This is a genomic window from Konateibacter massiliensis, assembly GCF_900184995.1.
Classification (GTDB): domain Bacteria; phylum Bacillota; class Clostridia; order Lachnospirales; family Lachnospiraceae; genus Lachnotalea; species Lachnotalea massiliensis.
In genome coordinates, this window is sequence record NZ_LT860099.1 from 2,516,032 (window position 1) to 2,631,374 (window position 115,343).

General features: G+C 42.4%; 92 protein-coding genes (1 of these 92 running past the window's edge). 21 read left to right on the forward strand and 71 right to left on the reverse strand.

Features of this window, described 5'->3' with window-relative positions; translation table 11 throughout:
• Together CTY48_RS17215 and CTY48_RS17220 are read right to left on the reverse strand one after the other, a co-directional pair.
• A protein-coding gene (locus CTY48_RS17215) for an Ig-like domain-containing protein (RefSeq protein WP_099469680.1) crosses the window boundary here: on the reverse strand, positions 1–36 show its start. The gene continues 3,420 nt to the left of window position 1, outside the view; only the first 36 of its 3,456 coding nucleotides appear in the window; the start codon lies at positions 34–36; the stop codon falls past the left edge of the window.
• A 298-nt stretch (positions 37–334) separates the two neighbouring features.
• Entirely contained in the window at positions 335–1,168 is an 834-nt protein-coding gene (locus CTY48_RS17220) for a helix-turn-helix domain-containing protein (protein WP_099469681.1), read from the reverse strand.
• A gap of 192 nt (positions 1,169–1,360) precedes the next feature.
• On the opposite strand from CTY48_RS17220, the gene CTY48_RS17225 reads away from it, so the two are divergent.
• Positions 1,361–2,182 (forward strand): alpha/beta fold hydrolase, encoded by an 822-nt coding sequence (locus tag CTY48_RS17225; protein ID WP_099469682.1) that lies wholly within the window; start codon positions 1,361–1,363, stop codon positions 2,180–2,182.
• 100 nt (positions 2,183–2,282) lie between these two features.
• Here CTY48_RS17225 and CTY48_RS17230 read toward each other — a convergent pair whose 3' ends face one another.
• From CTY48_RS17230 to CTY48_RS17240, 3 genes are all read right to left on the reverse strand, one after another.
• Complete coding sequence (locus CTY48_RS17230) at positions 2,283–4,172, reverse strand: oxidoreductase (RefSeq protein ID WP_099469683.1); 1,890 nt, start codon at positions 4,170–4,172, stop codon at positions 2,283–2,285.
• A gap of 32 nt (positions 4,173–4,204) precedes the next feature.
• Positions 4,205–5,581: a PTS transporter subunit EIIC gene (locus tag CTY48_RS17235; protein ID WP_099469684.1), complete on the reverse strand. Its 1,377-nt coding sequence runs from the start codon at positions 5,579–5,581 to the stop codon at positions 4,205–4,207.
• A gap of 192 nt (positions 5,582–5,773) precedes the next feature.
• On the reverse strand, positions 5,774–6,622 hold the full coding sequence (locus CTY48_RS17240; RefSeq protein ID WP_099469685.1) for a MurR/RpiR family transcriptional regulator: 849 nt from the start codon (positions 6,620–6,622) through the stop codon (positions 5,774–5,776).
• A gap of 180 nt (positions 6,623–6,802) precedes the next feature.
• On the opposite strand from CTY48_RS17240, the gene CTY48_RS17245 reads away from it, so the two are divergent.
• Positions 6,803–7,609, forward strand: a complete 807-nt coding sequence (locus tag CTY48_RS17245) for a MerR family transcriptional regulator (protein ID WP_180272769.1) — start codon at positions 6,803–6,805, stop codon at positions 7,607–7,609.
• A gap of 51 nt (positions 7,610–7,660) precedes the next feature.
• Positions 7,661–8,248 (forward strand): pentapeptide repeat-containing protein, encoded by a 588-nt coding sequence (locus CTY48_RS17250; RefSeq protein WP_099469687.1) that lies wholly within the window; start codon positions 7,661–7,663, stop codon positions 8,246–8,248.
• 18 nt (positions 8,249–8,266) lie between these two features.
• On the opposite strand, the gene CTY48_RS17255 is transcribed toward CTY48_RS17250, so the two are convergent.
• From CTY48_RS17255 to CTY48_RS17295, 9 genes are all read right to left on the reverse strand, one after another.
• A complete protein-coding gene (locus tag CTY48_RS17255; protein ID WP_099469688.1) occupies positions 8,267–10,624 on the reverse strand; it encodes an ABC transporter permease in 2,358 nt (785 codons plus the stop codon).
• Positions 10,624–11,382: an ABC transporter ATP-binding protein gene (locus CTY48_RS17260; protein WP_099469689.1), complete on the reverse strand. Its 759-nt coding sequence runs from the start codon at positions 11,380–11,382 to the stop codon at positions 10,624–10,626. Before CTY48_RS17260 ends, CTY48_RS17255 begins: the two co-directional genes overlap by 1 nt.
• A gap of 165 nt (positions 11,383–11,547) precedes the next feature.
• On the reverse strand, positions 11,548–12,861 hold the full coding sequence (locus tag CTY48_RS17265) for a HAMP domain-containing sensor histidine kinase (protein WP_099469690.1): 1,314 nt from the start codon (positions 12,859–12,861) through the stop codon (positions 11,548–11,550).
• On the reverse strand, positions 12,851–13,531 hold the full coding sequence (locus tag CTY48_RS17270) for a response regulator transcription factor (protein WP_099469691.1): 681 nt from the start codon (positions 13,529–13,531) through the stop codon (positions 12,851–12,853). The genes CTY48_RS17265 and CTY48_RS17270 overlap by 11 nt, the downstream gene beginning before the upstream one ends.
• 72 nt (positions 13,532–13,603) lie before the next feature.
• Positions 13,604–14,425, reverse strand: coding sequence for an ABC transporter ATP-binding protein (locus CTY48_RS17275; protein ID WP_099469692.1), 822 nt, complete (start codon positions 14,423–14,425; stop codon positions 13,604–13,606).
• Positions 14,425–15,459: a FecCD family ABC transporter permease gene (locus CTY48_RS17280; protein ID WP_099469693.1), complete on the reverse strand. Its 1,035-nt coding sequence runs from the start codon at positions 15,457–15,459 to the stop codon at positions 14,425–14,427. Before CTY48_RS17280 ends, CTY48_RS17275 begins: the two co-directional genes overlap by 1 nt.
• On the reverse strand, positions 15,456–16,454 hold the full coding sequence (locus tag CTY48_RS17285; RefSeq protein ID WP_099469694.1) for a FecCD family ABC transporter permease: 999 nt from the start codon (positions 16,452–16,454) through the stop codon (positions 15,456–15,458). The genes CTY48_RS17280 and CTY48_RS17285 overlap by 4 nt, the downstream gene beginning before the upstream one ends.
• The gene (locus CTY48_RS17290; RefSeq protein ID WP_099469695.1) at positions 16,451–17,575 is read right to left on the reverse strand and encodes an iron-siderophore ABC transporter substrate-binding protein; all 1,125 of its coding nucleotides are present in this window, start codon (positions 17,573–17,575) and stop codon (positions 16,451–16,453) included. The genes CTY48_RS17285 and CTY48_RS17290 overlap by 4 nt, the downstream gene beginning before the upstream one ends.
• A gap of 129 nt (positions 17,576–17,704) precedes the next feature.
• The gene (locus CTY48_RS17295) at positions 17,705–18,721 is read right to left on the reverse strand and encodes a LacI family DNA-binding transcriptional regulator (protein ID WP_099469696.1); all 1,017 of its coding nucleotides are present in this window, start codon (positions 18,719–18,721) and stop codon (positions 17,705–17,707) included.
• A 185-nt stretch (positions 18,722–18,906) separates the two neighbouring features.
• Here CTY48_RS17295 and CTY48_RS17300 point away from each other — a divergent pair, with 185 nt between their 5' ends.
• From CTY48_RS17300 to nadE, 4 genes are read left to right on the forward strand one after another with little or no spacing between them, the layout of a single operon-like run.
• The gene (locus tag CTY48_RS17300) at positions 18,907–19,419 is read left to right on the forward strand and encodes a cysteine hydrolase family protein (protein WP_099469697.1); all 513 of its coding nucleotides are present in this window, start codon (positions 18,907–18,909) and stop codon (positions 19,417–19,419) included.
• Entirely contained in the window at positions 19,416–20,222 is an 807-nt protein-coding gene (locus CTY48_RS17305) for a ribose-phosphate diphosphokinase (protein ID WP_099469698.1), read from the forward strand. Before CTY48_RS17300 ends, CTY48_RS17305 begins: the two co-directional genes overlap by 4 nt.
• Complete coding sequence (locus CTY48_RS17310; RefSeq protein WP_099469699.1) at positions 20,212–21,687, forward strand: nicotinamide phosphoribosyltransferase domain-containing protein; 1,476 nt, start codon at positions 20,212–20,214, stop codon at positions 21,685–21,687. The genes CTY48_RS17305 and CTY48_RS17310 overlap by 11 nt, the downstream gene beginning before the upstream one ends.
• Entirely contained in the window at positions 21,687–22,418 is a 732-nt protein-coding gene (gene nadE / locus CTY48_RS17315; RefSeq protein ID WP_099469700.1) for an NAD(+) synthase, read from the forward strand. Before CTY48_RS17310 ends, nadE begins: the two co-directional genes overlap by 1 nt.
• 151 nt (positions 22,419–22,569) lie before the next feature.
• Here nadE and CTY48_RS17320 read toward each other — a convergent pair whose 3' ends face one another.
• The 7 genes from CTY48_RS17320 to yicI form a co-directional block, all read right to left on the reverse strand.
• Positions 22,570–24,999, reverse strand: coding sequence for a sensor histidine kinase (locus CTY48_RS17320; protein WP_099469701.1), 2,430 nt, complete (start codon positions 24,997–24,999; stop codon positions 22,570–22,572).
• A 16-nt stretch (positions 25,000–25,015) separates the two neighbouring features.
• Complete coding sequence (locus CTY48_RS17325; protein ID WP_099470214.1) at positions 25,016–25,711, reverse strand: response regulator transcription factor; 696 nt, start codon at positions 25,709–25,711, stop codon at positions 25,016–25,018.
• Positions 25,712–25,881: 170 nt separating this feature from the next.
• Positions 25,882–26,811, reverse strand: coding sequence for a DMT family transporter (locus CTY48_RS17330; protein ID WP_099469702.1), 930 nt, complete (start codon positions 26,809–26,811; stop codon positions 25,882–25,884).
• A gap of 34 nt (positions 26,812–26,845) precedes the next feature.
• Complete coding sequence (locus tag CTY48_RS17335; RefSeq protein WP_180272770.1) at positions 26,846–27,736, reverse strand: DUF1002 domain-containing protein; 891 nt, start codon at positions 27,734–27,736, stop codon at positions 26,846–26,848.
• A gap of 53 nt (positions 27,737–27,789) precedes the next feature.
• On the reverse strand, positions 27,790–28,803 hold the full coding sequence (locus tag CTY48_RS17340; RefSeq protein ID WP_099469704.1) for a threonine aldolase family protein: 1,014 nt from the start codon (positions 28,801–28,803) through the stop codon (positions 27,790–27,792).
• 500 nt (positions 28,804–29,303) lie between these two features.
• A complete protein-coding gene (locus CTY48_RS17345) occupies positions 29,304–31,418 on the reverse strand; it encodes a beta-glucosidase (protein WP_099469705.1) in 2,115 nt (704 codons plus the stop codon).
• A gap of 11 nt (positions 31,419–31,429) precedes the next feature.
• A complete protein-coding gene (yicI, locus tag CTY48_RS17350; RefSeq protein WP_099469706.1) occupies positions 31,430–33,760 on the reverse strand; it encodes an alpha-xylosidase in 2,331 nt (776 codons plus the stop codon).
• A 208-nt stretch (positions 33,761–33,968) separates the two neighbouring features.
• Between yicI and CTY48_RS17355 the strand changes: the two genes are divergently transcribed.
• Positions 33,969–35,786 (forward strand): sensor histidine kinase, encoded by a 1,818-nt coding sequence (locus tag CTY48_RS17355; RefSeq protein WP_099469707.1) that lies wholly within the window; start codon positions 33,969–33,971, stop codon positions 35,784–35,786.
• The gene (locus CTY48_RS17360) at positions 35,783–37,333 is read left to right on the forward strand and encodes a response regulator transcription factor (RefSeq protein WP_099469708.1); all 1,551 of its coding nucleotides are present in this window, start codon (positions 35,783–35,785) and stop codon (positions 37,331–37,333) included. The genes CTY48_RS17355 and CTY48_RS17360 overlap by 4 nt, the downstream gene beginning before the upstream one ends.
• A gap of 90 nt (positions 37,334–37,423) precedes the next feature.
• Here the strand turns inward: CTY48_RS17360 and CTY48_RS17365 are convergent, their stop codons facing one another.
• From CTY48_RS17365 to CTY48_RS17385, 5 genes are all read right to left on the reverse strand, one after another.
• Complete coding sequence (locus CTY48_RS17365) at positions 37,424–38,905, reverse strand: alpha-L-fucosidase (protein WP_099469709.1); 1,482 nt, start codon at positions 38,903–38,905, stop codon at positions 37,424–37,426.
• Between the two features lie 9 nt (positions 38,906–38,914).
• Complete coding sequence (locus tag CTY48_RS17370) at positions 38,915–40,975, reverse strand: beta-galactosidase (RefSeq protein ID WP_099469710.1); 2,061 nt, start codon at positions 40,973–40,975, stop codon at positions 38,915–38,917.
• A 266-nt stretch (positions 40,976–41,241) separates the two neighbouring features.
• Positions 41,242–43,020, reverse strand: a complete 1,779-nt coding sequence (locus CTY48_RS17375; RefSeq protein WP_099469711.1) for a type 2 periplasmic-binding domain-containing protein — start codon at positions 43,018–43,020, stop codon at positions 41,242–41,244.
• Between the two features lie 48 nt (positions 43,021–43,068).
• Positions 43,069–43,983 (reverse strand): carbohydrate ABC transporter permease, encoded by a 915-nt coding sequence (locus tag CTY48_RS17380; protein ID WP_099469712.1) that lies wholly within the window; start codon positions 43,981–43,983, stop codon positions 43,069–43,071.
• 13 nt (positions 43,984–43,996) lie between these two features.
• On the reverse strand, positions 43,997–44,944 hold the full coding sequence (locus CTY48_RS17385; RefSeq protein ID WP_099469713.1) for an ABC transporter permease: 948 nt from the start codon (positions 44,942–44,944) through the stop codon (positions 43,997–43,999).
• Positions 44,945–45,198: 254 nt separating this feature from the next.
• Here CTY48_RS17385 and CTY48_RS17390 point away from each other — a divergent pair, with 254 nt between their 5' ends.
• Positions 45,199–45,834 (forward strand): YesL family protein, encoded by a 636-nt coding sequence (locus CTY48_RS17390; RefSeq protein ID WP_099469714.1) that lies wholly within the window; start codon positions 45,199–45,201, stop codon positions 45,832–45,834.
• Positions 45,835–45,900: 66 nt separating this feature from the next.
• Here CTY48_RS17390 and rsgA read toward each other — a convergent pair whose 3' ends face one another.
• The 4 genes from rsgA to CTY48_RS17410 form a co-directional block, all read right to left on the reverse strand.
• Complete coding sequence (gene rsgA, locus CTY48_RS17395; protein ID WP_099469715.1) at positions 45,901–47,202, reverse strand: ribosome small subunit-dependent GTPase A; 1,302 nt, start codon at positions 47,200–47,202, stop codon at positions 45,901–45,903.
• Positions 47,203–47,437: 235 nt separating this feature from the next.
• Entirely contained in the window at positions 47,438–47,716 is a 279-nt protein-coding gene (locus CTY48_RS17400; protein ID WP_099469716.1) for a CD3324 family protein, read from the reverse strand.
• A 121-nt stretch (positions 47,717–47,837) separates the two neighbouring features.
• Positions 47,838–48,092 (reverse strand): hypothetical protein, encoded by a 255-nt coding sequence (locus CTY48_RS17405; RefSeq protein WP_099469717.1) that lies wholly within the window; start codon positions 48,090–48,092, stop codon positions 47,838–47,840.
• A 228-nt stretch (positions 48,093–48,320) separates the two neighbouring features.
• The gene (locus CTY48_RS17410) at positions 48,321–49,334 is read right to left on the reverse strand and encodes a LacI family DNA-binding transcriptional regulator (protein ID WP_099469718.1); all 1,014 of its coding nucleotides are present in this window, start codon (positions 49,332–49,334) and stop codon (positions 48,321–48,323) included.
• A 198-nt stretch (positions 49,335–49,532) separates the two neighbouring features.
• Here CTY48_RS17410 and CTY48_RS17415 point away from each other — a divergent pair, with 198 nt between their 5' ends.
• Genes CTY48_RS17415 through CTY48_RS17430 form a run of 4 tightly spaced genes read left to right on the forward strand, consistent with a single transcriptional unit; the run spans position 49,533 to position 54,221 of the window.
• Complete coding sequence (locus CTY48_RS17415; protein WP_099469719.1) at positions 49,533–50,933, forward strand: L-fucose/L-arabinose isomerase family protein; 1,401 nt, start codon at positions 49,533–49,535, stop codon at positions 50,931–50,933.
• A gap of 27 nt (positions 50,934–50,960) precedes the next feature.
• Positions 50,961–51,785 carry a transketolase gene (locus CTY48_RS17420; protein WP_099469720.1) on the forward strand — a complete coding sequence of 275 codons (825 nt, stop codon included), beginning with the start codon at positions 50,961–50,963 and terminating at the stop codon, positions 51,783–51,785.
• Positions 51,786–51,787: 2 nt separating this feature from the next.
• Positions 51,788–52,723: a transketolase family protein gene (locus tag CTY48_RS17425; RefSeq protein WP_099469721.1), complete on the forward strand. Its 936-nt coding sequence runs from the start codon at positions 51,788–51,790 to the stop codon at positions 52,721–52,723.
• A 10-nt stretch (positions 52,724–52,733) separates the two neighbouring features.
• Complete coding sequence (locus CTY48_RS17430) at positions 52,734–54,221, forward strand: FGGY-family carbohydrate kinase (protein ID WP_099469722.1); 1,488 nt, start codon at positions 52,734–52,736, stop codon at positions 54,219–54,221.
• A 121-nt stretch (positions 54,222–54,342) separates the two neighbouring features.
• On the opposite strand, the gene CTY48_RS17435 is transcribed toward CTY48_RS17430, so the two are convergent.
• The 3 genes from CTY48_RS17435 to CTY48_RS17445 form a co-directional block, all read right to left on the reverse strand.
• Positions 54,343–55,632 carry a galactokinase gene (locus tag CTY48_RS17435; protein ID WP_099469723.1) on the reverse strand — a complete coding sequence of 430 codons (1,290 nt, stop codon included), beginning with the start codon at positions 55,630–55,632 and terminating at the stop codon, positions 54,343–54,345.
• Between the two features lie 239 nt (positions 55,633–55,871).
• The gene (locus CTY48_RS17440; RefSeq protein ID WP_099469724.1) at positions 55,872–56,792 is read right to left on the reverse strand and encodes a zf-HC2 domain-containing protein; all 921 of its coding nucleotides are present in this window, start codon (positions 56,790–56,792) and stop codon (positions 55,872–55,874) included.
• The gene (locus CTY48_RS17445; RefSeq protein ID WP_099469725.1) at positions 56,782–57,279 is read right to left on the reverse strand and encodes an RNA polymerase sigma factor; all 498 of its coding nucleotides are present in this window, start codon (positions 57,277–57,279) and stop codon (positions 56,782–56,784) included. Before CTY48_RS17445 ends, CTY48_RS17440 begins: the two co-directional genes overlap by 11 nt.
• Positions 57,280–57,507: 228 nt before the next feature.
• On the opposite strand from CTY48_RS17445, the gene CTY48_RS17450 reads away from it, so the two are divergent.
• On the forward strand, positions 57,508–57,972 hold the full coding sequence (locus CTY48_RS17450; protein WP_099469726.1) for a MarR family winged helix-turn-helix transcriptional regulator: 465 nt from the start codon (positions 57,508–57,510) through the stop codon (positions 57,970–57,972).
• Positions 57,947–58,504 (forward strand): flavodoxin domain-containing protein, encoded by a 558-nt coding sequence (locus tag CTY48_RS17455; protein WP_099469727.1) that lies wholly within the window; start codon positions 57,947–57,949, stop codon positions 58,502–58,504. Before CTY48_RS17450 ends, CTY48_RS17455 begins: the two co-directional genes overlap by 26 nt.
• 74 nt (positions 58,505–58,578) lie before the next feature.
• On the opposite strand, the gene CTY48_RS17460 is transcribed toward CTY48_RS17455, so the two are convergent.
• From CTY48_RS17460 to CTY48_RS17510, 12 genes are all read right to left on the reverse strand, one after another.
• Positions 58,579–59,631 (reverse strand): aldose epimerase family protein, encoded by a 1,053-nt coding sequence (locus CTY48_RS17460; RefSeq protein ID WP_099469728.1) that lies wholly within the window; start codon positions 59,629–59,631, stop codon positions 58,579–58,581.
• Positions 59,632–59,722: 91 nt separating this feature from the next.
• Entirely contained in the window at positions 59,723–61,711 is a 1,989-nt protein-coding gene (gene tkt, locus CTY48_RS17465; RefSeq protein WP_099469729.1) for a transketolase, read from the reverse strand.
• Between the two features lie 14 nt (positions 61,712–61,725).
• Positions 61,726–62,382 (reverse strand): fructose-6-phosphate aldolase, encoded by a 657-nt coding sequence (gene fsa, locus CTY48_RS17470; protein ID WP_099469730.1) that lies wholly within the window; start codon positions 62,380–62,382, stop codon positions 61,726–61,728.
• A gap of 105 nt (positions 62,383–62,487) precedes the next feature.
• The gene (locus CTY48_RS17475; RefSeq protein WP_099469731.1) at positions 62,488–63,177 is read right to left on the reverse strand and encodes an L-ribulose-5-phosphate 4-epimerase; all 690 of its coding nucleotides are present in this window, start codon (positions 63,175–63,177) and stop codon (positions 62,488–62,490) included.
• 25 nt (positions 63,178–63,202) lie between these two features.
• A complete protein-coding gene (locus CTY48_RS17480; protein ID WP_099469732.1) occupies positions 63,203–64,801 on the reverse strand; it encodes a xylulokinase in 1,599 nt (532 codons plus the stop codon).
• Positions 64,802–64,841: 40 nt separating this feature from the next.
• Positions 64,842–66,338 carry an L-arabinose isomerase gene (gene araA, locus CTY48_RS17485; RefSeq protein ID WP_099469733.1) on the reverse strand — a complete coding sequence of 499 codons (1,497 nt, stop codon included), beginning with the start codon at positions 66,336–66,338 and terminating at the stop codon, positions 64,842–64,844.
• A gap of 83 nt (positions 66,339–66,421) precedes the next feature.
• Positions 66,422–67,507 (reverse strand): GntR family transcriptional regulator, encoded by a 1,086-nt coding sequence (locus CTY48_RS17490; RefSeq protein WP_099469734.1) that lies wholly within the window; start codon positions 67,505–67,507, stop codon positions 66,422–66,424.
• Between the two features lie 313 nt (positions 67,508–67,820).
• Positions 67,821–67,964, reverse strand: a complete 144-nt coding sequence (locus CTY48_RS19765; RefSeq protein ID WP_180272771.1) for a hypothetical protein — start codon at positions 67,962–67,964, stop codon at positions 67,821–67,823.
• An 80-nt stretch (positions 67,965–68,044) separates the two neighbouring features.
• Positions 68,045–69,013, reverse strand: coding sequence for an alpha/beta hydrolase (locus CTY48_RS17495; protein WP_236355015.1), 969 nt, complete (start codon positions 69,011–69,013; stop codon positions 68,045–68,047).
• Between the two features lie 185 nt (positions 69,014–69,198).
• Positions 69,199–70,941, reverse strand: a complete 1,743-nt coding sequence (locus tag CTY48_RS17500) for a GGDEF domain-containing protein (protein WP_099469736.1) — start codon at positions 70,939–70,941, stop codon at positions 69,199–69,201.
• 223 nt (positions 70,942–71,164) lie between these two features.
• Positions 71,165–72,661, reverse strand: coding sequence for a subtype B tannase (locus tag CTY48_RS17505; protein WP_180272772.1), 1,497 nt, complete (start codon positions 72,659–72,661; stop codon positions 71,165–71,167).
• 29 nt (positions 72,662–72,690) lie between these two features.
• A complete protein-coding gene (locus CTY48_RS17510; protein WP_099469737.1) occupies positions 72,691–74,142 on the reverse strand; it encodes a PTS transporter subunit EIIC in 1,452 nt (483 codons plus the stop codon).
• Between the two features lie 254 nt (positions 74,143–74,396).
• Here CTY48_RS17510 and CTY48_RS17515 point away from each other — a divergent pair, with 254 nt between their 5' ends.
• On the forward strand, positions 74,397–75,149 hold the full coding sequence (locus CTY48_RS17515) for a MurR/RpiR family transcriptional regulator (protein WP_099469738.1): 753 nt from the start codon (positions 74,397–74,399) through the stop codon (positions 75,147–75,149).
• A 125-nt stretch (positions 75,150–75,274) separates the two neighbouring features.
• Here the strand turns inward: CTY48_RS17515 and CTY48_RS17520 are convergent, their stop codons facing one another.
• The 4 genes from CTY48_RS17520 to CTY48_RS17535 all read right to left on the reverse strand — a co-directional run bounded on the left by CTY48_RS17520 (position 75,275) and on the right by CTY48_RS17535 (position 83,080).
• Positions 75,275–77,926: an alpha-L-rhamnosidase gene (locus CTY48_RS17520; protein WP_099469739.1), complete on the reverse strand. Its 2,652-nt coding sequence runs from the start codon at positions 77,924–77,926 to the stop codon at positions 75,275–75,277.
• An 83-nt stretch (positions 77,927–78,009) separates the two neighbouring features.
• On the reverse strand, positions 78,010–78,900 hold the full coding sequence (locus CTY48_RS17525) for an AraC family transcriptional regulator (protein ID WP_180272773.1): 891 nt from the start codon (positions 78,898–78,900) through the stop codon (positions 78,010–78,012).
• Positions 78,901–78,916: 16 nt separating this feature from the next.
• Positions 78,917–82,369, reverse strand: a complete 3,453-nt coding sequence (locus CTY48_RS17530; protein WP_099469741.1) for an ABC transporter permease — start codon at positions 82,367–82,369, stop codon at positions 78,917–78,919.
• 9 nt (positions 82,370–82,378) lie between these two features.
• A complete protein-coding gene (locus tag CTY48_RS17535) occupies positions 82,379–83,080 on the reverse strand; it encodes an ABC transporter ATP-binding protein (protein ID WP_099469742.1) in 702 nt (233 codons plus the stop codon).
• Positions 83,081–83,204: 124 nt separating this feature from the next.
• On the opposite strand from CTY48_RS17535, the gene CTY48_RS17540 reads away from it, so the two are divergent.
• From CTY48_RS17540 to CTY48_RS17555, 4 genes are all read left to right on the forward strand, one after another.
• Positions 83,205–83,777, forward strand: coding sequence for a TetR/AcrR family transcriptional regulator (locus tag CTY48_RS17540; RefSeq protein ID WP_180272774.1), 573 nt, complete (start codon positions 83,205–83,207; stop codon positions 83,775–83,777).
• 43 nt (positions 83,778–83,820) lie between these two features.
• Complete coding sequence (locus CTY48_RS17545; protein ID WP_099469744.1) at positions 83,821–84,642, forward strand: MurR/RpiR family transcriptional regulator; 822 nt, start codon at positions 83,821–83,823, stop codon at positions 84,640–84,642.
• Between the two features lie 93 nt (positions 84,643–84,735).
• Positions 84,736–87,036, forward strand: a complete 2,301-nt coding sequence (locus tag CTY48_RS17550; RefSeq protein ID WP_099469745.1) for a glycoside hydrolase family 95 protein — start codon at positions 84,736–84,738, stop codon at positions 87,034–87,036.
• Positions 87,037–87,055: 19 nt separating this feature from the next.
• Positions 87,056–88,492: a PTS transporter subunit EIIC gene (locus tag CTY48_RS17555; protein WP_099469746.1), complete on the forward strand. Its 1,437-nt coding sequence runs from the start codon at positions 87,056–87,058 to the stop codon at positions 88,490–88,492.
• A 93-nt stretch (positions 88,493–88,585) separates the two neighbouring features.
• On the opposite strand, the gene CTY48_RS17560 is transcribed toward CTY48_RS17555, so the two are convergent.
• The 22 genes from CTY48_RS17560 to CTY48_RS17665 all read right to left on the reverse strand — a co-directional run bounded on the left by CTY48_RS17560 (position 88,586) and on the right by CTY48_RS17665 (position 115,318).
• Positions 88,586–89,536 carry an ABC transporter permease gene (locus CTY48_RS17560; RefSeq protein ID WP_099469747.1) on the reverse strand — a complete coding sequence of 317 codons (951 nt, stop codon included), beginning with the start codon at positions 89,534–89,536 and terminating at the stop codon, positions 88,586–88,588.
• Positions 89,537–89,548: 12 nt separating this feature from the next.
• Positions 89,549–91,027, reverse strand: coding sequence for a sugar ABC transporter ATP-binding protein (locus CTY48_RS17565; protein WP_099469748.1), 1,479 nt, complete (start codon positions 91,025–91,027; stop codon positions 89,549–89,551).
• A gap of 80 nt (positions 91,028–91,107) precedes the next feature.
• On the reverse strand, positions 91,108–92,187 hold the full coding sequence (locus CTY48_RS17570; RefSeq protein ID WP_099469749.1) for a sugar ABC transporter substrate-binding protein: 1,080 nt from the start codon (positions 92,185–92,187) through the stop codon (positions 91,108–91,110).
• A gap of 109 nt (positions 92,188–92,296) precedes the next feature.
• Positions 92,297–93,724, reverse strand: coding sequence for an ATP-binding cassette domain-containing protein (locus CTY48_RS17575; RefSeq protein ID WP_099469750.1), 1,428 nt, complete (start codon positions 93,722–93,724; stop codon positions 92,297–92,299).
• Positions 93,711–94,556, reverse strand: a complete 846-nt coding sequence (locus CTY48_RS17580) for a sensor histidine kinase (protein ID WP_099469751.1) — start codon at positions 94,554–94,556, stop codon at positions 93,711–93,713. The genes CTY48_RS17575 and CTY48_RS17580 overlap by 14 nt, the downstream gene beginning before the upstream one ends.
• 14 nt (positions 94,557–94,570) lie before the next feature.
• Positions 94,571–96,187: a response regulator transcription factor gene (locus CTY48_RS17585; RefSeq protein WP_099469752.1), complete on the reverse strand. Its 1,617-nt coding sequence runs from the start codon at positions 96,185–96,187 to the stop codon at positions 94,571–94,573.
• A 203-nt stretch (positions 96,188–96,390) separates the two neighbouring features.
• Positions 96,391–97,260 (reverse strand): YitT family protein, encoded by an 870-nt coding sequence (locus CTY48_RS17590; protein WP_099469753.1) that lies wholly within the window; start codon positions 97,258–97,260, stop codon positions 96,391–96,393.
• Between the two features lie 69 nt (positions 97,261–97,329).
• The gene (locus tag CTY48_RS17595) at positions 97,330–98,379 is read right to left on the reverse strand and encodes a Gfo/Idh/MocA family protein (protein WP_099469754.1); all 1,050 of its coding nucleotides are present in this window, start codon (positions 98,377–98,379) and stop codon (positions 97,330–97,332) included.
• A gap of 14 nt (positions 98,380–98,393) precedes the next feature.
• On the reverse strand, positions 98,394–99,314 hold the full coding sequence (locus tag CTY48_RS17600) for a sugar phosphate isomerase/epimerase family protein (RefSeq protein WP_099469755.1): 921 nt from the start codon (positions 99,312–99,314) through the stop codon (positions 98,394–98,396).
• A 14-nt stretch (positions 99,315–99,328) separates the two neighbouring features.
• Positions 99,329–100,315 carry a sugar phosphate isomerase/epimerase family protein gene (locus tag CTY48_RS17605; RefSeq protein WP_099469756.1) on the reverse strand — a complete coding sequence of 329 codons (987 nt, stop codon included), beginning with the start codon at positions 100,313–100,315 and terminating at the stop codon, positions 99,329–99,331.
• A gap of 13 nt (positions 100,316–100,328) precedes the next feature.
• A complete protein-coding gene (locus CTY48_RS17610) occupies positions 100,329–100,763 on the reverse strand; it encodes a C-glycoside deglycosidase beta subunit domain-containing protein (protein ID WP_099469757.1) in 435 nt (144 codons plus the stop codon).
• Between the two features lie 15 nt (positions 100,764–100,778).
• On the reverse strand, positions 100,779–101,885 hold the full coding sequence (locus CTY48_RS17615; RefSeq protein WP_099469758.1) for a Gfo/Idh/MocA family protein: 1,107 nt from the start codon (positions 101,883–101,885) through the stop codon (positions 100,779–100,781).
• 262 nt (positions 101,886–102,147) lie between these two features.
• Entirely contained in the window at positions 102,148–104,559 is a 2,412-nt protein-coding gene (locus CTY48_RS17620; RefSeq protein ID WP_099469759.1) for a GH39 family glycosyl hydrolase, read from the reverse strand.
• A gap of 30 nt (positions 104,560–104,589) precedes the next feature.
• Complete coding sequence (locus tag CTY48_RS17625) at positions 104,590–105,654, reverse strand: galactose ABC transporter substrate-binding protein (protein ID WP_099469760.1); 1,065 nt, start codon at positions 105,652–105,654, stop codon at positions 104,590–104,592.
• Between the two features lie 40 nt (positions 105,655–105,694).
• Positions 105,695–106,651: a substrate-binding domain-containing protein gene (locus tag CTY48_RS17630; protein ID WP_099469761.1), complete on the reverse strand. Its 957-nt coding sequence runs from the start codon at positions 106,649–106,651 to the stop codon at positions 105,695–105,697.
• Positions 106,641–108,440, reverse strand: coding sequence for a sensor histidine kinase (locus CTY48_RS17635; protein ID WP_099469762.1), 1,800 nt, complete (start codon positions 108,438–108,440; stop codon positions 106,641–106,643). The genes CTY48_RS17630 and CTY48_RS17635 overlap by 11 nt, the downstream gene beginning before the upstream one ends.
• Positions 108,430–110,064, reverse strand: coding sequence for a response regulator transcription factor (locus CTY48_RS17640; RefSeq protein WP_099469763.1), 1,635 nt, complete (start codon positions 110,062–110,064; stop codon positions 108,430–108,432). The genes CTY48_RS17635 and CTY48_RS17640 overlap by 11 nt, the downstream gene beginning before the upstream one ends.
• 187 nt (positions 110,065–110,251) lie before the next feature.
• The gene (gene mmsB / locus CTY48_RS17645; RefSeq protein WP_099469764.1) at positions 110,252–111,421 is read right to left on the reverse strand and encodes a multiple monosaccharide ABC transporter permease; all 1,170 of its coding nucleotides are present in this window, start codon (positions 111,419–111,421) and stop codon (positions 110,252–110,254) included.
• A 2-nt stretch (positions 111,422–111,423) separates the two neighbouring features.
• Positions 111,424–112,974 (reverse strand): multiple monosaccharide ABC transporter ATP-binding protein, encoded by a 1,551-nt coding sequence (mmsA, locus tag CTY48_RS17650; RefSeq protein ID WP_099469765.1) that lies wholly within the window; start codon positions 112,972–112,974, stop codon positions 111,424–111,426.
• Positions 112,975–113,053: 79 nt separating this feature from the next.
• A complete protein-coding gene (gene chvE, locus CTY48_RS17655) occupies positions 113,054–114,229 on the reverse strand; it encodes a multiple monosaccharide ABC transporter substrate-binding protein (protein WP_099469766.1) in 1,176 nt (391 codons plus the stop codon).
• A gap of 406 nt (positions 114,230–114,635) precedes the next feature.
• Positions 114,636–115,025, reverse strand: coding sequence for a hypothetical protein (locus CTY48_RS17660; protein ID WP_099469767.1), 390 nt, complete (start codon positions 115,023–115,025; stop codon positions 114,636–114,638).
• A complete protein-coding gene (locus tag CTY48_RS17665; RefSeq protein WP_099469768.1) occupies positions 115,022–115,318 on the reverse strand; it encodes a hypothetical protein in 297 nt (98 codons plus the stop codon). Before CTY48_RS17665 ends, CTY48_RS17660 begins: the two co-directional genes overlap by 4 nt.
• Between the last annotated feature and the right edge of the window lie 25 nt (positions 115,319–115,343).

Below are 115,343 nucleotides of genomic sequence, written 5' to 3' on the forward strand. Positions count from 1 at the left end.
CCTCTTTATCATAATGCCTGATAATTTCTTTTTCATTTATTGTTCTCCTTTCCTCCGAACCCTCTTCTACTTTTTGTTAGTTTTGACTAACCTTATGTTTTAAAAAAACGACAGACCTAGGACTCTGTCATATTTATCATTTGTCCGCATTGATTGCGAAAAACATGTTCATTTTATCAAATATATTTTTCTTGTCAACTCGCGTTGTTGCACAGATGCGACGATTTTTTTGTCTTTTTTTTCACATATCTTCTTTAGTCATCGGAAATTCAAACTTTATAAAATTTTTATACTTTTTCTGTTTTTCTTATCGAAATTATTTATCAATTATCATTTAGCAGTAAATCATCAAAACCGCCTTGCTTTCCGGCATATTTAAAGCTCCAACCGAGGCTGACATAATCAATTCGGCTTTTCCTTGCAAAATATTGTCTTCCTTTACATACAAAAAATGAAACGCTTCAAGTGGGATATAAGCACAATTATCCTCAATTTTCACCTCGTATATTGCTCCATTTTTCTCGTATTTCATTCCTGCCAGCCTTCCGCGCAGAAACTTGCTGGCAAATCTTGATTGACGCTCTATCATACGCAGCTTCAGGCACAGGTAGTTTCCTTCTGTGGAAATCACCAGCATTCCCGGATGGCGAAAGCCCTCGTTTGCCATCGAAACCTGCCCATGCTTGTTTTTATCCGTCTTAAGAAAAAGAAAGGATGCCGTGTAATTTCCCACCCTCAGGTATTCATTTGCCATATCTCCCGAAAAAGATTTCTTTTTTTCCTTTTGAAGCTTCTTCTTTTTTCCGTCATAAAAGCTATCCATGCTCTTTGCAATAATTTCTGTCGCCTCACTGTCACAATTGCATAGAATGGACAGGGCGTTTTCTCTTGCATTTTCATAGGACATTCCCTTATTTACCAGCGTATGAAGAATACTTTCCTTTTTCTCTATATACAGCTCTATGTAGGTTAAGCCGCTTTGTGTAAATCGGAAGTTTTCGTCTAAAAGTCCTTCCTTCACATAATCCGCTAACGCTCTGCACACCGTGGAGCGGTTGACTCCAAATTCCTTTGCAACCTTTGTTGCAGAAGGACGCCCTTCTTCTATTTCTGCGAGAGCAATCATATATTTCAGCCCATCTGCATTTATTTTTTTCCCGGTTTCCATAACCGTTTTACACCTCCAAACCGCAATTTTACCAGTCTTTTGATACTTATCTGCAAATATATCATAAAGTCGTGACTTTCACATGAGAAAATTTCTCATTTGTATTTCCTGTCATACCAAAAGCCTTATTCATGCATGAACCGATGCTAAAGTGGCATACATTATAGAGATAATGACATATCAGGTGAATCTATGGGATACTATATCATGATAGAAAGCGGTATCAATTATTATGTGGAGGACTTAAACCCAAACGGTGATAAAACAATTCTCTTCTTGCACGGATGGCCGGCAAATCATAAGCTTTTTGAGTATCAGTTTGACTATCTGCCACAGCTTGGCTACCGCTGCATTGGTATTGATATACGCGGTTTTGGCAACTCGGACAAACCGTTTGACGGGTATGACTACAATACACTTTCCGATGATGTGAGAAGTATCGTCGATATACTCGCATTAAACAACTTTACACTGCTTGGACATTCCACGGGCGGTGCCATTGCTTGCCGCTATATGAACAGACACAATGGATTTGGCGTCTCTAAGCTTGTTCTTTGTGCTGCGGCTGCTCCAAGCCTTATCAAGCGTGCCGATTTTCCCTATGGCTTAGAACGTGAGACCGTAGATACGATTATTGAAAATACCTATCAAGACCGCCCTCAAATGCTCGTTAATTTTGGCAATATGTTTTTCTTCCAGCACAATACAAGCGCCTTTATGGACTGGTTTTTCCAGCTGGGACTCCAGGCGGCGGGTTGGGCGACTGCGGCAATCGCAAATACATGGCTGAAAGAGGTTTTGTTTGAGGACTTAGAAGCAATCAAGGTTCCGACTTTAATTATCCATGGCATCCATGACGAGATTGTACCGTTTACCTTGGGTGAAGTACAAAGTGAGATAATTGAAAATTCTATTTTGATGCCGTTTGAGTTCAGCGGACATGGCACCTTTTATGACCAGAAGGATTTGTTTAATGAGGTTTTAGTGAACTTTATTGAGAGCCGGACAGAGTAGTGTTATTTTATATTGATAAGAAAGTTCTCCAAACTTCCTATGATATTAAGAAAAAGTGCCAACAGAGCAAATAACTCTGTGAGCACTTTTTGCATTTATTCTAAAAAAGATTCTGCACCACCGTAAACCCTTCAAATGTGGTGTCGATTATTTTACCAATCCGGTTGCAGTCACCAATCATTGCCGTATACGGCACAATTCCAAAAAATGACTCTGCAAGCTCTTGCTTCGGACGAAGTCCGGTACATACAATGAGATTATCAAACGAAATGGCTTTTTTCGTACCATCCTTCATTTTGACAATGCATTGGGAATTTTCAATGCCCTCACATTTTGTTTCAAGTAAAATATCAAGTGTCTTTGCCTGTTTTATCTTTTGATTCAGTGCAATTTTATACAGCTCGTTTCCCTGCGCTGCCACCTCGTGATTCATCTCTATGATGGTCACCTTTTTGTGATGGATAAGCGCAAGCTCCAAACCGATTTCACTTCCGATTGTTCCGCCTCCGAGAATAACAATGTTTTCACCAAGTTCATCCTCTTTTTCAATTGCCTGCGTGCCTGTCATAGGTTTCGCTTCATGGATGCCGGGAATATTTGGTATAACCTCATCTGCTCCAACCGCTATGATTAGAGAATCCGGCTGAAATTGTATGATATTTTCCGGAGTCGCCTCAAAATTCAGTCTGATATCGACATTCGACTTGGCAATCTGTGCCTCATAGTGGTGCATAAGACGGACAATCTCCTCCTTAAAATGCTCCATCGCCACATATTTGAGCTGGCCGCCAAGCTCACTGCTTTTCTCCAGAAGAGTAACCTTATGACCTGCCTTGGAGGCTGTCACGGCTGCGTTGATTCCCGCAGGACCGCCACCGATTACCACTATATTTTTACGTACTTTGGCAGGGCGTACTTCCTTTTCCACAAATTCCTCGTTGTTGTACCGCGGATTTACGGAGCAGCCTACATTTTTGTGGTTCGTCGCAATATGATAGCATTGCAGACACCGTATACATGGGTGAATATCCTCCGGGTGACCCGAAAGTGCTTTCTTCGGCCAGTCCGGATCTGCGATAAAGCTTCTTCCAAATGCCACCATATCCACAATACCCTTTCGGATTAAATCATCTGCTTCCTCCGGTGATAAAACAGCTCCGACAACACTCACAGGGATATTTACCCTTTTCTTTACTTCCTTCGCCCACTTTACATTGGGCATCAGCTCTTCAAAATTGGTCGTCGCCATATGGACATTGGCTTCCCTGTTCATATCAAGCCCCGCAGAAATCTGGACAAAATCAATGTATTTTTCTGCCATCTGTATAAACTGAACAACATCCTCAAACTCAATGGAGCCTTCCACCCACTCATAGGCGCTGATTCTCATATCAATCGGGAATTTAGGTCCGACCGCATTTCTCACCGTCTCCAATATCCTAAGAGGAAATTTGGTGCGGTTTTCAAGACTGCCGCCGTAGGAATCTGTCCGCTTGTTAAAATAGGGCGATAGAAACTGAGCCGGAAGCCAGCCGTGTCCAAAGTGCATGAAAATACTATCAAAACCAAGCTCCTTTGCCTCCTTCGCCGTACTGTAATAACAGTCTAAAGTCTCCTGCATCATAGCCTCGTCCATTTCCTTCACTTCCATGCCGTCCTCCCGTATGTAAGCGGAAGGTCCTTTTGCATATTCGTAACAGCGAGCTTCCCTGCCTGCGTGGAAAATTTCGATCGAGGCTTTTGCCCCTGCCTGCTGTATTTTCAATATTTTTCTTCTTGTATCTTCGTATTCATATTTGCCAAAAACGCTTCTCTCATCAGCGCTTTTAAAGCTCGAGCGGTACGGCTCTACAATGGTATGCCCGGCAATCACGATGCCTGCACCACCTAAAGCCTTTTCCTCGAAGGTATCTCCTACGGGGGCGGCTACAATTCTGTTTTTTACCATCATCGAATTGATTTTGATTGGAGAAAACAAACTGTCAAACATTTCTTACCTACCTTTCTACTTTGGTTAAACAACTACATTTTTCTTGATTCTGCTCTTTTTGTAAAAATCACAGTCAAGATAAAGGCAACCGCTATTGTAACTGCCACTGCCACAAAATAAGGAACTGCTGTCGGACTGGATGCAAACGCCGGCAAGCCAAACAATCCGGTAAAAGCAAAGTTTGTAATATAGCAGTTGAAAATTCCGCAGATCAGTCCTCCGATACCTGCCGCAATCGACAATGCCACAAAATACATCTTATTTTTAATCAAAATTCCGTATATGGACGGCTCTGTGACGCCGGAAAGGAAGTTGACAAAAGCTGCGGACGACGCCATTGTCTTTGTCTGCTTATCCTTTGTCATTACAAGAACTGCAAGGGTAACTCCCAAAACAGCATAGTTTCCCAATCCTCCGGCACTTAAGGAGTACTCATAGCCCTGCTCTGCCAAAATGGATAGCTGTATCGGCAAAACAACCCAATGTGCGCCGATTGCGATAACATAGATAAAAAATGCTCCAAAAATGATGCTCATCGGTATAATTCCAACGGACAAAAGTGCAGAGTAAGCGGCGGCTATACCCTTTGCAATTCCAAATCCAATCGGTCCGAAAATCATAACCATAGCAGGTACCATAATCACAAGACATAAAAACGGAACTAAAATTAGCTGAATTGTTTTAGGCAGTATCTTCTTCAAACCTTTTTCCAGATAAGAATATGCCCACATACCCAGGATAATCGGAATAACTGTACTTGAAAAATCCTGCGCCGTGAAATTTAATCCCAGTATATGGAGTGTTTCACCTGTGATATTTACCGCCGTTAAATTCGGCTCCAAAAGTGCCGCTCCGATTGCAACTCCGATAAACGGGTTTGCCTTAAATTGCTTTGCAGCCGTGTAGGAGAGCAAAATCGGGAAAAAGTAAATAAGGGAATTGCCCGCCGCACTCAATATATGATAAATATCTGCTTCCGTACTCAGCCAGCCGGCTTGTGAACAAAGTGCCAAAATACCTTTTATAATACCGGCAGATGCCAGCACCGGAATATAAGGTGTAAAAATAGCGGAAAGTGTAGACAGAATTTTGTCAATAACAGGCTTTTTCTCCGCTGCTTCCTCCTGCTCTTCCTTTTGGTCTTCCAAATCTTGTTTTCCCAGCTCACCATATGTCTGTATCAAATCTTCGTACACATCGCCAACGTGTGTTCCTATAATAACCTGAAATGTGCCGTTTGCTTCCAACACTCCAACCGTTTCACTTAATGCTTGTACCTGCTCTTTGTTTACAATCTGAGTATCCTTCAATTGAAATCTTAATCTCGTCGCACAATGTGTGACAGCCAAAATGTTTTCTGACCCTCCCAGAGCTTTCGTCAGCTCTTTTACATAGCCGGTATACTTCATCTCTATCTTCTCCTCTTTTTCCTTCTTGTGGTTCACAGTTATTTTGTTAAAATTTTCTCTCGAGAGTACTTTCGCTTTTATTATACCTAGAAAAATTGAAGAGAAAAGACTTTTGGCTGATTCGTTAAAAAAGTTTCGCATTTTCTATCTTTACGATAAAAAAACACGAAACTTTATTTCACAAAAACATATTTATCTCATCATACGGAGGTTTGCACTCTTTATTTTCTCGCTATTTTCGTCATAATTTTGTGCAAACACAAACGAGTAAATACAATCCAGCAAAAAATGAATTGCATTGTGGGAAGTGAAGGTCTCCAACTTTTTATTCAGTTCTTTTTCCTCATGATTCATAATTGGGAGACAAAGGTTTGCGTTTCTGGCAACAATACTTTCAGGATCAGACGTAATCGCAAGCGTAAAGCACTTCGTCTTTTTCAAAATATTTGAGATATTGACAATAAAAGGCGTTGAGCCGGAATGGGAAATGAGAATGCAAAAGGTATTCTTGTCCGCATTTGCCGCCAATGCCTGCTGATTCGTTGTCCCCTCCTCCAGATGCACACGCTTGCCAATTCGAAGCAGCTTTGTCTTGAATTCCAGCGCCGCAATCAGAGACGAGCCCGTTCCAAAAACATATATCTCCTCCGCCGCATTTAATTTATTTATAATTTCATTCATATGGGAATAGTCGAAATTCTTTGCCGTCTCCGTTATCGTTTTAATATTGATGTTGGCAAGGTTTGACACAATCTCCTCAAATTTTGCCCCTTTTACAAAAGGAATGTTTGTATTTACATTCTCTTTATACAAAACTGTTTCCTCAAATTCGGCGTAAAATTTAATGCGGAACTCCTGATAGCCCTTTACTCCGACCTTTTTACAGAGGCGGATAATAGTCGCCGGGGAGGAATAGGTTTCCTTGGCAAGTGTCTGAATGGAAATATCCTTGATTTTTGAGCCGTTTTTCAATATATAGTTTGCAATTGACTTGTCTATTTCAGAAAAATTCTCTGCTTTTTTTAATTTTTCTATAATCATATGATGACCTGCTTTTTCTTTTTATTATAACTTATTTTAAAATTTTTACAATAATCCTTGCTTATCCCCCAAGGGAATATGTTATTCTTATATCATGATACCAGGGTCAAAAGGTCATGCATTTCATGCTTAAGTAATCCGTGGTATCTGGTATCATTGAATCAAAAGGAGGAGGAGTCTATGAAAATTAACGAGGTATCAAAGCTTACACAGCTTTCACAAAAAACAATCCGCTATTACGAGGAGCGGGGACTGATTTCACCGGATATGAAGGTAATTCGGGGCAGGAATTTCAGGAATTATTCCGATGCAACCGTAAACCGGCTCATGTCCATTGCCACGCTTCGACGGCTCTTTTTTACGATTGAGGACATCAAGATTCTTTTGGAAAAGCCGGAACAGATAAATTCTTTGCTTCGCGACTATGAAAGCAGACTTTCGGAAGAAATTACAGAAAAAAATAATATTTTAAACACCTTAGCTGATTTAAAAAACCAGACTTCCATCACGAATATTGATTCCCTTTCGGCTGCCCTATCCCACATTTCTGCGGATTACGAGCTGCCTGCTGCTGATATCAATCCTGACTTTTCGCATATGGACCCGGAGGAACCTGAATATGACAACAAGAAAGAGCATCGCATTCACACCCGCTTTTCCTTTCTTGCCAAAAAAGCAAATGCGGCAGAGATGTTTATTCTGGAGCTTTTATGGAAAAATGAGGCGATGAGCTTTAATACGATCGTCCACAAATGCATGGAGCATGGTGTTTTCTCGGACAGCGACCTCGCTCACAAGGCACTGAAACGAATGTGCCGCAGAAAATTGGTTTCCTATGGCAACGGTGTCTATACCCCCCGCGTCAACGCAACCGATATTGAGTTTCGAAATTTTGACTTTATGGTGCAAACCGCCTATAACGGCTCACCAAGCAAAATGATTTATACCCCGCCATCCACACCGACGGGTTTTGGGGACGGAAAGTGATATAATAAGGACAGATTAGCAATTCTTTTACGAAGAAGGAGCCATTTCACCATGTACAACGACATTTATTATGAAAATAAAACAATTGAAAACCTCAAAATCGAAGCAGAAACCTTTGAGGATTGCGAATTTATTGACTGCGAGTTTATAAATTGCACATTTGAAGATTGTGCCTTGAAGCGCTGCACGTTTAAGGACTGCAAATTTACAAAATGCACGATTATAAGTCTTAGGTCAAAGAACTCGCATGCAAAATACTGTGAGTTTACACAGTGCAATTTAATCGGAGTTCACTGGAGTGAGCTGCTGTCAGAAGGAAAAATCGCCGAACCCATTCAAAAGCTGTCAGAATGCTTTTTAAAGTACAATTCATTTGTCAAAATGAGCCTGATGCAGTTTGATTTTACAGGAAATCATATACAGGATTCCTCTTTTGAGGAGTGTAATCTGAGAAAGAGTAATTTTAAGAATTGTAAGCTGGAAGCAACCCAATTTACAAACTGCGATATCCGGCAGGCGAATTTTCGCGAGGCTGCCGGATATCAGATTGATATTATGAGCTGTAAACTAAAAGAAGCTAAGTTTTCATTTCCTGAGGTGATAAATTTGTTGGGAGTTTTAGGAATAAAGATTGATTAGGTGTGACCTCCTAAAAGATTACTCCAACATCCCAATCGCACTAATGCCCCGTATCTTAAGGGAAACTGCAATTACCGTTAAAAATCCCAGCAGGCTGATTCCAATCGGTGTAACTATAACAAATGAAACATCCACATAAAAACTCGTCTTCAATATTCCGTTTCCCGCCAAAGATAATGCTATCATCGGGTTTGTCGTATAATATCCTACAATCGCTCCAATGAGTGAACTGAATACGATAACCGGAATCTGACTTATGAGGATATGCCCGATTAACTGATTGGAGGTAAAGCCCAGTGCCTTTGATATTCCCATTCTCATTCGCTCTTTCGCAACTCTTGCACGCACTACAAGAAACATGATAAAAACAATGATAACCGCCGCAACTGCCAGGCAGCCAATGGAAACCACACGCATTACAATACTGAAGGTCCGCATCATCTGAGTCCAGGTTTCTTCATTATTTTTAGCCTGCACATCTTTGTTTTCGTATATACCGTTTAGCTTTGTGATAAATTTCGCGGTATCTACGCCCTCCTTTAAATAAACCATCGCGGTCGTACTCTCAAACTCCGGTACAAGCCGTTTCATTCCGGCTGTGGTAATCTCTGCTCCCTTGCCGAGATAGCTAATGTGCTGGGTGATGCCAACGATCAGGTATTCTTTGGAAATGCCGTTATACTCTACCGAAACGGTATCTCCGATTTCGGCTCCAAGCTCTCCAAGTACAAGCTTTGTCACAGAAATTTCATTGTCGTGCTCCGGCATTCTCCCTTTTATAAGTGTTTTTACCCGCAATGTACCATAATCTTCGGTAACCTGAAAATGAGGATTGGTTTCCTTGCCCTTATATTTTATGGCAGTCTGAAAGCTATCCATGCCCGACACTCTCGCGACTTCCTCCATTTTGCCGATTTCCTCATAAACAGCTTTACTGTCCCCCACTGCGATGATTTCCACCTCTGCATTCTCCAGACCGACAAGATTCCTCATCACGGTGTCGTCAATGACAAAATTATAATACAAGGTGAGCGATAATACGCATACCACGCTCAACAGCATAATAATGACCGAAGCAACAACATTCTCTCTTTTATTATATAAAAACTCCTTCATACTGATTGCCACATTTACATTAAGTCTTGTTTTGTCAAGCGGTATCCTGTTTTTCTTAAAATTATGCGTCTCAATTCCGCTTCTAAGGGCAATAAGCGGAGTAATTTTCTTAATTTTTCTCCCTCCCATATAGGCAATGCCAAGTACCAGACATATGATAATGACAAAGCTTAGCAAAGCGGAGAGCAAATCAGGATGCGAAATCCATTTTAAACCGATGGATGACGAAACAATTTTGGTAATAAAAGGGCTGATTCCCATGGAAATCAAAAACCCTAACACAAATCCCAGTGTTGCCGTAATCCCATATTCCAGTATGTTAGCTCTTACTAACTGCTTTGCCGTATAGCCTGCAGCCTCCATCATTCCAATATTTTTCATATTGTCCTCAATGTGGTTTGTCATCGAGAATCTTATTACTATCATGGAAATAAAAAGGATGATACCGGAAAAGGCTAGCAGCACTGACATAATAATTATGGCAAAAACAGATACCCCGATTTTAATTGACTGGTAATTGGTCGTCAGGTAAATTTTGCTTGTGTCTGCTATTTTCTCATTTATCTTTGCAAGCATTTGTGTCTCATATTGCTCGGCATCCTCAATATTTTTTAGGATGGCACAATTCACGCTGCATTTTATCGCACTTTTCTCCTCCGACACGGCATGAAACTGCCCGTCATAGACGTAAAACTTATACATCATAAGGTTGGTCGCACTTGCAAATATCACATCCTCATAAAAACCGCCAATCCGAAACTCAGTCTCTTTGTCATCCACATAAAGCTTAAAGGTATCTCCTGTCTTATAGCCACTTACTGCCTTTAGTACATAAGGCACAATAATTGTATTTTCATACCTCTCATCTGCTTCATCAATGACCTTAAGCTTTGAGATTTCCCTGCTGGTATCGTAATTTAAAAACAGAGACGGCATGCCAAGCTCTTCCTCTCCTATGGTTGTATTCTGAAACTTGGAGGCACTGAATATCACCCCATCTTCCCTCTCCATATAGGAAAAGCCTTCAATTTCTTTAAAAATATTTTCAATGTCACCATCGAGCGCCCTATCCGCGATAACAATTGTGTGGGTGCCATTCAGCTCACGGTTTTTCTCATCGACAAAGCCTCCCATTTGTGACATAACCTGAATTCCGCTGTATAAAAGTATCGTGGCGATGGCAACAAGAAGAAGTAAGGTAATAGCAGACGCCTTTCCGCGCTTTATATTGTTTTTGGCTATCAAAAAATATTTCAACATCACCACCCCATTTCCTCTAAAAATGACCGAAGTCTTCTGTGCCTTTCCGCATCATCCTTCTGATAAATACCAAGCTGCAGTTCGTCGATGATAATTCCATCCTTTAAATACAAAATACGATTTGCGCGCCTCGCCGTTTTGATATCATGCGTCACCATAATAACACTTTGCCCCTCGTTGTTGATATCCGTCATGATGTCAAGCACATGTGTTGAGTTCGTTGAATTAAGTGCTCCTGTCGGCTCATCGGCAAATACAATTTCAGGTGAGTTAATCAGTGCTCTCACAATTGCAACCCGCTGTGCCTCCCCGCCTGAAAGCTGAGACGGATATTTGCGGTAACACTCCTCACCGATGTCTACCTTGGCAAGCAGCTCCTTTGCCCGCTTTGCAATCGCCTTTTTATCTTTCCCGACCAAAAGCCCGCATATCATAATATTATCAAGCACGCTCATCGTCTCGTTTAAATAGACCTGCTGAAAAACAAAGCCGCAATGCTTTCTTCGAAATACCGCAAGTTTATCATTCGTATAGCCGGATATCTCCTCCCCCTTAAAACAAATACTTCCAAGCGTCGGCTTATCCATACCCGAAAGCGCATACAAAAGCGTGGATTTTCCCGAACCGGAGCTTCCCATAATAACCGTGAAATCCCCCTTTACAATCTCAATACTCAGATTCTTTAACACATGTTGCAAAACGGAACCGTTTGAAAAAGTTTTACACAGCATATCTGCCTTTAAAATAATGTTATCCACAATAATCCTCCTCATAAATAGTTTTTTCTTCGAAAATCGCAAAGCAATTTCCTATGATACAAAAGACCATGAAAGCAGCCTATCACTTTTCATGGTCTCATTATAGCGCACTATTTCTTAATAAGTCTTTTATCATCCCTTATCAATTCCTTATCTGTTTCTTAACTAGACTATCCTAACCCCGATTTCCACCACAAATCCGCCCTCGTTGTAGCAGTTGAGAGAGCCTCTCATGCCCTCCATAAACAGCTTGGCAAGGTACATGCCAAGCCCGGAGCCGGAAGTGTTTTTCACCTTTTCACCCGAGCCGCGGTAATATTTCTGAGTGATAAGAGGAAGCTCTTCCTCTGCTGCACCTTCTCCCAAATCCTTTATCTTAATCTTAAGAAGCTTTTCTTGCTTATCAATTAAAAATTCCACCCAAATATCCGTATCCGCATACTTATAGGAATTGCTCACGACGTTGTCAATAACCTGGCTTAATCGCAGCTCATCGCAGTAAACAAGGCACTTCGGCAGCTCATTTTGGAAATGAATTTTACCGTAATGGTTTATTTCCTCAAGCATTTTTCCTATCATTGTACTGCCTGTCTCCTGCGGCATAATCTTTAGCATTTCCAGCTCCTCCAAGGTTGCGTGGAACATATCACTGATTAATTTATCAATAATATCCGCCTTGCGGTAGATGATTTTTATTTTTTCACGATTAAACTCTGAAAGCGCACCTTGCTCTTCTGTCCGAATCAAATCTGTCTGCGTCCGATTTCCTTGTTCCTGTGTCTTAGCCTCAATCAGCTCACAGATGGCCTTAATTGTTGAGACAGGTGTTTTAATATCGTGGGAAAGCTGTGCCACCAGCTCTTTTTTGCTTTTATTGGCTTCGTATTCTGCCTGTCTTGCCCGCTTTAGCTCCTCACGCATCAAATCAAAGCTCTCTGTAAAGGCTCCAAAGTAATTGTTTTTCTGCATATCAAGGGGGAGGTCCAAATTTCCTTCTGCCACACTACGGGCAAAATATTGCATTTTTCGAAACGGTCTTATCATCTGCATATAAAGATAGAGCACAAAAGCAACCACAGCCGCCCACACCGCTCCTATAAAAAGAAACAGTATCTTTGCCAGCCGAGCCCTTTCCTGCTCTTTCATATATCCGTAATCCGTAAACGCAATCTTTCCTATTGTCTCTCCTTGAACATCTAAGTCGAGAGTAATCCAGCCTTTTTCCACCGCCTCATTTACTTTTTGGCTGTAATTCTCATCTTCCTTAAAAAAAAGTTCATAGGATAAATCTTTGACTTCCCCGCTTTTTGTCAAGTCTGCTTCGTCACTTTCAGCAAGCTTTTCCACAGTTTTCACCGCGTCGTTAATTTTTACAATATCAACAGTACTCTGTTTCATCTCAAAGAGGAAATAATAGGAAGCAACTAGAAATACTCCGAATACCAAGGTAACACAAAATAGAAGTTTTTTAGTCTTCATAGATGTACCCCGTTCCCCAAACCGTCTTGATATGCTTTGGCTGATTGGGATTTTCCTCTATCTTTTCCCTGATTTTTCGAATATGTACATTCAATGTGCCGTCGCTGAAAAAGGTATCTCCCCACACCCTTTCAAACAACTCATCCTTGGTAATTACTTTATTTTTATTTTGATAAAGGTAGTGAAACAGCTTAAATTCCTTTGTCTTAAGCTGTGCATCCTGCCCCTTCACAAATACCTTCATGGCTTTTGCATCAACTAATAGCTCTTTATCCGCTATGCTCTGCACCCTGCTGCTTTGTATGTCCTCGTACCGCTTTAGTATGACTTTCACCTTAGCAAGAAGGATGCTCAGGGAATAAGGCTTTTTTACATAATCGTCTCCACCGATATTAAGGGCAATGAGCACATCATCATCGCTCTGCCTTGCACTGATGAATAAAATTGGAATATCTGTTTTCTCCCGAAGAACCTTACAAAGCGTAAAACCACTTTCATCTCCCAGATTAATGTCGAGAAGAATCAGTCCGATTTCATGGTTCTCCAATATTTCCAGACATTGCGCACTGTCAAATGCAGCAATTGTACTCACCCCGAACATTTCAAAATATTCGCTGGTTGCCGCCGCAAGCTCCTTTTCATCATCTACAATCAAGCAATCGTATGTCATATGCCTATCCCCCTAATCACTGTTGTTGTTTGCCCTTTGGCTTTCACAGCAATTATATCGTGCTTTTCCTCATTATACTACACGAAGGGTATCTTTTTCCATATTTTTATATTTTCCAATCGGAACAATCAAAGGTGAAAGAGAAACCGGATCCTCAATAACTGTGCAGTTTAAGCCGAATATTTCCTGAATCAGCTCAGGTGAAATAATCTCCTTCGGTGTGCCTTCCACCACCAGCTTTCCGCTTCGTATCGCAAACAGATAATCTGCGTAACGCGCAGAAAGATTGATATCGTGCAGTACCATTACAATCGTAGTACCTTTTTTCCTGTTCAGCTCGGTCAGAAGATCCAAAATTTCAACCTGATAGGCAATGTCCAAAAATGTGGTCGGCTCATCAAGAAGAAGGATATCCGTCTGCTGTGCGAGTGCCAGAGCAATCCAGACACGCTGTCTTTGTCCGCCGGACAGTTCATCAGCATTTCGGTTTGCAAGCTCTGTGATTCCCATAATCTCCATCGCTTCCTCGACTGCCTCAAAATCACTTTTATTCATGCTCTTTAAGAGCGTCCGGTAAGGAAAACGCCCTCTGCAAATAAGGTCAAACACCGTGATTCCCTCCGGCACAACAGGTGACTGCGGAAGAAGCCCCAGCGTCTGCGCCAATGTTTTGGAAGGATAGGAGGTAATACTTTTTCCGTCCAGCACGATATTGCCCTCCTCCGGTTTAATGAGCCTTGAAAAGGTCTTTAAAAGCGTGGATTTGCCACAGCCGTTTGCGCCTATAATAACGCTTATTTTATTACTTGGTATCGAAACCTCTATTCCGTCAATAATTACCTTCTTGTCATATCCGGCAACAATTTTTTCTGCTGAAAGCATATGTTTTTCCATTACACACTTTCTCCTTTCCTATTCATACTCACCAGTAAAAACAGCATATAGGGAGCACCTAAAATACCCGTGATAACGCCGACCGGATACCTTGTTCCCAAGGCATACTGTCCGACCAGATCTGCCGCCAGCACAAGAATAGCTCCGACCAATCCGGCAGGTATCGTATTCACTCTGCCCTTTCCGATGAGCTTTGATGCAATCGGTCCTGATAAAAAGGCAACGGAGGCAATTGGTCCCGTCACCGACGTTGCAAATGCAACTAAGAAAACCGCTGCAAATATAAGCATCAGATAAGTCAGCTTTATTTTTACACCCAAGGTAATCGCTGAGGCATCACCAAGCTGTAGCACCTGCAAATGTCTGCTTAACACTGTGATAAACAATCCGACTGTCACAACAACGATAAACAGGCTTGGTACGCTCTTCATCTGAACACCGTTCAGACTTCCGTTTAGCCAGCGAAGCGCCGTCGCCACGTCGTATTCCGCGCTCTTTAGCAGAATAAACGAAGTTGCCGCATGCATCATCGCCTGTATACCGATACCGATTAAGATAAGTCTGCCCTTGGAAAAGCCTTTTCCTTGTGAGAGAAGAAAAATAAGTGCTGCTACCAAAAGGCCTGATATAAGAGCCACAAGGGACACCGCATTTCCGCTCATATGAAGCATTAAAATACAAAAGACAGCGGCAACACTTGAACCCGAGGTAACTCCGATAATGTCGGGGCTTGCCAGATCATTTCGAAGAAGGGTCTGAAAAGTATTGCCTGCCATCCCAAACGCAAGTCCAGCCAATGCTCCGATAAGTAAGCGCGGCAGTCTAAGTGTCTGAATTGTAAACGCCGCATTTCCGGTTTCAATTCCTTTTAAAACATCGACAACCGTAGAAAAAGAGTATATGGTATTGCCATACAAAAGCATCACGAGAGACAATAGGATAACAAGCACGGCAAACGTAAGCGTCATGGCAATATAACGCCTTTTTCTCTTCGTATATCCTGCCTGAATAAAATTATTATTTTCTGATATCATAAAAATTTTACCTTTGCCTTTCTTGCAATAAAAATAAAGAATGGTGCTCCGAGGAATGCTGTCACAATACCTACCTCCAGCTCTCCCGGGCTTCCTATCACTCGTCCGATTACGTCAGAGACAGTCAAAAGACAGGCCCCTCCGATTGCGGACAGCGGAATAATATATTTTAAGTCCGGTCCGAAAATAAACCGGATCAAGTGAGGAACCATAAGCCCCACAAAGCCGATTGGTCCGGCAAGTGCCGTGGTTGCTCCGCATAGTACGACTCCTGCAAGCGCACCTAATCCCCGCACTAATTTTGTGTTAATGCCAAGTCCTGCCGCCATCTCATCTCCGAGTGCCAGACAGTTCAAGGACGGTATGAGGCAGACTGCCAGAATAAAGCCGACAATCAGATACGGTGCCATAATCGAGATATCTCCCCAGCCCGTTCCTCCTATGCTGCCAACCTGCCAAAAGCGAAATTCGTCCATAACACTTGTTTTTGGCAGCATAACGGTGCTTACCAATGAGGATAATGCCATGCTCGTCGCAGCTCCCGCTAAGGCAAGCTTAATCGGTGTCGGTCCGCCGCTTCCCATTGAGGCGATGCCGTATACAAAAATAGCCGCAAGGCTTCCTCCAACAAGTGCAAGCCAGATATACTGCTGCGGTAAATTAATATGAAAAAAGGCAATCCCGCATACAACAAACAGCGATGCCCCTGTGTTTACTCCTAAAATACTTGGGTCTGCAATTGGGTTTCTCGTAATTGACTGCATAAGGGCACCCGAAACTCCGAGTGCCCCTCCTGCTACCATACCAAAAACCGTTCTGGGAATTCTTGCCTGTACTACGCTCACGGTAAAAGCTTCCTCCGCCGTTCCCCCTAAAACCGCCATTACTTCATGAAACGGAATATTCCGGGAACCAAATGCCAGTGAAAGTATTCCGCATAGGACAAGTCCTGCAAGCCCTGCCAGAATTGTGATTATTTTGATATTTGTTCTCATTTTACTTTTTCTGCCGCCTCACTTAACAAGGATAAATATTCGTCAATTGTTGCCGGAATGGATAAGATAGACGGTGTACAGGAAGCTGAGATTTCTGCTGTGTCCTCTATCATAACTACTGAGCCGTTTGCGATTGCTGGTAATGTTCCGACTAAGGAATCTGCCTGCAAAGTCTCAAGCACAGATGCATCACCATAAGTAACAATGATATCAATACCGGTTAACTGATCAATGTTTTCAGCGCTTACTGTAACTGTAAAGCTTGTTTCGCCCTCTGCAAGTGCTGTCACACTCTCTGGAAATGCAAGTCCAAGATCTGTCAGGTAAGCCGCTCTTGGATCTACCGGAAGATAAACATAAAAGGTTCCCAAATCAGAAGGACTGAAATACATGAAAGCTGCTGTCTTTCCTTCTAAAACGCTGTGCTCACTTACTTTTGTGCTGATTAACTCGTCTGTCTGTGCAATTAATTCTTTTGCTTCAGCTTCTTTTCCCATGCCCTTGGCATCCATTAAAACCTGATCTCTCCAATAGGTCTGCCATGCATATTCCGGATATGCAACAACCGGAGCAATCTGGCTTAACAAGTCATATTCTTCCTGTGTAATTCCTGAATATGCCGCCAAAATAACGTCTGGATTTGAATCGCTGATTGCTTCGTAGTTTAAACCGTCTGTATCATCAAATACTACAATATCTTCATTTGCAACTCCAAGCTCCTCGTATGCCGCTGCTGTCCAAGGAAGTAAGCCTGTTTCATTTACTGCACCATAGTTTGCTTTGGATATTCCTACCGGAACAACACCAAGTGCCAACGGTACATCCTGATTTCCCCATGAGATTGTTGCTACACGCTGTGGCTCACTCTCAATTACAGTCTCTCCGAATGCATGTGTAATTGTAATCGGATAGGTAACCTCTGCTGCTTCCGCTGTTGTATCAGCAGCTTCATTTCCCTCTTTGTCTGCTGTCTCTTCTGTTGTAGCTGCCGCCTCTGTCGCTGTGCTCTCTGTTTCGCCAGCCGCTCCTGTGTCGGTTGAAGTCTGGCTGCTGCAGCCTGCCATCAAGCTCGCTGCCACTAACAGTGTCAATATGCTTGAACTGATTCTTTTTAATTTCATAATATTTCCTCCTGATATATGTATATAACTCTTGTTAGCATTGTCTAACTCATAGGTATTATAAATGCTGCCACACTTCCTGTCAACTAAAATTATTAAAATATATTAAAATATTTTTAATTATCCAGCTTACAGGGTAAAACTGTCATGCAGCAGCAAATCGCAAGAATACTGATAATGCATCTGTTTTGCTTCTTTTCCTTCCGCCAGTTGAAGTGCCATGTCAAAGGCTTTGATTGTAATCTCATCAATCGGGCGTGCTATCATCGAAAGCGATGGAATATAATTGATAATGTGCTCCGCGTCCTTCGATGACCCAAAGCATAAAAGCTCTGCATCCCGCGGTATCAAAAAATGATTGCGGGCAAGAAGTGGAATAGCTCCAAATGCCAGTGAGGTGCTCATACAGACTATCATTTCCGGTTTTTGCTCCATTTTCAAAATACTTCGTGCCGCAATCGCGCCTCCGATCATCGTATTTTCCGTTACGATAAAGTCTTCCTTTAAAAGCTTCACCTTGTTTTCTTCACAAGTCTTTATAAATAGATTCAAATATTCATCACCGTACTCTAATCCATCGTTCCCTGAAAGAATACGGATTCTTTTATATCCCTTAGCCGCAATCATCCGAACTGCCTGCGTAATGGCTTCATCTGCCCTGCAACGCACACCGGAGTGTTTCGCACTCAAATGATCATACAAAACAAACGGGAGGCTCATATTCTGTTTTTCCAAGTCAGCCAAATCCTTCTCACTCTCAATACTGACAACCGCAGAATCATAGGCAGATATCTGAACCCTATTTATTTTCTCCAGAAGATGCCCTGCCTCGTATGGACACAGCAGCACATCATAGGTGCGGTTTGTCCGCTTCATATGCTTGTTGATACCGGCATAAACAACACTCATGTCTATCCAGGTAGAATGGGCAGGAATAAAAAAAGCAATGGTTGGCTCCCATTCTTTTTCTTCACTGATATTACCGACGGAGGAATTTATCTTATATTCAAGCTGTTTTGCCGCCCGAAGTACCTTTTGGGCAGTGCTGTCAGCCACCTTATGTTCCTTTGCCATCCCGTTCAACACAAAGCTTACAGTGGATACCGATACCCCTGCAAGCTTCGCCACGTCTTTCATAACTGCCATGTTCTTCCTCCTTTGTTTTTTATAAAGCAAATTAAATATAACTGGTTTTGTATTATTTTTCAACTACTATCTTAAACTTATTAAAAAATAAACCAATTGGAAAAAATTAGCTGGATTATGCTATACTATACTTTATAATTTGGAGGAACAGATAAGCAAAACAAATCATTCAGGAGGAACAAATAATGAAGAGGACACTGATTGTAGTAGATATGCAAAATGACTTTATTGACGGCTCCTTGGGCACTAAGGAAGCACAGGCGATTGTTGGAAATGTAAAAAAGAAAATCGCTGAATATGAAGCTCGCCAAGATGAAATTATTTTTACAAGGGATACACACAAAAAAAATTATCTCGAGACAAGCGAGGGAAAAAAATTGCCGGTCGAGCATTGTATCGAGGGAACCGACGGTTGGAAAATTGCGGACGGCTTGGAAGTGCCAGGCTGTAACTATATTGACAAGCCAAACTTTGGCTGGATTGGCTGGAGCGATATGGAGCTTTCAGACGTCGAACTGATCGGGCTTTGCACCGATATCTGTGTTGTCTCAAACGCATTGATTTTAAAAGCAGCCTTCCCGGATATTGAAGTCACAGTGGACGCAAGCTGTTGTGCCGGTGTGACACCTGACACCCACAAGGCGGCACTGGAAACAATGAAAATGTGTCAGGTCAACGTGATTGGGGAAGCGCTATGATTAAGTTAGAAAATAAGATAATTAATATCAATAAATTCCCGGACGGAACCTTACTTTTGAAAGAGGACGTTCCGGTCAATTTTGAAGGACATCGCACAGCCTCTATCGAATGGCTGTTTGAGAGCAACGAGGAGCTGGTGGCACTCATTTATTTAGCAAAGCACTTGCGCGCCCACGGCATTTCTGCGTTACATTTGAAAATGCCTTATATCCCGAATGCACGTCAGGACCGCGTAAAAAATACCGAAGACGTATTTACGTTAAAATATTTTGCAGAGATACTCAATGACTTAAATTTCCGCTCTGTGACCGTGCTTGATCCACATTCAAGCGTGAGTGAAGCATTGCTTCATAACCTTGTCGTAAAATCTCCTAAAAATTTGGTTGATAAGGTTATCTCTTCCATCGGCAGTGAGAATTTAACGATGTTTTACCCGGATGAAGGCGCCTGCAAGCGCTATTCTTTCATGTTTTCTCTCCCTTATGCATTCGGCATAAAAAAGCGCGACTGGGAAAGCGGCAAAATAGATGGTTTGGACGTATCGGGGATGACCGACCTGATAAGCGGAAAAAATATTCTGATTGTGGATGATATCTCAAGCTATGGCGGCACCTTCTATCACAGTGCAAAAAAATTAAAGGAACTTGGCGCGGACAAAATCTATCTGTATTTCTCCCATTGTGAGAATTCCATTCTTGACGGTGAGGCATTGAAAAGCGGATTGCTTGAAAAAGTATTTACGACAAACAGTATTTTCACAAAAGAAGATGAAAGAATCGAGGTAATGAACTATGAAGCGTAACACAATTAACCCGATGCTGCTCTGCGACTTTTACAAAACTGTCCACAGTGACATGATTAATTCCAAAATGACAAAATCAATGTCCTATTACACACCAAGAATGAGCCGGGTTGACAGGTGGGATAAGGTTGTCATGTTCGGCTTACAGATGTTTTGCAGAACATGGCTCATTGATTATTTCAACGAAAACTTTTTTGAGCTGCCGGAGGACGAGGTTATCTCAGAATATGAGCGGGTACTGGATGCTTCCCTTGGAAAAGGGATATACAGCTCGGATAAAATTAGAAGCCTGCATCAGCTAGGCTATCTGCCGATTGAGGTAGTCGCACTGCCGGAGGGCACAATGGTCCCAATGCAGATACCGATGTTTGGCATCACGAACACAAAAGACGGCTTTGCCTGGCTTCCGCAGGCTTTGGAAAGCCTGATTTCAGCAGAGATGTGGTATCCGCAGATTACGGCAACCGTTGGAAAAACCTACCGTGACATTGTTAATAAGTATTTTGAACTGACCTGTGACGACACGCTTCCAAGAGCAAAAGCCCTAGGCGCCTTTGATTTTCGAGGTGATATGTGCGTGGATGCCGCTCTCAAAGCAGGAGCCGGCTGGTGCCTCTCCTTTTTAAACACAGCGACCGTCCCGGTTATCCCATATCTGGAAAATATCTTTCACTGCGATTGCACCACAGAACCTGTTGCGTTTGGAAGTGTCTCCACGGAGCATTTTGTCATGTGCAGCAATTACGCAGTCGACGGTGATGAAATTACGTTTTTGCGAAAAATGCTAAATGAGCTTTACCCACACACAAGTTTTTCCTGCGTGCTGGACAGCTATGATTACTGGAATGTGATTGACAATATTCTGCCTCAGCTTCACGAGGACATTTTAAGGCATGACGGCTGTATGCTGATGCGCGGCGATTCCGGTGATTGCGTCGAGGTGGTGACAAAGACGGTATTTAAGCTTTGGAAGCAGTTTGGCGGAACGGTCAACGCGAAAGGCTATAAGGTACTGGACCCTCATGTAAAAGCCATCTACGGCGACAGCATTACCGTACAGCGATGTGAGGAGATTTATAAAATCCTGATGGAAAACGGCTTTGCCTGCAGCAATGTAGCTCTCGGTGTCGGCTCCTTTTCTATGCATTGCATCGAGGAGGACAATATGCTAAAGCCGTTTACGCGCGATACATTCAGCTCCTGCATTAAGGCTTGCTATGCAGAGGTTGACGGTGTATCTTACCCGGTTTTCAAAAATCCGAAGGACGGCGGCTTTAAAAAGAGCCAGAAGGGCTTGTGTTTTGTCTACACCGACGAGGACGGTGAGCTGGCATACACAGACGGCTATCTCTCAGAAAATATACCGGATAAAAATTTATTGCAGACCGTTTTTAAGGACGGAACGTTTGTAAAAGAATATACACTCAGTGAGATAAGAGAGCGATTAAATGGAGGTGAATTCTGATGTTTGATGCGAAAAAAGTAAAAGATGACGTTGTCCTGTGGATTCGAGAGTGGTTTGAGAAAAACGGGAGTAACTGCAATGCCGTTATCGGTATATCTGGAGGAAAAGACAGCTCCGTAGCCGCAGCGCTATGCGTAGAGGCACTCGGTAAAGACAGGGTGATTGGCATACTGATGCCAAACGGCGAGCAAAAGGATATCAGCATGGCAAAAATGCTGGTGGAGCATCTTGGTATCACCTCCTATGAAATAAACATTCAAGCTTCGGTTCAGGGAATCTTATCAGAGCTTACTAAACAGGGCATCATGGCTACCGACCAGACAAATACAAATTTGCCCGCCCGCATTCGCATGTCCACCCTCTACGCAGTCAGCCAGAGCATGAACGGACGTGTCGCAAACACCTGCAATCTGTCTGAAGACTGGGTCGGCTATTCTACTCGCTATGGCGATGCCGCGGGAGATTTCAGTCCGCTGTCTCATCTTACTGTCTCAGAGGTGAAGGCTATCGGCTATGAGCTTTCCCTACCGCTAGAATTGATTGAAAAGATACCGATTGATGGATTAACGGATAAGACCGATGAGGACAATTTAGGCTTTACCTATGCCGTGCTGGATCGGTATATCCGCACCGGAGAAATTGAAGACGAGAGTGTGAAAGCTAAAATAGATATCATGCATAAAAGGAATCAATTCAAGCTGGAGCTTATGCCTTGTTTTGTTTTGAAATAAAGAAAAATATAGGCCGTGTTTGGTATTTTTATACCGCACACAGCCTATATTTTTTATCTTTATTCGACGCTTCTTCCATTTCAAGCGCTCGTATCAAAATTATACTTTCCTCAATAAATAAAATCCACAAAGCTTCGTCATATTTCCCTTACTACTCCACCCGCGGAAACACAATTGTCACCCGGAATAAATCCCCATCTAGATAAATCTCAAACTCACCCTTCTGTAAATTTGTCAAATTTTTTGCAATAGAAAGCCCAAGCCCGCTTCCCTCCGTGCTTCGCGATACATCACCTCTGATAAACCGCTCCGTCAGCTCGTCTGCGTTGATATTCAAAGGGTTTTCAGAAATATTCTTAATCGAAAATACAACATTTACCTCATCTGCCTTTACATCGACATAAACTCTTGTGTTTGGCATCGCGTACTTTGCTACATTGTTGTACAGATTTTCCACAACTCTCCAAATTCTTCTGCCGTCTGCCATAATCCATACATGCTCTTCCGGTATTGTCTTAAGAATTTGAAGCCCCTTGCTCTCAAATTTCTCTGAAAACTCTCCCTCGGTCTGATTTAGCAGCTCGACAAAATCAATTTTCACCATCTCAAGCTTGATGTTTCCTGAGCTGATTTTAGACGCTTCAACCAAATCCTCCGTAAGATTTTTCAGCCTCTGTGACTTATTATCAAGAATTTCAATATACCCTCTAATCTTCTCATCCTCTATATTCTCTCGCTTAATCAGATCCACATAATTGATAATGGACGTCAAAGGAGTTTTGATATCGTGAGAAACATTCGTAATCAAATCCGTCTTTAGCCTCTCATTTCTCACGCTCGCATCCACCGCATTGTGAAGCCCTTCACCGATATTATTAACGGCATCTGCCAGAACTTGATTGCTTCCGGAAAGGCTTCTTGTATCAATTTTATATTCCAAATCCCCGCTCGAAATCTTTTCGATTCCATTTAAAATACTCTGTCTCGCCACTGCTTCACGGAGCAGAAGAAAGCCTGCAAAGGCGCTGAAAAGAAACCACAGTGCGACAAAGAAAACGCTGTACTCCCCAAAGGCAATGAAAAGAAGTCCAAAAGAAACAATCAGATATCCTGCATAGATAACTGCAATCTTTGTCGTCACCTTTCTATTTCTGAAAAAAACTACACTCCAATAGCAGATACCATACAGCAAGCTGTTTTTCCAGAGTTGCCCCGCCTTAATCCTTTTTACAAGGCTCAAGAAGCCGAGGGAAAATAAACCAAATCCTATTCCTATTCCGGTAATAAGCCAAATGTCATCCGCCATTCCATACTGCATTTCATTCATGAAATACAAATCTGCAGCGCCAAGAGCAAGCATAATTCCCGCAGCAATTTCAGTTTTTATCCGGTCAAAGCCGCTTAGGCAAATCTCATTCTCTCCGGCTTTTCTTCCGCACACTGCCATAAGGTAAGCAATACATACCAATGCCCCAAAAACGCATGCAGCAAGGCTGATTACACTGTTTAATATACTGTAATAGGAGTCGTGTGCCCTTGAAAATTCATCTTCATGTGCAAATGTTGTGTCAACTCCAATCGCATAAATATAATCTGACTGACCGTACACCTTAAACATACTCATGTAAATGTTACCCCAAGCATAGGAGCTAAAATGGAGCTCCTTATTTGCCGCATCATACACAACACCCATCATGTCTGACGAATTAAAATATGCCTCATATGCACTGCTCTCTGCAACCGCATTATTTAAAAGAACATTGCCGTCACTATCCTGAACATAGATTTTAAAGTTAGAGCTGTCCAGCACTTTAAAATCATTTTCATATGCTTGATAAGACGAATATTCAGAAGCAATTGTATGTAATGCCTCCTCCAATTCCTGTGAAGTCTTTTCCAGCTCGGAAAAATCTCCTTTTTCAAAGAAAAAGTCCAGAACGGGCGTTTCTGTGTTATTCGGGCCGTAAGCTTCCCTTACAATAGAAGCATCCAGCATATCCTCGGATATATTAAGCCCTCTGCCCTGAATTCCGCCAACAAGGATTGCCCTTATCTGTTCCTCTGTCAATTCCCCGAAATCCGTCTCGGCTACATATGCGTCTGTCTCCTGAAGCATTTCTTTCGTGAACGCATAATATTCCATGTCACTCAGCTTAATATCTCCCGCTATCATTCTATTCTTTAAAATCTCAAAAACAGTAGCGGTCTCTACTCCATTTGTGCCCCAATTGATTAGCTCCTGCAGATTATACAGGTGTGTAATGGAATATTCCGTAGCATCTTCGGAATTACTCAAAAACTGACTGAGCGTAACCTCCTTATTTCCATCGAATTCTCCATCCGTCTCAAAGTCCTGCTGACATTGCAAAAAATAATTTACCGTCTCCAGCTTATCTGTCAATAGCTGTTCGAACATCCGAGATTCATAGTAGGCTTTTCCCTCTATCCCCTCACGAAGGCTGGTAAAGTTAACGGCACTTGTCCCAATATAGTAGGTAAGTGCAAGGCTGACTATAACTAAAATTTCCATCAAAATAAAAGCCAACACTTTTGTAACGCTGGAATATACGATTTTCTTCATCTCTCCTTAACCTTTCCTACAGTTTTTCCACCTTATAGCCAATTCCCCATACGACCTTCAAATAGCGCGGCTCTTTTGAATTAATTTCAATTTTTTCTCGAATATGACGGATATGTACTGCAACTGTATTGTCCGCGCCCACTGCATCTTCATTCCAGATGCTCTCATAAATCTGGTCAATTGAAAATACCCTTCCCTTATTTTTCACAAGGAGCAGCAAAATATTATACTCAATCGGAGTGAGTTTTACGTTCTCTCCCTCCACACTGACCAGCTTCTTCTCATCATCAATCACGAGTCCACCGGTCTGATACAGGTTCGTGTTTTCCTCCTCACATATATTTCCAAGCTTTGTGTAGCGCCTAAGCTGGGACTTGACCCTTGCTACCAGCTCAAGAGGATTAAAAGGCTTTGTCACATAGTCGTCTGCACCGATATTCAATCCGAGTATCTTGTCATTGTCCTCTGATTTTGCAGATAATATAATAATCGGGATACTGCTTTCCTGCCTGATTTGCAGCGTCGCACGAATTCCGTCGAGCTTTGGCATCATGACATCCATAATGAGAAGATTAACCTCTTCTCTTTTCAATACCTCAATCGCCTCTTGTCCGTCATATGCCTTTAGGACTTCATAGCCCTCCTGTATCAAATAAATTTCAATAGCTTCCACTATCTCCTTATCATCATCACATACTAATATTCGAAACAATTTTATCCCACCCTTTTTGTTTGTATTGTTACTTTGAATTATAGACCACAATTATTCAATTTCCTATACTTTACCAGCATATTTTTAATACCGGGTTGGGAAATTTCTTAATTCTTTCTTAAGTACGCCCACGAATCGCAAAAGGCATCCATTTTGCGGATGCCTTTTTATCAAGCTGCCTGCTCACTCTTCTCCTGTTTTTTTCCCTTCGAGGAGAAAAATAATATAAATATAGTTGATAAGATAAATATAAATCCAATAAAATCAATCAGCTTAAACGGAACATGAAGCCATACAATAGATAAAATTGCGGCAACCAAAGGCTCCACACTCGCATAGAGGCTTGCATGGGTCGGTCCAATCCATTTTACGCCCTGCATGTAGCAAGTGAAAGATATGACAGTCCCCAATACAATAATTGCAAACATCGCAGCAATCGTTTCCGCATCAATAATCGGTGAATATGTCCAAGGACGAAACAGGATAAATAATGCAGTTCCGCCAATCGTCATCGCCCACGCGAGCAAGAGGGGGGTACTAAACTGCCTCATCAGGCTTTTGGGCTGTAAGTTATATATCACAACCGTAAGTGCAGAGACAATCCCGTAAAACAGTGCTTCCTTCGAAATAACCAGCTCATTGAACTTTCCGTGTGTCGCAATAAGAAAGATACCTGCCAACGCGCATACCATCGCGATGACCTCCGCCGCCTTCGGCAGCTTCCTTGTCATAAGGCAGACAACCACCATAATCATAACCGGCGACATATACTGCAAAACCGTTGCCGTTCCCGCATTGGAGTGCTCAATCGTAGCAAAATACGTGTATTGGCAAAGCATCAATCCTGCCAGCCCGTAAATCACGATATCAATCGCATTTCGCTTTGTTTTCCAGACGCTCATCGTTGTCTTTCTGTCTTTTACCAGAAAATAGGAAAGCATCACATAACCTGCTACAACCAAACGTATCGGTACAAGCCACTTGGAAGTGACATCCTTGTATTCAAATAAATATTGTCCGCATGCACCGGACATTCCCCAGAAAATTCCTCCCAATAAGGTAATCAGTATACCTGCAATTCTTTTCCTCTGTGCCTTCATGCTGCTCCTTGCTGTTTTTTAACTAAGCCTTTATTTAATTAAAGAAGCTCTTTAATAATTCAATAAAGCTTGTAAAAATATCTTTTATCTGTGCGCGTACACCTGCATCATCCAAGTCAATTCCCATGTCCTTCAAGCCGTTGTACAGCTCCTTTGCCTGTGTTTTCAATGCTTCCTTATCAATGTCAAGGGCAGAAATCTTCGTCATCAGGGAACTAATCTGGCTTCTCTGGGCATCCGTAAGCGTGATATCCAAATCACTCGCTGCCTGCTCAATCGCATTCATAATATCTTCTTCTGAATTTAAGTTTCCTTCTACTACATATTGCTTCGCAAGTGCGATAAGCTGCTCAACCTTCTCACTGTCTCCCAAGGTATCTGCGATGTCTCCCGTTGTCACAAGCTCATTTACGGCTGCGTCAATGCTTTCCTCTGAAACAGTCTCTCCGGTCATCGTCTCATAAGCTTTCAGGGCTCCTACCAGCGCCGCGGTTCCTGATATATCAAAAGGTCCTGCAACTATCACATCCGCATCCGTGATACCCGCTGTAATCAGCGCATTGCGGTACATTCCTGTCGTACAATAGGTAATATTGTGTGTTGTAACATAAATTCCGCTTCCCTCTTCTTTCTTGGTAATCAGAACTGAAGATAAGGAGCGGCCTCCGATTACGCTCTCGGCCACATAGTCACTCAGGTAATTTTTTTCATCTGCATTTGTGATGGTTATCACATCATAGTTATCAAGATCACTCGCTGATACACCAAGCTTTTCAAGCACTGTCGCCTTCTCGCTTTCGCTCAAATCCGCACCAAGCGCCAGATATGGCTTTGAATCGTCTGCCGCAAATGCCGTAAGCCCTGTTCCGAGTATCAAGCACATACACAATAAAATACTAAGTACTCTTTTATTTTTCCACTTCATTTTTGTTTCCTCCATTAATTTTGATAATCAAAATAAACTGTATCTCTCTTATATTACAATTTTTCAAGAAATTCCTCAACCCCTTTTTCCGTTGTGGCAAAAGAAGTCACAAGGCGGATAACAGTTCTCTCCTCATCCACGCGTTCCATATGCTCAAACAAGAAATCCTTAGAAAGTCTTTCAATCTCTGTGTTTGTCATAATCGGAAACTGTAGATTCGTATAGGAATCTGATGCAAATTGGTATCCTTTTTTTTGCAGACCTTCCTTTAATTTCATGGACATCTTATCTGCGTGAGCCGCCAGTTCAAAATAGAGATTATCTCGAAACAATTCAAAAAACTGAATACCAAGCAATCTACCTTTTGCAAGCATCCCGCCCTGCCGCTTTATCATAAAGCGGAAATCCTTTTGAAGTTCTTTATTTACAATGACAAGTGCCTCTCCAAACAGCGCACCGTTTTTTGTCCCGCCGATATAAAAGGCATCCGTGAGTGCCGCAATATCCGGCAGTGTCAAATCGGTCTTACCGCTTGCAAGCGCCGCTCCCATCCTTGCTCCATCCATATAAAGATATAATTCATTTTCTTTGCAATAGGAGGAGAGTGCCTCCACTTCCGCTTTCGTGTATACCGTGCCAAGCTCCGTCGAATTGGAGATATAGACAAGCTTTGGCTGTACCATGTGTTCATCCGTATGCTCTTTCACAGCCTTATCAATCAAGGCAGGGGTTAGCTTTCCGTCCTCCGACTTTGCCGTCACAACCTTGTGTCCGGTTGCCTCAATGGCTCCCGTCTCATGAACGTTAATATGTCCTGTGTCCGCCGATACAGCCGCCTGATAAGGTCTTAGAAAAGCGGCAATCGCAGTCTGGTTTGTCTGTGTTCCTCCCACAAGGAAATGAACCTCTGCTGCCTGACTCTTTATCACTGCTTTTATCTGCTCTCTCGCCTGCTCAGAATATTCATCTAAGCCATAACCTACGGTCTGCTCCATATTTGTCCTTGTAATAGCCTCTATTATTCTCGGGTGTGCTCCCTCGCTGTAATCATTTTTGAAACTGTACATGATTGTACCTCCTGTAATCTGCTATAAGCTAATATTCTATATGACATAGTACATCAATATTTTAATTTAGTCAAAAGAATGTGTATCTATTATAATAAAAAACATCAATTTTATGGCTAATAATTTTCTTTCTCGTTTCCTATATGGTCGTTGCTTTCATCCATTATATAAAGTATAATAAATATGGGTTTAATCCCGGTGTTAAGCGGTTTACTTTCACCCTCTTGTTTGGCAATTGAAGGGGGTGAGTACACTATGTCAGATTATGAGACCATTTCCGTTTTTATTGGATTTCTGGGTATTCTTATACCTTTGCTTATAAAATACATAGATAAAAGTACAAAAAAATAAACCGCCTTTGACGAGGATCCGGTTTATTTTTTCATAAGCATGTAACTCGTTGTTAAGGGGATCTTATAAACCGCTTAACATTTCTATAATTATACTATCACACAAAACTATGAAAATCAAGCAATTATCCAGAGTTTACATAATACAAATCACCACTTAGCCAGCTTCACAACCTGTCTGATATCCCGAGAGGAACTTCCTATCCTAATCTCAATATCCTTTTCCCCTGTCACATTCTCAGCAAAAATACAAACCTCTTTTGCTTCCTGAGGTTCTAATTCCACCTTCTCAAAACCCCTCAGCTCCTGGAATGGTTCATCCTTACTTTTATGAAGCGGTGTAACATATACCTGTGCCGACTCCGCTCCTTTTCTTGTTCCTTCATTTGTGATGGTGCAAAAAACGTTCACACCATTTTCTACTCTCTCTGCTCTTGCATTTCCATAGGAAAATTCTGTATAGGACAAGCCATGCCCGAAGCAGAATTCAGGTTCTACTTCAAAGGTATCATTATAGCGGTAGCCCACAAAAATGCTTTCCTTATAATGTACCTTGTAATCTCCCTTTTCCTCTCCCGGAAATTCTCCGAGTGCGTGAGCAGAGCAATCTGTATGCTTTTTGTAAAAGGTTTCGGGAAGCTTTCCTGACGGGTTCACACGTCCAAACAGCACTTCTGCGAGTGCCGTTCCGCCTTCCATTCCCCCATACCAGCCCCACACAAGCGTGTGCGCCATAGAAAGCCATTCTCCCATCTCAACCGGGCTTCCTCCTGTCATTACAACAGTGGTGTCGGGATTTGTCTTTAGCACCTCCTGTATGAGTAAGTCCTGCTCATAAGGAAGCTTCATATCTGATCTGTCATTTCCCTCGCTGTCCTGCTCATGGTTTAGGCCTCCAATCAGGATAACCTGCTCATACTCCTTTGCAAGCACCACCGCTTCATCGCGAAGGCACTTTCTTTTTTCTGCCAGCCCTTTACTTATCTTGCTTGCAGATTTTTGACTATCTTCTTCCTTTTCAGCTTCGCCCTTTAAGCTGTCCTCCTGCCAGTTTACATCACTTTCTTTCGATGCCTCATCCCTGCAATAGCCCTTCACATAATGTACCTGCGTATTTCCGCCTAAGAGTGTTTTGATGCCCATAAGAGGTGTTATTTCATACAATGCTTTGATTTCAGCACTTCCGCCGCCGTTTGAATGAATACATTCCGCATTTTCACCGATTACTAGAAGTTTCCTTACATTTTCCGCTTTTAGCGGCAGCCTCTTTTTCTCATTTTTCAAAAGAACCACTGACTCTCTTGCCGTCTCCAATGCTCTCTGCCTGTGTATAGGCGTATTATAAGCACCTGCTTTTCTCTCCCCACCCAACATATGCAGACGCATCATGAGCACCAGAATGTTGATTACTTTCTCGTCTACTTGCTCCTCAGCAATCTCACCTTTTTCGATTTTCTCTCTCAATGGCTCTGCCATAAAATACTGGTCAAAATCGTAGGTGACTGACATCTCAATATCAAGCTGTGAGTTGGCGGCAAGCTCGGTATCGTGCACAGCTCCCCAATCAGAAATAACAACACCGTCGTATCCCCATTCTTTTCTCAAAATATCTTCCAAGAGATACTTACTCTGGCAGCAATGCTCTCCTCTTATCTTATTATAGGCGCCCATTACGCTGTGGCTCTTTGCCTTTATAAGCGTGTCATAAAATGCAGGCAGGTAAATATCCCGCAGCGCCTTTTCCTCAATTTCTACATCGACGATAAGACGGTTTGTCTCCTGATTGTTCAGGGCAAAATGCTTGACACATGCCGCAACATCACAGCTTTGCACTCCCTCCACAAAAGGAGCGGCAAGCTCCTTTGTGAGATAAGGGTCCTCACTGAAATATTCAAAGTTTCGTCCGCACAGGGGACTTCTTTTAATGTTGATGCCAGGTGCGAGAATAACGTCTTTTCCCCGTCCCCTGGCTTCCTCTCCAAGCACCTCTCCCATCTCATATGCAAGCCTTCTGTTCCATGTGGCGGCAAGGGCGCTGTTACAAGGCAGATAGGTGACATAGTCGTCGGAGTATCCGATTGTTTTCCACTGCGCGGGCTCAAATTCGTGTCGCACTCCCATCGGTCCGTCCGACATCTTAAGCGGCGGTATTTCAAGGCGAGGCACGCCGGCGGTCTGGAAAAGCTGTTCGCCGTGAATCATACCGATTTTTTCTTCCAATGTCATCTGTTGTACAAGTTCTTTTGCTTTTTCTCTGTAATCCATCCGTCCCTCTCCTAACACTTTGCTATAATTTGTGTTTCTCCCTTTTTTGTCATAACAAGGGTGTCTCTTCCCTCTATTTTCATCTGTCCGCCTTTTACAAAACTGAGCGTGCAGTTGATAAACCGAAGCGTCAGCTCTGATGTTCTGTCTAAGGTGCATACAATTTCATTCTTATTTTTTGCCAATGATACCTTTGTTAGTTTTTTTTGGTTTTGATATACTGTCACTTCTGCCTTGTCTTTTAGCTCAAATACCTGAAGTTCTAGATTATTGTCAAATGAGTAATTCACGTCCGGTGTCCGAAAACCAATCGGAATAATGCTGTTTTCCCGTACCCAGAGCGGGACGGACAGATAGCCATGGGATTCCTTTCTCCATGTGCCTCCCTCTGCTTTTTCTCCTGTCAGATAATTCGTCCACGAGCCCTTTGGCAGATAATATTCTGCAATTCCGTTTTCATTGAAAATAGGTGCTGCAAGCAGGCTGTCTCCGAGCATATATTGCTTATCCAAATACTGACAGTTCCTGTCTTTGTCAAATTCCAGCGCCATGCTTCGCATCATCGGTATTCCCGTCTCTGCTGTGTACACTGCCTGACTGTAGAAATAAGGGAGTAGCTTTAACTTTAATTTGGTAAAGAAGCGGACTACATCCACTGCTTCCTCATCATACGCCCAAGGAACACGGTAGGAGGTGCTTCCGTGGAGACGGCTGTGTGTCGATAAAAGCCCAAATGCCGCCCACCGCTTGTAAACGTCAGGTGTAGACTTGCTTTCAAAGCCTCCGATGTCATGACTCCAAAAGCCAAATCCGCTGCTTGTAAGTGAAAGACCGCCCCTGAGGCTTTCCTCCATCGACTCGTAATCTGACCAGCAGTCCCCTCCCCAATGCACCGGAAATTTCTGTCCGCCAACAGTTGCGGAGCGCGCAAATAAAACAGCTTCCTCTTTTCCTCGCTTTTTTTCTAATACCTCATAAACCGCCTTATTATATAGGTAGGTGTAGTAGTTATGCATTTTAACCGGGTCTGCTCCATTATGGTAAACCGCATCAACCGGAATTCTCTCGCCGAAATCCGTCTTAAAGCAATCTACTCCCATATCGAGCAGCATTTCCAGCTTATCCTGATACCATCTGCAGGCTTCCGGGTTTGTAAAGTCCACGATTGCAAGCCCCGGCTGCCACATATCCCATTGCCACACATCACCGTTTGCACGTTTTAGGAAATATCCTTTTTCCATTCCTTCTGCAAACAACGCAGATTCCTGCCCGATATAGGAGTTAATCCATACACATATTTTAATGCCCTTTTCCTTGATTCTCCTTAACATTCCCTTCGGGTCAGGAAATACCCTCTCATCCCAGATAAAATCTGTCCAATGAAATTCTCTCATCCAGCAGCAATCAAAATGAAATACGCTGAGCGGAATGTCTCTCTCTAACATGCCGTCAATAAAGCTCATCACTGTTTTCTCATCATAATCTGTCGTGAAGGAAGTAGAAAGCCACAAACCGAATGTCCATTGCGCCGGAAGTGACGGTTTTCCAGTGAGGCTGGTGTAGCGTTTCAGCACCTCTTTCATGCTCGGACCGTCTATGACAAAATAGTCGAGACTTTCCCCGGCAACACTGAATTCCACCTTTGCCACCTGCTCTGTTGCAACCTCAAATTCAACCAGCTCCGGATGGTTTACAAATACTCCATACCCTCTGTTTGACAAGTAAAAAGGAATATTTTTATAAGACTGCTCCGTGCTTGTTCCCCCATCCTCGTTCCATATGCTGACAGACTGGCCGTTTTTCACAAAAGGAGTAAATCTCTCGCCTAATCCGTAAATCAGCTCGCCCACCGATAGCCCAAGCTGCTGACGCATATACGCATTGTCTTTGCCCTTGTCATAGGCAAAGCCCTTCCAGTCCTCCTTTATATATGCCAGATCCCGCCACCCACTCTTCGTCAAAAGCTTGCTTCCTCTCTCATAACGCATCGACCAATTTTCCAAATCAATAAGGAGGCTTAAATTTCCGCTTTTTACTGTCAGTATATTGTCTTCTTCTTTCGTTTCCAGACTTTGCGGCTGTGACAAATCCAGCTCAAATTCCGGTCCCTTATTTTGCACGCCCATGTGGTGGAAGGTCTGTACCCGGATAATCTCCGGCATCGGAGCCGTAATTTTTATCGTCAGATTGATTCCCCCCAAGGTATCTCCCTTATGCTGGATTCTTGACGTCGGTGCGCATAGTACAACTTGCTTCTCCTCTTTTCTTATCTCATATACATGCTGCGGAGAAAAGCACTCGTAGCCTTCTTTAAACAGCCAGCAACCATTTTGAAATTTCATCCTTTTTCCTCCATTTATATTGTGTTTCTAACAGTATTTTTGTTATCCCCATTATATGGGATTTCCTTGTGGGTGAATACCGCACTTTTTGGAATAAAAATACTACACATATTTCATTTGCCCCCAACCTTTTTATAGATTATAATAAGGAAAGTGGGTTCTAAAACAGAATTTTTAAACATACTATACGAAAAGAGCGGGATTACATATGCATTTGTGGAAATTTTATATAAACTTTTTTTCAAAGCAAAACGTAAGACGGCAATTACTTACGATTTTCGTTTTTGTTATTATGATACCGATTTTCTTGGTCGGAAGTATTATGTTCTTTTTCTCTAACAGACAGCTTATGCAAAGCTATCAATATCTCGTTGAATCGGACGCGATACGGGTGCGCTCTATTGTGCTGACAACCATGCTTCCCCTCTACGACATTTATGAGACACTGGCGGAAGATGAAGCACTGAAAGACCTTCTGAGCGCAGACTATCAATCCGATGAAGAGGTTTTAACTGCATACAATCAATACACCCGTTTTCAGGAACTTTTGGCGGCAAATGCCTCCCTGTCAACTCTTAAGCTTTATATGCCCCCTGAGTTGCTTCGCTCCCAGTCGGACCAACAATTTTTTTATCCAATTGATGATGCGGTGCGCGCAACAGACTGGTATTTAAAGGCATCCTCGACATCGGGCAACTTTTGGAAAAGCAGTCTCAGAAAGGACAAACTCGGAAATTCGTACTGGGAGCTATCCTATTACTGCCACATTTATCTTCCTAAAGCCGATACCAATGCCATACTCGTGATGACGGTTTCCAACAACCATCTTCGAAGTCTGATTAAGGATGGCGACTCCCGTGTTTACATTGCCGTAAACGAGGACCCCGTCTTTTACAGCACGGTGAGAAGCTACGAGGGCGGCGAATTTCCCGCGAGTATCGATTATGCTGCCCCCTATTACAGTGAGACGAGAGCGATGAAAATAGAAGGTTCTAACGCCCTAACTTCAGTTGTAAGCCTAGAAGCTTACCGGACCAATGACACAATTTATATCCTTTCGGCAAATATGAACGCACTGCCGTATATATGGCGAACCACCTATGCGTTTTTGCTTGTACTGCTCTTTGCCGTTTTCATCCCTGCCCTGATTTTTATTTTATTTACCAAATATTTCAGTACCCGTATTCAGACACTCCGCCTCGCCATGCATAAGGTGAGCAACAATGATTATGAAATTGTTGATTCAGTCCAGGGTGACGACGAGCTGTCTGAGGCTTTTACAGATTTAAAAACAATGGTGGAAAAAATAAAAAAAGCGGAGGGAGAAATCTACATGGCGCAAATACGCGAGCAAAATTTCTCCAACCAGCAGCAGCAAATGGAGTTAAAGCTCCTAATCAACCAGATTAACCCGCATTTCCTCTACAATACACTGGAAACCATACGAATGAAGGCGTTTTCAGACGGAAACAAGGAGGTTGCCACGGCAATTAAGCTGCTTGGCAAATCCATGCGGTATGTGTTAAACAATACAAAAACAAGCTCCACCACACTTGCAAAGGAAATCGACTACACCACAACCTATCTTTCCATACAGCTTCTTCGCTTTGAAGCAAGGCTGAATTACAGTTTGAGTATCGATGACAACATCGACCCAGATAGCTACCAGATACTTCCTCTGCTGTTGCAACCTATTGTAGAAAATGCAATTTCCCACGGTATTGAACCTACCGGAAGAAAGGGACATATCATTATTCGTATTCGAAATGTTAGCAACGAGCTGCTTATCGCAGATGTTTTTGATAACGGAATGGGAATGTCAAAGGAGAGACTTAAAGATATCAAAAACAGTCTGAACGCCCCTCCTACGGATGAAGAGCATGGTATCGGGCTTTACAACATCAACAACCGCATTAAACTGTTTTACGGTGTAAAATATGGGCTTTTTATTAAGAGTAAGGAACATTTTGGTACCCTCGTTACACTTAAAATCCCTTTGCATAATTTATTGGAGGAAGACTTATGAATGTATTGATTGCTGATGACGAAAGAATTGTTCTGAATGGTTTAAAATATATCATTGATTGGGGCAGCCTTGGCTTTTCCATATGTGATACATCGATGGACGGCGCAGAGGCTCTGGATAAAATACTGGCTTTGAAGCCTGATTTAGTTTTGCTTGATATCAGAATGCCAAAGCTCTCCGGCATTGAAGTCGTACAGCAGGCGGTGGCTCGCGGCTTCACCGGGAAATTTATTATATTGAGCGGTGTTTCCGATTTTAAGCTTGCACAGACTGCTATGCGCCACGGTGTCAATTTTTATTTGACAAAGCCTATTGATGAAGATGAGCTTGAGCAGGCAGTCCATTCTGTTGCGGAGCTTATCTCACAGGAAACGAAGAAGCAGTCCTCCTATTCCCAATATCGGACAAAGGCAAAGCAAGAGATTCTGAAGGACCTTCTTCAAAACACATGTGACTACTACTCCTTGGACCTAGACGACCTTCATCTGAATGCAAATGTATATCAGGTTGTCGCCTATGAAAATTACAATCAGGACTATTTTCATACTACATGGAATTTTGCTGATTTAATCCGTGTCACCAATCAGGATAATAACTCCTTTGATATTATTGAGCTAGATCAGCAAAACGTCGTTCTTTTGAAGGGGGACTATGCGATATCCAAGTTTATGAATATGCTGCGTCACTATCGGGTTGCACCGCAAAAAGGCTCGCCTCTTGATTCCATCTTTTTGATTTATGGGCAGAAGGTATCTCGGATACGGGATATCCACCACTCCTATCACGATGTTTATGAGCTGACCAAACGGCGTTTTTTCTGTCAGGAAAACCAGCATATCGTGGGATATGAGGAGCTGATAGCCGCTGAAAATATTCTGGATGACATCAAAAATACGATGGCTGAGGACTACGCAGAGCAGTTTTCCAACTACATACAGTCTAATAACCATACTTTGATTACCGTGCTGTTAAAGCAGCTCACGGCAGAGCTGACGTGTACAAGCTCCAACATCCCTGCTATCAAGCACGTTTTGATTGATATTTATATTCTGGTAAAGCAAAAGATTATGCAGATTTACCGCAATGTCGATATTCCGTTTATGGCAAACGCATCGGTCATCGATCTGCTTGACAGAAAATATTATCTATATGAGATTATCACATTTTTGGCGGAACAGTTTGATTTGTGGACGCACAGCGTGGGATATTCATCAGGAGAAAATGTGCTGGATGAAGTGCTTTACTACATTAAGAATAATTATCAAGAAAATATTAAACTGGAATCTATCGCTCCGCTGTTTGGCTATAACAGCTCCTATCTTGGAAAAATTTTTAGCAAAAAGCTGGGTGTGAATTTTAATTCTTATGTTGACCAGATACGGATTGATGAGGCAAAGAAACTGTTGAAGCTGGACGATTTGAAGGTATATACCATCGCAGAACAGATTGGGTATAAGAATGTGGATTATTTCCACAAGAAGTTTAAAAAGTATGTGGGGATGAGTCCTCTGGAGTATCGCAAGACATTTCATGGGGAATTCGAATAAATTTCCTATCATATAAAATAAGGGAAGAAACCCAACGCAACAGGATTTCTTCCCTTTTATTTATAAATCACGCTCACATAATAATCGGGCTCAGCAAATCTGCACCCGAACGACCACCGGCAAATTGCTGTTTACCGTACCAGTCTGAATATGAAGACCCTCATGATCCTTATGATAAACAGGCTTCTCATCATATCCCAGCACACTGACCGACTTTATCAACCCGTGAAACTCGGGCACATTCTGGTCCTTTGAATTTGCCAGTGAGCGAATTGTGACTTTTCCGTCCTCGGGGTACTTCATGACAAAGGCATAAATGCAGTCTCCCCTCGCAGTAAAGCGAATGTCTTCCTTTGTGTATTCGACCTCCTGCTGGTCGGTGAACTGCCCCTGTTGCTCTTTTGTTGTTCCTTCTTCGGATTTTCTCCACGGTCTGCTCCCATATATCGCCTCCGCATTTTGGTGCATCCACGCACCGATTTCCTTTAGTATCTTTTTGTCGTCTTCAGGAATTGTACCGTCCGCCTTTGGCCCTACATTTAGGAGCATATTTCCATTCTTACTTATGATATCCACGAAATTCCGAATAATCTGGCGGCTTGTTTTGTACTCCAATGTATCGGTGTAACACCACGAATTATTTGCAATTGCCGTGTCTGTCTGCCAAAGGTAAGGCTTTGCCTCGGAAAGCTTTCCGCGCTCCACCTCCACAATTCCGCTGCCAAACATCATCGCGTCATGCTTATAGCAGATTGCGACTTCCTGATTCCACTCTTTTCCTCTGTTGTAGTAATATGACGCCAGCTTTTTCAGTGACTCCTTAAATGCCTCATGCTGTATCCACCAGTCAAAATACAGCAGAGACGGCTTATAGCGGTCTATAATCTCGCAGGTTCGCAACAGCCAGTCATCCAGAAATTCCTCAGAAGGATAAGGCTCACTTTGCAGATCCTGATTGTCCGGCTCCGGCATGGCAGGCCAGTAAAAATCTCCCCGCTTCATAGGCTCCTCGATATCACTGCCAAACTCCTTGCCATGCCCCATGAAAAACCAATGCTCCGCGCGATGAGAGGAAGTGCAAAACATCATGTTTTCCTTCTCAATGCTCTCCTTCAGCTCGCCGAGTATATCCCGCTTCGGTCCCATCTCATAAGCATTGAACTTGGACAGCTCACTTTGATACATCTGAAACCCGTCATGGTGTTCTGCCACCGGAAACACGTATTTTGCCCCCGCTTCCCGAAATAGCTTCGCCCACTCATCAGGATCAAACTTTTCCGCCTGAAACATCGGTATAAAATCCTTATAGCCAAACTCTTTCTGCTCGCCAAATGTCTTTCTGTGGTATTCCCACTCTTCCTTCTCCTGTATATACATGTTTCTCGAATACCACTCGTTTGCATGAGCTGGAATGCTGTAAAGCCCCCAGTGGATAAAAATTCCGAATTTACCTTTTGCAAACCATGCAGGAGGTGCCATTTGGGTAAGTGAACTCCAGTCTGCATGAAACGGTCCTTTTTCTATAACTCTTTCAATCTCACTTTTATAGTACTGCTCTTTTTGCTTATCCATTTTTTATACCTAATCTTTCAAGCGCATGCTTGCCTGCGTTTGCACATTGTCCTTTCTTTCTAATTTTATTATCCTGACGTCCTTTGCCTGCATAGTGATGCGCTCTCCCTTTGTAACTGCACGGTTGGTAAGCAGCTCCACACCGTCCTGCTCCATGCATATTTCCCTGCTTTCACCGGCATGATTTAAGAAAAACAAAAAACTTCCCATTTCATTTATCCGCTTTGTTACCTCAACATTCGCTACAGGCGCAGCAAGTGGTTTAATCCCCTGCTCCTCACAGAGCTTTTTCAGAAAGTTCGTGTAAAATTCCTCGCTCGAGCGAGTTCCCACATAATATGCCCTGCCCCTTCCATAGGAATGAGCCGTGAGCGCCGGTGTTCCCTTATAAAAATCCTTCTCATAGACTGCGAGTGCACCTGCCCCCTCCAAATGACTGATATCGCAGAGTAATTTTGCAGGATACGCCTCACCCTCGTAGATAAACTCATTTTCCATATCAGGAGGGAGAGCATCCGATTCCTCTACCCAGATTCCAAGAAGCTCGCGAAGCGGCCCCGGATATCCGCCGGTGACAACTAAATCATGCTTCTCCACAATTCCACTGAAAAAAGTTGTGACAAAGGTTCCACCTGCCTCAACAAAACGTTTCAACTTCTCCTCATATCCGTTTTTTGTCATATACAAAGTCGGTGCAATGACTATCTTGTATGGCGTAAGCTCATCCTCCGGTCCGATGATATCCACCGGAATATTTTGACGGTGTAATGCTTCATAATAATTCATTACCTCGTCTTTATATTTCAGCTCACGGCTTGGTCCTGCGGAATACTCGATTGCCCACCAGTTATCCCAGTCAAAATAGAGGGCAACACTGTTTTTCGCCGTGGCTCCAAGTGTATTTTCTCCAATACCTTTCAACTCTTCCCCAAGCGCTTGTACCTCTCGGTATACGCGGGTATTTTTATGCCCGGCATGATCGATAACGGCTCCGTGCAGCTTCTCGCAGGCACCGACGGAGCGTCTCATCTGGAAAAACATCACGCCGTCCGCTCCGTGTGCCACCGCTTGATAGCTCAAAAGTCGCATCACATTCGGACGCTTGAGCGCATTGTAGGAAAGCCAGTTTGAAACGCTCGGAGTCTGCTCCATCAGCACAAACGGTTTTCCGCCCTTGATGCCTCGCATTAAATCATGCTGAAATGCAATCTGCGCCGGACTGTCCTCATTTGCAGGGTAATTATCCCATGATATAAAATCAAGATAGTTTGCCCAATCCTTGTAGTCCAGCGGCTTATAGCTGCCCATAAAATTAGTCGTAATCGGAATATGCGGTGTAACCTTCTTGATTACCTCATACTCCGCCTGAAAGTTTTTTCGAAGGCTCTCCGAGTTAAATCGTCTGTAATCCAGGGAAATTCCCTGAAACTGCGTTCTGTCGTGCTCAAAATGCTCACTCAAAAGATTCGGCAGTACAATTTCCTCCCAATCATAGAAGGTATGTCCCCAGAAGGTTGTATTCCATGCACGGTTTAGTTCCTCAAGGGTCCCGTATTTTTCTTTCAGCCAAAGCCTGAATGCCTTTTCACAGTTTTCGCAGTAGCATTCTCCCCCAAATTCATTTGAGACATGCCATGCAACAATATTTTCATAGCTCTGATACCTCTCTGCCAGACGTCTCGCAAGCTCCACAGAATATTTTTGATAAGTAGGACTGTTTGGGCAGGAGTTGTGCCGTCCGCCGAACTTTCTCTTCATTCCGTTAAATTCCACCCGCAAAATATCAGGATACTTTCTCGCCATCCATGCCGGATGCGCACCTGTCGAGGTGGCAAGGCAGACAAAAAAGCCATGCTCCCTGACCAGATCCATAATCTTATCCAACTTATCAAAGCGATACTCCTCCTCGCTTGGCTGCAGCGTCGCCCAGTTAAATACATTCAGAGTCAGTATATCAATGCCAGCCAGCTTCAGCAGCCGCATATCCTCCTCCCAGATGTCCTCTGTCCACTGCTCCGGATTATAATCACCGCCATATACTATTTTTGATACCTTGTCACTGTACTTCATGCTTTGCCCTCTCTATTTTAATTTTTGCTCATGTAAAAAGCGGACAAATCCGCATTAACTCCCCAGCTCCCTTACTCATGAGAGATTTGGCTGCTTTTTCGCGCCGAATGCAGTCACGCAGTGACATTTACCTCTTGCATTCGTGCGCATAAATATTTGTATAACATAGGAAAATTCCTATGTTATACAAATACCCTTTATCGCTGCAAGCGCAGCAACAAAGGGTATTCTTTGACAGGAAAGTCGGCACTCAGATGCCTTCCTCGCTATTTCTGCGAAGGATAGGCCTCGGCAGATGCCACTCTTGCCACATTTTGATCCTGTGCGTTCTGCATATCTACCGCTAACACTTCAGCATAGCCAAGTCCATTTGCCGTTGTCTGCATCGTCTCTAAGTAGGAAGCAAATTCGCTGTCATCATTGGCAAAAATCATTTTCCAAGCATTCTCAACGATAACCGCCTTACATTGTCCGCGTATTGTTGTAATATTGGAATCTGCCTCAGGTGTGGCATAGCTCGAGCCCGGCGCAACAATAATCAGATTGTTGTTCTGCAAATATTCCATTGTCGTGGACGCCTTTGTCTGTCCACTCCAATCCTCCGTTAACGGGGTTACGCTGTCTGCAATCGTAGTTTCCCATAGCTGCCAGTCATATGGCTCTCCGGTATTCGGGTCGATATCTCCAAGATTCACCGGCTTAAAGTTCAATGTTGAAACACCATCCTTCCAGTTTCCTCCGCCGTATTCCTCCGGAACTGCCACTTCATTGGAAGGAAGTGCTGTTTTTCCGTACTCGGTCAAGGTCGCTTTTCCGTCTGCATTCTTTTCCCAAGTCAAGCCTTCTATACCTGCCGCACCGTTTGCCTGACCGTTTAATTCCATTCCTTCTGCTGAGTACAGCCAGTCAATAAAGTCTGCCAGTCTCTCCGGATCCTTTGCAGTACTTCCGATTGCAATGACTCTCTGTGAGTTTCCTTCCGGGCAATTGCCGTAAGAGAATATTTGCATATCATCAATAGTAGCCATCATATAGCCTTTTCCTGCTGCCTTATTTTCCTGTGTGTTAAACTGGTTTTGTGCCAGCCAAGGCCATGGGCAATATAATACGGTACCCTTTTGATATTTATTTTGCAATGTATCATAATTCTGAGTTGTTGAGTCAGGGTCAACCAATCCCCTCTTATTTGCTTCATATAAGAATTTTAAAACCTTTGTGTAGATTGAATCCGTGTCGATGATGCTCGAATAGTCAGAACCGTCTGCCTTTGCCAGCACAAAGCCGATTTCGTCATAGCCGTATAGGCAAGCAAACTGCTTTGCATTGTTCATCATGTTGTCATCCCAATCCTTAAACAAGGAAATCGCGTAAATCTTATCGTTGCCTTCCTTCGCTCTGGCAAGCTCCTGCATATCCTCCAACACATCAAGGAAATCATCCAAGGTAGCCATCTGCGGATATCCGAGCTGTGCATAGTAATCCCAGCGTATATACGGTCCGAAGGTCGGCTCCAATCCTTCACTTGGCTCTGTGGCTGCCTCTGAGGAAATAGAATTCGGAAATGCCCAAATTCCTTCTTGGCTCAAGCCTGTATTCATTTTCTCAATTGCACTGCTGTAATTTTTCATAAGATCCTTATCCTTCATAAGGTCGGTGCAGTCCATAACAAGCCCTGATGTAATCAAATCGTTCAGCTTTCCGTTTGAATTGTCAAGAACAATCAGCTCACCCAAATCACCCGCTGCCGAGCGGGTCTGGTAAAGTGTTTCTCCTCCGCCTGCAACGTTTCTCGCGATAATATTTAGCTCCATGTTAAACTTATCCTTTACTACTTTAGCAAACCAACCGCTTTGTATTCCTTGATAGTTTGCCAGCTCGTCAAATACGTCAACGGTAATAAACTCCTTGTATTTGCTGTTCCCTGAGTCCGAGGCTGTTTCCTCCTGCGCGGTCTCCGCTGAGCTTGGCGTTGTTCCCCCGCATCCTGCCAGGCTTGTCACCACCAGCGTGGTACATAATAGTAAACTTATAACCTTTTTCTTCATTTCTTACCCTCCATTTATTATATTGTTAGAAGCAATAAAACCCGCTTTTTAACCTTTTACTGATCCAATCATGATTCCCTTTACAAAAAATCTCTGGAACATCGGATAGATACATAAAATCGGCAGCACCACGATGACAGATACCGTCATTCGTATGGACGTTCCGGTCTGCTGGGTGGCAACCACAGAGGAGCTAAGCATTCCTCCCGAGCTGTTTTTCATCATAGATGCCAGTGAATTTGCCTGATTGATGTATGTATAGAGCAAATATTGTAACGAATACAGCTTTTGGTCTGTGATGTAAATCAGCGTATCCTGATAGCTGTTCCACTGATTTACCGCCGAAAAAATAGCCACTGTTGCCAAGATCGGCGTACATGTCGGCAGTACAATTTTGTAAAATACTTTAAAAATTCCTGCACCGTCAATTTCTGCTGCCTCCTGCAATGCCTTCGGTAAAGATTCCACATAGGTTTTTACTAAAATAATGTTAAACGGCTGTACAATCGTCGGTATTACATACACCCAGAAAGTATTTGTCAAATGTAGATTTTTCATTGTGATAAACAATGGAATTAATCCTGCGTTAAAATACATCGTGATAACGACAAAGCGATACCAGAACTTTCTTTTCCACATCCTCTCCTGTGTAAACATAAACCCCAGAAAAGCAGAACCGATTACCGTCAAAAGTGTACCAATTGTCATCTTTGCCAGCGAAACAAGTGCCGCCGGTCCAAGCCCTTTTAATTCTACCAGCTTTTTATAATTTTCAAAATGAATTTCCTTCGGTAACAGATTGATTGCCCCGCTTGCGCTCAAATTGTTGGCGCTGATTGTGTTGATAACCAGATAGTAAAACGGGTAAATACAAATTATCGTAAAAATTCCAAACAGAAGATAATTGACAATATTAAAAGTCACGTCACTGCTGCTCTGCCGTTTTCGTCTTAAATTTTTCATCTTCCTCACCTTCCTAAATAATGGACTCACCACGAACCTTTTTGGACACAACATTTACCAGTGTAAGCAAAGCAATACTCACGATACTTTTCAGCATGCTGATTGCCGTTGCAAGCGAGTAGCTGCTTCCTGTCATACCGATATTATATACATACAAATCCAGCACCTGAATATGTTGTTTATTAAAGGAGTTCTGGAATACATAATACTGATCCAGTCCGTTGTTCAAAAAGTTTGCAATACTCAACATCAGCATAATAAAGAAGGTAGGCAAAAGCGCCGGCATCGTGATATGCCTCATAAGCTGAAAACGGTTTGCGCCGTCAATGCTTGCCGCCTCATACTGCTCCTGATCAATGCTCGCAATTGAGGCAAGGTAGATGATAGCCCCCCAGCCAAGATTTTTCCAAACGTTCCACATCATCATCCACAAATAGGTGTGTGAGTCGCTGTCCAAAAATTTAATCGGCTCTGCTATCATTCCCCAGTTCTGCAATATGGTGTTTACCATACCGCTGGAAGAAAAAAGGCTGAACGCCACCGAGTAGATAAGTACCCAGCTTATGAAGTTCGGAAGTGTTGTAAAGGTTTGAACAAATGTCTTAAACTTTTTACACTTGATTTCATTTAAAAAAATTGCAAAGCCGACCGGCAAAAACGAGGTCAGAATGCCAAGAAGACTCATTGCAAAGGTGTTTTGCATTACTTGCATAAGTTGTGCAACCTGCGTCTTGTTTGTAAAGAGCATCTTAAACCATCGCAGCCCTACAAACTCGCTCTGCGCAAGACTCCTAGGCGGTTTATAATCAAAAAAGGAATAAATCCATCCGTGCAGCGGAAAATAAGAAAATAAAAATACCAAAATAATAAAGGGCAAAATCCATAAAAAATAGGTGATGCTCCTCCAATTATTTTTTTTCTTAAAAGACATCTGCTTCACAGCAGTATTTGCATCTTTCATAATATGTAACAACCTCCTTAAACCCAGATCTTTGCTGCCTGTATTCCTATCTTACCATTTGCATCTTCCAATAAATACCTGAAAATAAAGACTTTTTTCCAGACCAAATTAGAGATTTTCTATTTTTTCATATAAAAACACTATTTTTTCATGTAATTCAGTGCTTATTTTTACAGTAGCGCCTCCCGCTCACTCTATACTAAGATGAAGGAAAGACAGTTGGCTAAAAATGCTTTTTATTAGGAGGAAACACCATGAAAACTTTTACAAAACCCGGTCTTCGGGGTTCCGTGATGGATTTTATCAATACACTCTGCAATTTTATTGCATTAAATATTATTTTTTTAATTACCTGCCTCCCTGTCATTACGACCGGTGTAGCACTTACCGCCCTCTATCAGGTTACACTAAAGGAGGCAAAAGGAGAATATGGTTATCTTGTGCGAACTTATCTGAGGGAATTTAAGAACAATTGGAAGACGGGAACACTGGCATTTCTAGCATTGTTCGGAATAGGTGCCGTGCTTTTGTTTAATCTGGCATTTTGGTTTTCTATGGGAAGTATTTTATCAATGGTGATTGTGGGCATTCTGATTGTCGCATGTATCTGCTATATACTCGTATTTACTTACATTTTTCCTTTGCTTGCCCGTTTCGAAAACGGTACAATCCAGAGCCTGAAAAATGCATTTTATCTGGCACTTGTCCATAAAAAAATGACTTTATGGTTGCTTTTGATTGACGCCCTTACCCTTTCACTTTGTCTGTTTTTTCCGCCGATGAAGCTTTTTATGGTGCTGTTTGGATTTGCCTTTCTTGCTTACTGTAAGGCTTTTTTATTTAATCAAATTTTTGCCGAGTATGAGGAAGAAGAGTTTCCTAAGATATAAAAAAGTGTGAGTAAAGCTCACACTTTTTTATATCTTAGGAAATTCGCAGAAAAAACCACACTGATATCACTTCTGAAACATCTCCTCTAGCCTGTCAAGCGGAAATGGCGTCGCTGCAAGCGGTTTCACTGCAATGGACATTAAAAGTGCGGGGTTATCATCCGCGGCAATGCGATTTGAGCTTAGTGCTCCGCAAGATTTACATCTGTGGATAAGCGCCCACTCTCCCCCTTTGCGTGCCCAGACACTGACCGGTTCCATCGTCCCTCTGCACAAAGAGGCGCGGTCACCCGGCTCATTGTCCACATGTATGCTGGACAGGCACTTCGGACAGTGATTGCGGTGTCTGCTTCCCGCTCCTTCGGGCACAACGAGGGTGCCGCACACCTCACAGGTAAAGCTTTCCAGACACGCCGTATGCCGATAGTCAATTTTAGGCGCATGGCAAGGTGCTTCTTTCGCATCACTTATCCTTTGATATACGTCATACCGCTCTCTTCTTATTTCCTTTTTCCGCAGCGCTTCCAAAACCTGACAGCCATCCTCATAGACATGGGTGCAATTTCTAAAATAACAATTCCCGGAATGTTCCGCAATCTCAGAAAATACCTCATTCCTCTCCTCGGCAGTTACTGCCTGCAAAGCAAAATCGCGAAATCCCGGCGTATCTATCCAAGCCGTCCCATCAAAACCCTGTTTTAATACGCCGGCATGAGTGCTTGCAGGCGCGGTATAAGGCTTCTTCATTTCGGATTGTTCCTGTATACTCTGATTAATCAGGCTTGTTTTTCCGCAGCCACGGTCTCCGATGACAAGCACTGCTTTTCCTTTGACTTTCTCAATTAAATTCTCCTGACGCTCACATGCCGAACCGGTAAATACAAAATCCACACAGGATAAATAAATCTTTATTTTATCTTGCAGTAACTCCTGTGCGCTCTCTCCTATTAAATCCCATTTGCTTACAAACACGCCAATCTCAACTCCAGCACGTCTGGCGGCGATGATTGCCACTTCCAAATAGCCTGCCTGATTAAGCAAATAGTTTGCCGTGACAAGTACCAAAAGAAGCTGTGCATTTGAAGCTATCAAAATATCCTCCCCGGGCGAGCGGCGGTTTCCCCTGTATATCTCGGTCTTTCGCGGAAGAACGCAACTCACCTTATATTGCTCATTCTCCATTTCTTTTACCTCGACCAAATCTCCGATACCCAGCACATTTTTGCCTGACGCCAAAGACCCCGGAAGTATACAGAGAAGCTCCTCCTTGTCTGATTGCACTAAAACTTGCTTATTCATAATATTTATAATGGTAGCCTGAAAGGTTACAGCATTTGAACGGTCATTCTTTTTTTCTTTCTTTTTCATATCTGTTGTTTCCTCCTGATTTATTCGAGATAATGCGGGGCATATTGCTATCCCTTAGTATCATTATAGGTTTTATGTATCGAAGCGGCAACCTACCAGATAATTCAGAAAAGAGTATGCGCCGCACCGAATGCAGTCACGTAGTGACATCTTTCTCTTGCATTCGTGCGCATCAATAATTTTCTATGATACAAAAAGCAGGAGCTCCATAAATTTCACGGTGCTCCTGCCTTTTTTATTTATATTCTATTTTTAATCTCGCAATGATTTTTTGTATGCTTTTAGGAGACAGATAAAACAATTCAGAGAGCTCATCGACAGAGGCTCCACTTCTGTATTTTCTGTAAATATCCATATTCCTGTATGAAATCAGCTCTTTGCTGTCGGTATTTTCGCCCCAAGCCTTACGGTTTGTTTCCTTTCGCGGTATATAAATATATTCACCATCAACATAGCTTTGTATCATTTCGATTACTTCCTGTGGCAGCACATCGGCTGCTTTAATATAGCTCATGATGCTCTCTCCTTCAATCTTTAATCCCAGAGATCGAGCAAAGGCTATACAATTATCAAATATTTTGATGTTATGCATCGCCTTTGCTACGCATAAGCCACCGCACAATAATTATTATTCTTCAAAAAAATTCCTCCATTCTAATTAGCTTTGTCGCGCCGAATGCAGTCACGTAGTGACACCTTCCTCTTGCATTCGTGCGCATGAATAGTTTTTGTATCATAGGAAGTTCAAAAAACTTTCCTATGGTACAAAAAAGCAGATAGCTCCATCTATCAGAGTTATCTGCGTACTTACAGCGAATCAGTATACAAAACAAAGCATCCGAATCAACCTGTATGTCTTCCAACATCACAGCATGAATCTTCACTACCATAACAGAAAGTACGCTCCACGCGCCTTCTATCCCACAAATAAAATTATCGGCAGTCTAAGTGTATCCATTCGCAAAATAAGTACAACAAATAGCCCCTCATAATATGAGAGTCTTAAAATTTATTGTTCATTACTTTATCGAACCGATGCCACAAAAACGCCTCCTTTTATCCTATATTTCTTTCATCATAACAAGTCTGTTCAGAAAATTCAAGCCCTTTTTATAATTTTACCGACACACAGAATTTCGCTTAATAAGCGACGTGGAAACCTCCGTCTTGACCGGTGATAAACCCGGTTCAGCCAAAAGCTTGATAAGCCGCTCAACTGCAAGCTCGCCCATATATTGCTTCGGTACCTGAATCGTGGTGAGGGACGGTTCTATCACCGTGCTGCTTGGAAGATTGTCAAAACCGACAATGGAGATATCTTCCGGAATTCGAAAACCATTTTCCTTCAGCGCCTTGACGGCACCGATGGCGATATGGTCGTTATCAGCAAAATAGCACTCCGCAAGCTCCTCCTTATTACGGATTAATTCCAGCATATCCGAATATGCCCCGTCCACAGAAGGAGAGAGCGCATGAACAATGCTTTTGGAAGAAGAAAAGCCCGAGGAGCGGATTGCCTTGTAAAAGCCGGATGCCCTGTCCGAAAAATTGCTGATTTGAAACGAAGATTTTAAGTATCCCGGCTGCTTTTTGCACTTTTGAATTAAGTATCTTGTCGCAAGATAAGCCCCCTGTTCATTGTTAATCAAAACACAATCACAGGGCACCGTCTCAAAGTAAGCGTCCAAGAGGACAAACGGAATCGGAAGTGTCACAAACAGCTTCAAATCCTCAGCCGTCATTTCTGTCCCCAGCAAAATAATACCGCAGCAGTCCGAATACTGAATATCCTCTATCTGCTTTTTCAATGTGTCGTCATCCTCGTAAATATAGATACTCTTTAATTTGTAATTGGCATTTTTACAGCCAAGAGAAACCCCATCGGATACCTGGGAAAAGAACGGTGTATCACCCACGATTGTGCCGTGTTTTTTATATATAACAAAATAAATTGTACCGGGTACGCTTTGCTTTTCCGTAATGCGCCCAAAATCGTAACCATATTTTTCAGCAGTGTCAAATACCAGTTGTCTTGTCTTTGTGCTGACACCCGGTTTATTATTTAACGCCATCGACACAGCGGCGGCGGATAGATTTAGCTTTTTCGCAAGCTCCTTCGCAGTGATTCCCATCTCAGCTCCTCCAAAATAATTGTATTTGACTCTATTATGACTGATATATTTTTGATTTGCAATAATTAAGTTAATAATTAAGTTAATTTTACTTAATTATGTAATGCTATTCAGTTTTGAAAAAGATAAACTTAGCCTAGAAAGTGACAAATAAATCGTGTGTTTTGGTAATTTTACCAAAACAGAAGGGAGAAGCAAATGGATAAGATTAAGTTAGGATATGCCCCAACAAGAAGAAGTATCTTTAGTGCACCGGATGCAATTAAGTACAGGGACTTAACCGCAAACCGGCTGGAGGAACTGGGCGTTGATTTTGTGGACATCAAGGACATCAACGAGGAGGGACTTTTGTATAACGATGATGATATGTACAAAATTGCAGAAAAGTTTAGACAGGAAAAAATTGACGGTTTGTTTATTCCCCATTGCAACTTTGGTACGGAGTACGAATGTGCAAGACTTGCCAAGGAACTAAACGTGCCGGTTCTCCTTTGGGGACCGCTTGATGAAAGACCTGATGAAAATGGTGTCAGACTGCGTGACACACAATGCGGACTTTTTGCAACAGGTAAGGTTTTGAGAAGATTTCGAATTCCTTTTACCTATATGACAAACTGCCGTTTAAACGATCCTGTATTTGAGAGAGGACTGAGAGATTTTATGGCGGTCTGTAATGTAGTAAAAGCATTTCGAAGCATTCGTATTTTGCAAATCTCAACGAGACCGTTCGATTTTTGGACTACCATGTGCAACGAAGGGGAGCTGCTTGAAAAATTTAATATCCAGCTTGCACCTATTCCGATGCCGGAGCTTACAGACGAGGTAAGGCGAGCGAAGGAAGAAGCAACAGAGGTCCAAAAGGTTGTGCAGTATTGCCGTGACAACATGGAAATATGCATCAAGGACAACGAGCTTGAGACGGTTGCCGCTTTGAAGGTAGCGATGAAAAACCTCGCTGTAAAATATGGCTGCAAGGCAATCGCAATCCAATGCTGGAACCAGTTGCAGAACGAGCTTGGCATTATGCCATGCGCCGCCAACTCCCTGCTTAACGATGAGGGTATTCCGGTTGTATGCGAGACCGATATTCACGGCGCGATTACCTCACTCTTGGTGGAAGCTGCCGGAATGGGCGAGACAAGGAGCTTTTTTGCTGACTGGACTATCCGCCATCCTGACGTGGAAAACGGAGAATTGTTGCAACATTGCGGACCGTGGCCTATCTCCATTGCAAAGGAAAAAGCAAAGCTGACCTATCCGCTCGCATTTGACCACCCGGGAAGCATCACCGCAGAGGCAAGACACGGCGATATCTCACTTGTTCGTTTTGACGGCGATAACGGAGAATACTCCATGCTTCTCGGCAATGCAAAGGGTATCGACGGACCAAAAGGAATGGGTACTTATCTATGGATTGAGGTAGACAACATAAAGAGACTCGAGGCAAAAATTGTGGAGGGACCGTATATCCACCACTGCGTCGGCATCCACAAAGATGTAGTTCCAGTGCTCTATGAAGCATGTAAATACATAGGTGTAACACCTGATTTGTATGACCCAGTTGAGGAAGAGGTAAAAGCCTATCTGCGCGGTGAATGATTATAATAAGAAAGGAACGATGGTAAGATGAGTGAACTTAGTAAATTGGCATATGATTTGCGAAAAGACGTCGTTGAGATGATTATAGAAGGTAAGGGCGGTCATATCGGCGGAGACATGAGTGTTATGGAGATTCTTGTGGCACTTTACATGAAGCAGATGAACATCAGCCCCGAAAATATGGACGATGAAAACCGCGACCGCTTTGTTATGAGCAAGGGACATTCCGTAGAGGCATATTACGCGGTTCTGGCAAAAAAAGGATTTTTTGATATTAATACCTGCATCAAAGAATTCAGTAAATTTGGCTCTCCATTCATTGGACACCCAAACAACAAACTTCCGGGCATCGAGATGAATTCCGGTTCCCTCGGGCATGGACTCCCGGTATGTGTCGGGATGGCACTTGCGGGAAAAATGGACAGAAAAGACTACCGCGTGTACACGGTTATGGGAGACGGCGAACTCGCAGAAGGCTCCGTTTGGGAAGCTGCTATGGCGGCAAACCAGTTTAAACTAGACAACCTCTGTGCCGTGGTGGATCGAAACAGACTTCAAATTTCCGGAAACACAGAATTAGTCATGGGACACGACGATCTGCATGAGCGTTTCAGAAGCTTTGGCTGGCATGTCATTGATGTCGCGGACGGAAACGATATTGATCAATTAAACGAAGCCTTTGAGGAGGCTAAAACGGCAAAGGGACAGCCGACGGTTCTGATTGCCAACACGGTAAAGGGAAAAGGCTCCCCCGTTATGGAAAACAAAGCCGGCTGGCACCATAAGGTTCCAACTGTAGAAGAACGCATACAAATCTTAAAAGATTTTGAAGAAAAAAAGGAGGCGCTCTAATTATGAATACAATTCCAAACCGTAAAGTTATCTGTGATGTATTATTGGAAAAGGCAGAAAAAGACAAAGATATTGTCGTGCTGTGCAGTGATTCAAGGGGTTCTGCCTCCCTCGCACCGTTTGCAGAGGCATTTCCTGACCAGTTTGTGGAGATGGGAATTGCAGAGCAAAACCTCGTAAGCGTCTCGGCTGGTCTTGCAAGATGCGGCAAAAAAGCATTTGCAGCCTCTCCGGCATGCTTTCTCTCAACAAGAAGCTACGAACAGTGCAAGGTAGACGTTGCCTACTCCGACACAAACGTGACCCTAATCGGAATCAGCGGTGGTATCAGCTACGGCGCACTCGGCATGAGCCACCATTCCGCGCAGGATATCGCTGCTATGTCCTCCGTTCCAAACATGAGAGTCTACCTCCCAAGTGACCGTTTTCAGACTGAAAAGCTGATCAAAGCTCTGTTAAAGGACGAAAGACCTGCCTATATACGAGTGGGAAGAAATCCGGTTCCTGATATTTATGAGGAAAATAACTGTCCTTTTGAGATGGATAAAGCAACCGTACTTTCCGAAGGTAACGATGTCGCCATTATCGCATGCGGTGAGATGGTAAAACCTTCTTTAGACGCCGCAGAGCTATTAAGAGCAGACGGCATTCACGCCTTTGTTCTTGATATGTACTGCGTAAAGCCGCTTGATGAAGCCGCTATTATAAAAGCTGCCAGCAGCGCAAAAGCCGTTCTTACAGTCGAGGAGCACGCACTGTTTGGTGGACTCGGCTCTATGGTTTCTCAGGTAATCGGCAGGGAATGCCCGAAAAGGGTGGTAAACATAGCCCTCCCTGACGCACCGGTTATCACAGGTACTTCAAACGAAGTATTTGATTATTACGGAATGAATGCCCAGGGTATCGCAAAGCGGGCAAAAGAAATCTTATCCCTGTAGGAGGCAGAGAATGGAGAAAAAATATATTCTTTCCCTCGACCAGAGCACGCAGGGAACAAAAGCACTTCTCTTTGACCAGAAGGGCACCCTGCTTTTTCGTGCAGATGTGCCACATAAACAGATTATAAACGAAGAAGGCTGGGTCAGCCACGACCTAAATGAAATTTACCGCAACACCATACAGGTTATAAGAGATGTGGTAAACAGGGCGGGAATTGACAAGGAAGAGATAGCCGGAATCGGAATCAGCAACCAGCGAGAGACATCCGCGGTATGGAGCAGACTTACCGGAAAACCTGTCGATTACGCGATTGTATGGCAGTGCTCCCGCGCAAAGGATATTTGCAAGGAGGTAGAGCTTCAGGGTACATCGAACCTGATACGCGAAAAAACAGGTATGAACCTGTCTCCCTTTTTCCCTGCTTCGAAATTTGCATGGTTTTTGCAGAATGTCTCTCTTGCCAAGGAGCTAAACAAAAATCATAATTTGATGTTCGGAACAATTGATACATGGCTTGTTTACAAGCTGACAAGGGGAGCTTCCTATAAGACGGATTACTCCAATGCCTCCCGAACCCAGCTATTTAATATCAATACCTTGGAGTGGGACAATGAAATTTGTTCGCTGTTTGGACTAAAATCCGATGACCTGGCACAGGTGTGCGACTCAAATGCAAACTACGGGAAAACGGATTTAGAAGGGTTTTTAGACAATCCAATTCCGATACACAGTGTGCTGGGAGATTCCCACGGCGCCCTCTACGGTCAGGGTTGTCTGGAAAGAGGCATGATAAAGGCAACCTACGGAACCGGCTCCTCTGTCATGGTAAATGTCGGCACAACACCAGTTTACAGCAGCCATGGTGTTGTCACCTCCATCGCATGGGGCATGGACGGCAAGATAAACTATGTGATGGAGGGAAATATCAACTACACAGGTGCCGTCATAACCTGGCTTCAAAAGGATTTAAAATTAATCCAATCCGCCGGTGAGACAACAGCCTTGGCTGAAGCTGCCAATCCGGAGGATAAAACTTATATTGTCCCTGCTTTCACAGGGCTTGGCGCTCCTTACTGGGACAATGAGGCAAAAGCCATCATAAGCGGAATCAGCAGAACGACCGGGCAGGCTGAAATTGTAAAGGCAGCATTAGAGTGTATTGCTTATCAGATAACCGATATCATAAAAGTCATGGAGCAGGACTCCGGCGTAGCAATCAATGAGCTTCGAGTTGACGGCGGCCCTACTAAAAACAGATTTTTGATGCAGTTTCAAAGTGACATTACCGATATCAACATACAGATTCCGGATGTGGAGGAGCTTTCCGGCATCGGAGCTGCATATGCGGCTGGTATTGTATTGGGGCTGTTTGATAAAAATATTTTTAGCAGAATAGAGCGACATAGCTATGAATCGAAGATGACCGGTGATGTACGCGATGAAAAATATAACGGTTGGAAGGCGGCTGTTGGTATGACATTGGCTAAAAAAGTGTGAGCTTCGCTCACACTTTTCGCCCAAGTAGGTTGCAAAGCAATTACTTCCTATTTATATTAAAACTAAGCGAAATCAAGGGCTGAAGACACTTAAAAGTCTTCAGCCCTGTCTATTTCTAAAATTATATTAATTTTAATACATTAATCGCTCCATATGGTCTTATTATCATCTTATATGTCGAGTTTTTTAGAAATTTATTTTCCATAAATGCAACATACTCATCCATATCCTCCAAGGAAACGATTGCCATAATAACTCCTGCAAATCCTCCTCCGTGGACACGACACACTCCTCTTCCTTTTTTATCCAAAAACATTTTTGTCAATGTCAACGCAAGAGGTATGCCTTGCTCATTATAGTTCTCAATTGAGTAACAATTTTGCAGCAACTTCCATGAAGAGTTACCTGACTCTGCTACCAGATGCAGAAACTGATCAAAATTATTTTTTTGAAGTGCTTCCACCTGCTTATCAACTCTTCCGTTTTCATCACAAAAATGTATAGCTCTTAAAACGGCTCTGTCTCCCACTTGTTTTCTTAATTCTTCTATATTATTAACAATATCTTCCAAAGAAATCTCTGCACATACAGTTTTTCCGAAATAATTTGCCACTGATTTCATCTCTTTTGGCACCAGCGAGTATTCCTCACTCAAATCTGCATGGCTTTTCCCTGTATTAACGATTACAATTCCATATCCCTCCTGATAAAAATCAATATTCATCTGAGATACAATCGGCATTTCTTCATTTTTAAAATCAATATGTATAATTCCGCCTACTGCGCAAGCCATCTGGTCCAGCAAGCCGGAGCTCTTGTTCCAATTATGATTTTCTGCATACTGACCAATCTTAGCATATTCAACCATATCAAGCGAATTGTCATTAAACAAATCATTGATAATTGCACATAATAGCATCTCAAAAGATGCCGAAGAACTGACACCTGCCGCAGAAATTACATTGCTTGATATATACGCATGGAACCCGCCTATTTTATGCCCTCTTTTCTGAACGCCTTCTAGCAAGCCACACACAAGTTTTGCTGTGCTGCTTTCAATGCTAGCCTGCAAGGTATTAACATTGATTGAAAAATCTAAGTCATAATCTACACTTACAATATTAATTGTATCACCATCCTGAATAGATGCCACACCAACACAATCCAGATTAATACTGCCAGCCAAAACCTTTCCATTATTATGATCCGTATGATTACCGCCAAGCTCAGTTCGGCCCGGCGCACTATAAATTTCAATATTCTCTCCTGCACCATATCGTTTTTCATAGCCTGTAATTAAATCTTCATATCTTTTTCTGTTCTCATCCACCTGCTCCCGCCCATACATTTTAGAAAACAGTTCTTCACACTCTTTTGTCTTTAAGGTTTCAAAAATCTCATTCGTTTTCATATTGTTGGTAACCCCTTTCGTTTTAGCAGTTTAATATTGCGCAATTTTTATTTATTTGTCCAATCATTTGCACTTTACCAAAATTATATCAAGTTAGGTTTTTATTGTCAATCTTTGATTGTTTTAAGAATTTAATTGTTTTTATTTTTTTGTGCAACTTTTAATTTATTGCGCATTTATTGTGTTATATTTTATTATAACCGGGTTTTTATAAAGCGCAAAGGTTTACATAAAATTATCTACTTTTCATCTTCACAATAAATCTCATAGACAATTCTCTTATCCTTGTCACGGTATCCAAAATAAAAATGTCCGTCCTCGCTTTGCTCGTCTCCCAGTGCATAAATCATCTGGAAACCATCTTCTGTTGATTGTGCCGTTGGAGTCTCATAATTCTGCAAAACAGCTTTTGCTTGCTCATAATCTTTCTCATCCTCATAGGACCATGAGATTTTTAAATTTAAATATTCGTCGTCAAAGATGGCGCGGTAACGGTAGAAATAATCAATATCTTGGATATTCTCAGGCAATTTCTCCGGAAGCACGGAAAATTCCTCCGCTGCAAGCATCTCCTCCGTCCATTCATTCCATTTTGCATAGTTCTTAGGATTTGTTGTACTTTCCGGAAGCACCATTAACGAAAAGATTCCCATCATAAATATAAGCGGAAATATAGCAAGTATTATCATCTGTAGAATGATTTGCACCGTTTTTAACACGATATGTTCTTTTTTTATAAACAATACAGCAATCAGTATTCCCGGTATCACTGCCGTAATAAGAGCTATCAGGCCTACCGATTGAAGTGTCATTTTATCCATTAAAGAAAAATAATCTATCATCTGAGCTTCCATGCATATAAAATAAATATTTAAACCAACATATAAAACAACCGAAACAATTCGCAATACCTTCATAACTATTTTAAATGCATAACCTAACTTTGCCTGAAATAAAAAACTGCTTGCCTTTTCATCTTTTAGATTCTCTTGGTTTATTTCGCTTTCCATTTCCCCTTCCATCTCCTCATGCATGGCTTTACATGCAGGGCAGGTCGCAATATGTTCCTCCAGTAAAGTATTTGTCTCTTCGCTGGTCAGCTTCTCTATATAGTTTGGCAATAAATCACTTACGATACTGCAAGGTATTTTATGCTCCATGCTTATTCATCTCCTTCATAATTTTTTGTTTACTTCGATAAAATGAAACCCTTGCCCAGTTCTCTGATTTTTCTAATATCTTCCCAATTTGTGCAAAACTAAGCTCCCCAGCCAGCCTAAGATATACAACCTCTCTGTTTACCTCATCTAGTTGTTTCAATCTTGTATAAAATTCAGCCACCTCAAGATTTGCAATACACCATTCCTCCAGATTTTCCTTCAGGGCAACCTCGCAAACAGCCTCTATCGGTATTTCACTTCTTCTTTTGGAGCGAAGCTCCTTATACCATAGATTTTTACCTATCTGGCAGAGCCAGACCGAAACTTTACACTCACTGCGAAACTTCTCAATCCCTTTCATCGCCTGATAGAAGGTTTCCTGCGTCAGCTCCTCCGCCATCGCCGCATCATTGGTCAGACATAGCAAATACCGATATACCAGTTCGGAATACTCCTCATATATTTCCTCGATATCATCTATTTGCATCTGCGCACCCCCTTTATTATAAGTTCCGTGAGAAGTCAATTCGTTACATCTATTTTGTTAATAATATCGTTTTTTTATAATCAATGTATAATTATTATACATCATATGGATGATTTTTCCTTTTAAAACATGACATTATTACTGTTTTTTAATAATCCAATTGACAAAACGCAACCTGTTGCATATAATAAGCAATAGGTTGCACTTTTTTAAATGGAGGTATATTTTATGAATATAGAAACAAAGCAATATTTGTTTGGCAGTATTTTTTTGTTGTCGAACAAGCTGCAAACATTAGGCGATAACTATTTACAAGAGATTACGTTAAAACAGTGGTTTTTGATGATGATGATACATAATCTAGATAAAGAGCAGCCATCCGTCACCGAAGTGGCGGCTTATATCAGCAGCACACGGCAAAACGTGCGCAAGATGTTAGATGTGCTGGCCTCTAAAGGATATGTAGAGCTTACCGTCAATGCACAAGACAAACGAAATCTATCGGTAGCCTTGACCCCTAAAGCCTACCAATTCTTTACGCAGTTTGAGGAGAAAGGAGATGTTTTTTTACAAACTCTCTTTGGCGGCATTGATACAAAGCTGCTGGAAAACTGCAGGCAAACCTTTGAAATGCTATTTGAAAATATGGAAAGGATGGAACATATCAATGAAGAAAATCGCAGTAATCTATAAATCAAAATACGGCTTTACCAAAACGTATGCCCAGTGGATTTCAGACGAATTAAAAGCAGACCTGCTGGAAGCCGATAAAACGAAACCTGCTGCATTGCAGGAATATGATGTGATTGTCTATGGCGGCGGACTGTATGCAGGCGGTGTCAGCGGTATTTCTTTGATTACAAAGAACTTTGCCAGCATCAACAGCAAAGCAATTTTTCTTTTTACCGTGGGTGCAGCTGACGTGGCAGACCGGCAGAACACTGATTCAATCCGCAAGTCTCTCGCACGTGTCCTTACACCCGAGATGCAGGAAAAAATTAAAATTTATCATTTACGAGGCGGAATGGACTACGCTAACATGAGTTTTATGCACCGCACCATGATGGGAATGATGATGAAAATGCTTCATAAAAAGTCAGAATCTGAGTTGACCAGCGAAGAAAAATCAATGATTGAAACCTACGGGCAGAAAGTAGACTTTACAGATCGCTCAACAATTACCCCTTTGGTGCAAGCTATCAAAGCAGCAACAGAAGCTCATTAATTTTAAAAAGCCCAATTTACAAGGCATTCTCAGCATTGCAAATTGGGCTTTTATCTAAAATCACCTATTCTATCTTACAAAAATTTATAAATCGTAGTCGTATTGTATTCCTCTCCCGCCTTTAACACCGGGCTTTCAAAGCCTGCCTGATGAATGGCATCCGGAAAATATTGTGTCTCCAAGCAAAGACCGCTTCTCTTTTGATAGGAAGCGCCCTCTTTACCTGCACCACTGCTCGTGTTGATAAAGTTTCCGACATAGAGCTGCACACCGGGAAGATCTGTGTAAACCTCCATCTTTCGTCCGGTTTTCGGATCCTCCACCTCAGCAATCTTCTCAATTCCCTTACCGTCTTTATCCAAAGCATAGTTATGGTCATAGCCTCCTGTGAATACAAGCTGCTCATAGTCCGCCTGAACGTCATCTCCGATCGCCTTCGCCTTTGTAAAGTCCATCGGTGTGCCTGCTACATCCCAAAGCTCACCTGTAGGAATTGCAGTGCTGTCCACAACCGGAACAAATTTTGATGCCTTTATCCACAACATGTGGTCCAAAATAGATTTCTCTGTGTGTCCTGCCAGATTGAAATAGCTGTGATTTGTCATATTCGCAATCGTATCCTGATCGCTGATTCCCTTATACTGGATGGAGACTGCATTGTCCTCTGTCAGCTTATAAGCGACAGACACCTTGAATTCTCCCGGAAATCCCTGGTCTTTATCAGGACTCACCAAAGAAAATACAACTTCATTCTCTGTTTCATTTAGCGTGTAATCCCATACTCTCTTGTTGTAGCCGTCAAATCCGCCGTGAAGGTTGTTTTCTCCCTCATTTTTATCAAGCTCATAAGTCTCGCCGTTAATTTCAAACTTAGAACCTGCAATACGGTTTCCGTTTCGTCCGATTGTGGAGCCGAAATAGCCAGGGTTATCCATATATCCCTCTAAGTTGTCGTAGCCAAGAACAACATCTGCCAGCTTCCCATTCTGATCCGGTACAAAAAGTTTTGTCAAAATTGCCCCGTAATTAATCAGATGCATTTGCATGCCGTTTTTGTTTTCTACGATAAATTCGCTTATCTCTTCCCCTTTGTTTGTCTTTCCATAACCTTCCTGTAAAATGCTCATTTGGTGTCCTCCCATAAATTGAATTTAGGAATAGAACGTATTCCCTATGCGTGAATGCGTTCTATTCCATTTTTTTAATCTATTTATTTCTTTATAAAATCTCTTTTACTGTCTTTACCACATTTTCAACGGTAAAGCCAAATTTCTTAAACAAAATGTCTGCCGGTGCACTTGCGCCAAAGCCTTTCATTGTTACATATGCGCCGTCAAGTCCGACATATTTACCCCAGCCAAAGTCACTTAATGCTTCGACTGCCACTCTCTTTCTGACAGCCTTCGGAAGTACAGCTTCCTTGTATTCTGCTGACTGCTGCTCAAATACGTCCATACATGGCATACTTACTACTCTTACGTCAACGCCATCCTTTGCAAGGGCTTCCTTTGCCTCGATGGAAAGGGATACCTCTGAACCGCTTGCAATCAAAATTGCATCCGGAACTGCCTTTGTGGAATCTGCGATAACATATCCGCCCTTTAATGCTTCCTTACCGGAGCCTGCCAACTGCGGAAGGTTCTGTCTTGTCAGCGCCAAAGCAGTCGGTGTCTTTTTATTTGAAATTGCATAATACCAAGCTGCTGCTGTTTCTGTCGCATCTGCCGGTCTGAAAACACTGAAATTTGGTAGTGCACGAAGCATTGCAAGCTGCTCAATCGGCTCGTGAGTAGGTCCGTCCTCGCCAACTCCGATACTGTCATGAGTCAGTACATAGGTAAGCGGAAGTCCCATCAGTGCGGACAATCTTGCCATCGGCTTCACGTAATCACTGAATACAAAGAAGGTGGACACATAAGCCTGTAAGCCTCCGTGAAGCATCAAACCGTTTCCGATTGCCGCCATCGCAAGCTCTCTTACACCAAAGTGCAGATTTCTTCCTGCGTAGTTGTCCTTGGAGAAGTCTCCGGCATCCTTCATGTTTGTCTTTGTGGATGGCGCAAGGTCTGCTGAGCCTCCGATAAGGTTAGGAAGCTTGTCCTTAATGCGGTTAATCATAACCCCAGAAAGATTACGAGTCGCATCTGCCTTTTCATCGTATTTCCAGAAATCCTCGTCGTCAATCAGCTTATCCGCTGCATTCACGTCATAATATTTATCCCATAATTCCTTCATTTCAGGATATTTCTTGGCATAAGCTGCAAACAGCTCGTTCCATGCATCTTCTGTCTTTGCATTCTCCTCTGCAATCGCTTTGTAGTTATCATAGACATCCTGCGGAACATAGAACGCTTCCTTTGCTTCCCACTCCAAGAATTCCTTCAGAGCCTCTACGTTATCTGCTCCCAAAGGCTCGCCGTGAGCACTTGCTTTTCCTACCTTTGCAGGACAGCCATAGCCGATTTGCGTCTTAACGGTAATCATCGTAGGTCTTGTTGTGTCTTTCTTTGCTTCCTCGATTGCTCTTCCGATTTCCTCTAAGTCATTTCCATCTTCCACAACAAGTGTCTGGAAGCCGAATGCCTCAAATCTCTTTTTTACGTCTTCTGTAAACGCGATATCGGTGCTTCCCTCGATTGAAATCTTATTGGAATCATATAAAACAATAAGCTTTCCAAGTCCTAATGTTCCGGCAAGGGAAAAAGCCTCTGATGAGATACCCTCCATCATACAGCCGTCGCCGCCGAGCACATAGGTGTAATGGTCTACTACCTTCATATCATCCTTGTTGAAAACGGAAGCCAAATGTGCCTCACCCATCGCCATACCGACAGCCATTGCCATACCTGCTCCAAGAGGTCCTGTTGTCGCTTCCACACCAACTGTATGTCCAAATTCAGGATGTCCCGGTGTCAGAGAGCCGTCCTGTCTGAAATTAGCGAGGTCGTCAATGGACAAATCTCCATATCCGAATAAATGTAATAAAGAATATAAAAGTGTTGAACCATGTCCGCCTGAAAGCACGAATCTGTCTCTGTTTGCCCACTGTGGATTTTTCGGATTGTGCTTCATGTGCTTTGCCCATAATTCATATGCCATTGCTGCCGAGCCAAGTGGTAATCCCGGATGTCCTGAGTTTGCTTTTTGAACCGCGTCAGCTGCTAATACTCTGATGGCATTAACAGATTTTGTATCAATATTTCCCATTTTGTTCCTCCTAATTAATTGTCACCAAAAACTTTTTTATAATCTGCCTGAAATTTCTCAATACCTTGATCTGTCAATGGATGCTTTGTCATCTGCTCCAAGGTAGCATACGGAACCGTTGCAATGTCTGCACCCGCCAACGCACAGTCAATCACGTGGATTGGATTACGCACACTTGCTGCTATAATCTCGGTCTCAATACCGTGTACTTGGAAAATATCTGCAATTGTGCTGATCAAGTCAATACCAGGCATGGAAATGTCATCAAGTCGTCCAAGGAATGGTGAAACATAAGTAGCTCCTGCTCTTGCTGCAAGAAGTGCCTGAGGTGCGCTGAAAATCAATGTAACATTTGTCTTAATTCCTTCGCTGCTTAATACCTTTGTTGCCTTTAAGCCCTCTACTGTCATAGGAATTTTAACTACCATGTTCGGATGGATTTTTGCAATCTCTCTTCCCTCTTTAATCATTCCTTCTGCATCAAGCGTTGTCGCTTTTACTTCACCGCTGATTGGTCCATCTACGATAGCAGCAATTTCAGCAATTACTTCATTAAACACTCTTCCCTCTTTTGCAATCAAAGATGGATTTGTTGTTACACCGCAGATAATTCCCATATCATTTGCTTTTTGAATATCTTCTACCTTCGCTGTGTCAATAAAAAACTTCATATCACATTTTCCTCTCTTCCTTGAAATCCATAGTCGCTATTAGCTTACCACTATGCTGATTTTCTGTCTACTACAATCCTTACTTTTTTCGTATTATTATGTTATTTAATTTTGTCCGTAGTATGCATTTGCACCGTGTTTTCTCAGATAATGTTTATCCTGTAAAACCTGCGGTGCTGGCTGCACTCCTGCATTTAATCTCTCCGTGCGGGAAGCCATCTTTGCAACCTCCTCCAGCACAACTGCATTGTGCACCGCCTCGTGAGCATCTTTTCCCCATGTGAAAGGTCCGTGATTGCTGCACAGTACGCCAGGAATACTCATCGGGTCAATTCCCTTAAAGGTATCGATAATGACAAGCCCTGTATTTTTTTCATACTCACCGTTGATTTCATCTGCGGTAAGTCCTCTTGCACAAGGGATTTCACCGTAAAAATAATCGGCATGTGTTGTTCCGTAGCACGGAATCCCTCTTGTTGCCTGCGCCCATGAGGTTGCCCAAGGAGAATGTGTATGCACGATACCGCCCACCTTCTCAAATGCCTTGTAAAGCTCAAGATGTGTCGCAGTGTCGGAGGAAGGCTTATACTTACCTTCCACCGTATTGCCCTCCAAATCCACTACTACCATATCCTCCGGCTTTAAATCATCGTAATCGACACCGCTTGGCTTAATAACAAACAAGCCCTTTTCCCTGTCAATTCCGCTTACATTTCCCCATGTATAGGTGATAAGCCCACGTTTTGGCAATTCCATATTTGCTTCATAAACCTGTTCTTTTAACTCTTTTAACATAACTGTTCCTTTCCGGATTTTATTCCTATAAGCAGTTTACCGCCGCACGTTCAATATCAAGTCCCTTCTTGTATCTATCCATAAATACCTCAAAGCCTGCCACGTCATCAGAATCCGGTGCTACCTCCTCGGAAACACTGTCTGCAAACACCTTTTCAGTTAAATACTCAGCAAGAGTCTCATCCTTCTTTCCTGCCATGTATGCTGCGAGCAGCGCAATTCCCCATGCACCGCCTTCACCTGCCGTCTCCATGACCGAAACCGGAACGCCTGCTGCGGCTGCCAGAATTTTTTGTCCTACGCCCTTTGTCTTAAACAGTCCACCGTGTCCTAAGATTTGGTCAATCTTTACATTTTCTTCCTTCATCAAAATATCCAGACCAATTTTCATCGCACCAAGAGATGTATACAAGTGTACTCTCATAAAGTTCGCAAGATTGAACTTGCTGTCCGGTGTTCTCACAAACAGCGGGCGTCCCTCAGAAAATCCTGTCATATGCTCACCTGAATGATAGCAGTAAGATAAAAGACCTCCGCAATCCTTATCGCCCTCTAATGCCTTATTATAAAGAACTCCGTATAATTCATTATTGTCAACTGATACGCCGAATGCGTCCAGAGACTGTTTAAACAGCTTAATCCAATCATTTAAGTCGGTCGTACAGTTGTTAGAATGTGCCATCGCCACCAAATCGCCTGACGGTGTCGTTACCATATCAAGCTCCTCATGAAGCCTAGATAACTCTTTTTCCAATACTATCATTGCAAATACGGATGTTCCGGCAGATACGTTTCCAGTTCTCTTCGCCACTGTGTTAGTCGCAACCATTCCGGTTCCTGCATCTCCCTCAGGCGGACATAACAAAATTCCTGCCTCCAAAAATCCCTCTGAATCGAGAAGCTTGGCTCCTTCTGCGGTCAACTTACCTGCTTCATCTCCTGCCAAAAGCACCTTTGGCAAAATTTGATTTAATTTCCATTCATATCCTTTATCTGACACAAGACTGTCAAACTTTTCAAGAAGTCCCTTGCTGTATTCCTTCTTCTCCATATCAATCGGGAACATTCCGGAGGCATCGCCGATTCCTAACACCTTCTCACCTGTCAGCTTCCAGTGTACATAGCCCGCAAGCGTGGTAAAAAATGTGATGTCCTTTACATGCTCTTCTTTATTTAGGATTGCCTGATACAGATGAGCGATACTCCATCTTTGCGGAATGTTGTACTGGAATAAATCTGTAAGCTCCTTGGAAGCTGCACCTGTTATATTATTTCTCCATGTGCGGAATGGTACCAATAGCGTATCATTTTTGTCAAATGCCAGATAACCGTGCATCATGGCACTAAATCCAATTCCGCCAAGCTTATGAAGCGACGTTTCATATTTTGCCTTAACATCTTTTTTTAGGTCATCGTAGCAGCTTTGAAGACCGTTCCAGATTTCGTCCTCATCATAGGTCCAGATACCATCTGCCAGCTTATTTTCCCATTCATAGCTTCCGCTTGCAATCGGATCGTGCTTCTCATCAATCAATACAGCTTTGATACGTGTGGAACCAAACTCGATTCCTAAAACTGCTTTACCCTCTTCAATACATTTTATTGCGTTTGCCTTATTTTCCATACGATACCTCTTTTATTCGTTATAGTAGTCTTCCTGCTTCTTACTTAAATGCAACGGAATTCCATCTCAATTCGTTCTTGAAGTTTCTGATCGTCGTATCCTTGTCAATTACAACACTTTCAATTCCCATTCCTGCTGCCCAGTCTACCATCTGCTCTGTTGTCAGGTCATAGGAGAATGCTGTATGGTGCGCTCCGCCTGCAAGTATCCAAGCTTCTGCTCCTGTTGAAAGGCTTGGCTGCGGTTTCCAGAATGCGGAAGCTACCGGGAGTTTCGGCATATCGATATCCTGCGGCATACACTCTACCTCGTTAATAATCAGTCTGAAGCGGTTTCCTAAGTCAATCAGGGAAGTTGCAATACCTTTGCCCGGCTTTGATGTAAATACAAGACGTGCAGGATCTTCACGTTTACCCATGGAAAGAGGAGAAACCTTAATTCCCGGTTTTACAGCGCTGATGCTAGGGCAAACCTCTAACATATGAGCCTGAAGAATTCCTTCTTTGCCCGGTACAAGGTTGTAAGTGTAATCTTCCATAAAGGAGGTTCCCTTCGCATCCTTTACACCCTCTGACATAATCTTCATCAAACGAACCATAGCTGCTGTCTTCCAGTCACCTTCTCCGCCGAAGCCGTAGCCTTTTTCCATCAATCTCTGGATTGCAAGTCCCGGTAACTGCTGTAAGCCGGATAGCATTTCAAAGTTTGTAACAATCGCCTGATAGTTTTTCTCTGTCAGGAACTTTTCAAAGCCGATTTCGATACCTGCCTGAATTCCCACATGCTTTCTAAATTCCTTCTCGTCTCTGCCTTCCAGTAAGATTTCATATCTATCATAATATTCATCCACAAGTGCGTTGATATCGCCCTCGGATACGTCATTTACATATGCCGCAATGTCTGTGATATTGTATGCGTCGATTTCCCAGCCAAATTTGATATGAGCCTCTACCTTGTCACCTTCGGTAACGGCTACGTTTCTCATGTTATCGCCAACTCTTAACACACGGATATGGCTGCTCTCCATCAGTCCGATAGCTGTTCTCATCCAAGAAGCAATTCTCTCCTGCACCTGCTTATCATCCCAGAAGCCTACAATAATCTTTCTCTCAATTCCCATACGGCTTACGATATGTCCGAATTCTCTGTCGCCATGCGCTGACTGGTTTGTATTCATAAAGTCCATATCGATGGAATCATAAGGGATTTCCTGATTGAACTGTGTGTGTAAATGAAGCAATGGTTTTCTAAACTCCTGAAGTCCGAGTATCCATGATTTTGCCGGTGAAAATGTGTGCATCCAAGTGATAACGCCCGCGCATTCTTCATCTGCGTTCGCATCGTTAAAGGTTTTACGGATCGATACATTATCGATTAAGGTTGGCTTTAATACAACCTCAAAAGGCAGTACGCCGGACTTGTTCAATCCTTCTACCATAATTCTTGTGTGCTCTGCCACCTCTCTTAAGCAGTCATCTCCGTAAAGATCCTGTGAACCTGTTGCAAACCAAAATTTGTACTGTTTTCCTTTATTCATTGTAATCCTCCTTATATTGTGCGGAATTTTCTCTCCCGCTTATTGAGGCGGTAACTTTGCCCCGCCATTTTTTCTGTTTTTTGTTACACTTCATCTATCTTCTTAACGGATTTCCTCTCGGTTAGCTCCGGTAAAAATTCATAGGTTGCATCTGCAAGCTCACCCTCTATCATTTTAATCAGGTTTGATGCCACTTTTTTGCCAAGCTCCGTCTTTGGATGTGATACGGAGGTCAGAGGTACCTTGCAGTTAGCGGCTATCTCGGAATTATCGACACTGACGATGGATAAATCCTCCGGTATTCGAATATCATTCTTACCGCATATCTTGACGATTTCCTGCGCTGCCAAATCATTGTAGCAGACACAAGCGGTGGTTTCCCTTAATCTCTTCAGTACTCGCTTTGACTCGTAGGATAAATTCCTTAAATCCTCCGTGTCAATCCAGAGCACATTTTCGTCGTAAAGCCGAAGCCCTGCATCAGCAAGCGCCTGTACATAACCGGCATACCTCAAATGTCCCTGTCTGTCGTCCGACTTAAAAATTCCTGCAATTCTTGTATGCCCTGCTTCAATTAAATATTTTGCTGCCTTATAACCGGTTGCCCTGTCGTCAAGCACCACATAGGGCAGGTTAATCTGCGGATAATTGCTGTTAAAAAATATGGTCGGGATATCGCGCTGTATAATCTCGTTATAAAGCTCCACGTTTGGATTTGGGATACCGCTCTTTGTCGGCTCTACAATGATGCCATCCGCCATATTCCTGTCCAGAATATTTTTAATCACACTGTACTCCTTCTCCACACTGTTGTGTGTAAAGGCGATTTGAAGTGTGTAGCCGGCATCGGAGATAACCTCCTCCATTCCCTTTATAATGCTTGGAAAAATATAGTCGTCCACGTAGGTGGTAACAACCGCTATATTCATGGTGTTCTCGGTCCTTCTCTTAAATACATTGCTGATATAAGTACCGCTTCCCTGGCGCCGCTCGATTATTTTTTCCTTTTCCAGTTCGCTGATGGCGTGTCTCACGGTCTGGCGGCTCATCTGGAACATTTCCGCCAGCTCATTTTCCGAATTGAGCTTTTCACCCGGATTGATTGCCCCACTCTCCACCTGAGACTTTACCCAATCAACGATTCTCCTATATTTGGGCTGTTGTGTCATGTTCTTCCTCCCCAAAATCACTTGTATAACCAAGTATGCTGTTTCTGCTTTCTTATTTTTCTGTTTTTATGTAATAATTATAATTGCGAATATTTATTATTTACATTTATATAAATAATATACAATGTACAGCAGCAACTTGTCAATACAATTTGTATGAATTTTTCTTCAAGTTGTATTGTTTTTATTGTCAAGTTGTATTGTTTTAGTTTTTTGATGAATTGGGACAAATTAATTTTACTCCAGGAGGCACGCATAAATACAAAAAAGATTGTGTATCAATTTATAAACTGATACACAACCTTGTTCCTTGCTAACGCTTCTGATTCACAGGGTGAATTCCCTCTTCTCTTACATTGTGCTGCTGATTCTGATTTTCCGGCTTCACCTTGTCGGTAACGGACTTAAAGCAATCCTGCTCTTTTTGCTCCGCTTTCTTTTCCTGCTTTTTCTTCATTTTAGATTCCTTTCTGCTCATTTCTTTCTAAAATAAGATTTGCAGTTTTTCTTGTTTCTATACTTATCTTCTCCTCATTTTTATTCATGCATTTTAATAAACCTCTTAATCTCATTCCAAGCATCACACCCCTCTTTGATATACGGGGTAATAATATAAAAAGTATGGTACATTCCCCAATATTTTATAAAGCGCACCTCAACACCTGCCTCTTTTGCCTTCCGGACAATCGCTACGCTGTCACTCAAAAGAAGCTCATCAGAGCCGGTCTGAATCAGCATAGGCGGCATACCCCTGTAATCGCCGTAGGCGGGAGAAATATATGGCAGCGTTAAATCATAATCCCCTGCATAGATGATAGGAACCGGATACTTTGGCGCCCTTTTTGTGCTTGCCGAGCCAAAAAAAGCATCTTTTTTGATTTTCGTGGAATAGGATTCTCCGCTTGCCAGAAAATCTGCCCATGGAGACGATAAGATCAACAGTTTCGGAAGCTGTTTTTCATGATCCCGCAGATAAAGCGTCAAGGCGAGTGCAAGCCCTCCTCCCGCTGAATCCCCGCAGACAACTATATCTTTTGCACTGTAACCGTTTTTCAGCAGCCATTCATAACCATCTAGCGCATCCTCCAAGGCACTTGGATAAAGATGATCCGGAGCCGTTCTATAATTCAGCGAAAAAACATCGGCATTATCATAGCTCTTTGAATACCGAAGCGCCATCTCGTTATAAGTATCCTTAAATGTCTCGACATATCCGCCGCCGTGAAGCTGATAAACGATTTTTTTATGGCTGGTATTCTCCTTTTTTAATAGGTAACCCTTTGCCTTTTTCAGTATAATTTCCGTATTTGTGTATCCCTTTGGCACTCTCCATCGTCCAAACTTGTACGTCTTTGCCTGCGTTTTCATCTTGGATGCCATAATTGACTTGCCCGTTATAAGGCTATACACCTGATTCATTACGCAAATTCCGTTATTTATTATTTTTCCTAAAAATGGTATTGATAAATTCCATCTGCTAAACATAAGCACAAAAATATTTTTCATCAAAATGCACCTCTTACTGTCATTCATGATATTAGTGTAACATAAGTTCGCATAAAGCACTTCCTATTTTATATAAATTTTATACAATTTAGTAGTTTTATGTTAAACAATGTTGAGTTATTCCATAATTCCAGTAAAAAATACTCTGCGAGGTGCGTATAAATAGTTTGTTATAGCAAAATGCCTTATGCAATAATTACTGAGTTGCCTTTTTGCTGCTTACACTGCTTTTTCGTTTTGGCAATTGCCTGGGAAAGAACCCCAGTCTCAGCAAAGTTGCCGGCACAGTTCGTAACAGCGGCAATAGACAAAGTTGCAATAGGGAAATTTTCTAAAAAACCATTGCGGTCCTTGGAAACAATATATCCCCGTTCCCAATCGGAAGGGGAGTAGAGGGACTTAATCTGCCCGGCAAACGTATGAATAATATTGTCACACAGCTTTGGTAAACGTTCCATGTCCCGGGTGATGATTACAAAGTCATCCCCACCGATATGGCCCATGAAATCCTTCTCAGAACAGCAAAGCCTCATCGCCTGAGCCAGAGCCTTGAGCATGCAGTCACCGTATTCAAAACCATAAGCATCATTGTAGGCTTTGAAATTGTCCAAATCCAGATAGACAACAGCGTAGGGCTCCGTCTCATGAATCACTGCACCGATGGTGCGCTGGATGGCATTGTTGCCGGGCAGACCTGTGAGAGGGCTGGCATCTGCGGCGTTTCTTTCCCGTATACTGATGGCAGCAAGCAGCAAATCCCGAACGGTAACCACGCCCAAATACCGCCCCTGATTTACCACGACGATAGCGTCGTAGACACTGGAAAAATCCCGCTCCATGGCTAAGGCTGCCACCTCATCCACAGTAGCGCAATGATCTACTGCTATGAAATCCTGCCCTAGCAGCTCACCCACAGTTCGGCGTAAAGAAAGGTTATACCCAAACTGTCCGCTGAAGCTACCCAGCAGATGGCTGCGGGTAAGAATGCCATGAATATGGTTTTCACTATCCACCACGCAAAGTTCCGTAAGTGAGGAATCAGCTTTCATTCTTTCATATATAGGAAGAGCCTGCTCCTTTGGGGAGATTGGCGGCTTTCGCTGGCAGATCAATCCAACGGTATCACCCCCTAACGGCAAGGAGGCAGGAGCCTGTTTTTCCTGCCAAAGCTGCTGAAGCAGAAGTTCCACCTCCTCACCAAGAGTTTGAAACTCCTCATCGGGCCGTGCCAGAAAAAAGCCCTGACCATAATCCACACCAAGGTCAATGAGGGTAGACAATTCCTGCCGGGTCTCAATTCCTTTCGCAATAATCTGAATCCCTGCTTCCCGGCAGAAGTTCACGATTCCCATAATAACGGACCGCTTCCTTCTATCCATATCGACCCCCTGAACAATGGACATATCAATTTTCAAGTAGTTGGGTGAAAAGACACAAGCCCGGGCAAGCCCCGAGTAACCGGAGCCAAAATCGTCGATGGCAATTTGAAACCCCTGCTGCTGATAGTGGTCGATGGCCTCTGTAAAAACAGAAAGTGAGCTGACAGCATTCTTTTCTGTAATTTCAAAAATAATGTCGTTTGGATTTAGTTTTAGCTTTGAAAGTTTTTCACGGGTAAATCCAGCGATGAATTCAGGATCATAGACAGTATTGGGGTCCACATTGAGGAAAAGCCTCATTCCAGCAGGTTTTGTACGGGCACCTTTCAGTGCCTGTATACGGCAAAGTTTTTCCAATTCCCATAGTTTCCTCGTTTTTGTTGCCAGTTCAAAAAGCTGCTCAATGTTCAGACAGCAATCAGAAAGGGTTATGCGGCTTAGGGCCTCATACCCCCAAATAGCACCGTCCCGAAATGAAACAATGGGCTGGTAAACCGACCGAATATGCTCGCCGCCGATAATCTCAAATAGTGTACTTGTAGGATTCATATGTATCTTTCTCCTCATAATTTTTTCTGGTCTAGTCAGCCCCTCTTGCATGGTCAGCGTTTGTTCGCCTCCATCATGCCCTCAACCATATATATTTTGTATTACTCTCAATAATATATGTGCTGTGTAAACTTATTCATCAATTTAAAGTAAAATAAAAGTAAACTTTCATAAGAACAGGACCGCAACAAATGTCGCCGTCCTGTTCTATCCCTAAACTATCTTATATTCTGCCTTCATCTTCCGCACAAATCCTATCAATCCAAGCAAACAATTCAGCTATATCATAATCACCGCTGTGGAAAACTCCCCACGGCAGTTCAAAATCAACTTGATTGTTATGATTGTCAAGAATCAATGCCAGGATTGCCGGTATTGCCAGCGAAGTATCTCTGTCAAATACACCATGACGTATTCTCCAATACTTTGCTGTATCTGCCTTACCGATATATTGGGTGGGATTGAGCATGCGAATGATTTTCTCATCCGCCATTGCACCATTCACCTCACTGTGTTCCTTCGAATATGCGGTAAAATGCTTTGCCGTAATTTTCTCCGTCCCAAATTCTTCATTTTCAGGACTTTTTAAGTCCAGCGCATCAAATGAGGGAACCTCTTTCATACGGGTAATTTTTTTAATAAATCCGTCCCAATTTAAATCCACCACTTTTTTATCTTTAACCGTCAGATACTCCTGTTCATCCATTATACTTTGGACAGCCGCAAAATCACTCAAGAATTCCTGCGTATTGCGCGTATCCAGCTCCTTCTGTGCAGAAGCAATCACAAGATTTTTGATATATTCCTTAAAGGTGCCTTCTCCATCAACATCCAAAGACAGTTCTCTGCCTTTTTTATCCTTTAGATATAAGCTGTTTAGATACGCAGGAAACAGCTTTTTCAACTCCTTCGAAATCTCTATCTGCTTTTCGGTAAGCATACCGTCAATTGCCACATTCTTTACGTTGCCTTCCGTTCTGACATGCTTAATGCGATGATAATCATGATATCCGCAAAACAGCCATTCATAAGCTATATCTGCATTTTCAAGATTGTGGATTGGACAATAGCAGCTTGCTGCAAATATATCATCCTTTTCCTCTGCCGCACCGATTGCTTTCAGATAAGGCTCATAGTCCGCACTGTTTCCCGACGCTCCGGTTATTGCAGACAGAGCACCACCGGCACTTGTACCGTTCGTAATAATGTGGTCGGTATTGCCGGGAATCAGCTCTCTGTTATGGCGGAGAAAACGGATTGCCGCCTTCATGTCCACAATCAAAGCAGGCGCTTTCCCTACCATCTTTCCACTTTTGCTGCTGATATCCCCAGTCTTGCTTCCCACAAAAAACTCAGTACTGCTTACACCCGATGTCCTTCCGCGAACACCCGCACTGGCGACAACATATCCATGCTGCAATGCCCGAAAAATAGAGTTTGTTCTTCCAAGAAAATCTTTCCCCGGTTCATCCGCAGGTCCCGGCATATAACCGCCAACCGTATTTGGCATAAAAATCGGTGCCGTATGCAGCGAATATCCATTGATTGTCTTTCCCTGATAATACGCCTCAGGTACAAACAAATTCATTTTTTGTATGGAATCAACCGGCATCGCGCAGTAAGAAATGTCCCTGAACGCTCGAAATATAACACTACGGTTATCCATGCTGCAAGTATCCACTTTATAGTTTCGTGAGTTAAAAATAAGTATATCTTTCATAAATTCGTCTATCCTTAAATTAGTTTGAATTAGCCTAAAATCTCAGCATCTTTATCTTTGTAAATAATGAGCTGCGTTACAAATGTAAACACGCCTGCAATCAGAACTGCTATCACATATTTAATCATGTCTGAAATACTGCCTGTTGCCGGATTAACAAAGTTCGGGAATGAAAACAATCCGCTTCCGCCAAACATAAAGATTTTTGTCTGAAGAAGTCCTAAAATAGCTCCGCCGATTGCACCACCTACAATGTTTAAAACCAGCGGCTTCTTGAGCGGTATCATGACAGAGTACATCAAAGGCTCACCAATGCCGCAAACCTGTGAAATGGTTGCCGGAATTGCAAGGTCACGTACTTTTCTGTTTTTGCGGGAGGCAATGCAAAGTGCAATACCCTGAAACATACCAATCATAGGTCCAATGCTGCCGCATGCCAACATATAATCAAATCCGTTGATTGCAATTGTAGAAAGTCCGAGGGAAATGATTACCCAATGAAGGCCGAACATAACTAAAATACCAAATCCTCCGCCAATCAATGCACCTGCCACAACACCGCCTACAACAGGAATATGATAAAGGAATGTCACAAAATTAGCAATTACTCCGCAAATTGCCATGGAAACAGGTCCGATAACAATATAAGTAAGCACAACTGCGCAAACCAGCGAAAATAGAGGTGTTAAAACGCCGCGAACTGCAACCGGAATACTCTTTTTACATAACTTTTCAATTCTAGATGCTACATAAACAGCCAAAATAATCGGAACAACGCTGGATGTATATCCGGTTCCCGGCATAACAATCGGAATGCCTAAGAAAGTATTATAATAATTCATTTCAAACGCAGTTCCCGCAAAAATTGTTCCGGCAATATTCAATGTGGTAGCAATATTAACCATGCCCGGATAAACCAACGCACAACCGATTGCCGCACCCACAAATTCGTTACTCTTAAATTTCCTTGCAGATGTAAAACCTAAAAGAATCGGCAGGAAGTAGAAAAATCCATCACTAAGTGCATACAGCACCATGTAAAATCCACTTTCTGTTGTAAACCATCCAAGTGTAGGTCCAAGGGAAACAAGACCCTTTACTATACCTGCCGCAGCCAATACCCCAAGCGTAGGCGCCAGAATACCGGAAATAATATTCATCAGGTTGTTAATCACACCCTTTTTTTCGCCTTGGGCACTGTCCGTATCCTGATTACTGTCAGAAGGTCCAAGATTGTATTTGGCACAAATGGCATCAAAAACGTCACCTACTTCATTTCCAATTACAACCTGATATTGCCCACCTGCCTGAATGATTTTCAGTATCCCCTCCGTTTGCTCCAATGTCTTTGTGTCTGCTTTACTCTCATCTACCAGCGTAAAGCGCAAACGCGTAACACAATGTGTTAGTGCAGAGATATTCTCTGTCCCTCCAACACTTTTGACTATCGTCTCCGATAGCTTATCATAGTTCTTTGCCATACTAATGTCCTCCTTGCTTTGCATTGCCGCTTTAGAATGAATGTTTTATTCTTATTGCATGAATATATTATTCATTATTTTATCAAATAAGTAAATATCTATTTTTCACAAACATTGCAAATAAAATTTGTCTATTGTTCCTAACCAAAATTCAAATCATAATAAATAAAATATTTACTCAAACAACTATTTTGAATAACTTTAATACGTGCTATAATAATACAAAAGCATATTACTTCAGAAAGAGGTGCCACATGAATCCATTTCAGCTTATGGAGCTACATAAAAATAGCTTTACCAAAAACGATCAGCTAATCTATAAAACTATTACAAAAAATCCTGAACAGATTATATATAAATCCTCCAGCGTCATGGCTCAAACCTGCGGCGTATCGCAACCGGCGCTTTCCCGTTTTGTTAAAAGTCTCGGCTATTCCCGTTATCAGGAATTTCGTTCTGCCGTTACTGCTTCTTTGGCACACCAAGAAGACATAAAAGCGAAAGGCACCAGTCATCTTGCCTATTTCAACAATATGTATCAACTGCTTGGCGAAACAGAAAAGGTACTCACAGACTCTTACATGCGCTCCATTGCCAAGTATGTACTTAAGTTTCAAAATATATTTGCGACCGGAACAGGAAAGAGCTTTGCTCCGGCCATATTATTGGAGCAGCTTATGCGAAAGAATTATATTTTTATCCACTCAACACCAAATGATTCTATGGAGGATCTTTCCGGTTACCTAGATAAAAAAGACCTGCTGATTGTCTTTTCCGTCCATGCACGAGACACCAATATAGAGCCAATTATCAACACAAAAGCTAAAATAATGCTGGTCACAGCAAATCCGAATCACGCCTATTCGCACATGGTCGACAAAAACGTGTTTCTGCCCTTTGTATCCATTGACCCTGAAACCAGTTCCGTCTCCCCCATTCTTTTTAATATATTTGTTGAGCTTTTGACATCTTATATTTCAAAGGAAACCAAATTGCCGGAATTATAAACTCCACAATTTAATTTTTTTCGTATCAGCTCAATGACATGTTCCTCTGTTTCCTTTGGTACAAACCATTTATATATTGACATAAAAAGACAGGTGCATTTTTTGTAAAAATGCACCTGTTTTTTTTAGAATTCCAATTTTGTTAATACCACAACATAATCTCCTGATCCGGCTTCTGCCTCCCAAATTTGGGAATCCTTCTCAAGCTCAAACTTCAACCCATCACTCTCCAAAATTTGCTTTCCATCAAGCCTGATTGTAGCCGTCGTATTTGCCGGTATATGGAGAAATACTTTTCTTGCTTCCTCCGTTTCCTCCCATCTGACCGACAGCTTACCGTAAACCGTCTCACAGGAAGCCTGCACAAATTCCAATCCGCCTCCAAAATGCGGATGAATTATGCTGTGCTCATAACCCGGCATCGCCTCATCAATCTCAATTCCCGCCACAACCCGGTACAGCCATTCACCTATCGCACCGTAGGCGTAGTGGTTGAAGGAATTCATATCAGGGCTCCACATACTTCCGTCCGGCTTTATGCCGTCCCAGTGCTCCCAAATGGTCGTCGCACCCTGCTTCACCTGATACAGCCATGACGGAAAATCGTCCTTTAGCAAAAGCTCATACGCCTCCTCTAAAGCTCCGTTTTCGCTGAGTGCATGGCAAAAATACGGTGTTCCCACAAATCCTGTCACCAGATGTCCGTCTTCTTTTGCCAAAAGCTCTTTTAGCTTTTCAACCGTCTGCTTACGGTACTGTTGTGGAACGAGCTTAAAGTACAGTGCAATAATATGCGCTGTCTGCGTCTGTGCCGTCATCCTTCCGTCACTGTCAAAAAAGGTACGCTGAAACTTATCTACAATGCAATTGTATAGCTCACCGTATTGCCTTGCTTCTTCCTCTTTTCCAAGAACCCTCGAGGCCTTTACAAACAGGTCTGTGGAATAAGCGAAATATGCCGTACAGGTCAAATCATTCGGCGTCGCACCGAAATAACTTCCCTCCTCGGCGTCCAGCGCAACCCAGTCACCGAATTGAAGTCCATAGTTCCAAATATAGTCCTCCGCACGATTTTTCATAAAGTCAATCCAGCCCTTCATGCTCTCATACTGCTCCGCTAAAATCTGTTTATCCCCAAAGCACAAATACAAATTCCAAGGCACAATTACCGCTGCATCCGCCCATGCTGCCGCTGAGTGGGTTTTCTGATCTGCAAGCAGCTCTTCCTCTCCCCGCTTTGTCAAAATATCGGGAATGACATGGGGCACTCCGCCTCCCGGCAGCTGGTCTGCCGCCAAATCATTCAACCATTTTCTAAAAAATGAATATGTGTTCATCAGATAAGTCGCAGTTCTGGCAAAAATCTGTGCATCTCCCGTCCATCCAAGCCGCTCATCCCGCTGCGGGCAATCCGTCGGCACGTCCACAAAATTGCTCTTCATTCCCCAGCGTATGTTATGCCAGAGCTGATTGATATCCTGATTGGAACACTCAAAGGTTCCTGTCTCCTCCATATTGGAGTGAATTGCGTGTGCCGCAAAACTTTTGAGCGTCGGCTCTCCGGGAAATGAAACTACCTTAGCATAGCGAAAGCCCATAAAGGTAAACGATGGAGAGTAGGTAATCTTTCCCTCTCTTCCGAACGTGTATCGCAAGGTCTCCTTGGCTCCTCTTAGATTATCCAGATAGACATTGCCGTCCTTATCCAGAGTTTCAAAGCATTGCAGCTCGATTATATCCCCCTGCTTCCCATATGCCGTCACTTGAATGAGACCGCTCATATTTTGCCCAAAGTCTATAACGGTATCTCCGCCCGGCGTCACAAGAAGCTCCTTTGCCTTTAGACATTCTTTTCTTTGTACCCGACAGCCACTCTGTGCCCTTAAATACTTCTTATCATATTCCACTTCCGAAACGCATTTCCAAGAGGTGTCCATTTCTCCTGACTCTGCCCATCCGGAAATTTCTTTTCCTGCATTGTAAATTTCTCCGTCATAAATTTCCGCAAATTCTACCGGGGAGTCATGTCCCACCCAGTTTTCGTCTGTGCAAATTGTCTCCTCACTTCCATCCTCGTAGCGAATGACAATCTGGCACAAAAAGGCTGTCCGCTCTCCGTAGTGGTTTCTCCTGTGTTCAAAACCCATCACTCCCTTATACCATCCTGCGCCGAGGCTTGCTCCGATGCCGTTTTCTCCGTCCTTAAGGCAATCCCTCACATCATAAGTCTGATACAGCAAATGACGGTTGTAAGAAGTCCAGCCGGGTGTCAGCAAATCTTCTCCTACTTTCCTGCCATTTAGATAAAACTCGTAAATCCCAAGTGCCGTCGTAAAAGCAAAGGCTTCCTTTATTTTTCCCTTTACGCAAAAAGTGCTTCTCACATACGTTCCCTTGGAGTTTTCCTTTTCTTCCTGCATTTTTGCCGAGACAAACTTTGCCTGCCAGTCCTTCTTTCTTAGTCCGGTTACAAAATAGGCAACTGCACTCCAATCGCTTTCCTCCTTGTTTGCCCATACTTTTACCCGCGCATAATATTTTGTTGCACTTTTTATTTGCAATTTATTTGGTGTAATATGGACCGACTTGTTACTGTCTGTTTTTCCGCTGTCAAATACAGTCTCTTCAAAGCCTTTATCAAGTGCAATCTGCAAATGGTAAGCGCTTTGCTTTACATTTCTCTCTGTACTTTCCAATACCCAGCTAAATTGCGGCACTTCTTCAATTCCAACCGGATTCATCTCATAGTTTATCTTTACAGCTTTTATTTGCAACATAAAAAAACCTCCATTTCCTTCTCTGTTTTCTATGTTAAAACTATCATAAAAAACGGAGGCAGACAATGTCGGTTTTTTCGCTATTACTGACCATTCTTACGCTTATTCAGTTTTCGGTAAGAGGCAGGTGTCATACCTTCCTCTTTTTCAAACAGCTTGTAGAAAAAATTTAAGTTTGCGTAGCCGCAAAGCCTTGCTATCTCTGATACAGATAAGTCAGTATTGTCTAAATAGTACTTTGCCTGCTTCATTTTCTGCTGCTGAATATGGTCTAAGAAACTTTTTCCGGTATGGCGCTTTAACAGCGTCGTTAAATAGTTGGGGCTTAAATTGAATTCCTTCGCGGTATCAGACAACGTACAGCTCTTGTAATTTTTCTCAATGTAGGACAAAAGCTTTAATATATTGGCCCGCTCCGGCGTCTCTGTTTTCTCTGCCTCTTTTTTCACCGTTCTCAAAAGCTCCGTAAACAAAATCACCATGTAGCTGTTCCACACCTCAAGATAGCCCACATTTTTTTCAGAAAACTCAAATAAAATGGCTTCCATCACCGTGCTGACCCTTTTATTCTGATGGGAGGGAAAATAAATATAATGCTCCTCCTTGCGGTTTCGAAGCACGGCTTCCACCAGAAATGTCGCGACACCTCCCTGATTGGATAAGCGGTTTAAGAAGGACGTGTCAAAAAACTCAGGCTCCATAAGGATATTTACCAAGACACCGTCACCTGTCATATCCTGCACGGCATGCGCCGCCATGGTATCCATGATACACACATCGCCCATTTCACTGATAATCTCATTCCCCTCAATTATTTGGCGAAATCTTCCGCTGGAAACGTAGTTTAATTCAATATAATTATGCCGGTGCATCTTTGCACCGGCAAATCCTCTCGGCGGGATAAATACTGTAATATTCTCTCCCGCCTCCATAAACTGCTTGCTGCGCAGTACTTCAAACTGTTTCTTTTCCATGTTTCCGGATTTCTCCTTACTCATTCGACTTAAGCGCCTCTATCATATCCACATGCTTTAACTTATTGTGCATCACCCACATAACCATCGAAGAGAACAGCAGTGTCAGCAAGCCCGCATAGACATAGCTGTGCACATGCAAGTAAGTACCAAACGTCATGTTATCCATCGAAGCCGTGTCAAGCACAAACCAGTGAAGGAATTTTCCGAGAAAGCTTCCAAAAAAAATACCAAACAGGGATAAAATCACATTCTCCCGGTAAATATACATGGTGACTTCATTGTCGTAGAAGCCTAATACCTTAATTGTTGAAAGCTCTCTGATACGCTCGGACACGTTGATATTCGTCAGGTTATAGAGTACGACAAAGGCAAGTATCGCCGCCGCTATGATGATTACAACAACTACCGTGTTTAAGCTTCCCATTGAGTCGTCAAACAGCTCAATCGTTGAAGAGTTAAACGCAATCGCCTTGATTCCCGCATACTCATTCATGACGGAGGACAAATTCTCCTCCCACGTCTTATCCTGCTCGTAACGAAGCAATGCAGCGTTGTAAACAGTCTCCTCACTGCCAAAACATTTTTCATACGTCTCTGCCGTCATATAAATATAATGCCCTGCGTAGTTTTCCGCAATTTTCGTAACCGGAATCTCAAATTCCTGATTGTCTGAATCGGTGACTGTGAGAGTGTCTCCCTCCCGCACACCGAACAAATCCGCAAGCTTCGCGGTGATAACAGCTCCCTCATCAGGGATATCATAGCCGGTATCGCTTCCCTCTTCTCTTAGAAGAACATAGTCCGAAAAACGCTCCGGCTCCTTCGGAACAATCAAAACTGCCTGCTGTGGATTTACTCCCGTCTGCTTTACGTCAAACTGCTCCTGCTTCACCATTATAAGGTCGTCAATTCCCTCGGCACCCGCAATGGCTTCCTCTGCCTTAGTTTTATCTTCCTGCGCTGCGTCCTCGTCAAACACCACCATTCCCTGATAGTGCATAAGCGTCTTAAACTGTAAATCAGCCAAGTCGGATACCGAATCATTAACGCCAAAGCCTGTCATCATGAGTCCCATACAACCCGCAATTCCAAACACAGTCATAATCATACGCTGTTTGTAGCGGAATAAGTTTCTCATCGTTACTTTTTGAACAAAGTTCAGTCGGTTCCAAATCGGGGTAACCCGCTCTAAGAAAATTCGTTTTCCCACCTTCGGAGATTTGGGGCGCATCAGGATGGCAGGTGTTCCCTTTAACTCCTGACGAAGCACCGCCCATACGGAAATTCCCGTGCAGAATACTGCAATTCCAAAGGATGTCAATGCCGACCACCAATACCACACATACTGTGCATTCGGAAAATCATACATGGAACTGTACGCGGTGATAATAATTCTCGGAACTCCGTAAAATCCGGCGATCAATCCAAGCGCAGTTCCCACACCGCTTGCGCCGAGAGCATAAACATAGTACTTGATAGAAATTTCTGCATCCGTATAGCCTTGTGCCTTTAATGTTCCAATCTGGACTCTCTGCTCCTCAATCATACGCGTCACGGTCGTAAGGCTGACCAATGCCGCTATTGCAAAGAAAAATGCCGGAAATACAATGGCGATGGAAGCTAATCTCTCTCCGTTATCCTTATATTCGCTGTAGCCTGCGTTGTCTTCCCTCGAAAATGCATAATAGGAAGGCACCTTTAAATCCGCAAGCTCTTTTTCTGCATCCGCTATCTCTTCTTCTGCATCTGCGATATCCTGCAGGGCATCTGCCTTTTCCTCATTGTACTCGGCAAGACCATCCTCATATTCCTGCTCTGCGTCAGCAAGTTCCTGCTTCTTCTCCTCAAGCTCTTTTACACCGTCGTTGTACTCAGTCCATCCGTCCTCTATCTGCTGCTTTGCGTCGGCAAGCTGCTGTTCACCGTCCGCTTTCGCATCCTCAAACTCTTGATTTTTTACAATAATTGTATCCTGACCGGTATTTATCTGCTCCTGCGCATCGGCAAGCTGCTTAGAAGCTGCCTCTAGCTCCTCCTGCTTTTTGACAAGCTCCTGCTTCGTATCTGAAATCGTCGCAAGTCCGTTGTCTATCTGAGCAATAATACCGTTTAACGTGGAGACAAGTGTATCTCCACTGACTACTCCTGCAAAATAACCCGCCAGCAAGTCGCCGAAGGTCTGCCCGTTTCCAAGGTCAATCCCAGAACCTGCCTGTATCAAAGCACTTTGCTGCTCTGCGGGGATATATGCCGCCGGAACCTGAATGACTTGCTCTATTTGAGCCAAAAACTCCTCCATCTGGGACTTTTGTGTCTTTAGCTCGGTCTCTTTCTCCTCTATCTGCTTCAAGCCCTCTTTTATCTGTTTCTTGCCATCCTCTATCTGCTTTCGGCTCTCATCTATCGTGTTTTGTCCGTCCGCGAGCTGATTTCCTCCTATATCAAGCTGCTTTTTTCCGTCTGCAATCTGCTCATCAAAAAGTGCCTTGTTATCCTCGTACTCCTTCTCACCGTCCGTAAGCTCTTGCTTTGCATCAAGAAGCTGCTCTTCTGCGTCTGCAAGCTTAACCTTTCCGTCCTCAATCTGCTCCTTCGCATCGGCAAGCTCTTCCTCTGCATCGGCAAGCTCCTGCTTTCCGTCTGCTATTTCCTGCTTCGCGTCATCGATTTCCTCCTGTGCCTCCACCTTGATATCCGCAAGACGTGTAACCGCCCGCTCATCAAAAGCAGCCTCTATCGTGTCCGCATAGGCGCTTATCTTATCCTTATATGTATCGCTGTAAGGATACAGTCCTCGCAAGCTCTTAAAGGTCATATACGCATCGGTATAGACGGAAATGTTAAAATCCGCCTTGCTGATAACACCGTAGCCGTCCAAAGTGCCTTTCCCAATCGTGCTGCTTCCAAGCTGCTTATCCGAAACGTACATCGGGCTTTTTACAAATCCGACAATCGTATACTCTGTTTTGTGAAACTGCTCAGACAAATCCGTATCCTCACTGTCAGGAACAAACGTCACCGTATCGCCAATCACATACAGATTCTGCGTTCTGGCTCCTGCTATTAAAGCAATTTCACCGCTGTTTTCAGGCAGACGCCCGGATATGATTTCAAATTGATTTATCGTATCCGCCTTGTCATAAGAATAAATTTTAAACAATTTATCTTCCTTCTGAGTGATAACATCCTGGCTGTAACCTACATTTATCTGGTCAATGTCCTCCTGCTGCCACAGTATATCGATGTCCTCGTCCTCAAGTCCCATCGTGGACACCACATGAATATCCATAAGATTTTGATTATCAAAATAGAGTGCTGCCGTCTTCAGCATATCCGGTCCTGATGAATTCAGTCCTGAGAAAAACGAAACGCCTAGCAAAATCAGCAGCATAATTGAAATAAATCTTGCCTTTGAGGTCAGAATCTCCTGCAAGATAAGTTTTTTTAGTGCTTTTTTCTTTCCCATACCTATCTCCTACCACTCAATTTCATCTACCGGCATAGGCTTCTCATTTGTCTCAATGCTTCGAACCTTTGCGTTATGAATGTGAATCACACGGTTTGCCATAGGTGCAATCGCTGAATTATGCGTGATTACAATAACCGTGGTTCCCGTATTTTTGCATGTATCCTGCAACAGCTTTAAAATCTGCTTTCCCGTCTCATAGTCGAGTGCACCCGTCGGCTCATCGCAGAGCAGTAATTTCGGGTTTTTCGCAAGCGCCCTTGCAATCGCGACTCTCTGCTGCTCACCGCCGGATAACTGTGCAGGAAAATTCAGTTTTCTATCGCTCAAACCAACCTGATCCAGCACCTCATCTACGTTCAGTGCGTTCGGGGATACCTGAGTTGCAAGCTCCACATTTTCCTTCGCTGTCAGGTTCGGAACCAGATTGTAAAACTGGAATACAAAACCCACATCCTCCCTGCGGTATTTCGTCAGCTTTTTGGGCGGGAAAGTCGCAATGTCAACTCCGTCCACAAATACCTGCCCCTCATCCGGGGAATCCATTCCTCCTAAAATATTTAAAACCGTTGATTTTCCGGCACCGCTCGGTCCCAAAATCACGGCAAACTCGCCTTGTTCAATCTCAAAGCTGATACCCTTGTTGGCGATAATCGTACTTTCACCCATCTTATATCTTCTATGTTCGTCTACAATTTTCACATAGCTCATAAATAACTGCATTCCTTTCCAATACCTAATGTCCCACTTGTGTCATATACAAAATAATAGTATACTACTAAGTAAAAAACAAGATTCTCTTGTTAACTTACACAAAAAGGAGTATTTGTGTCACATGTATAAAAAACAGACAAGCGCTATCGCAATAAAATCTCAGAGGTGGATTGCCGATTCTCTTATCCGTCTGCTGGAAAATTACAGTTTTAGTGAAATTACAATCACCCAAATCTGTCAGGAAGCCAATCTCGTTCGAAAAACATTTTACCGCAATTTCGAATCAAAGGAAGACGTTTTACATTATGTATTGGACGAGCTTTTTGGGGAATTTCAGCAGAAAAATGAAATTTCAGCCGCCGCCACATTTGAGATATTCACTCACTATTATGAATTCTGGGCGAGTGAAAAGCAGCTTTTGACCTATCTTCACCGAGACGGTCTGTTTTATTTGCTGAATCAGAAATATATTGAATATGCAGACTCCATCCGCATGTATTTATTGCAGGCAAACAATGATATACAAACAGGTCTGGAGCCTTATGCCATCCGCTTTATTGCAGGCGGTATGGTTGCCATCCTGGAGCATTGGCTGGTATGTGGATTTGATGAGTCGATCGACAGTCTGACGAAATTGACAGAGACGCTGCTGCTTAGTGCGAATGTGTATTTGAATTCTTCTTGCAGACGTTGATATGATGTATTATAATTGAGAAAAAATCGCGGGGTGGATGTATATGCCTTTATTGTATAATCGTCTGGTAACGACCATCAATGAAACAACCATAGATAGTATCGAATACCATATAGCTGGTGTTATGATGGAGAGTATCGGAAGCATTAATTCTTTCTCAATCGGTGAAATGGCAAAGCTTTGCAGCGTATCAAAATCTACCATTTCCAAATTTGTCCGTAAACTCGGATTTGATGATTATATTGACTTTAAGCTTGAAGCTGTGCGTGAACACGAGAAAGCTGTCTATATAAAAAATCAAAATACAAGTAATATTACAGACTGTATATTGGCACATAGTGTTGACTATTACCGCAAAATTTTAGATTATGATATCAATCATCTCTTTCAAACAATAGACAAACAACCCATTGAACAATTGGTAGATGATATTTATCATTATAAAAAGGTAGCAGCGTTTGGAGAAGTTTATTCGGAGACAATCTGCTTAAATCTTCAGTACAAAATGGCATTTTATCAAAAGTTTATCTATACGACACTAAATGACCAAAAGCAAACGGAGTATATTCGAAATGCCGACGAGGATACACTGCTTATTATTTTTTCAAATTCCGGAAGGTATATCAACGTACATGCCATGCAGGACGGAATGCCTCAAAAAGATTGTTTTAACCAGTCAAAAGGAAAAGTAGTCCTGATTACGTCCAATAAAGAAATGAGACAAAACAGTTGGGTAGATAGCCTGATTTATTATGAGCATTCCACAAATGTACAGAACCACCCTATTCTGTATCAGCTTCTGATTGAGATGATTGCCGTTAAATACCAGCAGAAATATGGCTTTCCACAAGACAAAAAAATTTAAAGAGTCTTTGAAGAGTTTCTAAATTGCGAACTTTTCGAAAGCTCTTTTTTTTTTGCTATAATCGGTTTAGCAACACGGAAAGGAGAATGGCAAATGAATAAAATCTGCATGCATAAAGAGGCAAAAAACTGGAATGAAGCACTTCCTGTCGGCAATGGTTTTATGGGCGCGATGGTCTTTGGAGGCGTCGGGACAGAAAGAATACAGATAAATGAAGATTCCGTTTGGTCCGGTGGTTTTATTGAGCGGACTAATCCGGATGCACGAGACTATTTTTCCAAAATCAGAGATTTGCTTATGGCTGAGAAAACAGGTGAAGCAGAAAGACTTGCAGAACAAAGCATGTTTGGAGCTTATCCTCACATGCGTCACTATCAATCGCTTGGTGATATTTGGTTACATTTTCCCAAGGAAAAGGGAAAAAAAGCACTGACTCAATTGGAAAACGGACTGATGTACCAGGCTTGGGTACCAAAAACAGTCAAAGACTACAAGCGAAGCTTAGACATTGAACAATCTGTTGGCACAATTCAATATCGGTACGAAGAAAGAATGTACGAGCGTGAATTTTTTGCATCTAACCCGGATAAGGTAATCGTATACAAGTTAAATGCAAAAACGGCAAAAACATTGAATTTCGAAACAGCTCTGACCAGAAAAGACAACCGTGGAGGCAGAAGTGTATCTTACTGCGACGGCGTAGAAGTTCTGGATAATGAAATAATACGATTATATGGTCAGCAGGGAGGCGAAAATGGAATTGGGTTTGAGTTAATGGTCATGATAGCTTCAACCGGAGGACGGCAGTACCGAATGGGTGGACGTATTGTCGTGGAAAATGCAGACAGTGCAACACTCTATATCACGGCAAGAACCACTTATCGAAGCACATCCCCAAGAGAATGGTGCCTGCAAACCTTAAAAGAGGCCGCAATTCAGGAATACACTGCTCTGCGCCAAAGGCATATAAACGACTACCAAAAGTATTATAAGCAAAGCATGCTGCTACTTGAAGGGGATGAGAAGCTGGAAAGTCAAAGCACACCCGAACGATTACAGCGAATGCGCGAAGGATATACCGATATCGGTCTGGTAAATACCTATTACAATTATGCAAAATATTTGCTTATCAGTTCAAGCAGAGAGCACAGTCTACCGGCAACACTGCAAGGAATCTGGAACGAGGATTTTGCGCCTATGTGGGGCTCTCGCTATACAATTAATATCAATATTCAGATGAACTACTGGCTTGCAGAAAAATGGGGCCTGCCCGAATTGCATATGCCGTTGTTTGAACATCTGAAGCAAATGCAAAAAAACGGTAAACAGGTAGCAGACAAAATGTATGGTGCAAGAGGCTTTTGCTGTCATCACAACACAGATATATGGGGTGACTGCGCTCCGCAGGACAGCAACATTGCCGCCACAATCTGGCCGTTGGGAGCCGCATGGTTGTGCCTGCACATTGTGGAGCATTACCAATATACAAAAGACCCGCTATTTATTCAAAGATATTACCCGGTATTAAAGGATAGTGTATTATTTTTCCTTGATTATATGTTTCAAAATGATGAGGGTAACTGGGTTACCGGTCCTTCCTGCTCACCGGAAAACACATATGTGAGTGAGAATGGAGAATACAGCAATCTGTGTAACGGACCTGTTATGGATTTGGAAATTCTGCATCAGCTTTTTACCGGATATCTCAAAATAACGGATGAAATTGGCGGCGAGAACGATATCAGCCAGGAAGTAAAGGAACGGCTGGATGGTATGCCGGGAATTAAAATCGGAAAGTATGGACAGATACAGGAATGGCAGAAGGATTATGAGGAGGCAGAGATTGGGCACCGACATATTTCCCAACTCTTTGCACTCTATCCGGGAGAACAAATTCGGGCAGACCAGACACCCGAACTTGCCAAAGCCGCAGAGCTTACGCTTAGAAGAAGACTCGAAAACGGCGGTGGTCATACAGGCTGGAGCAGAGCATGGATTATTCTGTTTTTTGCAAGACTGCATAAAAGTGAGGACGCATGGTATCATCTGGAAGAGCTTCTGAAGAATGCAACGCTCGATAACCTTTTTGATAACCACCCGCCATTTCAGATTGACGGTAATTTTGGGGGTGCCTGCGGTTTACTTGAAATGCTTGTACAAGACTACGGGAAGCAGATTTATCTCTTACCGTCATTGCCAAAGCAATTAAAAACCGGAAAGTTGCTTGGAATTCGAACAAAATGCGGAGGAATACTTAATCTTTACTGGTCAAATGGAACAATCACAAAATGGGATTTAAAAGCTGAAAGAGATTTAGATGTAACGATTGTAGGTGAAGCAAATGTTTCACATTACATAGCCTTAAAGAAAAACGAGGCATTTTATTGGGAATAAGGAGAAGGAGGAATCTGAAATGAAATATGAAAAAATGATTCAAGAAGTTATAGCCGGTGTTGGGGGTGCCGAAAATATTACAAGCGTCTATCACTGTGTTACCAGACTTCGCTTTCATTTAAAAGATGAGGGAAAGGCAAATGATGATGCAATCAAAAATATTGAAGGGGTACTGTCTGTGATTAAGGCAGGCGGTCAATACCAAGTCGTAGTCGGTCAAAAGGTTGGTGAGGTCTATAAGGAACTGATTTCTTTTCTTGGGTTGGAGGAACAGGATTCCAATTTGATTGACGCGTCTGAAATGAAAGCCGGTATGAAGGAGAAAAAAGTAAAAAGCAGTCTGTTTGATTTAATTTCCGGAATTTTTACCCCAATATTGGGTATTATGGTTGGTTCTGGTGTTATTAAAGGTGTTCTTGCGCTGCTGACAGCCACCGGCATTCTTGCCTCAACTTCCGGAACATACCAGATATTGTATATGATTGGTGATGGATTTTTTACCTTTATGCCTATCCTTTTGGGATACACTGCAATGAAAAAATTTGGCGGTACTCCCTTTATTGGTTTGGCAATCGGCTGTGCGCTGGTATATCCGAGCATAACAACCATTCTCGCCGGGGAACCACTATATACCCTATTTTCCGGCACTATCCTTGAGTCACCGGTTTACATTACTTTTCTTGGAATACCTGTTATTTTAAAAAGCTATACCAGTACAGTATTCCCTGTTGTTGTAATCTGTTATCTGGCTTCTAAGCTTGAAAAGTTTTTTAACAAACGTATCAATGATATGTTTAAAATGTTTGCGGTACCGGCTTTAACACTTACTTTCAGCCTCGTTGCTGGATTCTTGGTTATCGGCCCGTTTGTATCCATTGTCAGTGATTTACTTGGAGCGGCTATCAGTGCCTTGTACAGCGTCAGTGCCGTTGCCTGCGGATTTTTGTACGGCTCGTTGATTCAACTCTGTGTTGTATTTGGAGTTCATTGGGGGTTTGTGGCAATTTCCATCAACAACCTTTCCACTATGGGCTATGATCCAGTCACAATTGCAGGTTTAAGCTCTGCTTTTGGACAGGCGGGCGTTGTGCTTGTTATATTGTTAAAGACCAGAAACCAGAAAATAAAGAGTGTATGTGCACCTGCAATTCTTTCTGCAATGCTTGGAATCACAGAACCGGCAATCTATGGCGTGACCCTGCAAAATAAAATGTCATTTATCCTTGCCTCAATTGCTTCGGGTTTAGGCGGTGCAATTATTGGTATGGGAGGAGTAAAGCAGTACTTCTACGGCACAAACGGAATCTTTGGATGGCTCCAGGTTATTAACCCGAATACAGGTTTCGATTCTTCCGTAGCAGCTTCCATTATTGCCTGCGTAGTAAGCTTTGTGGTTTCTATCTTATTAATGGCTACGATTGGTAAGAATAGTATACCTGATTTGAAGAAAGTTTAAATAAAAATTAGGGATTAAAAAACACACTGCACTGGTATCCTATTACAATACCAGCGCAGTGCTTTTGACTTTTCATAGACATTTATCTATTTTTTACGCTTCCTTCAACTTCTGCGCCTTCTGATAATTATCATACGCAATCGCCGCAACAAGTAAAACACCTTTTGCAATATACTGCGAGTAAATTGACAAACCCATCATCTGCATTCCGTTTGCGAGCATTCCCAAAATTAATACACCAAGCACAACGTTCAGCACATTTCCGCCTCCTCCGCTGAAGGATATGCCGCCGAGTATGCAGGCGGTAAAGCAGGTGAACATTGCATCTACTGCGATTCCTGCGCTAGCGCTTCCGGTTCTGGCGGTCAGAACAACTGAGGCAATGGCTACAAATATACCCGCCACGATAAATGCAATAATTCTGACTGCACTTGTGTTAATACCTCCAAGTCTCGCCGCCTCCTCATTTCCGCCAAGTGCGTAGATATATCTTCCAAAGTAAGTCTTGTTTAACATAAGATAGCCTATCCCAACACTGATAATCATAAGTATAACGCAAATCGGTACAATCCCTATATATCCCTGTCCGATAAGCTTAAACTGCGTCGGAAAATTAAAATAGGTTTCAGAGTTGGAAGAAACATAGGCGATACCCTGATAAATTGTCATCGTCGCCATTGTTGCAACCATAGGATGAACCTTTAGCTTTACTGCAAAAAGACCGTTTACGGAACCAAGCAGTCCTCCCGCTATCAGTGCCACAATCACTGCGATAAAAACCGGTGCATTTAGCTGTGTCAAAAGCTTTCCAAGTATAACGCTCACAAGACCAATCTGATAGGAAACAGACAAGTCTGCCCCACTGCTTATCATAATCATAGCGATACCAATTGTCGCGATAATCAAATAGGAATTTTGCACAAGTATATTTGTCAGATTCAACAGGGTAAAAAATCTTGGTGCCGCAATGGAAAAAAAGACTAACACCATGAGTAACACAATTAATATATAATATTTTTCCAAAATCCTTCTAGCTGATTTCATTCTTATATCCTCCTAATCAATGGACATCAGTTTTAATAGTTCCACCTGGGAAAACTCTTCCCTGCTGATTTCCCCTTTTATTCTTCCCTCTGAGAGAGCATAGATGCGGTCCGACATGCCCAGCAATTCCTCCATATCAGAGCTTATCATCAAAATTGCCTTTCCCTCATCTGCAAGCTCCGATAGCAGATTGTAAATTTCTGCCCGTGCCCCCACATCGATTCCTCTTGTCGGCTCATCAAAAATAATCACCTTTGAATTTGTAATAAGAGTTCGCGCAAGTACGACCTTCTGCTGATTCCCTCCGCTTAAATTGCGGACCAACTGGTTGATAAACGGGGTTTTTATTTTTAGCTTTTCCACATATTCCACGCCCTGCTCCTCTACCTTTTTGTCGTTAACAAATAAAAGTCTTGATATTTCCGGCAGATGTGTCAAGGCAATATTCCAATCAATCCCAAAGTCCAAAAGACAGCCCTGCCTTTTCCTATCCTCCGGGATAAGTCCAATTCCATTTTGAATTGCATCTCTTGGCGAATTGATTACAATCTCTTTTCCCTCTATTTTAATGGTGCCCGATTCCATTTTATCCGCTCCAAAAATCATTCTGGCAAGCTCCGTTCTTCCCGCTCCCACCAGGCCTGCAAGCCCTACAATTTCTCCTTCATTTACATGCAGAGTGATATCCCTATCCTTTCCTCCGCACACCTTTTCAAGCTCTAACATCGGCTTGTTTGTTCTTTTTGTTCTATTTGGGTAGATTTCCTTCAATTCCCGGCCTACCATATATTTAATCAGTTCCTGCTTATTTGTATCTTCCGTTTTTAAAGTTGTAATATACTGACCGTCTCGCATAACGGTAACTCTGTCTGTAATAGTAAAAATTTCGTCCATTCTATGTGATATGTAAATAACCGAAACCTTTCTCTTTTTTAATTCCCGTATCAGGTCAAATAAAATTTCTACCTCGTTCGTCGTCAGCGGTGCCGTCGGTTCATCCAGAACTAAAATTCTGACGTCTTTTGAAACTGCCTTCGCAATCTCGACAAGCTGCTGCTGGGCGGTGGACAGCTGAAAAACAAATTTGTCAGGTTCAATATTAATGTGAAGATTCTCAAATACCTCTTTTGTTTTACTGGTCAATAATTTAAAATTTACAAATCTTCCATATTCTGTTCCAAAGCACACATTTTCAGCCACAGTCAACCCATCAATCAGATTAAGTTCCTGATAAACAACCTCAATTCCATACTCTCTTGACAGTTTAGGAGACATTTCGTTGTACACGTTTCCTCCTATTTCTATTGTTCCCTCCTCGGGTGTAATTGCACCACTTAAGCATTTGATCAGGGTTGATTTGCCTGCACCATTTTCACCAATCAGGGCATGTACCTCCCCTTCCTTCAGCTCAAAGGAAAGCTTGTCGAGTGCTACCACTCCCGGATAACGCTTTGTCACATTTTTTAAGGACAATATTGTATTATCGCTCATGTTCAAAACTCCTTACCTTTATGGAAGCGGAAGGGCTGCTGTTATACCAGCCCCTCCGTTTCTGATTTTTAGCACTTCAATTAATATCCGTATTCTGCCAGATTATCCGCTGTAATTTGTGCCATATCTACTGCTGAAAAGTTGTCAACTTTCTCTCCCTTTAGAAGACTATCTATGATTCCTGCTATTTCCTTAACATTATCCTCGGTTTTGCCACCATTTAAGACGGAACCCTTTAATACGCCTGCCTTCATATAGTTTGCAAGTTCGGAATTCATCTCCGTTCCGAATATACCCATCTGCGTCACGTCCTCCACAGGGCTTCCCTCTGAAATTGCATAGGCTATCACGCCAAGCACCATCTCTCCGCCTGTTGTCAAAATACAATCAATCTGTCCATATTTGCTGAACATATTCTCTGTGGCTTCCTGCGCCTTTATCGTGGAGGCTTCAATTCCTGCGGACTCTAAGATATTAAATCTCTTATCCTCCTTTAGGGAAGCTTCCATTGCCTCATATCGTTCCTTCTGCTCCGCACTGTCTGTATTTCCAAATAATACTGTGCTGATAACACCCTCTCCTGCATCTGCGCCGTACTGGTCATCTGCCCAGGATTTTGCAAGTGCTGCAATCGCCTCACCACACATTGTCTCATCGCTTCCGCGGAAAACATCAACAGACTCTTCACCCGGATTTTGAACAAATGCCAGTACCTTGACACCCGCTTTCTGGGCTGCTGCACAGGCATCGGAAACCTCCGCACCACTGCTTGCCCATACGAAAATCAAGTCAGCACCGCCTGCAACTGCATTTTCAATCTGCTGAATCATTGTCAATGCATCTCCGTTTGAGGACTGTGACTCATAGGCATATCCTAACATCGTACAGTTTTCCTTTAGAAGGTCATCAAAATATTTAAAGAATTCACCTTCCAAGCTAAAAAACATCGCCGCAACCTTTGTCGTTTCCCCCGTGTTTGCCGTGGCTGCCGTATCGGTACTTTCTGCTGTCTCCTCTGTCTTTGTATCTGTCGCAGTGTTTTCTGCTGTGGTACTTTCTGCAGAAGTACTGCTTTCTTGTGTTGCCGTCTTACTTGTGCACCCTGCAAGCATGGATACAGTCAACGCTGCTGTTAAAACCAAACTCAATACTTTTTTCATGTTTCTTGTCCTCCCATTTTTTGTTTCTGCTTCTTTTTACACTCTTATTATAATTTTATTATCAATGCTCCATAAGGGGGCAACCTTACGAAAAAGGAGGGCTATTTTATCATTTTTTAAGTACTTCTATTTTTTTGCCCTTTATTTTATAAATTCGATTGCAAACCTGCTTTAAATCGCTGCTGTTTACTGACAAAAATAAGAAGGATTTTTTCTCGGCAAGGCATTTTTCTATATTTTCAATCATTCCATCCCATCTTGCATCATCCACATGTGCCCAAAACTCCTCCGCCACAATTAATTTAGAGCTGTTCATACTCAGCCTGTGAAAAATAATACCCTCCCTCTCCTTCCAGCTGCAATCGTCAATCCGCTCCTTCGGCGGCATCTTATTTTTCTCCCGGTATTTTGCATAGATAAACTCCATAAAGGTTCGGTTCAAAAACAGCCTGCCCTTGCTTGTCCTCTTCATGCTGTTAATAATCAGATTTTCCTTGACCGAGAGATTGTGAAACAAATTGTTTTGAATATCAATCATATCAAGCTCATAAACTCCTTCAAAAACTGCCCGTTCATAACTATCCGGAACGTAAAATTTATTGTTTATCCACATATACCAGTTCTGAAGCTGTCTTTTTCCCAGAATTTCTTCCAAAAAAGCATTAAGCTCCCCCGTGTTTTCAAAGATAATGCCTACACACTCCCCTTTTGCAATAAAAATCGGCTCTTTGCTCTGCCCTTCCCTGATTCGCAGTCGGAATAACTCGTCATCCTTTTTCTTACCTATCCAGTCTGCCTGCCTTGTGTGGCTCGTCTGATTTACCATTTTACTTAAAATTTCTTTGTCCTCCGGTGTATCAAAAAAGGTTCTGACATTTTTTCCATGGTGCATTACAACAAGCTTATCCATATATTTTATTGTATTCATACATTTTCCTGTAATCCAGAGTATAGAAGTCCCCTTGCTCTGCAAAAATCGAATTGCCGAGAAGAGTTTGTCTCGCTCAGCAGGTGTATAGATGTCAGCCATGTCATTTATGATAACAAGCCTTGCTTTTCTGCAGTACGCCTTTGCAAGCTTTACAATCTGCCTGTCAATCTTTGATATTTGTCCCGCTAACTTTTCGGGCGGAATACCGACTCCCATCATGTTGAGAATGTGTTCTGTCTCCCGATAAAGTATCCTTCTTGGCAAAGTGAAGCTAAACATATTTTGTTTCCACGACAAAAATATATTTTCGGCAACGGACATTCCCAAAACCAAGCCGGTATGGTCGGATACGGCAAATATGCCAAGCTTATCAGGCTTTATCGGCTCCCTAATGTCAAGAGGTTCTTCATTTATATAGATTCTGCCCGCCAACGCTGTATTCTGCCCCATTAAAAGCTCCGCGACCTCCTTTCTGCCACAGCCAAAATTGCCGTACAGTATGACAAACTCTCCCTCCAAAATATTTAATTTAAAATCAGACAATACCGCAGCACCCTTACTTTTCATCTCAATGTGCTCCAGCCTTACTATTTCATTTTTTATCATATTCTGCCTTTTCCTTTACAACCCGTGGCAAAACAATTTCCGCCTCTGTCCCGATACCCTTTACGGAAGAAAACGTCAGTCCATATTCCTCCCCATAAATCATCTGGATTCTCTGATTAATATTTGAAAGGGCAATTCCTCCCCTCCTATCCTCACTCTCCAGAATCTCCTTGTTTGTCCGCAGTCCTTCCTGTACTTTCCTCAGTATCTCCTCCGGCATTCCCGGCCCGTTATCCCAAACCGTGATAATAATTCTCTTTTCTGTTGCAAAAAGGTGCACCGTTACCTTGCCACCATTTATGTTTTTCTCAATACCATGGTAAATCGAATTTTCTACCAATGGCTGTAAAATCAACTTTGGCATTTGCGCATTCTCAATTAAATGCTTTTCGGTGTGATAGACCGTCTCGTATGCAATTCGCTGCTTAAACCGAAATTTCTGGATTCGAATATAACTTTCAATATTCTCAAGCTCCTCTCTGATGGTCACCAAATCGCTCTTTTTGCTGATGTTGTAGCGAAAATAGTCTGCAAGCGACTCCGACATCATCGCGGCATCCATGTCTCCATGCATAAGCGCTTCGCTTCGGATTGTCTCAAGCGTATTATATAGAAAGTGGGGATTAATCTGGTTTTGAAGGCTTGATATCTCAGCCTTTCTCTTATCCCGTAAAATGTCATTTTCCTCTTCCAGCCTTGCCATAAGATGCCCAATAATTTTGCTGTAATATTCCGTTAGTTGAGAATTACTATATCGCCTCGGAAGAGGTATGCTCTCCGTTTTGTATTTTTTTGTCTCCTCGACTAATTTTTTATGCATATCTTTATTCACCGCATTGTCCTCCCTTATGAATATAGCTTCCTATACTCTGAGGGCTTTAACCCCATATATTTTTTGCACAGCTTACGGAAATACTTTAAGTCTGCGTAGCCAACCTCCTCCGCTATGTTCGCAATCGCTTTATCCGTATTCCGAAGCAGCTCGGAGGCCTTTTCAATTCGCTTCGATACAAGATACTCAGAAAAGTTAGTTCCTGTCTCATTTTTAAACATTTTAGATAGATAATTGGGACTTAACATAACTGCCTCCGCCACCAATTCAAGTGTAATCGGCTCCCGATAATGCTCTGCTATGTATTCCATCGCAAGGCGCAGCGGCTTTACCGTCGTATTTTTCATGGCATGCGCCACATAGTCAATGCTGTATTCTGCAAAGCCCTCTGCCGCTCTCCATATATCCTCAGCGGATATCGCATGGTCAATTTCCTCATTGTATTTGATATATGCCTGCCGTTTCTCCTCCTCACTATCCGTTATCTCCTCCATATTTCCCTTCAGCCACATACCAAACTGAGCGGCATAATCATATAACAACAGCGGTGAACAGTTTTGTATCTTGGCGATATCCGACTTTGTTTTCAGGATACACCTGTGAAGTCCGTCCTTATTTCCTGTCTTTAAGCAATTTTTAATGATTTCTTCTATCTCCCTCGTCAAAACAGTACTGATGTCTACCTCCTTATATTGGTATTTCTCATATTCCAATATGTGCTCCTCCTCGTTTACAATCCGGTATTTCACGGCGGAACCGGCAGTTTGCATACACTCCCTGATATATTTAATATCCGTCTGCTTTGCACCGATACCTATCGTGAGCCGTAGATATTCAAATAAGTCCACCTGTTTTTCAAGGCTTTCGTATAGCCCTTGAATAAATGTTAAAAAACAGGTTGTCTTTTCAACGGGATAGTTAACCAGATAAATAATGCCCGTATGAGTTCTTGTCCCTGCATATTCGGAGCAAAAAGCCTTCATTTCAGCATCAATTTTCTCCTCCATGCGAAGCATAAGCTGTTCCAGCTCCTTATGAGCCTTGCTCACATCATCCAGCTTGAAAAAAATGGTCTGATATACTCCCTTCTGAAAATTTAGTTTATATTGTTCGTTGATATCCGTCTCTGCGATATCTTCATTGGAAGTCATACTGTTACCAAAGATATAGCTATTGATAAAATGTCTTTTTAGGTTATCCTTGTTCAGGTCTATGACCTTCTGCATCACCAGTTTGTCCTCTTCCACGTCCTTCTCCTGACGTATTCCGTTGCTGATCTGCTGCAGCGTCTCCACAAGCTCATCTTTTTTAATTGGTTTTAGCAAATAATCTACGGCACCATACTTCATTGCTCCATGTGCGTATTCAAAATGCCGAAAGCCGCTTATAATGATGCATTTCAGCCTTGGCTGGTTATCCCTGCACCACTTAATCAGCTCAATCCCGTCACAGCCGGGCATGCGGGCGTCCGAAATTAATATGTCAATCCGCTGCTCCTTCAGTACCTCGATTGCCTCACCCCCATTGTGAAGCATGCAGACAACCTGCATATCAAGCTCCTTCCACGGCACTAAATAGTGAATCAAATTGCAAATACTTTCCTCGTCATCTACGATTAAAACCTTTAACATTTTTTTCCCTCCAATTCTTTCGTTGGACAATACCGTTATTCTTTTATTTTAACTGCGGGAGGGCATTTTTTCTTTTCAATATTTGTCGTATTTTTAGTCGATTATTTAATCTTTTTAGGGGTTGAAGTTTGGAGCATATAAAAAAGCACGATAAACAATTAATTTTTATTGTTTACCATGCTTTCTTTTAACCATTATTAATTTTACTTTTCATGCTTTAAATACCGCTTTCCGGCACTAAATCCTCTGCCCCTTACCTCGCTGACACGGCTAATCATAACGAAAGCTTCCTCATCAATTTGGTGTACCAGCTTTTCCACCTTATAAAGCTCACGATTTGAAACCACACTAAGGACAATATCAGTCTCCTTTTCCAGATAACCTGTACTGCCATGCAAAAGGGTAACACCCCTGTCTATTTCATCAATTATGGCTTCTTTTATCTCTTTGGAGCGTTTGCTAACAATCTCCAACTGCATTTTATTTGAGCCAAGTACAAGAAGCTTATCCAACACAATCGTGTAAATAAGGACCAAGACAATACCATAAAGAATTTTCTCACTGTCGCTGAAAGCTGCCTGCAATACCAAAATAACACAATCAGCAACATACAAACTTACAGAAACCGAAATTCGTGTATATTTATTGAGTATCAACGGCGGTATATCCATGCCGCCTGTGCTTGCTCCTGCACGAATAACCATCGCAATCGCTGCCCCGATGCAGATACCTCCAAACAGCGTGCATAAAAAAATATCATCAGTCAGTCTGTAATCGCCTGCTGCTTTTTGCAGTACCTCTAGTGCAATCGGGTAGCAAAATGTGCTAACAAGAGTTGTCAGTGCAAATTTCTTTCCCAAAACTACAAACCCTAGCAAAAACATTAACATGTTAAAACCAAAAATAAAGTAGGACATCGGAAGACCGGTAAAATGGTTGACGCTCAACGCAATACCGGTCGTTCCCCCTGTGATAAGTCCCACAGGCAAAATAAAAAATACGATTCCCGATGCATAGAGAATATTTCCGAATATAACAACTAAAATATTAAATAACAGCTTTTTATTTTCCATATTGACCTCCAAAATATCTTATATGATAAAATAAATTGCGTTATCCGTCAACCACTATTGTTTTAATTCCTATTCAAAGCAAACCGCTTCTCCACTCTCAGCTGACCTTCTGGCAGCCTCCATCACAGCAAGCACACGGCGGACTTCACTTATCTTTATTTTGAATTCCTCACGGCCGTTAATCGCCTCCGTTACATTCCGGTAAAATTCAACCCAGTCCGTCTCTACCATCGGCAGCTCCTCGGTCACAATGCCGCCGGGCGGTACGGGAGCAAATTGTCTGGTTGGTCCTGCTACCGTCTCTGTTATCTGAGGAGGCAGCTTTTTTAATAATTCTCCTGTATGATAAATTTTGCCTTCACAGCTAAAGTCCTTGATAACCAAGGTTCCCTTGTCGCCACCTACAAGCCATCTCGGCTGATAATCTAAAATATAGGTGGAGAGTTCAATATGCGCTGTCACGCCGTTATCCAGCTTCAGAATAATCTTGAAATAATCATCTACCTCCTCGTGGAGTACATTTTTGATATCTGCGTACAGTGATTTGATTTTTGCCTCAGGCATCATGTACAAAATCTGATCAATCAGATGAACACCCCAGTCGTAAATCATTCCGCCTCCAAACTTTTGATACAGATGCCACTCATGCATGTATCCGTTTCCGGAGTGAAGCTTTGATTCAATCGTGAATATCTTTCCAAGCCTTCCCTCCTCATACGCCTTTTTTACAATGAGCATATCTCTGTCCCATCTTCTGTTTTGATGAACGGTAAAGGCAACCTTTGCAGCCTTGCATGCCTTCTCCATCTCGTCAAGCTCCGCCACACTCATCGCCGCCGGCTTTTCTGCGATTACATTTTTTCCTGCCCTTGCAGCCTTTAAGCACATTTCATGGTGCAGGTGATTCGGAACGGTAAGAATTACCGTGTTTACCTCTTTATCCGCAAGCAACTCCTCAGTTGAGGAATAGGTGAGATATCCGTCATTTTTTCCCTGCGCTATTTTTTCTTTGTCAATATCACAGACTGCGGCTATCTCCACTCCCGCGCGGGGTGCATTTTTTGCATGCCATTTTCCCATGCCGCCGTAACCTATTATTCCAAGCTTAATTGTCTTCATCTTTTTATTCACCTCTAAATCACAAAATTTCTTAGGTAGACAGCACTTAGCACAAGCGCTTTTTTTGCATCGTCGGGCGATTTCTCGAATGCCTTATCTTCCACCTCGATACAGCTATAGCCTTCATAGCCGATATCCGTCAGGGCACTCACATATTTTCCCCAGTCAACATCCCCAAGCCCCGGAAGTTTCGGGGACATAAAGTCGAGCGGATATGCCATAATACCGACCTGATTTCGTTTTTCCTCATATACCTTGATATCTTTATAATGAACATGAAAAATTTTATCCCGAAACTCATAAATCGGTTTGACATAGTCAATCATCTGCCACACAAAATGAGACGGATCATAGTTAATGCCGAGATTTTTGCTTGGAAGAATCTCAAATACTTTTTTCCAGATATCCGGTGTCGTCATTAGATTTTGGCCACCCGGCCACTGATCCGGCCCAAAAAGCATCGGGCAGTTTTCAATTGCAATTTTTACGTTTTCCCGCTCTGCCATCTCGATAATGGGCGGCCAGATTTCTTTTACAAGCTTTAGGTTTTCCTCCACAGTCTTTGTCTGGTCACGGCCGATAAAAGTCGTCACCATACCGACTTTAAGCCGGCTGCTTGCTAAAATAACATTTTTTAAATGCTCTATGATACCCTCTCGCTTTTGAGGGTCAGGGTCCATTGTATTTGGGTAAAAGGCAAGGGAAGAGAGTTCAACTCTTTTTTCCCTTGCATAATCTATGATGCGGTCTGCATATTTCGCATCCTCTAAAACGCGCTCTGCATCAATATGGCTCACTCCTGCATATCTTCTCTCCGCCTTACCGCTTGGCCAGCAAGCCACCTCGACACATTCAAAACCGTTAGCCGAGGCAAAATCCATCATTTCCTCATAGCTGCTCTGATCCAAAATCGCACTTACAAATCCAAGCTTCATACTTTGCCTCCCATCTATTTAATGCCCAAAATTTTCTTTTCCATTGCAATCTGTCTTTTTGTAAATTCTGTACCGCCGCAGCCAATCTCATCCTCGTATTCGCAGATGATATAGCCGCCGTAGTCTGATTCCTTTAACACCGCTAAAATCTCGCCATAAGGGATACTCGGCTCCACGCAGTCTTCACTTAAATAGTGAAACTTTCCGTGCATTTCAAAGCAGTAAGGCAGTATTTCCTTCAAGCTTTCAAGGAGAGCCGGCAGTTCCGACTTCGGGCGGAACTGTACAAAACCGTACATTCCTTGAATTACCATGTTAATCATCGGATGTGCGCCTGCTGCTGACAATGTCTTTGTTGTCTCCTCCATGGAAGCACCCTCTGTTCTCATCTTCGCGGCAAGCTGTAAATATTCCTCCTTCACTCCTGCCTTCAACGCCTTATCCCAATGCGGCTTATTCGGTGCCACCGAAAAACAGCCAAAGTCCGGTACAAATCCAAGATATTTGGAGCCCGTTCTTTTGATAACCTTTAAGTATTCCTGTATCTTAGGGGAGGAAGGGGTTTCCGGGTTATGAATTTCAATTCCTACCTTCACATCATAAAGCTCTGCGTATTCTGCCAGCCTCTCAAATGCTTCAGGAGAAAGCATATACTGTGCACGCATCACCTTGCAGCCCAGCTTATTTGCTGCCTTCAAATCAATAATTGCATCCGCAAGCATCTCATCATCTGTCAGATTGCGGTCCCAGCGCATTCCCTTGTCATTGTTTGCTCCATAGCCCACAGGAGCAATCTGGTATTTTGCCTTTAGCTTATTTACAAGCCCCAGAAATTCATCACTTACATTCGGATAGGAAGGAATCATCTGTGTTGCAACAATCTCATATCCCGTCGCACCGGCTAATGCCGCCTGCTTTACACACTCCTCAAAATCATATTCATATCTGGCATACTCTGTCCCATAGCAAAACAGCGTTGCTCCCAATTTAATATTGCTCATCTTATTTCCCTCCTTAATTTAAAATTTCTACCGTTACGCTGTCTCCGCTGTCCAGTGGCATAAACATATGGTCCGGTCCAAGCTCCATATAAGGCACGCGAAGCATTAGCTTTAAGGTAAGTTCATGTGTTCCGGCAGATAATCCTCCCTTTTTAATAACGCGGATTTTTGCCGGCACGACCTGACTCCAAAATTCCGTCATCGCATAATTCAGCTTATAGAGCGGCATTTCTTTACCGTTTAACTCAAATGTAACCGCTTCTTTCGGCATCAGTTCTCCATCCGCATATACTTCAAGCAGCTCGATATCAGACAGATAATGACCTCTATAATAAGCAAGCTGAGCATCAAATTCAAATCCGTTTTTCTCTCCGTTAATATATATACTTTTCACCGTAGATTTCTTGATAATCTCCTCATTTAACTTCATTCTCATTGCAAATCCCATGTCAATACCTCCCAATTATTCAAAAACAATTTCCTTTCCCTCTTCTGCGGAACGATAAATTGCATCTAATATTTTTGTCACCATAAATGCTTCCTCTGGTTGTACAAGCGGCTCTGTGTTATTTTGTACTGACAAAAGCCACTGCTCACAGTCAACCGTTCCCTCGGCTCCGCCGCCTCCGCCAAAATACGCAACGCCTCCTACCGGAGAGAGTGTTTCCTCCATAAGCTGCCCGTTTCTTCCTCTGTTGTAAATCAGTTCATTTTTAGAATGGCTCATGCCGGAATGAATCTCTGCTCCTGCAAGAGTACCGCAAAGTGTTGTGGACGCTTCCCTTGACTCCAGCACATTCAATGCCCAGCTTGCCTCCAAATTAATTGTTGCGCCGTCCTTCATCTTGATAAAGCCCATTGCCGAATCCTCAACCTCAAACGTCTTTGGGTCCCACGGACCAAACAGATTGCCCTCTGTTGCCTGCTGCAAATTTCCCAATTTATAAAATACGGAGCCGGATACGCTTTTTACATCGTAGTTGTCCATGCACCAGAGCGTGATATCAAGCGCATGTGTTCCGATATCAATGAGCGGTCCGCCGCCCTGCTGTGACTTGTCAGGAAATACACCCCAAGTCGGCACTCCTCTGCGGCGAACTGCATGTGCTTTTCCATAGTAAACCTCTCCAAGTTCTCCGTTTTGGCAGGCATTGTGCAGATTTTGCACCTCCTGGCGAAAGCGATTCTGGTAACCTACTGTAAATTTCTTTCCGGACTTCTTCCAAGCTTCCATCATTTTCTCCGCCTCAACAGTATTGTGCGCCATCGGCTTTTCGCAGTACACATTTTTATCTGCTTCAAATGCCGCCACCGTAATTTCGCTGTGAGAGACATTCGGTGTACATACATGGACAATATCGATGGATTTGTCCTTTAAAAGTTCTCTGTAGTCCGTATATATCTTGGCATCCTCTGCTCCAAATTCCTTCGCAGCCTGCACTGCACGCTCCTTTACAATGTCACAAAATGCCACAATCTCACATAAATTTGCATTTGCCTTTAATGCCGGAAAATGCTTTTGGTTTGCGATACCTCCGCATCCAATTATACCTATTTTTAATTTCGCCATTTCCTTGTCCTCTCTTTCCCGCGACGAGCGCGATTAGCACTGCCGACAACCTTCTCTTGGCGCAAGTGCGCATAATAGTTTCTATCTATCACAGGGATTTCCTATGCCCTATAAAAATAATAAAGGATATGAAAAGTTCACACCTTTCATATCCTTTCGAATTTTTATTAATTTTTTTCCTAAATTTAGCCCGTATTTGTTTCAAATTCAAGATTTGATAAAAATATTTATTTAATTTTGTTGTTGCAAGCTCCGCAGCTCTTTAACCGGTAATTGTCAAAAGCATTACCTCATGTGCCTTCAACTCCACTGAAATTGCCAGACTTTCGTTTGTAACCTCCGCTGTACATCTATAAATATGTGGTCTGCATATCGTTTTTAAATAATCAATATCTTCCTTATTTACCTCGCCTACATAGCCTAGATTTTTCCACTCATTTAAAATGCTGCCATATTCCTCATTTAAGATATGCTTCTTGATATGGTAACTGCCGTTTTTCACGTTTGAAAGCTCAAATTCCAGTGTAAGCGGCTCATAATTCTCAAAAATATCCTCTAAGTCATCCACCGTAATTTCATTTTCTGCCTTCAAATAATAAGTATGGTTAAATCGCTTTGGATTGCATAGTAAAATATAATATTTATTTTTTCCGTTTGTGGTCACTAAGTATTGTTCACCCCTTGCAACCAAATTGCTTCCAAGCCGCCCCATAAAGAGATAGGTGTAAAATACGGGCTTTGGTATTCCGTCTCTCGTCAAAAGTCCCGTTGCACCAACAAGCGGCTCCTTTACATCATAATACTGCGCCAGCAAATCGCTCACCTGAAAATACGCAAGCAGCTTTGTTTTTCCCGCCAGTTGAATCAGCTGGTGTGCCACATGCGCTGCCTTGGCACAGCTATCATTGTAGTAATTCCGCTCCGAGATACTCGTGTTCCACTCGGTTATATAAACATCTTTCTGAGGATAATGAAGTTCCTTCAAAAACCGCTCATAGTCCTCAAGCATCTTTGGTGCAAACTGCCAGTCAGTCATTCGCTTTGCGTAAATTTCTTTTTCCGGTCCTTGCTTGCTGTAAGGGTAGATATAAGTAGTCAAAAAGTCCGGCTCACAGCTGCTTTCCTTCCAAAACTCCAAATGTTCCTGCAACTTTTTCTTGTTGTAGACAACACCAAGTCCATTCCCACCTATGCGGATTTGCGGACAGATACTCTTTACTGTATCCCAGGCTGCTTTATAGTACTCCATGTAGTAATTTGCTTCGGTCTCCTCATCAAAAATCAAATACTGCTCGTCATACCAAAATTCCAAGAGCCAGCCGGAAATCTCCTCCTCTTCATATCTTCGTACAATATGACGGATAAATTCCGCGAGCATTTCCTTCCACTCTCCAATATCTTGAAAGCTCCTGCTCTCTTGTGCATTTCCTATGATTAAATCTTTTCCCACACCGAGGGCAGCGCGCTTTGGCTTTGTCCCCAAATCAAGCACAGGAATCATACCGTTTTCCACAATAAAATCAAGCACAGAGTCCAATTTGTCAAAATTATACTGCCCTAAGCTGCTCTGTTCACATATGTGGAGACTTGGGTGAAACACATTGCAGATACGGATATATTGAAGCCTGAGCGCATCCTTAATATCCAAAATCTGCTCCCGCAGCTTTCCCATTAACAAATCAGATGCAAGCCCTGCATTGATGCAATTCATTTCCTCTAACGAAAATTCCTTAAAGTCTGCTGCATCCACCACAATATGCTTTCTCTCTTTTTGATTTGTCTCCTCCGTGACCGTCTGCTCCCTTAAGTACGCCTCAAGCTGTTCCTCGCATTTTCTTGTCTCCAAATCCTCCTTCCTCATAATCCGGTTTCTCATCAACTTTTTGTAGGAAGTAGGAGACATTTGGTATATCTCCTTAAATATTTTGTTAAAAGCGGACGGATTAGAAAAACCACAATCCAGTGCAATATTTGTAATTGACTTGTTTGTATATAAAATATCTTCAATTGCGTAATTCATGCGGATATGATTCACATACTCCACAAAATTTACACCCATGAGCTTTTTAAAATATCTGGAAAAGGAGGAATCTGACATATAAAATTGATTTGCCAGCTCTGACAGGGTTATCGCCCGCCCGTAGTGATTGTTGATATATTGAAGAATTCGGGCTGTCTTCTCGTCCTCATTGTCAGTCCAAGTTCCCTCGCTTTGAACAAGGAAATTCTTAGTTAAACTTTCCAGCATACAGTAAGAAAGACTTTTCATCATAAAGCTTTCTTCCTCCCGGCAGACCGCATACTCCCGAAGCATCTGATTTAAAATATTGCAAAGCTCGGCATAATCCTTGTCCTCATTGATTGCAGAATTGCACCAAAACATGATAAAGTCACGCTTCAGTGCCTTGACAAGCATAAAATAATCAATCGAAACCTTGCACAGCAGGGTGTTTTCCTCGACGCTGTAATGATGTTTTTTATTCGTGTTGATCAGAATAACTTTTCCCTTACTCAGCGTGTATTTTTCCTCTGGCAAATAGACATGCACCGTCCCGGCGAGCACATAGAGCAGCTCTATTTCCATATGAAAATGCTCCGGCTCGCTTTTTCCAGTCAATACTTGAAATATAACTCCTGTCTTTTCCTTTGACTCACCCACGGTGATTTCCTCCATCCAATCCTCGTTTTTATATGTGCTTAAATACTAATCCAACATCCTAATATACTCCTGCACATTATCATAAGTAATCTTCTCATACGGCAGATAAACATATTTATCATCAACCAGATTCACATCCTCCGGAATCTCCTGACCCACAGAAAGAGCATAAGCTATCTGCACAATGGCTTTCGCCTGTCCTCTGTAATCATGGTATACCGTTCCAACCATTTCCTTTTTCTTTACACTGTCAAGTCCTGCCGGAATGCCGTCCACTCCGACAATAATCGGATATTGCTGTATTTTGCTGTTTTTCAGGGCCTCAAGTGCCCCTAATGCCATCTCGTCGTTGTTGGCAAAGATGATTTCTATCTCCTCACCAAACTCCTCGAGCCATGCGGAAGCCTTTGTGATTGCCTGTACACGGCTCCAGTTGGCGATTTCATCGCCGAGCTTTTGAAGTGTATAGCCGGCATCTGTCACTGTTTTCACGGAATTTTCCGTTCGAATCATGGCATCCTGATGCCCTGGCTCGCCCTCCAGCATTACATATTGCAATATGCCGTCACCGTTTTTGTCAATTCCGTCAAAGTTTTCCTCCAGAGCATCTATAATAATTTCTCCCTGCATATTGCCCGAGTCTGCAGCATTGGCGCCCACATAATAAAGCTTATCCCATCGCTCCATATCCTCTTTTACTAGCTCCCGGTTAAAAAATACAATTGGAATATCTGCGCTTTTACATTTTTCAATTACTCCGGAGGCGTCGGTTCTGTCCACCAATCCGACGCAGACAACATCATAATTTTTATCTACAAAGCTTTCAATCTGGTCATTCTGGGTAATCTGACTTCCTCCACAGCCCTGTATTTCCAAGGTGATGGCGATTCCATCCTCCGTCTCCTTCTGCTTTGCCCACGCCGTTATCTCCTGCATTAAGGTCATCATGTAGGTATCATACTCATCATAGATGCTAACTCCTATTTTAATACTTTTAATCTCATGTGACTCCTGCTGCTGCTTGGAATACTCTCGAACTCCCAAAAACAAAATAACCGCTATCACAATAATTGAAACAAGTCCAATTTTCAGCTTATTTTTTCCACTCATGCCGTTTTCTCCTTCTATTATGGGTACTAAACAGTCACTTCTACTTTACAAACGGGAAAAGAACCCGCTCATTTTCCGGCAAATACAATGTCTCATCATTTACAATATGATATTTAATATAGTTTGACATTTCCTTTTCATTATAGTTTTCTTTTCCGAGAAGGCTTTCAATCCCTATATAGCCGATACTGAATTCGTCCTGATAAACGAGATTTTTTATCCTTCCGGTATCCAGATAGTACACGGCTTTGTCTGAATTGGCTATCCCGTATATTTTTACCTTTTTGTTCAGGTTTAGGGTTGCATCAATAACCGCTTCCAGAGAAGTATTATCGAGTGCCACAACCACGTCCACGGCCTCCGCCACCAGTTCCCTCTGGGCAGAAATCATAGGGCGGCTTTCCCCCTCTTCCCTTCTCCAAAAAGTAAAATTGTAGAATTTCTCCACCACCTTGTTATAGAAGCCCTCATATCGCTCCTTCACACTGTTTCGCTGCTGATTGTCCATCACGATAGCAATTTTTGCAATCGGACTTTCCTGCGCTATGACCTCAAGTGCCAGACTCTCTCCCATCGTGTAATTATCGGCACTCACCAAGTTTATCCTCTGGTCATTCACCCCGGATTCCACACAAATAATCGGAAAATCTTTTGACGGAAAGGAAATACTGCTCAAATCCATATCACTGTCACTTGCCGCAAGAATAATACCTTCTGCTCCGTTATCAATCTCTCTTTGTATCAAGGAAAGCTGCTCCTCTGAATTCGTATCTGTTGACATAACTACAAAATTTATCTCGGCACCATAATCCTTGCCAGCCTGCTCAATGCCCTGTTTTAAGCTGTCCCATCTGTCTATTGTATTTCCGTATAAAATAGCGGAGATGTACTTCGGCTCTTCCACCTTTTTGTCGCTGTACATGCGGATAGAAACGGCAATAAGCAAAAAGGCTATTGCAACACCTGACGCAATTAAAATCATCCTTTTATTTCTCATTTTTTTCCTCCTTGTACTTTATTTTCGGAAGATGAATGAGAATAGTCGTTCCCTCATCTAGCTCACTTTTAATTTGTAAGCCATACGGCTCACCATAATACAATTTGATTCTCTGATGAACATTGATAAGTCCGATACCTGAGCCTCTCTTTCTCGCTCTGCTGTTGTCCGTCAGTAAAAGCTCCTGTTCTTCAGCTGGGATACCCATTCCGTTATCGGATACCTCGATAAAAATATCGCCCTGCTCCTCATAACCTCGTATCGTAATCTCTCCCTCGTCGCGCATAGATTCCACGCCATAATAGATAGCATTTTCAAGAAGCGGCTGTACAATAAGCTTAATTGTGCTGTACTCTTCTATCGCAGGGTCAATCTCTGTCTTCACACTGAACTGGTCCTTGTAGCGTACCTTCTGGATTTTTAAATAGTTGTCGGCATGCTGTATTTCATCCTTAATCGAAATGATATTCTTTCCTTTGCTGAGGCTGATACGAAAAAGACTTGCAAGGGCTGTTACCATCGAAATTGCCTCGGGATACCGCTCTGATTCCACCATCCATACAATGGAATCCAGTGTATTATAAAGAAAATGCGGGTTTATCTGTGACTGCAGTGCATCCAGCTCACTCTTTTTCTTTGCCTCCTGCTCCTTCACGATATCGTCCATCATATTTTTCATCTGATTTACCATAGACGTAATCGTGCTTCCCAAATGCTGGATTTCATGAGGACCTTCCGTGTAAATATTAGAATTTAAGTTTCCGTTTTCCAACTCGCGCACAGATTCCTCCAGCTTTCGGATCGGATTGGTCACCTTTTCGGAAATCAATATATTACCGATAATAATAACAATAATCGAAACCCCCAGTATACTGAAGGTAAAAAATTTGAACTGATTTAAATTAGTCGAAATCTCCCTAATCGGTGTCACGCTTATAATTTTCCACCCGGTATATCCCACCGTTTTTACAATAACAGCGCGTTCCTCCCCTTCATATTTTTCAATATGGCTTCCGTCCTCGTATTTTGCCGCCATATAATTATTCTCCGACATGAGATTCGTGTAAATCATCTTCTGCTTTGGATGATAAATAATCTCTCCTTCTCCGTCTGTCAGATAGACGTAGCCCTCTCCCTTGGCGTTTACCTTTGAAAAGAGCTGCTCAATATCACTGAAGTTCATATCAACAAGCAAAATACCGCGGCTTGTATTGCCATAGTAGTTAAGACTAACCACACGGCTTAGGGATACCACCCAGTAATAGCGAAAATTGCTGTCATCAAACAAGTCCTGCACGTGGGGTGTTGAAAAATGCAGGTTTTCTATTTTCCGGTTGGCTTGTACAAACCAATCCTGATTGTAGACACTAACCTTCTCCTTCATTGTACCAATCGGGGAGGCTGCAATCAGCTTCCCCATATTATCAAAACAGGCAATACTGATTAAATTATTTTTGTTTGCCTCATATAAAAGTGCCATCTCCTTGTTCATGTCCTCATATCCCAAATCTTTACCCTTGATTACGCTGTAGTACATCGTATCGGATATGTTCATCATATTTCGGATATAAGTATCCAGATTTAACCCCGCTTGGTCAATAAGCTGTTTGTTTTTCTGATTGACAAGCTCAATCGAATTTTCCGTATACTTCTCATATAAGGTCAAGCCGACAAAGCCCATACTGATAATGGCAATCGCCGTAAAAGATATGGACACGGTAAACTGTATGCTTCTTCTCTGATAGGTTTTCGTAATACGCCTGATAAACTGGTTAATTTTATCCTTCATTATTTTCTACCTGACTGGCACGGTATTTCGACGGCGACATCCCATACTCCTTTTTAAACACATAGCTGAAATAATTCGGCTCCGCATAACCCACCTGTCCCGCTATCGTGTATGCCTTCTCGGAGGTGGTGCTCAAAAGCCTGAGTGCCTGCTCCATTCGAACCTTTGTTAAGTAATTCACAAATCCCATGCCCGTTTCCTTCTTGAATATTGTGGAAAAATAGGCGGCACTTACATTTAGCATCCCACAGATAACATCAACCGACAGCTCTTGATTGCTATAATTTTCATCGATATACTGGATTGCCTTCTGGGTGATGAGCTTTGCCGTATCTGTCCGCTCCCTTCGAATAAGCTTTCGAACCTGCATACAGATAGAAAGCAGCCATTTGCCTATCTCCTCAATGCTGTCAAACTTGCTGATATCCTGGTACAGGTTAAAATCCTCGCCTGTAACCTGCTCTATATCCACCTCGTAAACCCTGCCAAGCTTTATGATTTCCACAAATATTTCCATCAGAAAAAGCTGTAGCTGAGAAATGGATATTTTGTAGTGCTTCACTTTCGCCATTAACTGGTTAATTGCTCTTTCAAGGTCCTCGTGACTGCCGACCTTGATTCCCTTCATAATGTTTTGAACCTCATTTTCGTCGATGCTGATACGCTCCTCTGACTTTGGCTCAATATCCTGAATGTAAATTGCCTGGTTTGGCTCGAGCAAAATTTTATATTCAAACGCACTTTTCGCACCTGCATAGGAATTGGATAAGCCGGATAGGCTGTCACATGTCTGCCCGATTCCCACGGAAGTGTTTACGTTTAATATTCTGGAAATTATTTTACAAATTTGATTCATACTGTTTATAAACCTGCTGATATCATTGTTTTTCTCAAGCAGCGCAATGACAACAACCCAGTCCAGATAAATAAAGCTTCGATAGGAAAACAGGTTGTCCAGATTTTCCTCCACAATCTGCTTCTGGGAAACCGAAAGAAGCTGGGAGTACATAACCTCCTCGTTATTCCTATCTTGGTTCTCTCTGCTGATAGACTCCGAATGTAGGACTGCCACCGCATAATACGGTGCCTCCAGCTCGCTGTCATATAAATTTTTTAACTCTTCTATTTTATTTTTCTCTAATTTTCCCTCTAATAAGCTTCCCATAAAACGTTCCTTCATTACAGGAAGGCTTTCAAAATAACACTTTTTCAAATTATCAATGTTTCGTTTCTCTTCAATTTCATCATCAAGACTTTTTTTAATTCTCTCAAACACCAGCTTTAACTGCTCTGCATCAATCGGCTTTAATATATATTCCTCCACCTCAAGCTGAATTGCCTCTCTCGCATATTCAAACTCATCATAACCGGAGAATATAATAATCTTGGTATTCTTCGCTATCGTCTTCAGTCTCCTGCACATGGTGAGTCCGTCCATAAAAGGCATATGAATATCCGTCATAACGACGTCAGGTCTGAGATTTTCCGCCAGTTCCAACGCTTCTTCTCCGTTTTCGGCATATCCCACCACCTCAAAGCCGGCTTCCTCCCAATTTAACTTTTTAATAATCGCCTGTCTGACTTCTTCTTCGTCATCTACAAGCATTACACTGTATTTACTCATATAACCTCCAGATGTGTTGTTTTTCTTATTACATGAATTATAACCATTTATTGATATTATGTAAAGAATCGAAACAAAGCGGACAAGTCCGCATCAACAACTTCATGATATGAAAACAACTAGCAATTCTGTTTTTGCAAAATTACTAGTTGTTTCAATATATAAATTTCTATTACTCTTTTTTCAATTATGCTGCTTTACGTTTTGATAATACGTCGAAGGTTACGGCACCAAGTAAAACGATACCTTTTACTACCTTCTGGATATCAGTTGACCAGCCAATCAAGGACATACCATTGTTTAAGATACCCATGATGAAAGCACCTACAACCGCTCCCATGATAGTTCCGATACCACCTGCTGCTGCTGCACCACCGATGTAACAAGAACCGATTGCATCAAGCTCGAAACCGTCACCTGCTTTTGGTGTTGCGGAAGCGTTACGAGCGGATAATACAATACCTGCTACCGCTGCCAAAACACCCATGTTTGCATAAACCCAGAAGAATACTTTTCTTGTATCAATACCCGAAAGTCTTGCTGCCTTTGCGTTACCGCCCAATGCATAAATCTGGCGTCCCGCTACGGTTTTGCTCGTAATGAAGTGGTAAACACCTACCAAAATTCCCATTAATACAAGTACATATGGAATTCCGTTGTAGGTTGCAAGCTTAAAGAAGAAGAACCATACAATTGCAAGTATTACAACTAATTTTATGATTGTCTGCCACATTGGATTTGTAGCAAAGTTATAGCTTTTCTTTGTTTTGATATTTTTTAATTCTGATAAAATAATAAGAACACTTGCAATAGTTGCAATTAAAACGCAAACCAAATCAATTGTTCCGGCTCCAAACGGAACCTTTACCGTCGGAATAAATCCGGCTCCAATCCATGTGTAATCACCCTGAAGAGGTCCTTTTGTCTGTGCCTTTAAGATTGTGTATGTAAGACCACGTCCCATAAGCATCGTTGCAAGCGTTACAACGAAAGGAGGAATATCAAGGTAAGCAATAAAGAAACCTGTGAATAAACCTGTAAGTAATCCTACTGCCAAAGCTGCCAAGAAGGCAACCGGTACTGCAACCTTCATATCTACTACTAAAATAGCTGCTGTTGCACCGCTTAATGCTACTACTGAACCTACACCCAAGTCGATGTTACCTGTTAATACACATAGGAGCATACCTACTGCAAGGATAACAACATATCCGTTTTGCATAACAAGGTTGTTAATGTTTGTTGATGAAGCGTTTTTTCCGCCTGATAAAATATAAAATAAGATAAAGATGGCGATCAGTGCAATTACCATTCCATATTGTTTCATGTCAAGATTGACTGTCTTTTTATTCTCCATTTTTATTCTCCTTTCCCATTGTGCTGCATAATGCATTTCATAATTTTTTCCTGTGTCACTTCTTCTTTGGATAATTCTCCCGCTATCTTGCCTTCGTTGATTACATAGATTCTATCGCAAGTACCTATGATTTCCGGCATTTCGGAGGAGATAACGATAACCGCTTTACCCGCTTTTGCCAAGTCATTAATTGCACAATAGATTTCATACTTTGCACCTACGTCAATACCTCTTGTAGGTTCGTCTAGAATGAGAATATCAGGCTCTGTCAGCATCCATTTTGCGAGAACAACCTTTTGCTGGTTTCCTCCCGACAGGGAGCTGACCGTTTGATTAACGGAGTTTGCCTTTACATTAATGAGCTTCTTATATTTTTCCGCAGCAACAATTTCATCATTGCTGTTTACAACGCCGCGCTTAGAAAAGAAATTGCGGAGTGCCGCCATCGTCATATTTCTTTTGATGTCATCCATCAAAACAAGACCATAGTTCTTTCTGTCCTCGGATGTATAAGCAATTTTATTATCAATCGCGTCTTTTACATTCTTAATATGAACTTCCTTGCCATGCATCTTTATCGTTCCTGTGATTTTCTGTCCGTAGGATTTACCGAAGATACTCATCGCAAGCTCTGTTCTTCCCGCGCCCATAAGTCCCGCAAAACCTACGACCTCACCGGCTCTTACCTTGAAGGAAACGTCCTTAATCATCTGTCTGTTTGCATCCTCTGGATGGAATACATTCCAGTCATTAACCTCCATAATCATCTCACCGATTTTGCAGTCTTCTCTTTCCGGATAGCGGTTCTTTAACTCACGTCCAACCATACCTTTTATAATACGGTCCTCTGTAAATTCATCTTTTCCCTTTACTAATGTTTCGATGGTTTTTCCGTCTCGAATAACGGTAATTGCATCGGCAACATAGCTGATTTCATTTAATTTATGTGAAATAATAATACATGTTATTCCTTGTTTTTTCAGCTCCAGCATGATTTCAAGGAGCTTCGCACTTTCTTCATCATTCAATGCCGCTGTCGGCTCGTCAAGAATTAATAGTTCAACTTTTTTCGCCATTGCTTTGGCTATTTCAATAAGCTGCTGTTTTCCCACACCGAGTGAATTTACCGGTGCATTGATATCTTCATTTCCAAGACCAACCTTCGCAAGCATTTCTTTTGCTCTGGTTCTTGTCTTTGTCCAGTCAATTACTCCTTTAACTGATTTTTGTTCATTTCCCATAAATACATTTTCTGCTACTGTTAAATACGGGCTTAACGCAAGCTCCTGGTGAATGATAACAATTCCCTTCTGCTCACTGTCTTTAATATTGTGAAACTGTCCCTCTGCTCCATTGTATCGTATTTCACCTGAATAGGTTCCATACGGATAAATTCCGGACAAAACATTCATCAAAGTAGATTTACCGGCTCCGTTCTCACCACACAATGCATGAATCTCGCCCCGTTTTACTTTTAAATTAACATCATCAAGTGCTTTTACACCTGAAAACTCTTTGGTTATGTGATTCATTTCCAAGATGATATCAGACATATTTTTTCAACTCCTTTGTCTTATTAGGAAACGGGCGGCAGCCATATGCCGCCGCCCATATTTTTGCAATTCTTTCTGATTATTCAGCTAACTGCTCTTCTGTGTAGTATCCGCCATCTACAATGATTTCTTTGTAGTTGCTCTGATCTACTGCAACTGGTGTGCAAAGGTAAGCAGGAACTACAATCTTGTTGTTGTTATACTGCTCTGTATCATTGATTTCTGGCTCTGTACCTTCCAATACAGCCTGAACCATTGTTACACACTTGTCAGCAAGAACACGAGTATCTTTGTAAATTGACATTGTCTGGTATCCGGAGATGATGTTCTTTGTTGCCATAAGTTCAGCATCCTGTCCTGTGATAAGAGGCCATTCATCGCCTAATGTGTATCCAGCACCTTCTAATGCAGCACGAACGCCATAAGCAAATCCGTCAAATGCTGTACACGCAATATCTAATTTCTCATCTGCATAGTATCCTGATAAGTAGTTTTCACACCACTGCTGAGCTGTTTCCTGTGACCATCTTAAAATACATGTTTCTTCGAAAGAAGTTCTTCCTGTTTTAGAAACTAATGTACCGTCATCTAAGTATGGTTTTAATACTTCCATAACACCATTGTATAAGAACAATGCGTTATTATCGTCCGGTGAACCCATGAAGAATTCAATTGTGTAAGATTCGCCTGCTGCCTGAGCTGCTTTTAAATCTTTTGTTTCTTCAATATATTTACCGATTGCTGTACCAACACCCTTGTTATCAAATGTTGCATAGTAGGAAACTGCATCTGTATCCATTAACAGACGGTCATAAGCGATAACCGGAATGCTGTTATCCTTTGCCTGCTGAAGAACGTTTACTAACGCTGATGAGTCAACTGCTGCGATTACTAAGCAATCAGCTCCGTTTGCAATTAAGTTCTCAATCTGGGAAACCTGAGCCTGTACGTCGTCCTCTGCATACTGCATATCAACTTCATATCCTAATGCTTCCAATCTTGATTTCATGTTAGCACCATCGTTAATCCAACGCTCGGATGACTGTGTAGGCATTGCTACACCAACCTTTTTGGTCTCTCCTGTTGAAGCGGTATCAGCAGCTTTGTCTGTGCTATCCGTTGCTGTTGTATCTGTAGTTGTCTCTGATGTTGTTGTATCTGTGGTTGATCCTGTTGATGATGTGCTTCCACATCCTGTTACCATAGTGGCAACCATTGCTGCACATAAAAGTGCACTAACTAGTTTCTTTTTCATACGTGAAATCCTCCTTAATGATTTTTTGTATTTTTGCTCCCTTGTTGTTACTTTCACAGTATAGCAAAAAAAATATACAAGTTACATACGATATTCTTCTCAAATCTATAAAATTTATTGGCTAAATGTACATTTTATATATTTTGTCTGTTTGGTTTTTGTGCATTTTTATATAATTACCTAAAAAAATATATAGGTGTATTATTCCTCTGTCGTCATAGTGTATACTTCAATTTTTTTAAAAAAAGAAAATATTTATTATAATTGAGATGTCAAACACATCAAAACGGAATTTTTGACATAAAAGATTGCCGGAAAAGCAAGCTTTCCCGGCAATCTTTTATGTTACTATTCGTACAAAGCACCTTTTGGCACCTTAATCTTATTATTAAATCTCCTTCTTCTGTCAAGCCACTTTCCTTTTCCAAAAATTAAGAGAAAATGCTATCATGCAAATCGCGGCTCCCATGCTCACCAATAATATTAAATTTGTCTCGTCTCCTATTCCAAATACATCTTTTTCCATACCTAGTATAGCAAACAAAAAAATCTCTACAAGCAGCGTGACTATTCTGCTTCTATCCTTTTGCCTGACTACCTCAAGCATTTCCCATATAAACATGATAAAGAATGTAACTGCCGCTAAAATAATGACAACAGCAAAAGGGATTATAAAGTAACTGGACACTTCTATCTCTGTCTCTTTCGAAAATGTAGCCCACGCAACCACTACTGCACAAAATAACAGAAATAACCCTGCCAGAACTTTACTTATTAAAATAAGATATTTTCTCAATCTGTTTCATCCCCTTTGTCTTGGCTATCCTCGCCTTCAGCCTCACTATCTTTTTCCTCTTCCTGAGGCCCCTTATCATATTCGCCCTTTATCAAAGACTTTGCTGAGAATATAACAACAACGGCTCCTATCAATCCAAAAACGGCAACCACTGCAATCCAGAAATACATTTCACTTGTACCTGCTGCCTCTTGAATGCTTGGTATGAGCGTAAAAGCAAGATATACTAAATAACCGCCCACTAAAATGCGAAGTCCCAAACTCGTAATTGTTGAAGTTCCTTTTTTTAACATGCACTTTCCTCCATTGCCCTTTGGG

What these genes read in the sequence shown, in the direction of transcription:
- CTY48_RS17545 (WP_099469744.1), top strand. Translation starts at nt 83,821, where the DNA reads ATGCCTTTATTGTATAATCGTCTGGTAACGACCATCAATGAAACAACC.
- CTY48_RS17240 (WP_099469685.1), bottom strand. Translation starts at nt 6,622, where the DNA reads ATGATTATAGAAAAATTAAAAAAAGCAGAGAATTTTTCTGAAATAGAC.
- CTY48_RS17365 (WP_099469709.1), bottom strand. Translation starts at nt 38,905, where the DNA reads ATGGATAAGCAAAAAGAGCAGTACTATAAAAGTGAGATTGAAAGAGTT.
- CTY48_RS17505 (WP_180272772.1), bottom strand. Translation starts at nt 72,661, where the DNA reads ATGAAAGATATACTTATTTTTAACTCACGAAACTATAAAGTGGATACT.
- nadE (WP_099469700.1), top strand. Translation starts at nt 21,687, where the DNA reads ATGTTTGATGCGAAAAAAGTAAAAGATGACGTTGTCCTGTGGATTCGA.
- CTY48_RS17605 (WP_099469756.1), bottom strand. Translation starts at nt 100,315, where the DNA reads ATGAGCAATATTAAATTGGGAGCAACGCTGTTTTGCTATGGGACAGAG.
- CTY48_RS17270 (WP_099469691.1), bottom strand. Translation starts at nt 13,531, where the DNA reads ATGACATACGATTGCTTGATTGTAGATGATGAAAAGGAGCTTGCGGCG.
- CTY48_RS17610 (WP_099469757.1), bottom strand. Translation starts at nt 100,763, where the DNA reads ATGGGATTTGCAATGAGAATGAAGTTAAATGAGGAGATTATCAAGAAA.
- araA (WP_099469733.1), bottom strand. Translation starts at nt 66,338, where the DNA reads ATGAATAAAGGAAAACAGTACAAATTTTGGTTTGCAACAGGTTCACAG.
- CTY48_RS17275 (WP_099469692.1), bottom strand. Translation starts at nt 14,425, where the DNA reads ATGGAAAAACATATGCTTTCAGCAGAAAAAATTGTTGCCGGATATGAC.
- CTY48_RS17255 (WP_099469688.1), bottom strand. Translation starts at nt 10,624, where the DNA reads ATGTTGAAATATTTTTTGATAGCCAAAAACAATATAAAGCGCGGAAAG.
- CTY48_RS17570 (WP_099469749.1), bottom strand. Translation starts at nt 92,187, where the DNA reads ATGAAAAAAGTATTGAGTTTGGTTTTAACAGCAGCGTTGACTGTATCC.
- CTY48_RS17520 (WP_099469739.1), bottom strand. Translation starts at nt 77,926, where the DNA reads ATGTTGCAAATAAAAGCTGTAAAGATAAACTATGAGATGAATCCGGTT.
- CTY48_RS17555 (WP_099469746.1), top strand. Translation starts at nt 87,056, where the DNA reads ATGAAATATGAAAAAATGATTCAAGAAGTTATAGCCGGTGTTGGGGGT.
- CTY48_RS17370 (WP_099469710.1), bottom strand. Translation starts at nt 40,975, where the DNA reads ATGAAGTACAGTGACAAGGTATCAAAAATAGTATATGGCGGTGATTAT.
- CTY48_RS17435 (WP_099469723.1), bottom strand. Translation starts at nt 55,632, where the DNA reads ATGAAAACGAATGAGATTTTTGAAACCTTAAAGACAAAAGAGTGTGAA.
- CTY48_RS17385 (WP_099469713.1), bottom strand. Translation starts at nt 44,944, where the DNA reads ATGAAAGATGCAAATACTGCTGTGAAGCAGATGTCTTTTAAGAAAAAA.
- CTY48_RS17575 (WP_099469750.1), bottom strand. Translation starts at nt 93,724, where the DNA reads ATGATAAAAAATGAAATAGTAAGGCTGGAGCACATTGAGATGAAAAGT.
- CTY48_RS17600 (WP_099469755.1), bottom strand. Translation starts at nt 99,314, where the DNA reads ATGAAGCTTGGATTTGTAAGTGCGATTTTGGATCAGAGCAGCTATGAG.
- mmsB (WP_099469764.1), bottom strand. Translation starts at nt 111,421, where the DNA reads ATGGAGAATAAAAAGACAGTCAATCTTGACATGAAACAATATGGAATG.
- CTY48_RS17665 (WP_099469768.1), bottom strand. Translation starts at nt 115,318, where the DNA reads ATGTTAAAAAAAGGAACTTCAACAATTACGAGTTTGGGACTTCGCATT.
- CTY48_RS17245 (WP_180272769.1), top strand. Translation starts at nt 6,803, where the DNA reads ATGAAAATTAACGAGGTATCAAAGCTTACACAGCTTTCACAAAAAACA.
- CTY48_RS17510 (WP_099469737.1), bottom strand. Translation starts at nt 74,142, where the DNA reads ATGGCAAAGAACTATGATAAGCTATCGGAGACGATAGTCAAAAGTGTT.
- CTY48_RS17615 (WP_099469758.1), bottom strand. Translation starts at nt 101,885, where the DNA reads ATGGCGAAATTAAAAATAGGTATAATTGGATGCGGAGGTATCGCAAAC.
- rsgA (WP_099469715.1), bottom strand. Translation starts at nt 47,202, where the DNA reads ATGAAAAAGAAAGAAAAAAAGAATGACCGTTCAAATGCTGTAACCTTT.
- CTY48_RS17410 (WP_099469718.1), bottom strand. Translation starts at nt 49,334, where the DNA reads ATGGGAATCACTGCGAAGGAGCTTGCGAAAAAGCTAAATCTATCCGCC.
- CTY48_RS17640 (WP_099469763.1), bottom strand. Translation starts at nt 110,064, where the DNA reads ATGAGTAAATACAGTGTAATGCTTGTAGATGACGAAGAAGAAGTCAGA.
- CTY48_RS17375 (WP_099469711.1), bottom strand. Translation starts at nt 43,020, where the DNA reads ATGAAGAAAAAGGTTATAAGTTTACTATTATGTACCACGCTGGTGGTG.
- CTY48_RS17380 (WP_099469712.1), bottom strand. Translation starts at nt 43,983, where the DNA reads ATGAAAAATTTAAGACGAAAACGGCAGAGCAGCAGTGACGTGACTTTT.
- CTY48_RS17495 (WP_236355015.1), bottom strand. Translation starts at nt 69,013, where the DNA reads ATGAAAAATATTTTTGTGCTTATGTTTAGCAGATGGAATTTATCAATA.
- CTY48_RS17250 (WP_099469687.1), top strand. Translation starts at nt 7,661, where the DNA reads ATGTACAACGACATTTATTATGAAAATAAAACAATTGAAAACCTCAAA.
- CTY48_RS17490 (WP_099469734.1), bottom strand. Translation starts at nt 67,507, where the DNA reads ATGACACAACAGCCCAAATATAGGAGAATCGTTGATTGGGTAAAGTCT.
- CTY48_RS17320 (WP_099469701.1), bottom strand. Translation starts at nt 24,999, where the DNA reads ATGAAGAAAATCGTATATTCCAGCGTTACAAAAGTGTTGGCTTTTATT.
- CTY48_RS17310 (WP_099469699.1), top strand. Translation starts at nt 20,212, where the DNA reads ATGAAGCGTAACACAATTAACCCGATGCTGCTCTGCGACTTTTACAAA.
- yicI (WP_099469706.1), bottom strand. Translation starts at nt 33,760, where the DNA reads ATGAAATTTCAAAATGGTTGCTGGCTGTTTAAAGAAGGCTACGAGTGC.
- CTY48_RS17220 (WP_099469681.1), bottom strand. Translation starts at nt 1,168, where the DNA reads ATGGAAACCGGGAAAAAAATAAATGCAGATGGGCTGAAATATATGATT.
- CTY48_RS17285 (WP_099469694.1), bottom strand. Translation starts at nt 16,454, where the DNA reads ATGAGAACAAATATCAAAATAATCACAATTCTGGCAGGGCTTGCAGGA.
- chvE (WP_099469766.1), bottom strand. Translation starts at nt 114,229, where the DNA reads ATGAAAAAGAAACTAGTTAGTGCACTTTTATGTGCAGCAATGGTTGCC.
- CTY48_RS17625 (WP_099469760.1), bottom strand. Translation starts at nt 105,654, where the DNA reads ATGAGTGGAAAAAATAAGCTGAAAATTGGACTTGTTTCAATTATTGTG.
- CTY48_RS17515 (WP_099469738.1), top strand. Translation starts at nt 74,397, where the DNA reads ATGAATCCATTTCAGCTTATGGAGCTACATAAAAATAGCTTTACCAAA.
- CTY48_RS17400 (WP_099469716.1), bottom strand. Translation starts at nt 47,716, where the DNA reads ATGAGCTATATTAAAGCAGCCGATGTGCTGCCACAGGAAGTAATCGAA.
- CTY48_RS17420 (WP_099469720.1), top strand. Translation starts at nt 50,961, where the DNA reads ATGAGTGAACTTAGTAAATTGGCATATGATTTGCGAAAAGACGTCGTT.
- CTY48_RS17330 (WP_099469702.1), bottom strand. Translation starts at nt 26,811, where the DNA reads ATGAAGGCACAGAGGAAAAGAATTGCAGGTATACTGATTACCTTATTG.
- CTY48_RS17565 (WP_099469748.1), bottom strand. Translation starts at nt 91,027, where the DNA reads ATGAGCGATAATACAATATTGTCCTTAAAAAATGTGACAAAGCGTTAT.
- CTY48_RS17390 (WP_099469714.1), top strand. Translation starts at nt 45,199, where the DNA reads ATGAAAACTTTTACAAAACCCGGTCTTCGGGGTTCCGTGATGGATTTT.
- CTY48_RS17265 (WP_099469690.1), bottom strand. Translation starts at nt 12,861, where the DNA reads ATGAAGACTAAAAAACTTCTATTTTGTGTTACCTTGGTATTCGGAGTA.
- CTY48_RS17440 (WP_099469724.1), bottom strand. Translation starts at nt 56,792, where the DNA reads ATGGAGCATAAAATACCTTGCAGTATCGTAAGTGATTTATTGCCAAAC.
- CTY48_RS17360 (WP_099469708.1), top strand. Translation starts at nt 35,783, where the DNA reads ATGAATGTATTGATTGCTGATGACGAAAGAATTGTTCTGAATGGTTTA.
- CTY48_RS17500 (WP_099469736.1), bottom strand. Translation starts at nt 70,941, where the DNA reads ATGAATCCTACAAGTACACTATTTGAGATTATCGGCGGCGAGCATATT.
- CTY48_RS17630 (WP_099469761.1), bottom strand. Translation starts at nt 106,651, where the DNA reads ATGAGAAATAAAAGGATGATTTTAATTGCGTCAGGTGTTGCAATAGCC.
- CTY48_RS17305 (WP_099469698.1), top strand. Translation starts at nt 19,416, where the DNA reads ATGATTAAGTTAGAAAATAAGATAATTAATATCAATAAATTCCCGGAC.
- CTY48_RS17415 (WP_099469719.1), top strand. Translation starts at nt 49,533, where the DNA reads ATGGATAAGATTAAGTTAGGATATGCCCCAACAAGAAGAAGTATCTTT.
- CTY48_RS19765 (WP_180272771.1), bottom strand. Translation starts at nt 67,964, where the DNA reads ATGAAGAAAAAGCAGGAAAAGAAAGCGGAGCAAAAAGAGCAGGATTGC.
- CTY48_RS17335 (WP_180272770.1), bottom strand. Translation starts at nt 27,736, where the DNA reads ATGAAGTGGAAAAATAAAAGAGTACTTAGTATTTTATTGTGTATGTGC.
- CTY48_RS17425 (WP_099469721.1), top strand. Translation starts at nt 51,788, where the DNA reads ATGAATACAATTCCAAACCGTAAAGTTATCTGTGATGTATTATTGGAA.
- CTY48_RS17300 (WP_099469697.1), top strand. Translation starts at nt 18,907, where the DNA reads ATGAAGAGGACACTGATTGTAGTAGATATGCAAAATGACTTTATTGAC.
- CTY48_RS17405 (WP_099469717.1), bottom strand. Translation starts at nt 48,092, where the DNA reads ATGGTAGTGAAGATTCATGCTGTGATGTTGGAAGACATACAGGTTGAT.
- CTY48_RS17445 (WP_099469725.1), bottom strand. Translation starts at nt 57,279, where the DNA reads ATGCAAATAGATGATATCGAGGAAATATATGAGGAGTATTCCGAACTG.
- tkt (WP_099469729.1), bottom strand. Translation starts at nt 61,711, where the DNA reads ATGGGAAATATTGATACAAAATCTGTTAATGCCATCAGAGTATTAGCA.
- CTY48_RS17235 (WP_099469684.1), bottom strand. Translation starts at nt 5,581, where the DNA reads ATGAAGTATACCGGCTATGTAAAAGAGCTGACGAAAGCTCTGGGAGGG.
- CTY48_RS17460 (WP_099469728.1), bottom strand. Translation starts at nt 59,631, where the DNA reads ATGAGCATTTTACAGGAAGGTTATGGAAAGACAAACAAAGGGGAAGAG.
- CTY48_RS17590 (WP_099469753.1), bottom strand. Translation starts at nt 97,260, where the DNA reads ATGGAAAATAAAAAGCTGTTATTTAATATTTTAGTTGTTATATTCGGA.
- CTY48_RS17525 (WP_180272773.1), bottom strand. Translation starts at nt 78,900, where the DNA reads ATGGAAAAGAAACAGTTTGAAGTACTGCGCAGCAAGCAGTTTATGGAG.
- CTY48_RS17340 (WP_099469704.1), bottom strand. Translation starts at nt 28,803, where the DNA reads ATGTACAGTTTCAAAAATGATTACAGCGAGGGAGCACACCCGAGAATA.
- CTY48_RS17620 (WP_099469759.1), bottom strand. Translation starts at nt 104,559, where the DNA reads ATGGAGGAAATCACCGTGGGTGAGTCAAAGGAAAAGACAGGAGTTATA.
- CTY48_RS17530 (WP_099469741.1), bottom strand. Translation starts at nt 82,369, where the DNA reads ATGGGAAAGAAAAAAGCACTAAAAAAACTTATCTTGCAGGAGATTCTG.
- CTY48_RS17475 (WP_099469731.1), bottom strand. Translation starts at nt 63,177, where the DNA reads ATGTTAAAAGAGTTAAAAGAACAGGTTTATGAAGCAAATATGGAATTG.
- CTY48_RS17585 (WP_099469752.1), bottom strand. Translation starts at nt 96,187, where the DNA reads ATGTTAAAGGTTTTAATCGTAGATGACGAGGAAAGTATTTGCAATTTG.
- CTY48_RS17295 (WP_099469696.1), bottom strand. Translation starts at nt 18,721, where the DNA reads ATGGCAGTTATGAAAGACGTGGCGAAGCTTGCAGGGGTATCGGTATCC.
- CTY48_RS17635 (WP_099469762.1), bottom strand. Translation starts at nt 108,440, where the DNA reads ATGAAGGATAAAATTAACCAGTTTATCAGGCGTATTACGAAAACCTAT.
- CTY48_RS17345 (WP_099469705.1), bottom strand. Translation starts at nt 31,418, where the DNA reads ATGGATTACAGAGAAAAAGCAAAAGAACTTGTACAACAGATGACATTG.
- CTY48_RS17560 (WP_099469747.1), bottom strand. Translation starts at nt 89,536, where the DNA reads ATGAAATCAGCTAGAAGGATTTTGGAAAAATATTATATATTAATTGTG.
- fsa (WP_099469730.1), bottom strand. Translation starts at nt 62,382, where the DNA reads ATGAAGTTTTTTATTGACACAGCGAAGGTAGAAGATATTCAAAAAGCA.
- CTY48_RS17480 (WP_099469732.1), bottom strand. Translation starts at nt 64,801, where the DNA reads ATGGAAAATAAGGCAAACGCAATAAAATGTATTGAAGAGGGTAAAGCA.
- CTY48_RS17290 (WP_099469695.1), bottom strand. Translation starts at nt 17,575, where the DNA reads ATGAAATTAAAAAGAATCAGTTCAAGCATATTGACACTGTTAGTGGCA.
- CTY48_RS17430 (WP_099469722.1), top strand. Translation starts at nt 52,734, where the DNA reads ATGGAGAAAAAATATATTCTTTCCCTCGACCAGAGCACGCAGGGAACA.
- CTY48_RS17230 (WP_099469683.1), bottom strand. Translation starts at nt 4,172, where the DNA reads ATGTTTGACAGTTTGTTTTCTCCAATCAAAATCAATTCGATGATGGTA.
- CTY48_RS17450 (WP_099469726.1), top strand. Translation starts at nt 57,508, where the DNA reads ATGAATATAGAAACAAAGCAATATTTGTTTGGCAGTATTTTTTTGTTG.
- CTY48_RS17550 (WP_099469745.1), top strand. Translation starts at nt 84,736, where the DNA reads ATGAATAAAATCTGCATGCATAAAGAGGCAAAAAACTGGAATGAAGCA.
- CTY48_RS17540 (WP_180272774.1), top strand. Translation starts at nt 83,205, where the DNA reads ATGTATAAAAAACAGACAAGCGCTATCGCAATAAAATCTCAGAGGTGG.
- CTY48_RS17225 (WP_099469682.1), top strand. Translation starts at nt 1,361, where the DNA reads ATGGGATACTATATCATGATAGAAAGCGGTATCAATTATTATGTGGAG.
- CTY48_RS17595 (WP_099469754.1), bottom strand. Translation starts at nt 98,379, where the DNA reads ATGAAGACAATTAAGCTTGGAATAATAGGTTACGGCGGCATGGGAAAA.
- CTY48_RS17280 (WP_099469693.1), bottom strand. Translation starts at nt 15,459, where the DNA reads ATGATATCAGAAAATAATAATTTTATTCAGGCAGGATATACGAAGAGA.
- CTY48_RS17355 (WP_099469707.1), top strand. Translation starts at nt 33,969, where the DNA reads ATGCATTTGTGGAAATTTTATATAAACTTTTTTTCAAAGCAAAACGTA.
- CTY48_RS17455 (WP_099469727.1), top strand. Translation starts at nt 57,947, where the DNA reads ATGAAGAAAATCGCAGTAATCTATAAATCAAAATACGGCTTTACCAAA.
- CTY48_RS17535 (WP_099469742.1), bottom strand. Translation starts at nt 83,080, where the DNA reads ATGAGCTATGTGAAAATTGTAGACGAACATAGAAGATATAAGATGGGT.
- mmsA (WP_099469765.1), bottom strand. Translation starts at nt 112,974, where the DNA reads ATGTCTGATATCATCTTGGAAATGAATCACATAACCAAAGAGTTTTCA.